This window comes from Advenella kashmirensis WT001 (assembly GCF_000219915.2).
GTDB classification, from domain to species: domain Bacteria; phylum Pseudomonadota; class Gammaproteobacteria; order Burkholderiales; family Burkholderiaceae_B; genus Advenella; species Advenella kashmirensis.
In genome coordinates this window covers 1,613,634-1,728,976 of record NC_017964.1, presented here as the reverse complement: position 1 = coordinate 1,728,976, position 115,343 = coordinate 1,613,634, and the positions used below count along the sequence as shown (strand labels likewise).

At 55.3% G+C, this 115,343-nt stretch carries 85 protein-coding genes, 4 tRNA genes and 24 pseudogenes (2 of these 113 cut by a window edge); 33 read left to right on the top strand and 80 right to left on the bottom strand.

From position 1 onward, the window contains the following. From TKWG_RS08090 to TKWG_RS08080, 3 genes and pseudogenes are all read left to right on the top strand, one after another. Window positions 1–844, top strand: partial view of a hypothetical protein gene (locus TKWG_RS08090; RefSeq protein WP_014750370.1) — the 3' portion only. It extends 182 nt beyond the left edge of the window; only the last 844 of its 1,026 coding nucleotides appear in the window; the start codon falls outside the window, past its left edge; its stop codon occupies window positions 842–844. Window positions 845–966: 122 nt separating this feature from the next. Continuing rightward, entirely contained in the window at window positions 967–1,659 is a 693-nt protein-coding gene (locus TKWG_RS08085; protein WP_014750369.1) for a Bax inhibitor-1/YccA family protein, read from the top strand. 526 nt (window positions 1,660–2,185) lie between these two features. Continuing rightward, window positions 2,186–3,171 (top strand): annotated as a pseudogene (locus TKWG_RS08080) (tripartite tricarboxylate transporter substrate binding protein BugD). 258 nt (window positions 3,172–3,429) lie between these two features. Here the strand turns inward: TKWG_RS08080 and TKWG_RS08075 are convergent. Next, window positions 3,430–5,127, bottom strand: coding sequence for a mucoidy inhibitor MuiA family protein (locus TKWG_RS08075; RefSeq protein ID WP_014750367.1), 1,698 nt, complete (start codon window positions 5,125–5,127; stop codon window positions 3,430–3,432). Between the two features lie 179 nt (window positions 5,128–5,306). Here TKWG_RS08075 and TKWG_RS08070 point away from each other — a divergent pair, with 179 nt between their 5' ends. Further along, window positions 5,307–5,654, top strand: a complete 348-nt coding sequence (locus tag TKWG_RS08070; RefSeq protein WP_014750366.1) for a hypothetical protein — start codon at window positions 5,307–5,309, stop codon at window positions 5,652–5,654. Here TKWG_RS08070 and recO read toward each other — a convergent pair. The 18 genes and pseudogenes from recO to TKWG_RS07980 form a co-directional block, all read right to left on the bottom strand. Next, window positions 5,651–6,237 (bottom strand): annotated as a pseudogene (gene recO, locus TKWG_RS08065) (DNA repair protein RecO). The gene TKWG_RS08070 and the pseudogene recO sit on opposite strands and share 4 nt — an antisense overlap. Further along, window positions 6,230–7,158: pseudogene (era, locus tag TKWG_RS08060) on the bottom strand (GTPase Era). The pseudogenes recO and era overlap by 8 nt, the downstream one beginning before the upstream one ends. After that, window positions 7,155–7,907: a ribonuclease III gene (rnc, locus tag TKWG_RS08055; RefSeq protein ID WP_014750365.1), complete on the bottom strand. Its 753-nt coding sequence runs from the start codon at window positions 7,905–7,907 to the stop codon at window positions 7,155–7,157. Before rnc ends, era begins: the two are co-directional and overlap by 4 nt. Further along, on the bottom strand, window positions 7,907–8,713 hold the full coding sequence (gene lepB / locus TKWG_RS08050) for a signal peptidase I (protein WP_014750364.1): 807 nt from the start codon (window positions 8,711–8,713) through the stop codon (window positions 7,907–7,909). The genes rnc and lepB overlap by 1 nt, the downstream gene beginning before the upstream one ends. 11 nt (window positions 8,714–8,724) lie before the next feature. Beyond that, window positions 8,725–10,518 (bottom strand): translation elongation factor 4, encoded by a 1,794-nt coding sequence (gene lepA, locus TKWG_RS08045; RefSeq protein ID WP_014750363.1) that lies wholly within the window; start codon window positions 10,516–10,518, stop codon window positions 8,725–8,727. 221 nt (window positions 10,519–10,739) lie between these two features. Beyond that, the gene (locus tag TKWG_RS08040; RefSeq protein ID WP_014750361.1) at window positions 10,740–12,245 is read right to left on the bottom strand and encodes a DegQ family serine endoprotease; all 1,506 of its coding nucleotides are present in this window, start codon (window positions 12,243–12,245) and stop codon (window positions 10,740–10,742) included. A gap of 19 nt (window positions 12,246–12,264) precedes the next feature. Then, the gene (locus TKWG_RS08035) at window positions 12,265–13,245 is read right to left on the bottom strand and encodes a MucB/RseB C-terminal domain-containing protein (protein ID WP_148274502.1); all 981 of its coding nucleotides are present in this window, start codon (window positions 13,243–13,245) and stop codon (window positions 12,265–12,267) included. A 20-nt stretch (window positions 13,246–13,265) separates the two neighbouring features. Then, window positions 13,266–13,763, bottom strand: coding sequence for a sigma-E factor negative regulatory protein (locus tag TKWG_RS08030; protein ID WP_014750359.1), 498 nt, complete (start codon window positions 13,761–13,763; stop codon window positions 13,266–13,268). 10 nt (window positions 13,764–13,773) lie between these two features. Further along, window positions 13,774–14,373 (bottom strand): RNA polymerase sigma factor RpoE, encoded by a 600-nt coding sequence (gene rpoE, locus TKWG_RS08025; protein ID WP_014750358.1) that lies wholly within the window; start codon window positions 14,371–14,373, stop codon window positions 13,774–13,776. Beyond that, on the bottom strand, window positions 14,370–14,855 hold the full coding sequence (locus TKWG_RS08020) for a hypothetical protein (RefSeq protein ID WP_148274501.1): 486 nt from the start codon (window positions 14,853–14,855) through the stop codon (window positions 14,370–14,372). Before TKWG_RS08020 ends, rpoE begins: the two co-directional genes overlap by 4 nt. Further along, window positions 14,839–16,068 carry a beta-ketoacyl-ACP synthase II gene (gene fabF / locus TKWG_RS08015; protein WP_014750356.1) on the bottom strand — a complete coding sequence of 410 codons (1,230 nt, stop codon included), beginning with the start codon at window positions 16,066–16,068 and terminating at the stop codon, window positions 14,839–14,841. The genes TKWG_RS08020 and fabF overlap by 17 nt, the downstream gene beginning before the upstream one ends. 174 nt (window positions 16,069–16,242) lie before the next feature. Further along, window positions 16,243–16,479 (bottom strand): acyl carrier protein, encoded by a 237-nt coding sequence (acpP, locus tag TKWG_RS08010; RefSeq protein WP_014750355.1) that lies wholly within the window; start codon window positions 16,477–16,479, stop codon window positions 16,243–16,245. A 308-nt stretch (window positions 16,480–16,787) separates the two neighbouring features. Continuing rightward, on the bottom strand, window positions 16,788–17,534 hold the full coding sequence (gene fabG, locus TKWG_RS08005) for a 3-oxoacyl-ACP reductase FabG (RefSeq protein ID WP_014750354.1): 747 nt from the start codon (window positions 17,532–17,534) through the stop codon (window positions 16,788–16,790). A 9-nt stretch (window positions 17,535–17,543) separates the two neighbouring features. Next, window positions 17,544–18,474 (bottom strand): annotated as a pseudogene (gene fabD, locus TKWG_RS08000) (ACP S-malonyltransferase). Between the two features lie 24 nt (window positions 18,475–18,498). Continuing rightward, window positions 18,499–19,472 (bottom strand): annotated as a pseudogene (locus tag TKWG_RS07995) (beta-ketoacyl-ACP synthase III). A gap of 60 nt (window positions 19,473–19,532) precedes the next feature. Beyond that, window positions 19,533–20,573 carry a phosphate acyltransferase PlsX gene (plsX, locus tag TKWG_RS07990; protein ID WP_014750353.1) on the bottom strand — a complete coding sequence of 347 codons (1,041 nt, stop codon included), beginning with the start codon at window positions 20,571–20,573 and terminating at the stop codon, window positions 19,533–19,535. Window positions 20,574–20,676: 103 nt separating this feature from the next. Beyond that, complete coding sequence (gene rpmF, locus TKWG_RS07985; RefSeq protein WP_014750352.1) at window positions 20,677–20,859, bottom strand: 50S ribosomal protein L32; 183 nt, start codon at window positions 20,857–20,859, stop codon at window positions 20,677–20,679. 197 nt (window positions 20,860–21,056) lie between these two features. After that, on the bottom strand, window positions 21,057–21,470 hold the full coding sequence (locus TKWG_RS07980) for a YceD family protein (protein ID WP_014750351.1): 414 nt from the start codon (window positions 21,468–21,470) through the stop codon (window positions 21,057–21,059). Window positions 21,471–21,728: 258 nt separating this feature from the next. Between TKWG_RS07980 and TKWG_RS07975 the strand changes: the two genes are divergently transcribed. Both TKWG_RS07975 and TKWG_RS07970 read left to right on the top strand, forming a co-directional pair. Further along, window positions 21,729–22,340, top strand: a complete 612-nt coding sequence (locus TKWG_RS07975) for a Maf family nucleotide pyrophosphatase (RefSeq protein ID WP_014750350.1) — start codon at window positions 21,729–21,731, stop codon at window positions 22,338–22,340. Then, window positions 22,337–23,037 (top strand): annotated as a pseudogene (locus TKWG_RS07970) (SAM-dependent methyltransferase). Before TKWG_RS07975 ends, TKWG_RS07970 begins: the two are co-directional and overlap by 4 nt. Before the next feature lie 30 nt (window positions 23,038–23,067). Here TKWG_RS07970 and TKWG_RS07965 read toward each other — a convergent pair. The 5 genes and pseudogenes from TKWG_RS07965 to TKWG_RS07945 form a co-directional block, all read right to left on the bottom strand. Further along, a complete protein-coding gene (locus TKWG_RS07965) occupies window positions 23,068–23,868 on the bottom strand; it encodes an N-acetylmuramoyl-L-alanine amidase (protein ID WP_014750349.1) in 801 nt (266 codons plus the stop codon). 98 nt (window positions 23,869–23,966) lie between these two features. Continuing rightward, on the bottom strand, window positions 23,967–24,647 hold the full coding sequence (locus tag TKWG_RS07960) for a protein-methionine-sulfoxide reductase heme-binding subunit MsrQ (protein WP_014750348.1): 681 nt from the start codon (window positions 24,645–24,647) through the stop codon (window positions 23,967–23,969). 17 nt (window positions 24,648–24,664) lie between these two features. Further along, window positions 24,665–25,649: pseudogene (gene msrP / locus TKWG_RS07955) on the bottom strand (protein-methionine-sulfoxide reductase catalytic subunit MsrP). A gap of 66 nt (window positions 25,650–25,715) precedes the next feature. Next, the gene (locus tag TKWG_RS07950) at window positions 25,716–26,381 is read right to left on the bottom strand and encodes an HAD-IA family hydrolase (RefSeq protein ID WP_014750345.1); all 666 of its coding nucleotides are present in this window, start codon (window positions 26,379–26,381) and stop codon (window positions 25,716–25,718) included. A gap of 108 nt (window positions 26,382–26,489) precedes the next feature. After that, window positions 26,490–27,441, bottom strand: a pseudogene (locus TKWG_RS07945) (RluA family pseudouridine synthase). Window positions 27,442–27,992: 551 nt separating this feature from the next. Here TKWG_RS07945 and TKWG_RS07940 point away from each other — a divergent pair. Next, window positions 27,993–31,157, top strand: a pseudogene (locus TKWG_RS07940) (Rne/Rng family ribonuclease). 251 nt (window positions 31,158–31,408) lie between these two features. Here TKWG_RS07940 and TKWG_RS07935 read toward each other — a convergent pair. From TKWG_RS07935 to TKWG_RS07900, 9 genes and pseudogenes are all read right to left on the bottom strand, one after another. Next, window positions 31,409–32,365, bottom strand: a pseudogene (locus TKWG_RS07935) (Bug family tripartite tricarboxylate transporter substrate binding protein). Window positions 32,366–32,510: 145 nt separating this feature from the next. Further along, window positions 32,511–32,690 carry a hypothetical protein gene (locus TKWG_RS07930; RefSeq protein ID WP_041709191.1) on the bottom strand — a complete coding sequence of 60 codons (180 nt, stop codon included), beginning with the start codon at window positions 32,688–32,690 and terminating at the stop codon, window positions 32,511–32,513. A gap of 1 nt (window position 32,691) precedes the next feature. Beyond that, window positions 32,692–33,216: a hypothetical protein gene (locus tag TKWG_RS24765; protein WP_238534338.1), complete on the bottom strand. Its 525-nt coding sequence runs from the start codon at window positions 33,214–33,216 to the stop codon at window positions 32,692–32,694. After that, the gene (locus tag TKWG_RS24760; RefSeq protein ID WP_238534337.1) at window positions 33,206–34,222 is read right to left on the bottom strand and encodes an FAD-dependent monooxygenase; all 1,017 of its coding nucleotides are present in this window, start codon (window positions 34,220–34,222) and stop codon (window positions 33,206–33,208) included. Before TKWG_RS24760 ends, TKWG_RS24765 begins: the two co-directional genes overlap by 11 nt. A 349-nt stretch (window positions 34,223–34,571) precedes the next feature. Beyond that, entirely contained in the window at window positions 34,572–35,012 is a 441-nt protein-coding gene (locus tag TKWG_RS07920; protein ID WP_014750343.1) for a MarR family winged helix-turn-helix transcriptional regulator, read from the bottom strand. A gap of 14 nt (window positions 35,013–35,026) precedes the next feature. After that, complete coding sequence (accD, locus tag TKWG_RS07915) at window positions 35,027–35,902, bottom strand: acetyl-CoA carboxylase, carboxyltransferase subunit beta (RefSeq protein WP_014750342.1); 876 nt, start codon at window positions 35,900–35,902, stop codon at window positions 35,027–35,029. Between the two features lie 23 nt (window positions 35,903–35,925). After that, window positions 35,926–36,755: pseudogene (trpA, locus tag TKWG_RS07910) on the bottom strand (tryptophan synthase subunit alpha). A 9-nt stretch (window positions 36,756–36,764) separates the two neighbouring features. After that, window positions 36,765–37,964 carry a tryptophan synthase subunit beta gene (trpB, locus tag TKWG_RS07905; RefSeq protein WP_014750340.1) on the bottom strand — a complete coding sequence of 400 codons (1,200 nt, stop codon included), beginning with the start codon at window positions 37,962–37,964 and terminating at the stop codon, window positions 36,765–36,767. Window positions 37,965–38,017: 53 nt separating this feature from the next. After that, complete coding sequence (locus tag TKWG_RS07900) at window positions 38,018–40,366, bottom strand: RelA/SpoT family protein (RefSeq protein WP_041709188.1); 2,349 nt, start codon at window positions 40,364–40,366, stop codon at window positions 38,018–38,020. A 242-nt stretch (window positions 40,367–40,608) separates the two neighbouring features. On the opposite strand from TKWG_RS07900, the gene TKWG_RS07895 reads away from it, so the two are divergent. Continuing rightward, window positions 40,609–41,118, top strand: coding sequence for a flavodoxin family protein (locus tag TKWG_RS07895; protein ID WP_014750338.1), 510 nt, complete (start codon window positions 40,609–40,611; stop codon window positions 41,116–41,118). Window positions 41,119–41,294: 176 nt separating this feature from the next. Here the strand turns inward: TKWG_RS07895 and TKWG_RS07890 are convergent, their stop codons facing one another. Together TKWG_RS07890 and pncB are read right to left on the bottom strand one after the other, a co-directional pair. Beyond that, entirely contained in the window at window positions 41,295–41,645 is a 351-nt protein-coding gene (locus TKWG_RS07890; protein ID WP_014750337.1) for a RidA family protein, read from the bottom strand. An 86-nt stretch (window positions 41,646–41,731) separates the two neighbouring features. Further along, window positions 41,732–42,910, bottom strand: a pseudogene (pncB, locus tag TKWG_RS07885) (nicotinate phosphoribosyltransferase); the annotation flags it as partial. A gap of 112 nt (window positions 42,911–43,022) precedes the next feature. Here pncB and fdxA point away from each other — a divergent pair. The 5 genes and pseudogenes from fdxA (at window position 43,023) to nth (ending at window position 47,184) form a co-directional block, all read left to right on the top strand. Further along, entirely contained in the window at window positions 43,023–43,346 is a 324-nt protein-coding gene (gene fdxA, locus TKWG_RS07880) for a ferredoxin FdxA (RefSeq protein WP_014750335.1), read from the top strand. 20 nt (window positions 43,347–43,366) lie between these two features. After that, window positions 43,367–44,146, top strand: a complete 780-nt coding sequence (locus TKWG_RS07875) for a ferredoxin--NADP reductase (protein ID WP_014750334.1) — start codon at window positions 43,367–43,369, stop codon at window positions 44,144–44,146. A 245-nt stretch (window positions 44,147–44,391) separates the two neighbouring features. After that, window positions 44,392–45,653 (top strand): annotated as a pseudogene (locus TKWG_RS07870) (polyhydroxyalkanoate depolymerase). 74 nt (window positions 45,654–45,727) lie between these two features. Beyond that, on the top strand, window positions 45,728–46,444 hold the full coding sequence (gene rsxB / locus TKWG_RS07865; protein ID WP_014750333.1) for an electron transport complex subunit RsxB: 717 nt from the start codon (window positions 45,728–45,730) through the stop codon (window positions 46,442–46,444). Next, window positions 46,441–47,184 carry an endonuclease III gene (gene nth / locus TKWG_RS07860; protein WP_014750332.1) on the top strand — a complete coding sequence of 248 codons (744 nt, stop codon included), beginning with the start codon at window positions 46,441–46,443 and terminating at the stop codon, window positions 47,182–47,184. The genes rsxB and nth overlap by 4 nt, the downstream gene beginning before the upstream one ends. Window positions 47,185–47,353: 169 nt before the next feature. On the opposite strand, the gene TKWG_RS07855 is transcribed toward nth, so the two are convergent. Next, a complete protein-coding gene (locus TKWG_RS07855; protein ID WP_041709992.1) occupies window positions 47,354–47,794 on the bottom strand; it encodes a helix-turn-helix domain-containing protein in 441 nt (146 codons plus the stop codon). A 67-nt stretch (window positions 47,795–47,861) separates the two neighbouring features. Here TKWG_RS07855 and TKWG_RS23965 point away from each other — a divergent pair. Together TKWG_RS23965 and TKWG_RS07850 are read left to right on the top strand one after the other, a co-directional pair. After that, window positions 47,862–48,385 (top strand): annotated as a pseudogene (locus TKWG_RS23965) (MFS transporter). After that, the gene (locus TKWG_RS07850; RefSeq protein ID WP_238534336.1) at window positions 48,370–49,266 is read left to right on the top strand and encodes an MFS transporter; all 897 of its coding nucleotides are present in this window, start codon (window positions 48,370–48,372) and stop codon (window positions 49,264–49,266) included. Before TKWG_RS23965 ends, TKWG_RS07850 begins: the two are co-directional and overlap by 16 nt. Window positions 49,267–49,350: 84 nt before the next feature. Here the strand turns inward: TKWG_RS07850 and TKWG_RS07845 are convergent, their stop codons facing one another. From TKWG_RS07845 to TKWG_RS07830, 4 genes and pseudogenes are all read right to left on the bottom strand, one after another. Further along, window positions 49,351–50,109, bottom strand: a complete 759-nt coding sequence (locus TKWG_RS07845) for an ABC transporter ATP-binding protein (protein WP_014750330.1) — start codon at window positions 50,107–50,109, stop codon at window positions 49,351–49,353. Next, window positions 50,106–51,954: pseudogene (locus TKWG_RS07840) on the bottom strand (branched-chain amino acid ABC transporter ATP-binding protein/permease). Before TKWG_RS07840 ends, TKWG_RS07845 begins: the two are co-directional and overlap by 4 nt. A gap of 3 nt (window positions 51,955–51,957) precedes the next feature. Continuing rightward, window positions 51,958–52,995: a branched-chain amino acid ABC transporter permease gene (locus TKWG_RS07835; RefSeq protein WP_014750329.1), complete on the bottom strand. Its 1,038-nt coding sequence runs from the start codon at window positions 52,993–52,995 to the stop codon at window positions 51,958–51,960. A gap of 32 nt (window positions 52,996–53,027) precedes the next feature. Next, a pseudogene (locus TKWG_RS07830) lies at window positions 53,028–54,196 on the bottom strand (ABC transporter substrate-binding protein). 320 nt (window positions 54,197–54,516) lie between these two features. Here TKWG_RS07830 and msrB point away from each other — a divergent pair. The 4 genes from msrB to TKWG_RS07810 are packed head-to-tail and all read left to right on the top strand — an operon-like array spanning window position 54,517 to window position 56,606. Then, window positions 54,517–54,909 (top strand): peptide-methionine (R)-S-oxide reductase MsrB, encoded by a 393-nt coding sequence (msrB, locus tag TKWG_RS07825; RefSeq protein ID WP_014750326.1) that lies wholly within the window; start codon window positions 54,517–54,519, stop codon window positions 54,907–54,909. Continuing rightward, window positions 54,906–55,490: a septation protein A gene (locus tag TKWG_RS07820; protein WP_014750325.1), complete on the top strand. Its 585-nt coding sequence runs from the start codon at window positions 54,906–54,908 to the stop codon at window positions 55,488–55,490. The genes msrB and TKWG_RS07820 overlap by 4 nt, the downstream gene beginning before the upstream one ends. After that, a complete protein-coding gene (locus TKWG_RS07815) occupies window positions 55,483–55,749 on the top strand; it encodes a BolA family protein (RefSeq protein ID WP_014750324.1) in 267 nt (88 codons plus the stop codon). Before TKWG_RS07820 ends, TKWG_RS07815 begins: the two co-directional genes overlap by 8 nt. Before the next feature lie 14 nt (window positions 55,750–55,763). Continuing rightward, the gene (locus tag TKWG_RS07810) at window positions 55,764–56,606 is read left to right on the top strand and encodes a peptidylprolyl isomerase (RefSeq protein WP_014750323.1); all 843 of its coding nucleotides are present in this window, start codon (window positions 55,764–55,766) and stop codon (window positions 56,604–56,606) included. 418 nt (window positions 56,607–57,024) lie between these two features. Here TKWG_RS07810 and ligA read toward each other — a convergent pair. The 3 genes and pseudogenes from ligA to smc all read right to left on the bottom strand — a co-directional run. Further along, window positions 57,025–59,039, bottom strand: a pseudogene (gene ligA, locus TKWG_RS07805) (NAD-dependent DNA ligase LigA); the annotation flags it as partial. 121 nt (window positions 59,040–59,160) lie between these two features. Continuing rightward, window positions 59,161–60,156, bottom strand: a complete 996-nt coding sequence (locus TKWG_RS07800; protein WP_014750321.1) for a cell division protein ZipA C-terminal FtsZ-binding domain-containing protein — start codon at window positions 60,154–60,156, stop codon at window positions 59,161–59,163. A gap of 20 nt (window positions 60,157–60,176) precedes the next feature. Next, window positions 60,177–63,702 (bottom strand): annotated as a pseudogene (smc, locus tag TKWG_RS07795) (chromosome segregation protein SMC). A 573-nt stretch (window positions 63,703–64,275) separates the two neighbouring features. Between smc and lplT the strand changes: the two are divergent. Continuing rightward, window positions 64,276–65,589, top strand: coding sequence for a lysophospholipid transporter LplT (lplT, locus tag TKWG_RS07785; RefSeq protein ID WP_014750319.1), 1,314 nt, complete (start codon window positions 64,276–64,278; stop codon window positions 65,587–65,589). A gap of 129 nt (window positions 65,590–65,718) precedes the next feature. Here the strand turns inward: lplT and TKWG_RS21380 are convergent, their stop codons facing one another. From TKWG_RS21380 to tsaB, 4 genes are read right to left on the bottom strand one after another with little or no spacing between them, the layout of a single operon-like run. Next, window positions 65,719–66,735 (bottom strand): uracil-DNA glycosylase, encoded by a 1,017-nt coding sequence (locus TKWG_RS21380; RefSeq protein WP_014750318.1) that lies wholly within the window; start codon window positions 66,733–66,735, stop codon window positions 65,719–65,721. 6 nt (window positions 66,736–66,741) lie between these two features. Next, entirely contained in the window at window positions 66,742–67,356 is a 615-nt protein-coding gene (gene rimI, locus TKWG_RS21375; protein ID WP_050981570.1) for a ribosomal protein S18-alanine N-acetyltransferase, read from the bottom strand. A gap of 49 nt (window positions 67,357–67,405) precedes the next feature. Beyond that, window positions 67,406–67,843: a hypothetical protein gene (locus TKWG_RS23235; protein WP_050981569.1), complete on the bottom strand. Its 438-nt coding sequence runs from the start codon at window positions 67,841–67,843 to the stop codon at window positions 67,406–67,408. A 22-nt stretch (window positions 67,844–67,865) separates the two neighbouring features. Next, window positions 67,866–68,213 (bottom strand): tRNA (adenosine(37)-N6)-threonylcarbamoyltransferase complex dimerization subunit type 1 TsaB, encoded by a 348-nt coding sequence (gene tsaB, locus TKWG_RS21365; protein ID WP_050981568.1) that lies wholly within the window; start codon window positions 68,211–68,213, stop codon window positions 67,866–67,868. 444 nt (window positions 68,214–68,657) lie between these two features. On the opposite strand from tsaB, the gene ompR reads away from it, so the two are divergent. The 5 genes and pseudogenes from ompR to TKWG_RS07750 all read left to right on the top strand — a co-directional run bounded on the left by ompR (window position 68,658) and on the right by TKWG_RS07750 (window position 72,051). Continuing rightward, a complete protein-coding gene (gene ompR, locus TKWG_RS07770; RefSeq protein ID WP_041709181.1) occupies window positions 68,658–69,359 on the top strand; it encodes an osmolarity response regulator transcription factor OmpR in 702 nt (233 codons plus the stop codon). Window positions 69,360–69,373: 14 nt separating this feature from the next. After that, window positions 69,374–70,111 carry a HAMP domain-containing protein gene (locus TKWG_RS26455; protein WP_041709178.1) on the top strand — a complete coding sequence of 246 codons (738 nt, stop codon included), beginning with the start codon at window positions 69,374–69,376 and terminating at the stop codon, window positions 70,109–70,111. Further along, window positions 70,069–70,782: an ATP-binding protein gene (locus TKWG_RS26450; protein ID WP_041709176.1), complete on the top strand. Its 714-nt coding sequence runs from the start codon at window positions 70,069–70,071 to the stop codon at window positions 70,780–70,782. Before TKWG_RS26455 ends, TKWG_RS26450 begins: the two co-directional genes overlap by 43 nt. A 147-nt stretch (window positions 70,783–70,929) precedes the next feature. Beyond that, complete coding sequence (locus tag TKWG_RS07755) at window positions 70,930–71,478, top strand: peroxiredoxin (protein WP_014750316.1); 549 nt, start codon at window positions 70,930–70,932, stop codon at window positions 71,476–71,478. A gap of 55 nt (window positions 71,479–71,533) precedes the next feature. Beyond that, window positions 71,534–72,051 (top strand): annotated as a pseudogene (locus TKWG_RS07750) (carboxymuconolactone decarboxylase family protein). A gap of 113 nt (window positions 72,052–72,164) precedes the next feature. Here the strand turns inward: TKWG_RS07750 and ispF are convergent. Together ispF and TKWG_RS07740 are read right to left on the bottom strand one after the other, a co-directional pair. Beyond that, entirely contained in the window at window positions 72,165–72,650 is a 486-nt protein-coding gene (gene ispF, locus TKWG_RS07745; protein ID WP_014750313.1) for a 2-C-methyl-D-erythritol 2,4-cyclodiphosphate synthase, read from the bottom strand. Between the two features lie 147 nt (window positions 72,651–72,797). Further along, a complete protein-coding gene (locus TKWG_RS07740; protein WP_081489384.1) occupies window positions 72,798–73,481 on the bottom strand; it encodes an IspD/TarI family cytidylyltransferase in 684 nt (227 codons plus the stop codon). A gap of 240 nt (window positions 73,482–73,721) precedes the next feature. On the opposite strand from TKWG_RS07740, the gene mfd reads away from it, so the two are divergent. After that, complete coding sequence (gene mfd / locus TKWG_RS07735; protein WP_041709171.1) at window positions 73,722–77,159, top strand: transcription-repair coupling factor; 3,438 nt, start codon at window positions 73,722–73,724, stop codon at window positions 77,157–77,159. A gap of 27 nt (window positions 77,160–77,186) precedes the next feature. Then, window positions 77,187–78,059, top strand: a complete 873-nt coding sequence (gene serB / locus TKWG_RS07730; RefSeq protein WP_014750309.1) for a phosphoserine phosphatase SerB — start codon at window positions 77,187–77,189, stop codon at window positions 78,057–78,059. Between the two features lie 42 nt (window positions 78,060–78,101). Here the strand turns inward: serB and TKWG_RS07725 are convergent, their stop codons facing one another. Then, window positions 78,102–78,761, bottom strand: a complete 660-nt coding sequence (locus tag TKWG_RS07725) for a glutathione S-transferase family protein (protein WP_014750308.1) — start codon at window positions 78,759–78,761, stop codon at window positions 78,102–78,104. A gap of 706 nt (window positions 78,762–79,467) precedes the next feature. Between TKWG_RS07725 and TKWG_RS07715 the strand changes: the two genes are divergently transcribed. The 3 genes from TKWG_RS07715 to TKWG_RS07705 all read left to right on the top strand — a co-directional run bounded on the left by TKWG_RS07715 (window position 79,468) and on the right by TKWG_RS07705 (window position 82,564). Then, the gene (locus TKWG_RS07715) at window positions 79,468–79,818 is read left to right on the top strand and encodes a VOC family protein (protein WP_014750306.1); all 351 of its coding nucleotides are present in this window, start codon (window positions 79,468–79,470) and stop codon (window positions 79,816–79,818) included. A 97-nt stretch (window positions 79,819–79,915) separates the two neighbouring features. Beyond that, on the top strand, window positions 79,916–81,802 hold the full coding sequence (locus tag TKWG_RS07710; RefSeq protein WP_014750305.1) for a DUF294 nucleotidyltransferase-like domain-containing protein: 1,887 nt from the start codon (window positions 79,916–79,918) through the stop codon (window positions 81,800–81,802). A 54-nt stretch (window positions 81,803–81,856) separates the two neighbouring features. Continuing rightward, window positions 81,857–82,564, top strand: coding sequence for a 3'-5' exonuclease (locus TKWG_RS07705; RefSeq protein ID WP_014750304.1), 708 nt, complete (start codon window positions 81,857–81,859; stop codon window positions 82,562–82,564). Window positions 82,565–82,676: 112 nt separating this feature from the next. Here TKWG_RS07705 and TKWG_RS07700 read toward each other — a convergent pair whose 3' ends face one another. The 21 genes and pseudogenes from TKWG_RS07700 to TKWG_RS07600 form a co-directional block, all read right to left on the bottom strand. Further along, the gene (locus TKWG_RS07700) at window positions 82,677–83,180 is read right to left on the bottom strand and encodes a DUF2818 family protein (RefSeq protein WP_014750303.1); all 504 of its coding nucleotides are present in this window, start codon (window positions 83,178–83,180) and stop codon (window positions 82,677–82,679) included. A gap of 13 nt (window positions 83,181–83,193) precedes the next feature. Further along, window positions 83,194–84,678 (bottom strand): NADH-quinone oxidoreductase subunit NuoN, encoded by a 1,485-nt coding sequence (gene nuoN / locus TKWG_RS07695; protein ID WP_041709167.1) that lies wholly within the window; start codon window positions 84,676–84,678, stop codon window positions 83,194–83,196. A gap of 9 nt (window positions 84,679–84,687) precedes the next feature. Beyond that, window positions 84,688–85,721, bottom strand: a pseudogene (locus TKWG_RS07690) (NADH-quinone oxidoreductase subunit M). Window positions 85,722–86,178: 457 nt separating this feature from the next. Continuing rightward, window positions 86,179–88,217, bottom strand: a pseudogene (gene nuoL, locus TKWG_RS07685) (NADH-quinone oxidoreductase subunit L). A 9-nt stretch (window positions 88,218–88,226) separates the two neighbouring features. Beyond that, complete coding sequence (gene nuoK / locus TKWG_RS07680) at window positions 88,227–88,553, bottom strand: NADH-quinone oxidoreductase subunit NuoK (RefSeq protein ID WP_014750301.1); 327 nt, start codon at window positions 88,551–88,553, stop codon at window positions 88,227–88,229. Further along, window positions 88,550–89,188 carry an NADH-quinone oxidoreductase subunit J gene (locus TKWG_RS07675; RefSeq protein WP_014750300.1) on the bottom strand — a complete coding sequence of 213 codons (639 nt, stop codon included), beginning with the start codon at window positions 89,186–89,188 and terminating at the stop codon, window positions 88,550–88,552. Before TKWG_RS07675 ends, nuoK begins: the two co-directional genes overlap by 4 nt. Before the next feature lie 20 nt (window positions 89,189–89,208). Next, window positions 89,209–89,697, bottom strand: coding sequence for an NADH-quinone oxidoreductase subunit NuoI (nuoI, locus tag TKWG_RS07670; RefSeq protein ID WP_014750299.1), 489 nt, complete (start codon window positions 89,695–89,697; stop codon window positions 89,209–89,211). Between the two features lie 12 nt (window positions 89,698–89,709). Then, window positions 89,710–90,803: pseudogene (nuoH, locus tag TKWG_RS07665) on the bottom strand (NADH-quinone oxidoreductase subunit NuoH). Beyond that, entirely contained in the window at window positions 90,803–93,130 is a 2,328-nt protein-coding gene (gene nuoG, locus TKWG_RS07660) for an NADH-quinone oxidoreductase subunit NuoG (RefSeq protein WP_014750298.1), read from the bottom strand. The pseudogene nuoH and the gene nuoG overlap by 1 nt, the downstream one beginning before the upstream one ends. Window positions 93,131–93,138: 8 nt before the next feature. Continuing rightward, a complete protein-coding gene (gene nuoF, locus TKWG_RS07655; protein WP_014750297.1) occupies window positions 93,139–94,500 on the bottom strand; it encodes an NADH-quinone oxidoreductase subunit NuoF in 1,362 nt (453 codons plus the stop codon). Further along, window positions 94,497–94,991, bottom strand: coding sequence for an NADH-quinone oxidoreductase subunit NuoE (nuoE, locus tag TKWG_RS07650; protein WP_014750296.1), 495 nt, complete (start codon window positions 94,989–94,991; stop codon window positions 94,497–94,499). Before nuoE ends, nuoF begins: the two co-directional genes overlap by 4 nt. Window positions 94,992–95,016: 25 nt before the next feature. Beyond that, window positions 95,017–96,273, bottom strand: coding sequence for an NADH-quinone oxidoreductase subunit D (locus TKWG_RS07645; protein WP_014750295.1), 1,257 nt, complete (start codon window positions 96,271–96,273; stop codon window positions 95,017–95,019). A 1-nt stretch (window position 96,274) separates the two neighbouring features. Continuing rightward, window positions 96,275–96,889, bottom strand: coding sequence for an NADH-quinone oxidoreductase subunit C (locus TKWG_RS07640; RefSeq protein ID WP_014750294.1), 615 nt, complete (start codon window positions 96,887–96,889; stop codon window positions 96,275–96,277). A gap of 42 nt (window positions 96,890–96,931) precedes the next feature. Next, entirely contained in the window at window positions 96,932–97,420 is a 489-nt protein-coding gene (locus TKWG_RS07635) for a NuoB/complex I 20 kDa subunit family protein (RefSeq protein WP_014750293.1), read from the bottom strand. Between the two features lie 24 nt (window positions 97,421–97,444). Further along, complete coding sequence (locus TKWG_RS07630) at window positions 97,445–97,804, bottom strand: NADH-quinone oxidoreductase subunit A (protein WP_014750292.1); 360 nt, start codon at window positions 97,802–97,804, stop codon at window positions 97,445–97,447. Window positions 97,805–98,515: 711 nt separating this feature from the next. Next, entirely contained in the window at window positions 98,516–99,715 is a 1,200-nt protein-coding gene (locus TKWG_RS07625) for a porin (protein ID WP_014750291.1), read from the bottom strand. Window positions 99,716–100,496: 781 nt separating this feature from the next. Continuing rightward, window positions 100,497–100,955 carry an azurin gene (azu, locus tag TKWG_RS07620; protein ID WP_014750290.1) on the bottom strand — a complete coding sequence of 153 codons (459 nt, stop codon included), beginning with the start codon at window positions 100,953–100,955 and terminating at the stop codon, window positions 100,497–100,499. A 424-nt stretch (window positions 100,956–101,379) separates the two neighbouring features. Continuing rightward, window positions 101,380–101,464, bottom strand: a tRNA-Leu gene (locus tag TKWG_RS07615). 44 nt (window positions 101,465–101,508) lie between these two features. Continuing rightward, window positions 101,509–102,114 carry a preprotein translocase subunit SecG gene (gene secG / locus TKWG_RS07610; RefSeq protein ID WP_014750289.1) on the bottom strand — a complete coding sequence of 202 codons (606 nt, stop codon included), beginning with the start codon at window positions 102,112–102,114 and terminating at the stop codon, window positions 101,509–101,511. A gap of 47 nt (window positions 102,115–102,161) precedes the next feature. Further along, window positions 102,162–102,914: a triose-phosphate isomerase gene (gene tpiA / locus TKWG_RS07605; protein ID WP_014750288.1), complete on the bottom strand. Its 753-nt coding sequence runs from the start codon at window positions 102,912–102,914 to the stop codon at window positions 102,162–102,164. A gap of 68 nt (window positions 102,915–102,982) precedes the next feature. Further along, on the bottom strand, window positions 102,983–103,960 hold the full coding sequence (locus TKWG_RS07600) for an NAD(P)H-quinone oxidoreductase (protein WP_014750287.1): 978 nt from the start codon (window positions 103,958–103,960) through the stop codon (window positions 102,983–102,985). Between the two features lie 600 nt (window positions 103,961–104,560). Here TKWG_RS07600 and TKWG_RS07595 point away from each other — a divergent pair. Continuing rightward, a complete protein-coding gene (locus TKWG_RS07595) occupies window positions 104,561–104,929 on the top strand; it encodes a winged helix-turn-helix domain-containing protein (RefSeq protein ID WP_014750286.1) in 369 nt (122 codons plus the stop codon). A gap of 301 nt (window positions 104,930–105,230) precedes the next feature. Here TKWG_RS07595 and TKWG_RS07585 read toward each other — a convergent pair whose 3' ends face one another. The 5 genes from TKWG_RS07585 to TKWG_RS07565 all read right to left on the bottom strand — a co-directional run bounded on the left by TKWG_RS07585 (window position 105,231) and on the right by TKWG_RS07565 (window position 109,733). Continuing rightward, window positions 105,231–106,034 (bottom strand): universal stress protein, encoded by an 804-nt coding sequence (locus tag TKWG_RS07585; protein WP_014750284.1) that lies wholly within the window; start codon window positions 106,032–106,034, stop codon window positions 105,231–105,233. Between the two features lie 14 nt (window positions 106,035–106,048). After that, window positions 106,049–107,533, bottom strand: coding sequence for a SulP family inorganic anion transporter (locus TKWG_RS07580; RefSeq protein ID WP_014750283.1), 1,485 nt, complete (start codon window positions 107,531–107,533; stop codon window positions 106,049–106,051). Between the two features lie 423 nt (window positions 107,534–107,956). Further along, complete coding sequence (locus TKWG_RS07575) at window positions 107,957–109,198, bottom strand: MFS transporter (RefSeq protein WP_014750282.1); 1,242 nt, start codon at window positions 109,196–109,198, stop codon at window positions 107,957–107,959. Window positions 109,199–109,534: 336 nt separating this feature from the next. Then, window positions 109,535–109,624 (bottom strand) — tRNA-Ser (locus tag TKWG_RS07570). Window positions 109,625–109,645: 21 nt separating this feature from the next. After that, a tRNA-Leu gene (locus tag TKWG_RS07565) sits at window positions 109,646–109,733 on the bottom strand. 627 nt (window positions 109,734–110,360) lie between these two features. Here TKWG_RS07565 and TKWG_RS21360 point away from each other — a divergent pair. Further along, entirely contained in the window at window positions 110,361–110,759 is a 399-nt protein-coding gene (locus TKWG_RS21360; protein WP_014750281.1) for a hypothetical protein, read from the top strand. Between the two features lie 93 nt (window positions 110,760–110,852). Further along, window positions 110,853–110,929, top strand: a tRNA-Pro gene (locus TKWG_RS07555). Between the two features lie 273 nt (window positions 110,930–111,202). Here the strand turns inward: TKWG_RS07555 and TKWG_RS07550 are convergent. The 4 genes and pseudogenes from TKWG_RS07550 to TKWG_RS21355 all read right to left on the bottom strand — a co-directional run. Then, window positions 111,203–112,408, bottom strand: a complete 1,206-nt coding sequence (locus tag TKWG_RS07550; protein WP_014750280.1) for a porin — start codon at window positions 112,406–112,408, stop codon at window positions 111,203–111,205. A 288-nt stretch (window positions 112,409–112,696) separates the two neighbouring features. Then, entirely contained in the window at window positions 112,697–113,659 is a 963-nt protein-coding gene (locus TKWG_RS07545; protein WP_050981566.1) for a Bug family tripartite tricarboxylate transporter substrate binding protein, read from the bottom strand. Between the two features lie 101 nt (window positions 113,660–113,760). Further along, window positions 113,761–114,965, bottom strand: a pseudogene (locus tag TKWG_RS07540) (CaiB/BaiF CoA transferase family protein). Next, window positions 114,962–115,343, bottom strand: a pseudogene (locus TKWG_RS21355) (CaiB/BaiF CoA transferase family protein); it runs 808 nt beyond the window's last position. Before TKWG_RS21355 ends, TKWG_RS07540 begins: the two co-directional pseudogenes overlap by 4 nt.

The following is a 115,343-nucleotide window of genomic DNA, read 5'->3' as shown; positions in this document are numbered from 1 at the left end:
CGGTACGCCGACCGCACGCCAGCAGGCAGGCCCGCCTGACCGAGCCGATAGCCCGATGCCCGTTCAACAACCAGAACACACAGGTGGTGTTCATATTCCTGCGCCGCCACTGGGACCACGACCTCAGTCGCCTGCGCAGAACACGCCAGCCTGGCAGGAGCAAGCCGATGACATGCCAGTGCTCATGCCTACGCAGCGTCCTGCGCAAGTGCCACCATTTGGGGCATCAGCGTCGCCACGGCCAGCGCCCCCCCCCTATTCTGGCAGTCCGTCTGCAGCGCAGGCCGGGGTGGGCCCAGGACGGCAGCCAGATGAATTACGCCATGGGAAGGTGGAAACAACACAGGCAACGGGCCAGTCAGGCACAGCGCCCTCTTCGCCCACTTCCGCACCCTCGTCGTCCCCCCTATCGGGCGCCGGCGGTACATCTGCGCCGTCATCCGCGTTCCCGGGACACCCCACACCGGATGACTATGCCCCATTTTTGAGTACGGCCCGTGCTACCCATGGCCATCACAGCAAACCGGAATTATATGTCTGGTCGGATGACGAAAACGACGCATTCAGCCAGGCGGCACAGGGCGACTTCAAGCTGAACAGAATCCAGCCTACTGCCGGCCGACCCACCTTTGATGCCTCGCTGTTTCGGGCACCATCCCGCCCCGACGCTCTTGCCGCAACAGCGGCGCCCACAGCATCCGGGCAGGGAGATACGGCAGCCGACATGCAGGCGGAAATTGATGCGCTGGTAACAGAACTGCTGGACGAATCCCATGAGTATCTGAAACGGCGCCTGCTCGAAGAGATTCCGGAAATTATCGCCAAGTATCGCCACGATCAGTAATGACCACTGGCAGTGGCTGTTGAATTTTTCGCATTTCAGGTAAAATTCAGGGAACTGTCAGATTAAATTGCAGTCTGATGTATACTGAAATTCATGAAAATTGACTTGTTATTGGAGAGACCATGACTGACTTGCGCCAGACTCTACCCCAGGAAGGCTACGCACCCGGCCAGGTGGTGCGCAATCGTGTATTGCGCAATACTTACTGGTTGCTTGCCGCTTCCCTTATCCCCACCGTACTGGGCGCAGCCCTCGCGTTGCAACTGAATCTGAATGCGATACTCGCTCCGGGCATATCCACTATCGTCTTTCTGGTGGGCGCCTTCGGTCTGATGTTCGCCATCGAAAAGAACAAGAACAGTTCGCTGGGCGTTGGCCTGCTGCTACTGTTCACATTCTTCATGGGCATGATGCTGTCACGCCTGATCGGTCACGTACTCGATTTCCGTAACGGCGCGCAACTGATCATGCTCGCCTTCGGCGGTACCGCGATCATATTTGGTGCGATGGCGACCATTGCCACCACCAGCAAGCGCGACTTCACCGGTATGCAGAAAACGCTGTTCATTGGCGCGATCGTCCTGCTGTTGGCAGCCGTAGCCAATATCTTCCTGCAGATCCCGGCACTGGTCCTGACCATTTCCATCCTGGCTGTGGTGATCTTCTCAGCCTTCATGCTGGTGGATGTGCAGCGTGTAGTCAATGGCGGCGAAACCAACTATATTTCAGCAGCGCTGGCCATTTACCTGGACATTTATAACGTGTTCGCCAATCTGCTGGCCCTGCTGGGTATCTTCGGCGGCAGCCGCGAATAAGTGTGACGCCTGTGGCCAACAAGGCGCAGGTATGACACATCTGAATAGGCTTGTCACGGACAACCGGCGAAGCAACAACAACCGCTACCACGCGCAGCCGTGATAGCGGTTTTTTCTTGCTTGTCAAATTTGGCTCTCGCAGTATGGTAGCGATTGTGCTGTGAAATACACCTTGTCTGACGGGTAGGGAGATATCCGCTATGCGGGCGACGTATTCATCTGAGCAATCGGAAGACGCCTGAGCATTCAGCTACACGCATCCTTATCTTAACAATTTTTAACGTTTCAGCCCAACCATCCACCTGCTATGCAATGCACGCGGATAGCTGGGCACAACACGAATCGGATCATGCGCTCTGTTGCGTGGTTAACGGTTGGCCGACAACACACGCAGGATGTCAATTTTCGCCCTGTTTTCAGGGATTTAAGGGTAATTATCTAGTGACGGCTTGCGATAACCTGACTAGACTAAAAGGTTGATTCGTCCGCAACGATTTCAAATCAATAAACAGAATACAGGAACCAAATGTTACACACACTGAAAAACGCCCGCCTGTTCGGCCATATTGCGCTGGCCTTCGCCATGACTGCAGGTACAGCCATGGCTGCCGATTATCCCGACCGTCCGGTCTCCATGATTATTCCGTTTACTGCGGGTGGTCCAACCGATAATGTCGCCCGCTCCCTGGGCGAAGCCATGCAAAAATCCCTGGGTCAAACGGTTGTGATCGAAAACAAGGCCGGTGCCGGTGGCACGATCGGCACCACGCAGGTCGCCAATGCCAAACCTGACGGTTACGACGTCCTGCTCATGCACATCGGATTTTCTACCGCGCCATCCTTGTACAAGCGGCTCGGTTACGACCCCGAAAAAAGCTTCCGGCCCGTCGGCCTGGTGGTCGACGTACCAATGACGCTGGTGGCTCGCGCCGACTTTCCGGCAAATAATATGAAAGAACTGGTTGAATATCTGAAAACCAATCAGGACAAGGTGACCCTGGCCAACGCGGGTGTAGGCGCTGCCAGCCATCTTTGCGGCACCATGCTGATGGATGCGCTTGGTGTAAAACTGCTGACCGTGCCATACAAAGGCGCTGGTCCGGCAATGAACGACCTGCTGGGCAAACAGGTTGATCTGTTGTGCGACCAGACCACCAACACAACCCAGCATATCAAGGCGAAAACGGTCAAGGCTTATGCCATTACCAGCGAAAAACGCAATGCCCAGTTGCCTGATCTGCCCACTATGCAGGAAGAAGGCTTCAAGGACTTCAACGTTGGTATCTGGCACGGTATGTGGGTACCCGCAAAAACACCGGATAACGTTGTTGCCAAATTGCAGTCTGCATTGAAAGATGGGCTGGCCAGCCCGAAATTCAAGGAACGCATGGATGCACTGGGCGCCACGATTCTGACAGAGCAGGCAACCCCGGAAGCGCTGGATGCCAAAGTCAAAGAGCAAATCCCCGTCTGGCTGAACTGTTCAAGAAAGCAGGCGTCAAGCCTCAATAAACACGCCATGCAATCCGGCCTGATACACGCGAGCCATCGCGTTGTGCACCAGGCCAGTACGATTGCATTGTGAAATGCGGAATCATCCCCGTTACCTGCAAAGCCGGAGTCTGATCTCCGGCTTTGCTATTTGTAAACGCGCTTGCACATTGATGTGCGCACGATGACCTTCGAGGTTGCGCCATGGTTTACTTAAAAAAGGTCATAGCGTCGTACGACACAACTGCCTGATCCGATCATGACGGCCGGACAAAAGCCTTATGGCAGTCCGCTCACATCCAGGCTCTTCGGATACTGAACGGAGAATTTCAAGACCACGGTGCGCTCCTCTGCCGCTTTCAGCGTCAACGTCTGCTCGAAACGACCGTCACCCTTGAGTGCGATGCCGCCACCGGTGGGTTCCAGTCGCTTGATATCAATTTTTTCGTCGCCTGAGACCGGAAAGCGGTCGTGCAATACCAACTGTACCGGTTGCTTCCGGTTATTGCGAATAATGGTTTTGTACTCGTAAGTCAGGCGGGTGCCACTACCGGTCAGACCCGTGGATTCCGTAAAACGCTGCAAAGGTTCGCGCTTGACCGAAATGGCCTGATCCACGCCCATTGCCAACTCCAGTTGCTCTTTGGGGAAAACGGTCTTCATGTCCGATGCAGCAATGAATTCATTATCAAAAAAGGCATTGACGTTACCGGCCAGCAATGGGAAATCTTTTCCGTTGTTCATTTTAACGGTGGCAAAAACGGCAGGCGCTTCGGATGGAACAAGCTCGTAAGACAGCTCGGCGGTTTCCGTCAATGTGGTCAGCGGCACACGCTGTTGCTGACCGCCGGTTTTAATTGTCTGCTTGCCGGGCACCTCGAAGGTAGTGTTGGTTGCGCTGGTCTGGGTATTTGCCGGCACGTAGCTCGCTGCGTCGGCCATCTCCATCGCCGGTGCAGCGCCGGCTGCCAATGTGGATTGGCGGGCGCTCATTCGCGGCACAGGGGCCGGTGCAGGCGGCGCTGCCACATCTACCCGCCATGGTTCCAACTGCGGCAGCGAGACGCCGGTTACCGGCTGCGCGGTAGATAAGGTAATGGCCACATTTGACCAATCTTCGGATGTATCCTGGCTGATCTGACCAAAGTAATTCAGAGAGAGTTTTCCGGTGGTCGAGTCATATCTTGCATCATAGACCGGCGACCAGGCGGCACCGGCAACCACATAACTGAGCGCACTGTCGATGATTGCAGGTTCAGCAGCACGCAGCGTCACCACCACTTTGCGCGTTTCGTTATCTGCGCTTTGGGCCAGTTGCGCTTTGCGCTGTGCCAGCACTTTAAGGCGAGCCACCAACTGCTCCTTGTCCTGCAGATGACCGCGCCGCGTTTGCATGGCCTTGATCAGTTGCTCACCGGTAAATGACATCAGGCCAATAAATGCATCCTGCGACAGCGGCGGCACGTCACGCATCTGCACACTATGCCCGTTCTGGTAATTGCGGATGAAACTGATCTGGTTGTCGTCCACCTTGATCTGATCTTCCAGCCGGGCTATCTGCTGCTCCAGTGCATCAATCTGTCCGGCCACGTCATTGATTCCGCTGGATGCATTCGTCTGGCGCACATCCGGCGTGCTGGAAACATGCAAAATCTGCACGCCCGCGCCAGCCGTATTGGCATTGAACTGCAACGAATTTTCATCTATGTCCGCCGGAAGATTGGCAAAGACCAGTTCATGCTCGCCGGCCGGAATGGCCTGGCTTGCCACGCGATAGACCAGTGCGCGATCGGGGTATACCGTCACTTTCTCGATATGGGAGTCGGCATTGAGTGTGTCGGCATACACCAGTGGCAGATGCAGCGCAAATAGCAGCGTGCCGGCAATGATCCGCTTTTGCAATCGGCAATCCGGATGGTCTGTGCGGCCGGTATATCGCTCACGTGGCAGGCTACACTGAAAAAGTTGTACGCTCATAAATGCTCTCCCGAAGTCTTATCTGAAATAATAACCGAGGTTAGCGCCATTCATGGTCAAGCCGCTGATAAATGATGTACGAAATTGCATAGCCCTCCCTCCTTGTGTCACGGACGATAAGCTGGGCTTACGATGACTGTAAGTGCGGCAGGTTTTGCTCAAAGATCGCGGCGGGCGTCATGCAAGAAAATCCATGCTGCGAAACGACGGCGGAAAAACTCAAAAAACTCAAAAAACTCAAAAAACTCAAAAACTCAAAAAACTCAAAAACTCAAAAACTCAAAAAACTCAAAAACTCAAAAACTCAAAAACTTAAGAACAAGGGAATTAGGGAGTCGGCCAGGACAGAAAAAACGACAGAGAGAACAATCGTAATAAAAGACGAATTGAAAAAAGAAGGAAGCAAGGAAAGAGAAAGGAAAAACGTCGTGATCTTGCACAAACTTACGGGCACGTTCGCCAACGGTGCAACATCATGGAATCAGCGTGATGATGTGATCCGCACTATCGATGCACACCAGGTTTAATACTGTTTCAGCGACAACAATACGTTTCGCGTCATCAGCGGTTTTTTTTCCAGATGTTCGTCGATGCGTTCACGCAGCATGCGACGCAAGCCGGGCTCGGCTGCAGGTTCGTCAAAATCAGGGCGAGCGCCCGGAACCCCATAACCTGTTTCCTGCAGCAGGGTCCATTCAAACCGGCGCAACGAACCTGAAGCACGTTCGCCAATAGCAAGTTGCTGCAAGGCCTCGCAATAGGCGTCAAATAACTGGGGATGCGCGTCTTCACCTGGCAGCATACGAATCAACAGCTCGTTCATATACCAGGCCGACATCAGGGACTTGCCGGCCAGGCCATGCAGGCCGGCCAGCTCGGCGCGAGTGAGCGTTTTGACTTCGCCCTGCCCCGACCATGACACCAGCAGGGCTCGAAGGCCGACAGGACAGGACGCAGCACCGAATACGGTCGCTTGGCTCCTTTGGCCACAACGGTCACAATGCCGTAATCGCGGGCAAACAAACGGGCAATCAGCGAGGACTCGCTCCAGGCGGTGGCCTGCAACAAGTAGGCGCCCGCATCCTGCACCCGACTACCACGTTTACTCATAGCCCAGATCGCGCAGGGCACTTTCCTTTTCCGACCAGCCTTTGCGCACTTTGATGTAGATTTCAAGAAACACCGGCTTGTCCAGCAAGGCTGAAATATCCTGGCGGGCCTCGGTGGCAATGCGTTTCATATGCGTGCCTTTGGCACCCAGCAAAATCGGCTTGTGAGTTTCGCGCTCCACCACTACGCAGGCCGCAATGCGCGCTGCATTCTCATCCTCGTCCCACTGCTCAATGACTACAGTACATGCGTAGGGCAATTCATCGCCCACCAGACGGAAGATTTTTTCACGAATCAATTCAGCCGCAATAAACCGAATTGGTCTGTCGGTCAGCGCATCTTCTTCAAACATGAATTCGCCTGGGGCAGCCGCTGTTCAATCTCGGTCAGCAGTGTATCGAGCTGCACGCCTTTGACTGAGACTGCCAAGGCACCACAGCATCGTAGGCGAACTTGCCCATAATGCGACCCACGAAATCGAACAGGTCATTCTTGTTCTTGAGCGTATCAACTTTGCTGACAGCCAGAATGCATTTTTTCGATACCGGCAGCAAAGGCACGATCTGTTCGTCACCGGCAGACCATTTGCCCGCCTCGACCACATGAACAATGACGTCCACATCGGCCAGCGCCTGCGTGACAACACGGTTCATCATGCGGTTCATTGTCCCGCCATGCCGGGTCTGAAAGCCCGGCGTGTCAACAAACACAAACTGTGTCTTGTCACGCGTGAGCACGCCATGAATACGGTGCCGGGTAGTTTGCGCCTTGCGCGATACAATTGATATCTTGCTGCCGATCAGCGCATTGGTCAGCGTAGACTTGCCCACGTTGGGCGCCCACAACCGCGATAAAACCGGTTTTGTACGGGCTGCTTTGCGCACCGTCATCTTCGGTTGGCACAATAGGTTCCTGACTCATTTTTTCTCCTGTTCGACGGCGACCGGCAAGGTCAGTTGTGCAACCTTGCGCACCCGCTTTTTGGCACTGCCTTTGGGCAACACCTTTTCCAGGGCATCCAGCATTTTGCGCGCGGCAGCCTGTTCGGCTGCGCGACGGCTGCTGCCACTGGCCTGGCTGCGCATATCCAGCTCCGCAATAAAGCATTCAACCTCGAACTGCTGGTCGTGAGCAGCACCGCTGGTAGCGACGACGTTATAGACAGGCAAGGCAAACTTGCGGCCCTGCAACACTTCCTGCAACAGGGTTTTGGCGTCTTTGCCCAGTGTATTGAAATCAACTGAGTCCAGCAACGGTGTATACAGCCCCTCGATCACTGCCTGCACGGATGGCACATCGCTGTCCAGATAGACCGCGGCAAAAATCGCCTCCAGTGCATCGGCCAGTATCGAGGGACGACGAAATCCGCCACTTTTTAGCTCACCTTCACCCAGCCGCAAAAACTGCGGCAATTCAAGTCGGTGTGCAATATCGGCCAGGGTTGCCTGCTTGACCAGACTGGCGCGGATTCGGGACAAATCTCCTTCGTCCTCGCGCTGCAATCGATGAAACAGAATAGCCGCCACAGTGAAGTTAAGGATGGAATCGCCCAGGAATTCGAACCGCTCATTGTGCGTCGCACTATGGCTACGATGCGTGAGTGCCTGAACCAGCAGACGCTGGTCCTTGAATTGATACCCGAGCAGTCGTTCCAATCTTGACAGGTTCATCACTTAAAGGAACCTATGCGACTCAGATCGCCAAAATTCATCCATATGAAAAATGCCTTACCCACAATATTGCGGTCAGGCACGAAGCCCCAGTATCGACTGTCCTCGCTGTTATCACGATTATCACCCATTACAAAGTACTGGCCTTCGGGCACCTTGCAACGAAAATCCGTGCCTTTGTATTCGCAATTTTCCCTACCCGGGAAATTTGTCATCCCCAGCAGTGCGCCCATGCCTGGCATATTCAGAATGGCATGCTCATGCTCACCCAGCTTTTCTTCAAGCGCCTCGGGCGAGCCGCTTTGCTGTGAAGGATTCACATAGGGCCCGATACGCGTGACCGGCACGGTTTGCCCGTTGATGCTCAGGCGCTTGTTCTGATAAATGACCTCGTCACCCGGTACACCGACCACTCGCTTGATGAAATCCATGTCGGGATTGACGGGATAGCGAAACACCATCACGTCGCCACGTTGCGGCGTATTGATCGGAATGATTTTCTGATCGACGATGGGCAGGCGGATGCCATAGGTAAATTTGTTCACCAGGATCATATCGCCGTTCTGCAATGTCGGCAGCATGGAACCTGAGGGAATCCGGAACGGTTCAAACAGAAAGGAGCGCAGGACAAAGACAAACAGAATGACGGGAAAAAAGCTCAGCGAGTACTCGATCCACCAGGGACGGTGCGCCTGCTCGTCCTGACCATACTGGGCCACACGCCGCTTGCGAAAAACAAGGACATCAAGCAGCTTTACCAGGCCTGTGATCACCAGCAATACAAACAGGATCAATGCAAAATTCATCTTCTACTTCCTTATTTATCTTCAACCTGGAGAATGGCCAGGAACGCTTCCTGTGGAATTTCCACACTGCCCACCTGTTTCATCCGCTTTTTACCTGCCTTTTGTTTTTCCAGCAGTTTTTTCTTACGCGAAATATCTCCGCCATAACACTTGGCGAGCACGTTCTTGCGCAGCGCCTTCACATTTTCACGCGCAATAATTTCCGCCCCAATCGCCGCCTGAATCGCAACATCGAACATCTGGCGCGGGATCAGGCCGCGCATTTTAGAGACGACTTCGCGGCCACGATAACGGGCGTTGGCACGGTGCACGATCATAGACAGGGCATCAACCCGCTCGTTATTGATGAGCAGGTCGACGCGCACCACGTCGGCGGAACGATACTCGAGGAATTCGTAATCCATGGACGCATAGCCGCGCGATACGGACTTGAGCCGATCGAAGAAATCAAGCACAATCTCGGCCAGCGGAATTTCATAAACCAGATGCACCTGACGGCCGTGATAACTCATGTTGATCTGGTTGCCGCGCTTGGCTATACACAAGGTAATGACTGCCCCGACATACTCCTGCGGCATGAACAGCGTTACCGTGACAATGGGTTCGCGGATGTCGGCAATCTGCCCGACCTCAGGCATGCGCGAAGGGCTCTCGATAGTCAGTATTTCGCCGTCGTTGCGTTCAACCTCATAGACCACCGTGGGTGCGGTGGTGATGATGTCCATGTCAAACTCACGCTCAAGCCGTTCCTGCACGATTTCCATGTGCAACAGCCCCAGGAAACCGCAGCGAAAGCCAAAGCCCAGCGCCTGCGATACCTCCGGTTCGAACATAAGCGAGGAATCGTTCAGGCGCAGTTTTTCAAGCGAGTCACGCAACTGGTCGTATTCGCTGCTTTCCACAGGATACAGGCCGGCAAACACCTGCGGCTTGACTTCCTTGAAACCTGGTAACGGAGTGCTGGCCGGCTTGCCGGCAAGCGTAATGGTGTCTCCTACCTTGGCATCGGCCAGCTCCTTGATACCGGCAATCACAAAGCCCACTTCACCTGCTGAGAGCAATGTGCGTGGCTCTGATTTGGGAGCAAACACACCCAATTGTTCACACAGGTGCGTTGCACCGGTAGCCATAAACAGAATCTTGTCCTTGGGTCGCAATACTCCGTTTTTGATTCGTACCAGCATGACCACGCCAACGTAATTGTCAAACCAGGAATCAATAATCAAACCCTGCAAAGGTTCGTCAACATTACCGACCGGCGGCGGCACCTTGGCCACGATCATTTCCAGAATTTCGTCAATGCCCACGCCGGTCTTGGCACTGGCCTTGATGGCGTCGCTGGCGTCAATACCGATCACATCTTCAATTTCCTGGCGCGCCTCTTCAGGCTCGGCCGACGGCAGGTCCATTTTATTGAGCACCGGCATCACTTCAACACCAAGCTCGATGGCGGTATAGCAGTTTGCGACCGTTTGCGCCTCTACGCCCTGGGTGGCGTCCACCACCAGCAGTGCGCCTTCACAGGCAGATAAAGAACGACTGACCTCATAGGAAAAGTCCACATGTCCCGGCGTATCGATCAGATTCAGATTGTAGATTTTGCCATCTTGCGCCTTGTAGTGCAGTGCAGCGGTCTGGGCCTTGATCGTGATACCCCGCTCGCGCTCGATGTCCATGGAGTCGAGCACCTGCTTGGACATCTCCCGGTCTGCCAAACCACCACAACGGTGAATAAGGCGGTCCGCGAGCGTAGATTTGCCATGGTCAATATGGGCAATAATCGAGAAATTACGTATATGTTGCATAAAAAGCGCAAAAGTGCAGTGCTGGCGCTGACTCAGATGAGTACGCACGCCTGTTTCACCACAGTAAGGATGCCAGGGGCATCGGGAATGGTTTGGCTGCAGAGCCTGCACCCGGACTGCGGTCTGGCTCGGAAATACCACGAGCCGGACTGTTACAGCGGTTCAGACTCAAAAAAAGGGGCGCATGAAGCGCCCCTTGGCCTGCATATCGTATTGTAGCCTTATTTTGCAGGTGTTACAGGTACCCACTGGGTTAAATTGTCACGCCGTACCAGCAGGGCCGCAGCCTTGCCTTTTTCAAGCTTGCCTACGATTTCGCGGAAATGCTGGACATCCTTCACATCCTGGTTGTTCAGTGCGAGAATCACGTCACCCGGCTGAATGCTGGCTTCCAGCGCAGCGCCCTTGACATCCTTGACCAGCACGCCACCCTTGATGTGCATACGGCTTTGCAGCGAAGATGGAACAGGTTCCACGATCAGGCCCAGTCGATCGGCACTACCGGCCTGCTCCTGGGGCTCGTTGCTATTGGCGGTATCGGACGGCGCACTTGGTATTTCCGCAATCTTGACCGTCAATGTCTCGTATTTACCACGGCGCCATACTTCCAGCGAAGAGTCTGATTCGGGCTTGGTCTGTCCAACCAGGCGTGGCAAATCGGACCATTTTTTTACCTCAGCGCCGTTGAACTTGGTAATGACATCGCCTGCCTGAACACCGGCTTTGTCAGCAGGACCACCCTGCTCGACATTGCTGACCAGTGCGCCAGCAGCCTTGGGCAGGCCTATGGCCTTGGCGACCTCTTCGCTCACTTCGCCAATCTGCACGCCAATACGACCACGGGTAACCTTGCCGGTAGCCTTGAGCTGTTCAACTACACGCATAGCTTCGTCTATCGGAATAGACAGGGAAATTCCCATGAAGCCGCCGCTTTGCGAGATGATCTGGGAATTGATGCCCACTACCTCGCCGGACAGATTGATCAGCGGGCCGCCCGAATTGCCGGGATTGACCGCAACATCGGTCTGGATAAACGGCAGGTATTCACCCGTATCGCGGTTGATGGCGCTCACGATACCGGAGGTTACCGTGGAGTCCAGGCCAAAAGGCGAACCGATAGCCAATACCCACTGTCCTTTTTTCAGCCTGTTGGAATCGCCGATTTTCAACACGGGCAGGTTGTCGGCCTGAATCTTGATCAGCGCGATATCGGTGCGCTTGTCAGTGCCGATCACTTTGGCCTGATATTCGCGACCATCGTTCATGGTGACCGTGATTTTTGAGGCGCCATCGACCACGTGGTTGTTGGTCATGATGTAACCGTCTTTGGAGATAATAAAGCCTGATCCCACGCCGCGCGGTACGCTACGCTCTTCACCTTCGCCACGGGGCGAGCGCTCAGAACGCGGATCACGATCACGCGGCGGCATGAAGTCGGGACCAAAGAAAAAGCGGAACAGGTCTTCGGGACTGTCGCCCGGGCCAAAGCCCTGCATCGGGCGCGATGATATCTTTTCCATGGTGCGAATATTGACCACGGCGTTTTCGGTTGCTGCCACAATAGAAGTAAAATCAGGCAGCGCAGTCACGGCAGTTGAGGTCGGCACCGGTGCCGCAGGCGCATTCTGCGCCATGCCGGTATTCGGTAGCAACACAGTCGCACTGCCCAGTCCGATCATTGCCGCGACGATAGCGGTCTGTAGCGGTTTTGTGACCTTGTTATTCATGAGTAGCCCTTTTCAGTATTTACTGTTTTGAAACAGGTTGAATGAATTTTGTAGAAACGGCCAAGTCTTTGAGTGTAGCCAATGGGATTGCGCCAATGGCGGTAAGCCAGTAATCGTCAACCCGCTGGCGGAATACATTCATCGAACCAACTCTGGCATCACCTTGATTATTAAAGGTTTTTTCAGAATCCTTTACTTTCTGGATAAATACCGAGATGGAAGACAGACCGTCTGTAAGTATTAGTTGCTTTACGTTCTCTTTAGTTCCTTTCGGACGAACGATGCTCATGATGGGCGCAAAGCCTGCGGGGTACCGAATTCGCCAGCCTTCCTGCGTCAGATCCACGGCCACGGGCTTGTGCTCAACGCGCTTCCATTCTGAATAATCAAACGCGGATTTCAGATTGGCGGTGTCCACATTACTGCCCACCGACAGGCCCGTGAACGTCACCTGTTCGATCACGGTGCCCTGCTCATTCACCGTCTGCGACTTAAGCAACAGCCGGGATTTTTCATCAGCGCAAAACCGATAGCCATAGCGATCCTGAACCCGGGGGTTTACTTCGATCAAATCGCAAGGACGGCCGGCAACGCGCGTGCTGCCGTTCTGCGCCCGGATTTCGTAATATTTTTCAAGATTGTCGATCGGACCGAGCAACAGCGCGGGAAAACGGTCCTTGCGCGGCTTGTCCACGATCACTATTTTGCGAGCGGGCAGCAGGCTTTCCACAACATTGTTGTTGCGCAGGTATTCCTGGGCGTCGCCATCGAGCACTTCCAGGCGCTCCTTGACGCCTTCGCCGTCAACCACATGCGTTACCCTTGAGGTAATCATGACATTGCCCTGCTGATACAGGAACGTACCGCTGTAGTCGGTGGATTCGGCCGCTTTCTGGATTTGCATGAGCAACTGCGCAGGCGAGGCGGCATATACCGGCAGACAGGGGGTGATGGCCCAGCATACGGCCAGCATGACGCTATGAGAACGTCGGCAAGTCAAACGCAGCCTCTCCTGTCCGATCACTGCACATCCCCGATTTCATACGACACCTGACGAACCGGGTAGGCACCTACCATTTGGCTGTGCGCCGCCACGTAATCGTGAAAGTCATGCTGCGGAATATCAGCCGGCGGCGCCGACTGACCGGCAGCAAGCGTTGGCGGCGCAGGTGGTGCAAGATCACTCTGGAAAGGATCATTGAACCATACCAGCGCGGCCACGGCCGCTGCCGCGGCAATGCCTGAGGCACCCCAGCGCAGATAGCCGCGGGCCGGTGCGACGTGATGGGTCGGCTCGGCCGCGATCAGTTTGCTGATGCGGGCATTGAACAGATCGGAGGGCTTGATGGCCAGATGCTCGTTGCGCATCACATCGCCGATCAGATGATAAGTATCCCAGGTCTGGCGACCATAGGGCGTATCAATTCTGGACGCATCAAAGGCATCGCATTCGCCATCCACCATTTCGGAGATGGATTCATTCCAATCGATCGCAGGAGGAGTTCTTGTGTTTTCCATTATGTATTCCTTACCAGCGGCGATCCATGGCCTGTCCCAGGACAGGTTTGAGCTTCGCCGCGATGGCTTCCCGTGCACGGAATATACGGGATCGTACCGTACCAACCGGGCAGGCCATAGCCTGTGCTATTTCTTCGTAACTCAGGCCTTCCAGTTCCCTTAGCACAATTGCCATGCGCAGATCTTCGGGCAATGTTTCGATCGCTTCGTTAACGGTCTGGACAATTTCCTGCGTTACCATGCTCGATTCAGGCGTGGCAATATCTATAAGATTGTCTGAATGGGAAAAAGTTTCACCATCTTTGTTTTCCAGCGTATCCGGATAATTCAGCTTGCGGTCCGAAGAAGACAGCCAGTTGCGGGCGGTATTGATGGCAATTCGGTACAACCAGGTATAAAACGCACTTTCCCCGCGAAACTGGGGAATGGCGCGATAGGCCTTGATAAATGTTTCCTGCGCGATGTCCTCGACTTCGCTGTGACTGCCGATCATGCGGGCCAGCAGCCCCATGATCTTGCGTTGATATTTCAGGACCAGCAGGTCAAAGGCCTTTTTATCACCCTTCTGGACCCGCTGCACCAACTCCCAGTCTACGTCGCGCTCACTCATATTGCGATCCTTGCAGCGGCACTCTGCGCATTTGTCCATTGGGCAGACTGCACCAGCGCGCAGAAGCGTCGCCAGGCATCAGGCGACTGGCCAGACGACCAGACCGTCACGATATCGGGACGTGAATGAGGAAAATAGGGATCGCGCAGTACCAGGGTAAACCACCAGGGGCCCTGCCAGTACTGTTGCAGAATGCGGATGTCGCCGGCTTGCGGCGAGCAGGCCTTGCGGAAAAGCCGATAGTACCCGTCGGGGCCCACTTGAACCATACCGATGTTGCCGGCCCTGTGGCTGGCCAGGTGATGGCGGCCAGCCAGGGCAAGCAGCGCAAACACAACCGCCGCCTGGGGACCGGCAATACAAAGCATGGCCAGGGTTGCCACAACGTAATGACAAACTGTAATGTAACCGGGCTGCCCGACATGGAGTCGAGCCTGCCAGTGCCGGTTCAGTTCGTACTGCAAATCAGACCCGTCTGACAATCATGGACCCGTTGGTGCCGCCAAATCCGAAGGAGTTGGACAGCGCCACATCAATTTTCATTTCACGAGCGACATTGGCGCAGTAGTCCAGATCACACTCGGGGTCCTGATTGATCAGGTTGATCGTGGGCGGTGACACCTGATGATGCACTGCCAGCGTGGTAAAGACGGCTTCAATGCCACCGGCCGCGCCCAGCAAATGGCCGGTCATGGATTTGGTCGAATTGACTACCGTTTTATAGGCGTGCTCGCCCAGTGCCAGCTTGAGCGCCTCTGTTTCGTTCTTGTCGCCCAGGGGGGTTGATGTGCCATGAGCATTGACGTAGTCGATCTGGTCAACATTAAACTTGCCGTTTTTCAACGCATTCAGAATGCCACGGCGAGGGCCGTCACGATCCGGCGCAGTGATGTGATGCGCATCGGAGCTCATGCCATAGCCGGCAAATTCGCCATAGATGCGGGCGCCGCGGGCTTTAGCGTGTTCGTATTCTTCCAGCACCAGCACCCCTGCCCCTTCACCCAGAACAAAGCCATCCCGGTCGATGTCCCACGGACGAGAAGCCGTCTGGGGATCGTCATTGCGGGTTGACAACGCGCGCATGGCGGCGAACCCGCCAATGCCCAGTGGTGACACCGTCGCTTCAGCGCCGCCGGCCAGCATGACGTCGGCATCGCCATACTCAATCAGTCTTGAGGCATCTCCGATTGAGTGCAAACCGGTAGTGCAGGCAGAGACGACCGCATAGGTTGGTCCCTTGAGTCCGAGCATGATGGAAACCTGACCGGAAATCAGATTGATCAGGGAGGCGGGAACGAAAAATGGGGAAATGCGGCGTGCACCTTTTGCAAGGTATTCAGTCTGGGTCTCTTCAATGCGCTGCAACCCGCCGATGCCCGAACTGACGATGGCGCCAATGCGATCGGCGTTCTCTTCAGTAACAGTGAGGCCCGCATCTTTCCAGGCATCGACACTGGCAGCAATGCCGTAATGGATAAAGGTATCCATTTGTTTGGCTTCTTTGGCCGACAGGTATTGCGTGACGTCGAAATCCTTGACTTCACCAGCGATCTGCGCATTGAACCCGGAGGCGTCAAAACGCGTGATGCGGTCAATGCCGGAACGTCCGTTGACAATATTATCCCAGGCCTGCGGTACTGTGTTTCCGACCGGGGATACAATTCCCAGTCCGGTGATGACAACGCGTCTTTTCACGGTTGGCTCCTACCCTATACTGAAGTAAATATGAATCAAAACCCTGAAATAAAAAAAGGGTCTGGAAAAGGTTTATACCATCCATATCTCAAGGGATATGGATGTGAGCCACTTTCCAAAACCGCTTTTTTTATTGCAACCGGCTGCTCGCGCGCGCCGGTTGACTCGCACAAATTAACCTTTGTGAGAGTTGATATAGTCGACTGCCTGCTGAACAGTTGTGATTTTTTCAGCTTCTTCGTCAGGAATTTCTGTTTCGAACTCGTCTTCAAGTGCCATGACCAACTCAACCATGTCCAGTGAATCTGCACCCAGGTCGTCAAGAAATGAAGACTCGTTTTTAATTTCTGCTTCATTTACACCAAGTTGTTCTGCGACGATCTTCTTGACGCGTTGTTCGATGCTATCCATGTAAATCTCCAAAGGGGGAAAATCCCGCAATTTTAGCCAACTACAAACCGATTGCAAAAGGCTTTATGTGAAAAAAATATTTTAGCGAAACTGGTTTCTGAAAACAGTAAAACTAAAACACAGTTTAAAAATAAACAACTGCTCTTTTACGTATCCTGCATTTTAGTAAAATTTCAGCTCTGTATAAGAAAAAGAACCCGACTGCCTCAAATTACCTGCCCTGCCTGCGGTATTTAACAATAACACAGGCCCAGTTGCTGCGCGGACATGCGGGCAATCAAGCCAGCCGACCCGCAGGGGCAACTGATTTACTGCATGAACATGCCGCCATTGACATGCACCGTTGTACCCGTAATATACCCTGCCCCAGGCCCCGCCAGAAAGGCAACGGCATTGGCGACATCGGCAGGCTGGCCCAGCCGACCCAGGGGAATCTGGCCCAGCAGGGCCGAGGTCTGATCATTACCCAGGGCACGTGTCATATCGGTATCGATAAAACCGGGCGCCACACAATTGACAGTAATATTACGACTACCCAGCTCGCGCGCCAGTGCGCGCGTCATTCCTGCTACACCGGCCTTGGCGGCCGCGTAGTTGGCCTGCCCGGGGTTACCGGCAGATCCTACCACCGAGGTTACATTAATGATGCGGCCGGCACGTGCTTTCATCATGACTCGCAAAACACCACGCGAGAGCCGGAATACCGAATCCAGATTGGTGCCGATCACGGCAGACCAGTCGTCGTCTTTCATGCGCATGGCCAGGCCATCGCGCGTAATACCTGCATTATTGACCAGGATATGAGGACCACCCTCCTTACCCAGCTCGGCCAGCAAGGCATCGCAGGCGGCTGCATCAGTCACATTGAGCACCACGCCCCGTCCCTGACTGTCCGCAAGCATGTCGCTGACGGCCTGTGCGCCAGCTTCGGAGGTGGCGGTGCCCACAACGGTAGCACCGCGTTTGGCCAGTTCAAGCGCAATTGCCTTGCCCAGGCCACGGCTGGCCCCGGTGACCAATGCAATCTGGCCCGTAAGTTCTTTCTGTTCTGACATGCCTGTTCCTTATGCGTTGATTTGAGCGAGCGCGGCATCCAGAGATGCCTGATCATTGACAGATACCGTCACCAGCTCGGGTTCGATACGCTTGATCAATCCGGCAAGCACCTTGCCGGGACCGCATTCCACCACATGGGTAACGCCGCGAGCTTTCATGGCCCTGATCGTTTCCACCCAACGCACCGGATGCCAGGCCTGGCGCACCAGCGCATCGGCGATATCCTGGGTGTTGGCGGCGACCGCAACATCGACGTTATTAATGATCTCTGCGCTGGGCATATTCAGCGTCAATTGGCCAAGCGCCTGTTGCAGCACCGCTGCCGCTGGCTCAAGAAGCCGCGAGTGAAATGGCGCAGATACCGGCAACAGCAGCGCCCGCTTGGCCCCTTTGGCCTTTGCCAGGTCGCAGGCGCGCTGCACGGCGTCTTTGTGCCCGGCAATCACGACCTGGGCCGGCGCGTTAAAATTGACCGCTTCGACAATGGTATCAGTGCTGGCTTCGCTGCAAACAGCGAGGACGGTTTCGTCATCCAGTCCCAGAATCGCTGCCATGCCACCCGTACCTACAGGGACGGCGTCCTGCATCGCACTGGCGCGAATACGCACCAGGCGCACGGCGTCTTCCAGCGAAAACGTGCCTGCTGCGGTCAGCGCAGAATATTCACCCAGACTGTGTCCGGCCATAATCTCGGGCTGAGGACCGCCGGCTGGCGCCAGGCATCATACATGGCCACACTACATGCCAGCATGACCGGCTGCGTATTGACGGTGAGATTGAGGTCTTCGGCAGGTCCCTGCTCGACAAGGCGCCCAGATCCTGGCCCAGCGCCGTGGATGCGCGCTGCATGGCAGCGTCGATGGCCGGGTTGCCCGCCCATCCGGCAAGCATGCCGACGGTTTGCGAACCCTGTCCTGGAAATACGAATGCGAGTTTCATGGTTTTCTGTGTTGAAGTGAAAATTCAGATACGGGCAAGGATGGAGCCCCAGGTAAAACCGCCCCCCACGCCTTGCATGAGAACCAGATCACCCTTTTTAATACGACCATCGCGACGCGCCACATCGAAGGCCAGCGGCACGCTTGCAGCAGAAGTATTGGCATGTTCACCCACCGTTGCAACCACTTTTTCACCGGGAATGCCCAATTTGCGCCCCAGGAAATCGATGATCCGGATATTGGCCTGATGCGGTACCATCCAGTCCAGATCGCTGAGCTGAACACCCGCTTTCTCGCACACTTGGCGCGCCGACTTATCCAGAACCGTCACAGCCTGCTTGAACACAGACTGACCGTCCATGCGCAGGAAGGGATCGCCAGTAACCTGACCGTTTTCGATCCGCCCGGCAGTATTCAAAATGGTGTGCAGAGAACCATCGGCATTCAGTTGCGAGGCCAGAATACCAGGCTCATCGGAAGCGGTGAGCACCATGCGCCGGCGCCATCGCCAAAAAGCACACAGGTGCCGCGATCATTCCAGTCCAGAATTCGGGAGAATACTTCGGTGCCGATCACCAGCGCGTTGCGCGCATTACCTGCCCGTATAAAGCTGTCTGCGGTGGCCAGTGCGTACACAAAACCGCTGCAGACGGCCTGGACATCAAACGCAGCACCACCCTTGTTGCCCAGTTTTGCCTGAATCAGGCAGGCAGTACTGGGAAAAATGAAATCAGGCGTGGAGGTTGCGACAATGATCAGATCAAGGTCAGCCGCAGCGATACCGGCATCGGCCAGGGCCTTTTCGGCGGCCAGAAAGCCCAGTTCGCTGGAGGTGACGCCAGGGTCGGCCAGATGCCGCTGATGTATACCGGTGCGGGTCACAATCCATTCGTCGGATGTTTCAAGACCCCGCTGGGCCATATCTTGCGCAAGCATCGTGTTGGTGACACATTTTGGGGGTAAATAACTTCCCGTACCCACGATGGTTGAATAAGTCATGTATGGCTCCGAAGACAATTTAAATAAGTAAAGCAGGCAATTTTATAGTTTTTATGACTATTATGCGCTGCTTTCCGTATTTTTTGAGCGAATGAGCTGACTGATCTGCAGCACGGAGCTGGACGTTTTTTCCAGCAGTTTGCTGGCAACCGCCGCCCGGGCGCGCTCAAGCGCGACTGTGTAGGCGTAGATATCGGCAGAGCCATGACTTTTGATGACAACGCCACGCAACCCAAGCAGGGCCGCACCATTATGGTTACGTGAATCAACCCGGTTGCGAAAGCGGTTCAGCACAGGCCGTGCAAACAGACCGGCGGCCATCGTGAACGGATTACGCATGAATTCGTCGCGGATCATGCTGCCGATCATCTTGGACAGACCCTCAACGGACTTGAGCACCACATTGCCGACAAAACCATCGCAAACGACCACATTGGTGGTGCCCTTGAAGATATCGTCGCCTTCGACATTGCCGTAGAAATTCAGGTTGCTGGCGCGCAGCAGCTCGGCTGCCTCCTTGACCACATCATTACCCTTGATGGCCTCTTGCCCGATATTGAGCAGACCGATACTGGGATTTTCAATGTGTTCAACCGATTGCGACAGCGCCGCGCCCATGATGGCAAACTCAAGCAGATGCTCTGCCGAGCAATCGACATTGGCGCCCAGATCAAGCACGGTCGTAGTGCCACCTCGCTGATTGGGAATAGCAGCAGCAATGGCCGGACGATCGATCCCATCCATGGTTTTAAGAACGTAACGGGAAATGGCCATCCACGCACCGGTATTGCCTGCAGAGACGCAGGCATCGGCACGATCTTCCTTCACGCAGGTCACCGCCACGCGCATGGAAGAGTCTTTTTTCTTGCGCAGCGCCATATCAACCGGATCGTCCATGGTAACCACTTCGGAGGCGGCGACAATTTCAAATTGCGCGGGATTTGCCGGACGCGCCTGCTTCAGGGCAGCGGCCACCTGATCAGGCAGACCTACCAACAGAAAACAGGTATCAGGAAACTTTGCGGCGACCTGAACGGCCGCCGGAACGGTGACGGGAAGGCCGTGATCGCCTCCCATACAGTCAATTGCAATTCTGATCACTATAAATAATGTTTCCGTTACGGTAATACACAAGAAGCGGCCAGGAACGCATCGAACGACAGCGCCGACAGACGGCCTCTTCCCTTACCGGTTAAACAGAGAATTATTCGTCGTTTTTGGTTTTCAGAACTTTGCGGCCACGATATACGCCGTTAGGGCTGATGTGGTGACGCAGGTGCAGTTCACCTGTGGTTGGCTCGATTGCTGTCGCTGGTGCGGTCAGGAAATCGTGCGAACGGTGCATACCGCGTTTTGAAGGTGTCTTTTTGTTTTGTTGAACGGCCATGATGACTCCGAAAATAAAACTGCACAACCCGAAAATTATGCAGAAAATAGGTTAAGTTACTGCTTCTTTAAAGCTGCCAGCGCCGCAAACGGCGATGGTTTTTTGTCTGCCCCTTCGGGCGTTTCCTGATTGTCATACTGCACGCATGCATAATCATGCCTGGGTATGCTAGGGCAGACTCAGAATTAATTCGTCTTCTACCAATTCCAGCACCGACTGACTGGCCTGGGCCAGAATCCGGTCCGGGCCTTCCATATCCGGATCGTCGCCCTGCTCGTCGTCGTCCAGGCGACCTGGCTGGTGACCACTTCCAGCGGTACGGCACTGTCTACTTCATAGACAAAAGGCCGCATACAACGCTGGCAGATAAGTATCGGCCTGGCGCTGACTTCCAGATGAAGATAACGTTTTCCGTGTTGGGTGCGCTCTCCACGCACAGACCAGCGTACCAGGCCATCTGCCTTAGCGCTATCTGCATCATCCGAAGGCAACACCTGCGCTGGCAGTAGATCGCTAATCCGTGAGAATGCCGACAGAGGCGTCTCGCCGCTTTGCTCTGCACCGCGGGAGATAAAATCCAGTACGTCGATCACAGGATGACCGGGTTTCATAAAATAGCCAGATATTGTATTACAGATATCTGCCTGCGGAACATTTTCAAGCGGATTAATCCAAATGGGTTATATAACAAGTGGTTTATAAATAACAAACGATTTATAACCCGAACCTTAATAACCCCGATTACAAGCCGGCCATGCTCTGGCAAACAAATTCGGTCTTTTCCTCAGATTTCGCTGCGGGTTTTCATTGCTCACCCACACATTCCCCGGAAAACATAAGATAATAACTTGTTCACATCCGATAAGTCAATGAAAACCATGTCATTTTCCCCTCCGCGTCTTATTCTCGCGTCATCTTCGGTCTATCGCAAGGCCATGCTGCAACGCCTGGGCCTGCCCTTTGAGGCCATTTCGCCCGGTATCGACGAGTCTGCCCTGCCCGACGAGGCGCCTGAAGCCCTGTCCCAGCGCCTGTCACTGGCCAAAGCACAGCATGTCGCCGTCCAACACCCAGGCAGCGTGGTGATCGGCTCTGATCAGGTCGCTACCCACGACGGTCAGCCGATAGGCAAACCAGGCACCTACGAGCGCGCCTTTGCACAATTGCGCGAGCTATCCGGAAAAACCGTGGCATTCCATAGCGCGTTGGCTGTCACCAATGGCGCGCGCAGCGCCGTTGCCGATGTGGTAACACGCTGCGTATTCCGCGAATTGACCGACGAGGAAATCAGGCATTACCTGAGCGTGGAAAAGCCATTTGACACCGCTGGCAGCGCCAAGGCCGAAGGCCTGGGCATCAGCCTGATGCAATCGATGCACAGCGACGACCCGACAGCCATCATCGGGCTGCCTCTGATCGAACTGTCCCGCATGCTGCGCAGTTTTGACCTAAACCCCACGCTTCTGGCCCAACCGTTATGATCAACACCCTTCACCTGCTTCCTGTGAGCCTGGGCAGTGCCCCGCTTGAACAATGGCTACCCGCCGGCGCCCGGCACCAGGCCTCCATTCTGAAGACCTATATTGCCGAAAATGCCAAAACCGCCCGTGCATATCTGAAACAAACCGGCACTGAAGGCGCAATCCAGGACATTACGATTCACACATTGGGCGCAAAAACGCCTGAAGCGGACATTCGTCGCTGGCTGACCGAGACCAGTGGCGATATCGGCCTGGTATCGGAAGCCGGCTGCCCAGCCGTGGCCGATCCCGGTGCGCGCGTGGTGCTGCTGGCCCATCAACTGGTATTCAGGTCGTACCCTGGGTAGGCCCCTCCTCCATTCTGCTGGGCCTGATGGCCAGCGGCCTGGATGGACAACGCTTTACCTTTCACGGTTATGTACCCATTGCACCAGCCGAACGCAGCAAGCAGCTCAAAGGCTGGGAGCAGTTATCCTCCCGCCACAACCAGACGCAATTGTTCATTGAAACCCCGTACCGCAATATGGCCATGTTCGCAACACTGGTCGACACCCTGAACCCGACCACCCGCCTATGCATTGCCCGCGCACTGACAACAGCCGATGAATGGATCAGGACTGATACCATTGCCGGCTGGAAACAGCACCCGGCACCGGACCTGGACAAATTTCCAACACTGTTTCTGTTTCTGGCCTAGCACTGCCACCCAACCGCCCGGCCGCAAGCGCTATTGCCGCGGCGCGGGCATCTGGCGCGCCAGGTCTTCTGCAATGGCCAGGGTCTGCCTGTCGAGGCGACCTCTATACTCTGCAGGTCGATAATGCATCTGGAAGGCACGAATGACCTGCCGGGTCTGCGGATCCCATATACCGCTTTGCACTATGGGGTAGCCGATGCGCGACAGCAGCCCCTGAATATACGCGGCATTCTTGAGCTCACGCGCGCTCAGTAGCGGCATGCGCCGAGCCACCGCCGCTTCGTCATACCAGCGTCCCAGTCCCTGCCGGGCCAGCGCTTGCCAGGGAAACGCCGGACCAGGATCGCTCTTGCGCAAGGGCGCGATATCGCTGTGAGCCACAATATTCCAGGCACTGACATGATGACGCGACTGGATATCGTGCAGCAACGCTGCCAGCATGCTGATCTGTGATGACGAATACGGCGCCCAGCGGGTGTGCGCTGCGTCCAGTGGCCCGGCATTGACAATTTCAATACCAATGGACATGGCGTTCAGGTTAGGATATTCAAACCATTGACTCTGCCCCGCATGCCAGGCGCGCCGGTTTTCATCGACCAGTGAAAAGATTCTGACCGGCTCGTCGGTAATCAGATAGTGTGCGCTGACCCGATCCTGGGTAAGCAAGCGCAACGAGTCGCTGCGATTTTCCGAAGTATAGTGCAGCACGATAAAGCGAACCCGGCTATCCTGGCCGGTCGCACGCAGCGATGTGTCTATCGGTAAACCTGTGCTGCAGGCGCCCAGCCCCAATGCCACGCCCGCCAGTAGCAGCCAGGCTCGTTTTTGCATGATTCGCCCTCTTTTTATTCGGGTTAAGTCTTTTCTGGTGCAGACCGGCGTTCCGGCGCAGACCGCAACCCATCAGCCTTCGACAACACAAAACGACATTAAGTCGCCGCCGGGCGCCGTCGATGTCGCCACGCGCGCAAGATCCGCCAGAGCAATAGCAGAGCCAGCAGCGTACCATACAGAATCGGCTCGGCAAAGTCATTCTTGCCGGCACGCATCAGCCAGAAATGCACAATACCAAGCACGCCGATGGCATAAATACTGCGGTGCAGACGCGTCCAATTCATACCCAATCGGCGCATCCAGCCCTGTGTGGACGTCAGCGCCAGAGGCAGCATCAGCAAAAATGCCGCCATCCCGACAAAAATGAAGGTGCGATCGAGCACATCCTTGATCATGGACGACAAATCCATATTCCGATCGAGGACAATCCAGGTCAGCAAATGCAGCACGACATAAAAGAAGGCAAACAGTCCCAGCATGCGCCGCACACGAACCAGCGCAGGCTGGTCCAATATCTGCCGGACCGGTGTGACCGCAAGCGTAAGCAGCAACATGGCCAGTGTCCAGAAACCCGAGGAGCGGGTAATGAACTCGACTGGGTTGGCTGTCAGACCATCGTTATATCCCAGGTAGAACCAGCGCAGAAAAGGAATCAGGCAGAGCAAAAACAGTACGGGTTTAAAGCGCGCCACCTGACTGGCCGTCCAGCGTCTGCGCGTCATTGAGGCAGCCCTGGCGCTGGCTGCAGGCGGGGCCGCGCCGGTAGATTCAGACATGAAGAACACCCTGTTGCTCAATAATTGGCACGCAAATCCATTGCACTGTATAGCGAGGCGACCTGCTCCCCATAGCCGTTGAATTTCAAGGTTGGCACTTTGGGATCAAAGAAACCGCCGCCAATCACGCGTTCATGCGACTGACTCCATCGTGGATGCGGAACATCCGGATTCACATTCGCATAAAAGCCATATTCCGAGGGGGCAATGGCCACCCAACTGGTTTCGGGCATGGTTTCGGTGAGCACGATTTTGACAATGGACTTGCCTGACTTGAAGCCATATTTCCAGGGCACAATAATCCGTAACGGCGCCGTTCTGATTAGGCAAGCGCTTGCCATAAAGCCCAAAAGTAAGCAGGGTCAGCGGATTCATGGCTTCGTCCATGCGTAATCCCTCACGATAGGGCCAGGGGATAATACGATCGCTCAGGCCAGGCATCGCCTCGGGCTGGGTATCGGTCACAAACTGGACAAATTTGGCCTTGCTGGTGGGCTGCACCTGCTTGAGCAGCGCCGATAGCGGATAGCCGACCCATGGGATCACCATAGACCAGGCCTCGACACACCGCAGTCGGTACACCCGCTCTTCCTGCGGCGCCAGCTTAACCAGCTCGTCCAGGTCGAAAGTTCGCGGCTTTTCCACCTCGCCGCTGACCTGCACCTGCCAGGGCTCAATACGCATTTTTCCCGAGTAATCTAGCGGGTCGCCCTTGCCGGTCCCGAATTCGTAAAAATTATTGTAGGACGTAATGTCCTTTTCCGTAGTGAGCTTGCGATCAATTTTTGCTGCAGCGTATTGCGGATTGGGTCGCATGCCGGCAATCGGCGGCAGCGTATTTGCCGCAGCAGCCACCTGAGGCAGCGTAGCGCCCAGGCCCGCCAAGCCGGTTCCGGCAGCGATGCCGGCCATGTGTTGCATCCACTGCCGCCTGGCTTGCCAGACCGGCTCAGGGGTAATCTGCGAAGACGGAATACGGGGATAGCGCGGGCGTAAGGACATGGTGGACTCCGGTGGCTTGCTATGCAAAAAATGACAGCAATAATGACGAATTCGCTACTTGAAAATTTAGACAGCCATTTTTCGACAATGTTCCAGCAAAAACGATTGTAATTGCGTTGGCGTCTCGGCAATCAGCGTAGGTTTGCTGGCAATCAGCTCCTCGGTGCTGTGTGCCCCATACGTAACCGCAATACTGTCCACCCCGGCGGCCTGTGCCATCTGAATGTCATGTGAGGTATCGCCCACCATGACCGCCTGTCCGGCAGGCACGGCCAGTTCCTCCAGAATTTCCTCGAGCATTCTCGGGTGTGGCTTGCTGAATGTCTGGTCCGCAGTGCGGGAGGCGTCAAAATAGTGCCCCAGGTTCATTCCGGTCAATACCCGGTCCAGTCCGACCCGGCTTTTTCCCGTCGCCACCGCCATCAGCACACCCTCGGCCTTCAGTGTGTTCAGCATATCGATAATGCCATCGAACGTGCGTAAATCAGGATCCCGGAGCAGGTAGTGGATGCGATAGCGCTCAAGAAACCGCGGCAACTGGGAAGGCGTCAGATCGGGCACGGCGCGATGCAAGGCCTCATCGAGCGACAGCCCGATAACCCAGCTGGCCTGCGCAACGCCGGGTACAGGCAGCCCCATATCACGACAGGCAGCCTGGATGGCTGCGACAATCGTATGAGTGGAGTCCATGAGAGTTCCATCCCAATCGAAGATGGCAAGTGAATAACGCATTCTATTTTCCATATAGTGAAATTCTCAGAGGAAGCGGTGCATTTGAACAACATAAACTTCAGGTTCCTGCTGTGACGCCGCTTGCGCCAACTACAACGACTCCTGCGCTCAGCGGCGGGCAGCCAAATTATCGAGCAATTGCTGGCACACGTCAGGCAGCGGCGCAGTCAGCGATAACGGCTCCTGCGTCACCGGATGAGGGATTTCCAGCGTATGGGCGTGCAGGAACATGCGGGCAAACCCCTGCCGGGCAAATGCAATGCGGGTTTCATCATTGCCATATTTCTCGTCGCCTACGATAGGGAAACCGCTGGCGGCCAGATGCACGCGAATCTGATGGGTACGTCCGGTGCGCAGTTCGGCCTTGACCAGTGTATAGCGGCCAAAACGCGCCTCCTTGCTCACTATCGTATGGGCCACTTTGCCGTCAGGGCGAACCCGCACCCGCCGCTCGCCATCGCGGGTCAGGTATTTTTCCAGAGGCAGCCGGATATGCTGTCGGTCGTTCACCCAATCTCCCTCGACCAGAGCAAGATAACATTTGCGCCCGCGGCTTTCTTTGAACATGCCATGCAATGCGACCAGCGCAGCGCGCTTCTTGGCGATAATCAGCAATCCGGAGGTTTCTTTGTCCAGGCGATGTGCCAGCTCCAGGAACCGGGCTTCGGGCCGGGCTGCCCGCATCTGCTCGATAACCCCGAAAGACACGCCGCTGCCGCCGTGAACGGCCACACCCGAGGCTTATCGATGACAATCAGCGCATCATCCTCGAACACAATCGGAAACTGGCCTGCCGGCACAACCCGGTTTTCATCGGGCGTAGCCACCCGCAAGGGGGAATCCGGATTTCATCGCCGTCTTTTACCCGATATTCTGCCTGCACCCGCCCCTTGTTGACGCGGACCTGGCCGCTGCGGATGGCCTTGTAAAGATGGCTTTTAGGCACCCCTTTGCACTCACGGATAAGAAAATTATCGATGCGCTGACCGTCGGATCCGGCATCTGCCCGTACCAGCCGGACAGAAAAAGTTGGTTTTTTATCAGAAGTTTGTTTGCACATACTCAAAAGAGCCTTATAATTCGGAGACCACAAAAAGACTGAATTAAAACCGTCCGGCGTTGAGAAACCCGTAGTCCAAGAAACTGCAAGCAGGTCTCCGCCCGTCAGCCAAATACGCATTGTACCGTCCTAACGTCAATCCGCTATCTGTATTTCAGTCTTTTGAGTGACTGGTCTATAAACACTGCGGCGCTTGTCGTATCTGTTATCAACGCGGCAGGCCATACATCATCTGCCCACAGATATCACCGCCATTGTGTTTATAGCGTACAGAATGAACGAAGCGCCCTGGTTTTTATTTTGTCCTGACGGCACCGCAAGGAAACGGCAGGATAAAACACAGAAGAATTCAACAATTGAAATTACTTTACTCTGTTAATTTTCTGACTGGCTCTGCTGCACGTCGCCATCCGACGGCAGATAGTCCCACATAAAGCGCCCCGACCTCGTGCGGGATCCGCGCGAGTCAGTCGTCTATTCGTACGTTTCACCAGTTATTCGTGGTGAGTGCAACGGCGTTCGTTGCACTCGTTTAACGGAGAAACTGCTCTATGAAACGCATGTTATTCAACGCAACGCATCAAGAAGAATTACGCGTTGCGATTGTCGATGGCCAGAAGCTGATCGACATCGATATCGAAACCGCCGGCCGTGAACAACGCAAGGGAAGCATCTACAAAGGGGTCATTACACGTATTGAACCCGGCCTGGAAGCCTGCTTTGTCAACTATGGTCACGATCGCCACGGTTTTCTTCCCTTCAAGGAAGTGGTCCGCAGCTATTTCAAGGAAGGCGTGGATGTGCGCAGTGCACGCATCCAGGACGCCCTGCACGAAGGCCAGGAACTCATCATTCAGGTAGAAAAGGAAGAGCGCGGCAATAAGGGCGCAGCCCTGACCACGTTCATTTCCCTGGCAGGTCGCTATCTGGTCCTGATGCCCAACAACCCACGTGGTGGTGGCGTATCGCGTCGCATCGAAGGCGAAGATCGCCAGGAACTGCGCGAAGCCATGGAGCAGCTTGACCTGCCTTCAGGCATGAGCATTATTGCCCGCACCGCCGGTATTGGCCGCAGTGTTCCCGAACTGCAGTGGGACTTGAAATACCTGCTGCAACTGTGGACCGCCATTGATGCTGCCGCCAAAGACTACCCCGCTCCCGTTCTCATTTATCAGGAATCGAGCCTGGTTATTCGTGCCATCCGCGATTATTTCTCGCCGGACATCAGCGAAATCCTGATCGACACCGAGGCCATTACGCAACAGGCCACGGCATTCATGCAGGACGTCATGCCTGACAATGTCAATCGCGTCAAACGCTACCAGGACGATATCCCACTGTTTTCGCGATTCCAGATCGAACACCAGATCGAAACCGCCTATTCACGTACCGTCCAGTTGCCTTCCGGCGGCTCTGTGGTTATTGACCACACAGAAGCCTGGTCGCCATCGACGTGAACTCGGCCCGCTCTACGCGCGGCGCCGATATCGAAGAAACGGCCATGCGCACCAACCTGGAAGCGGCCGAAGAAGTGGCCCGCCAGTTGCGCCTGCGCGACCTGGGTGGTCTGATCGTGATCGACTTCATCGACATGGAAGACAACAAGAACCAGCGTGCTGTCGAACAGAAACTGCGCGATGCCCTGCATGTTGATCGTGCCCGGGTCCAGATGGGTAAAATCTCCCGTTTCGGCCTGATGGAACTGTCGCGTCAGCGCCTGCGTCCCGCTCTGAACGAAGGCTCTCACATCACCTGCCCCCGCTGTAACGGCACGGGCGTCATCCGTGACGTCGAATCCAGTGCCTGAATGTGCTGCGCCTGCTGCAGGAAGAAGCCATGAAGGAAAATACCGCTGCCCTGCACGCGCAGGTGCCAGTGGAAGTAGCTACATTCCTGATGAACGAAAAACGGGCCGATATCGTCAAGCTCGAGTCTCGCCTGAAAGTCAATCTGGTGCTGATTCCAAACAAGCATTTCGAGACGCCACACCATCATATCGAACGCATCCGCTACGACGACTCCCGCCTGGATGATCCCAAGGCCAGCATTGACCTGATCGAAGCGCCGGAAACCACGGTCACATGGGAATCCACCAAGGAAAAATCCGAACACAACGAGCGCCCGAGGCACTGGTCAAAGGCATTTCTCCTGATCAGCCTGCGCCGAGTGCAATCAAACCACAAGTGGCCGCACAGCCTCAGGTAAGCGCAGCCGCTGCTCCAAGCATCGGCGGCATGTTCCAGAAAATCCTGTCATGGCTTGCTGGTCCTAAAGCGGCTGCGCCTGCAGAACCGCAAAAAGACGCCTCTGCCACTGAAAAATCGGGCGCACGCAATGCGCGCGGTGGTTCACGTACCGCCGCCAGCGGCGAACGCGGCGAGCGCGGTGGACGCAATCGCCGTGGCGACAAACGCACATCGGGCAAGTCCGAGGAAGACGGCGAAAACCGCCGCAGTCCGCGTGGACGCCAGCGCAAGCAGGACGATAGCGACGCACAGGACACCGGTGCCGAGAGCAAAGCGCCAGCCAGCGCCCATGCCCAGGCGAACGCCAGCGCGGAAGACAGCGGTGGCCGCAGTCGCAACCGTCGTGGCCGAGGCCGCAACCGCCGTAACAGCGGTGACGAAACCGAAGTTACAGCAGCAGCCGCAGTAGCTACGGAAAACACCGAGCAGGCACAGGCCTCAGAGACCGCACAGACCGACACAGCACCAGCGCCACGCCGCAGCCGTGCCGCCAGCGCAGACACTGCCGCCCGTCCGACCCCGCTTGAGCAGGACCTGATTGACGACGATTCCGAAGAGGAAAATGATCGTACGACAGAAGGCGAAGACACACAGACCGGTGATGCTGAACCGCGTCGTCGTCGTCGTCGCAGCCGTCGTGGCCGTCGTCAGAATGATTCAGTAGAGACGACAGACACTGAAAAAGCATCCTTCGTACCTAACGAAGTGCTGCTGGCCACAGGCGCGGGCGCCACTGCTGATGCTGTCACCACCGCACAAGCAGACGCCGCAGAAAGCCAGGCTGCCACTACACCGGCAGAAAACAATGTGGCATCTAACGATACCGCAACGCCTGCGCCAAGCGATCAGTCGACTTCCGTGTCGGATACCCCTGTGGCCAAAACCGCAGCAACTGCTGCGCCGGCCGCTGATCATCCAGTGGCTGCCCTGGCCGAACCGGCTGCTGCCGAGCCCGTTGTCCCCTCAACTCCCGTTGAAGCAGCGACACCAGCCGCAGTTGTGGAACCAGCACAATCAGCCACCCCTGCCAAACCAGCAGAACCGGTGGTCGCTACTGCAACTGACACTGCTCCGGAGACCGCAGCTACCAGCGTTGCAGCAGCCGAGACTCCTATTGAGGTCGCGGCAAAAGCCATAGCGCAAACAGAAGCGCCTGTCGAGCAGGCAAATCAGCTGGTTGAGCCACAAGCGGCACAAACTGCTGAAGAGCCGGTAGCACAAGCAGCAACGGCCCCGGCATCGGCGCCAGCGTCTGCGCCAGCTGTTTCTGCTCCGGCCGTTACCGCCAACAAGGAAGTGCTAAAAGAAATCGTTTCTGGCGTCGGTATGGAATGGGTCGAAACCCGCTCCGGACTCACGGAAGAGGCGATGATGGCCCCTCCTCCAAAACCTGCCGGCCGGCCTCGCAAGGCACGTAACCAGGTTCAGGCGGAACCCCTGGAAATCGTGGAAACCCGCGACGAGCAGTAAACCACAGTCGGCCTGTCTCCAGTATTGGAAGCAGGCCGTACAATGGAAAAAGCCCCTTGTCTGTAGCGCCGTGATAAACACGGTGCAATGACAAGGGGCTTTTTATTTGTCTGCGACGATCAACGCGAAGCCGTATATCTACCTTAGTGCGTGGTTTTGTTACTGCTAGCGTTATTATTGCCGCGTGATTTATGACTGCATGGCCTATTGCCGCATACTGTCAATGCCGCGCGGCATATTGCCACATAATTTTACTGCAGTGTGATGTTCCCCGCCTTGATAATTTTGGCCCAGTCTTCGCGTTCCTTGTCGGAATAAGCTTTGAATTCGGATGATGTCATGGGCATAATCTCTACGCCCAGCGCCTGTACTTTTTTGCTCACCGCTTCACTTTCCAGTGTGGCTTTCAAATCCGCATCCAGCTTTTTCACGACGTCGTCAGGCATACCCGCTGGACCGACCAGGCCCTGCCAGGCATAGGCAACAAAATCACCCACCCTTCCTGAGCCATGGTAGGCACATCCGGCAGCAATGCCAGACGCTCTGGCACGGTCACGGCCAGCACCCGGGCTTTGCCTGCCTTGATATTGGGCAGTGACGAGCCCAAATCACCAAACATGAGGTCAACCTGGCCGCCAATCAGATCCTGCAGGGCCGGTGCCGCGCCTTATAGGGCACATGCACGATATCGGTTTTAGTTAACTGCTTGAAGCGCTCAAGCGCAAGATGATGCGGGGAACCGGCGCCGGCTGAGCTGGCCGTCAGTTTGCCGGGCTCTTTTTTGGCCGCTTCAATCAATTCATTGACCGTTTTGAATGGAGAATTGGCGGGCACTGCCAAAACCAGTGGAACCGGGCCAGCCCGCCAATATAGGTGAACTTCGCGGGGTCATACGTCAGGCTTTTGTAGAGCGACGGGTTAAATGCCAGCGTGCCTGAATCGGCTGTGCCAACGGTGTAGCCATCCGGCTTGGCACGGGAGATTGCCGATGCCCCAATGGCAGTGCCGCCGCCAGGTTTGTTTTCGATCACAATGGTTTGTCCCAGCGTTTTTTCCAGGGACGCAGCTACTGTTCGGGCGATCACGTCTGTGCCGCCGCCTGCCGGATAGGGCACGACCCAGGTTACCGGACCCGCCGGCCACGCAGCATGGGCAGCCATCCCGGCCAGACTCAGGGTAGCCATGGACAGCCACTGTTTGATGTTCATTTCTTATCTCCACTAATAGGTTTTTATACTGACGCGCCGATGCGCGCGCCGGCATTGCCAGAGCCCGCGTATAACGCTAAAGCAAATGACGGATGCAGCATAAATCATGCCATTTTGTTCAATTTATGCATAGTGGCAATTTCCATTAGTCGGCCTGTGCCGCCTCGTCAATCAGCCTGCAAATGACGTCTGGTTCCCCGATTTGCTCGCTCATCAGCAACGCCAGCCGTGTCAGCATCAGTGTGCGGCCAGATTCGGGAATGGAATCCAGGGTTTCGGCCAAATGATCATAGACCTGTTCCAGCGCAAGTGTCTGAATACTCATCTCAATTCTCCTGTTTGCCAGCGCTACCCGGCAATTGTCCGAAATATTGCTCAAGACATCCCCTGGCATACTGCTGCCAGCGCGCACTCACGTGATGATCCGGCCGGATCACATACACTTCGCCGCCTTTGACCGCATAGCGCTGCTGCAATACATCGGTGGCGACATGGTAGGCGGTATGATCGGCGCGCGCTTCAACCGCAGCGTCTCCTGACCCGAGCACATGCAGGGTCACTGGCCTGCCGATGGCACGCAAGGCGCTCACCTCCTGCATTAATGGCTCGGGCGCCGCTTGCGGCCCTTGACCACCCGCCATGTAGACAACCTGAAAACCTTCGCCAAAATGATCGTACAAATGGCTGCCATCGGCCAATTTCAAGTTAGCAAACACGCTACCATTTTCATTGGCGGCAGGCATGATCGCATTATCGTCCTGCGCGCTGTTCAGGGGCGATTCCCGATAGGCGTGGGCACGCGAGGTACGCCAGTGAAAAAGCGGTCGTACAAAATCATGTTTAAGCGACAAGGCGAGCGTGGCATCGCGCAGCAGGCGGAAACCTCCGTGGCGGCGCCATGAAACGGGTGCTCTTGCCAGCCTCTGCGATGATTTCCCTGGCGGCACTTACCCGGTCTGCGCTATAGGTTCGCAGCAATGCGGTATCTGCCTGGCCGTTGACAACCGCCGCCAGTTTCCAGCCCAGGTCCATTGCATCCTGAAACCCCGTATTGGCACCCCTTACGCCAAAAATAGGAAGCAAATGCGCCGCGTCTCCCACAAACATGACCCTTTGGTGCACATAGTCGGGCAAAGTGAGCGCGCGCGCCGAATAAACCGAAGCCCAGTCCATTTCCCAGCTTTTATCCTGGTATCCCATCATCTGCAGTTGCGCATTGACCGCCGCCGCCAGATTCTCGGGTTTGAGCGCTTCTTCGCTGCTGATGCCGGCATCCAGCTGATAATCAAAACGCCAGATATTGTCCGGCTCTTTGTGCATCAGAATAGTGTTGCCTGGATTCCAGTCTGGCGAAAAGAACGCCAGCCGCTCCGTGGGCAGATCCAGATCAATGCGGATATCCACAATAACAAACCGGCCTTCGTAGCTATCGCCTTCCAGGGTCAGCCCCAGTTGCTGGCGCACCGTCGAGCGGGCGCCATCGGCGGCGACCAGCCAGTTCGTGCGGCAGGTATATTCACCTTCCGGCGTATCAACAACCAGAGCAACGCCTGAGTCGTCCTGGGTAAAAGAAGAGAGCCGATTCCCCCAGCACAAGCGGATCAGGGGTTGCGCCTGCGCGGCTTCAACCAGATAGGTTTCCAGCCAATTTTGCTGTAGATTATTCAGTGGCGCGAAGCGGTCGTTATCGTCGACCGGCGTTTCCATGCGAAATACCCGTTCCCCTTTATAGTACGAGTTGCCACTGGTCCAGGGCAGTGCCTTGGTCATGATGCGTGTTGCGACGCCGGCAAAATCCAGGATTTCCATTGAGCGTTTGGTAAAAACAATGGCCCGGCTGCCTCGGTCACCTGGCATTCCGATATTAATACGTTCGAGCCGATACCATGACGCGCCAGAATAAGCGCGGTAACCAGCCCGATGGGCCCGCCGCCCACAATGGTTACCGGGGCTGTGGCGTCCTGACCTGCGCCGGGGTGGTACGGCGCATAGACGGTATACGGGTGATACAAAGAGGCGCGCGGCTGCCGCAAGGCTGATGCATGAGAAGTCTCCTGATGCTGTTATCCTGAAACGCCGCAAGCCTTGCGGCATTATTTTTTGGCAGTTTAATTGAAAAATCAACTAAATTCAAGAAAACACGTATGCGTATTTACCCGCGATACAGCGGCGTGAACGCCGATCAAGCTTGGCGCCGGAACACCGTTTAATCAGTCAGATTCTGGTGGATTTTGCTGAACAGTCCGAACAGCGTCTGTTTTTCGCGCGGAGAGAGAGATTTGAGCGCCACTTCATTGCGCTGTACGATGAGGTCTACGATATCGGTGTAGACCAGTTGGCCGGCCGGGGTCAAAAACAGTTCAAATGCCCTTGCATCCCGGCTGTCGCTGCGTTTTTCTATAATGCCTTTTTCAACCAGCGACACCACTGCCCTGCTCGCCTGGCTCTTGTCCAGATTGGCCAGCCGGGCCAGCTGGATTACCGACAAGGTCCCGTAATAGCCCAGGACGGCGATCGTGCGCCCTTCGCCGGCATTCAGGGCGATACGTTGGATATCTGAGTAGTCGACACGCCGATCGATCAGCCTGGATAACTGATGCAACTGATAGGTCAGCGTTTTTTCGAGTCGAAAAGCGTCAGAATCCATTCGCGCCTCCGGCCTCAGGCAGACACTGCTTCGCTGGATTGACGAGTGAGCAAGGCCATCAGGCGTGCCAGTTCCGTACGCAACTCGCGTCTGTCAATAACCATGTCCACCGCGCCTTTTTCAAGCAGGAATTCGGCGCGCTGAAACCCTTCTGGCAACTGTTCGCGAACCGTCTGCTCAATCACGCGCGGGCCGGCAAAACCGATAAGCGCCTTGGGCTCGGCAATCACGACATCACCCATGAAAGCGAAGCTGGCAGACACGCCACCCATTGTCGGGTCGGTGAGCACGCTGATAAACGGCAGTCCTTCCTGAGACAAGCGGGTCAGCATGGCGTTGGTTTTTGCCATTTGCATCAGCGAGAACAGACTTTCCTGCATACGTGCGCCGCCAGAGGCAGCTACACAGATAAACGGTGTCTTGTTCTGGATGGCTGCACGAACGCCGCGCACGAAACGCTCGCCCACCACCGAGCCCATGGACCCACCCATGAAATCGAATTCAAAGCAGGCAAGCACAACGGGAACGGTACAGATGCTGCCGCTCATGACGACCAGCGCATCAGATTCACCTGATTTTTGCGTGGCCTCGGCCAGCCTTTCCGGGTACTTGCGGCTGTCCTTGAACTTGAGCGGGTCGGTAGAGCGAATGCCTTCGCCAATTTCTACACGACCATCGGTGTCCAGCAGCGCGTCAATCCGCGCACGCGCGTTCAAACGCATATGATGGCTGCATTTGGGACATACATGGACGGTTTCGACCAGGTCGTCGTTATACAGCACCGCCTCGCAGGACGGGCATTTGACCCACAGCCCCTCGGGCACACGTCGGCCCTGCTGCTCGGTCTTTTTATTAATGCGCGGTGGAAGAATCTTGTCTAGCCAACTCATTGTCAATCCTTATTTCTGAATGCTTATTTTCTGTTCTGATCCAGCGCCTGCCGGATCGCGCGCAACCAGTCGCCAGCAGCGGTTACTGCCACGTCGGACGGGTTGGCCGATGGTTGTTGGGCGATCGCCTGTGTCATGGTTTCGATCAGGCGACTACCGATAACGACTGCGTCGGCGGCTTCGGCAACCTGTACAGCACTGGCTGCATCGCGAATGCCGAAACCGACGCCAACCGGAATGGATACATATTTCTTGATGCTTGCGACCCGTTCGTGCACCTGGCTGATGTCAATGGCCGATGATCCAGTGTGCCTTTGAGGGACACGTAGTAAAGATATCCTTCGGCCCGTTTTGCCACTGCCTGGATCCGCGCCTCGGTCGAAGTTGGCGAAAGCAGGAAAATCGGCGAAATTCCCTGAGCGCGAAGATCGCCCGCAAAGTCATCATATTCTTCTGGCGGACAGTCTACAATCAATATCCCGTCCACACCCGATTTGCCGGCCTGCGCTGCAAACTGCTGCTGTCCCATGGCTTCAATCGAATTGGCATAGCCCATCAACACGACCGGGGTGCTTTGGTCCATCTTGCGAAACACAGCGACCATGTCCAGCACATCGCGCAAGCCCACGCCCTGGGCAATGGCGCGTGCTGTGGCCTGCTGAATCACGGGGCCGTCGGCCATGGGATCGGAAAACGGCACGCCCAGCTCGATAATATCGGCCCCGGCCCTGACCAACCCATGCATGAGCGGAACCGTTGCCGCCGGATTCGGGTCGCCTGCCGCGATGTAAGGAATCAGGGCGGTACGCCGCCCCAGCCTTGCAAATGTCTTATTGATCCGTTGCTGGCTCATTCCCGTTCCTTACAACGCAATGCCGGTATATTCGGCAACGGTATGCATATCCTTGTCGCCGCGACCGGACAGGCACACCAGCAAAATGGCGTCGCGTGACAGGGTGGGAGCCAGTGTGGCTGCGTAGGCCAGCGCATGTGCCGACTCCAGGGCCGGCATAATGCCTTCCAGTTGGCAACATTTGCCAAACGCGTCCAGGGCGGCATTGTCATCTACCGCCACATAGGTGGCGCGTTTACTGTCGTGCAGCCAGGCGTGTTCCGGTCCGACACCGGGGTAATCGAGTCCGGCCGATACAGAATGGGTTTCCTGAATCTGCCCATCGCTATTTTGCAGTACGTAAGTGCGATTGCCATGCAAGACGCCCACTTTGCCGCCGTTGATGGAGGCTGCGTGACGGGGGGTATCCAGGCCCTCGCCCGCTGCTTCAACACCAATTAGCTTGACCTTGGTATGCGACAGATAAGGATAGAAAATGCCCATTGCATTGGAGCCGCCACCGACACAGGCGATGACTGCATCCGGCTGGCGACCGGCACAGGCAGGCATCTGCTCTATGCATTCCTGGCCAATGATTTGCTGGAAATCGCGCACCATGGCCGGATAGGGATGAGGACCGGCAACGGTGCCGATAATGTAATAGGTGTCGTCAATGCGGGCGACCCAGTCGCGCATGGCTTCGTTCAGGGCATCTTTGAGCGTACGCGATCCGGATTCCACCGGCACCACCGTCGCCCCCAGCAACTTCATGCGATACACATTTGACGCCTGCCGCCGCACGTCTTCGGCGCCCATATAGATCACGCATTCCATGCCATAGCGCGCGGCCACCGTCGCGGTCGCAACGCCATGCTGGCCCGCGCCGGTTTCGGCAATAATGCGCTTTTTGCCCATTTTGCGCGCCAGCAGGATTTGTCCAATGCAATTGTTGATCTTGTGCGCACCGGTGTGATTCAGGTCTTCACGCTTGAACCAAATTTGCGCCCCGCCCAGTTGTTCAGACCAGCGGCGGGCATGATAGACCGGGCTGGGACGCCCGACAAAATGCGCCAGTTCGTACCGGTACTCGGCGACAAAATCCGGGTCTGCCTTGTACTTTTCATAGGCTTCATTCAGTTCCGAAACAGCGTGCATCAGCGTTTCGGCGACAAAAATGCCACCGTAACGGCCGAAATGGCCCCTGTTGTCGGGAAAGGAATAAGCAGTCAAATTGGCTCCTGGCGTCGGATTCAGACGAGCAGTAAAGGGCTATTTTACATGTTTTAACAGCGTGCAGCGCTGATAATTCCAGGGATATCCAATATGGCGTTCATGGCCTTTCGCAGTTGTTCGCCGTCCCGCACCTCAACGGTAAAATGCAGATGGGCAATCGAGGCCTTGCTTTGGGTGTTGACCCCCACCACATTCAGTTTCATGCGGGAAAACAATTCAGTCAGATCTTTGAGCAGACCGCTGCGATCCTGCGAATGGATGGCAATATTGACCGGATAGACCGTATCTCCGGTATCGCCCCAGGCGACCTCGATAACGCGCTCGGGACTTTTGCTTTTCATGACCGCAAACGACGGGCAATCGCTGCGGTGAATGGATACGCCCCGCCCCCGCGTAACAAAACCGCCGATCGGGTCCGGCGGCGCTGGATGGCAGCACCGGGCCAACTGCGTGAGCAGTGAATCGACACCAACCACCAATACGCCGCTTTTACCTGTCTTGACCGCGCTTTGGGCCCCGGACTCGCGCGCCACGATGGTATCGTACGCGGCGCCCGGGTCAGGATCAGGTTCCTGAAAGGCCGTTGCAATTTGCCGCAGACTGAATTCATCCTTGGCGACGGCGACATACAGATCATCGCTGTTGGCAAAGCCCAGGCGTTCGGCCAGTTGCTCCAGATTGATCGCCGTTTTGCCCAGTCGGGCCAATTCCTTTTCCACCAGGTCCTGGCCCGTGGTTATCCGCTTTTGCAATTCAATGGCATTGAACCATAAGCGCACTTTGGCACGGGCCCGCGGACTGGCCAGATAGCCCAGCTGGGTATTGATCCAGTCCCGGGACGGCCCACCCGACTTGGCCGCGATGATTTCCACCGTCTGGCCGTTGAGCAGCTTAGTGTTAAGGGCGACCATCTGCCCGTCTACCCGCGCGCCCCGGCAGCGATGCCCCAGGTCGGTATGAAGGTGATAGGCGAAATCGACCGGCGTGGCGCCTTCGGGTAATTCAATGACGCGCGCCTGCGGCGTAAGCACATAGATGCGCTCTGCAGTTTTTTTATTGTGACGTTCCTGCCGCAGCTGACCTGCTTTGGGCTCCGGTGCAGCAGGCACGCCTGCATCAACCGACGCCGCTGCATCAACCGCTCTTTCCGTCTCTGGCCGCGCCTGCAGTGAACTGTCCGGTGGATCGTTGACCGGCAGGCCGACTTCTTTGCGCCACGCGAGCAACTGGCGCATCCAGGACACCTGACGGTCGTACATGGACACGGCTGCGACCTGGCCGCCCTTGGGGCCCGCCTCTTTGTAACGCCAGTGCGCCGCCATCCCGTACTCGGCAAAGTCGTGCATCTTGCGGGTGCGGATCTGGGCTTCGAAAGTATGGCCATCGGCGGTTTTGAGCACCGTATGCAAAGAGCGGTACCCGTTGGGCTTGGGACGGGCAATATAGTCATCAAACTCGTTCATGACCGGAGTCCAGCGCGCTTGCAGCAGCGACAGCGTGGCATAGCAATCCCGTTCATTGGCAACAATGATACGGATAGCCAGCAGATCATACAGCTGGTCGAAAGTCAGGCGCTTGTTGCGCATCTTGTTGTAAATACTGTAGATATGCTTGGCGCGCCCCGAGACGTCGGCTTCAATACCCATATCGGCCAGCGATCCGGCTATGTCCTCGGTCAGGGACTGGATGCGCGCTTCGCGCTCGATGCGCTTGCCTTCGAGCTTACGGGCGATGTCCTTATAGATCTCGGGGGACAGGAACCGGAAAGACAGATCTTCCATTTCCCACTTGATTTGCCAGATACCCAGCCGGTTGGCCAGAGAGGCGTAGACATCGCGCGTTTCTTCGGCCAGCTCTATCGGACATGGATTCTTGGTTTCGGCGTACCAGCGCAGCGTTTGCAGGCGCGAGGCCAGGCGAATTAGCACAATGCGAAGATCGCTGGCCATCGCCAGCAGCATCTTGCGCAGCATTTCCCGCTGGCCCGACGATTCATTGTGCCCTTGCGACGAGGCATTGCGTGCGATTGCCCCAATTCGCAACAGCGCCCGCGAGCCGTTGATGAGACTGAACGTTTCCAGACCGAACAGCTTGATCAGCTCATTTTTCTGATCCTGTGCAGACTCGTCCTCCAGATCGATGGGGATAGCCAGCACCAATGCCGCAACCAGCGTGGCGGCATCCAGTTGCAACAGGGAGAGGATTTGCAACATGCCCTTGGCGTGATGGATGGACGGCTCGCCGGTTGCGATGGAGGCATCCTGCAATATCGGGTCGCACCAGGCCACGGCCTGCTCCACCATTTTGCGGCCAGCATCGTCCAGACCGGCACATACGGCATTCATCCATGCGTTGTCCTGGAAGGAATCCGGTATGAACTCGGGTTCTGTGGTTTTCATAAGCGGGAGCAGGTGGAATAATTGGCAATATCGTTAAAAGCGGCAACAGGCTGCGTTCCCTGATTGTCAATCTTTTCCGGCAGCGCCAGATGGACAAAAACAATTGGGCCAGCAACGGCGTGTTTATGCAAATTGGTATTTTAACGCCGCTGGCTCAAAAAGAGCAGGCTTGCGTGAATTGTTTATCCGGTAGACAATTTGATGAGTAAAGTAAAACAGATAAACAGCCCGCACTTTAATCTATGTCAAATGAAATTACCGGCAGCGCGCTGCTGATCGTGTGGCACTCCAGAACCGGGGCCGCTGAAGCCGCCGCAAGGCAGGCATACGATGCAGCGCTGGCCATTCGCAGGGAACTAGGCGAGCACCATAACGTCTACCTGAAGCGCGCCTGCGACGTAACCCCCCAGGATATGCTTGAAGCAAACGCATACTTGTTTTGCGCACCGGAAAATCTGGCGTCGCTCAGCGGCCAGATGAAAGAGTGCCTGGATCGGCTGTATTATCCGGTGCTGCACCGCATAGAAGGTCGCATTTTCAGCGTGATCATTACCGCCGGCAGCGACGGCGAAGGTGCGCTGCGCCAGGTGCGCCGCATCTGCAGCGGCTGGCGGCTCAATGAGCGGGTGCCCGGCATTATCCTGAACATGCGCAGTGATACTGAAGCGGCCATTCTGGCGCCCAAAACGCTTTCCGAGGCACAGCGGCAGCAGGCGGGGGAAATCGGCGCAACCCTTTTTGCGCTGCTATAAGCCTTTGTTGCACCACCTTGCGGCCTATTGATCAGGCATTGGCCTGCCGGCGTCACCTTTTTTATCTTGTGGGGTAGATAGTGTGTCTGGCGCCCACCGATATCGTCGACGGGCGTCAGGCCCCAGCGTGTGACTGGCCGGGGCCCTACTTGCACAACATCAGATAAGCTGCAGGCTTACAGCGCCGCTGTTGCGACGATTTCCACTTTATAGTCAGGGTTGGCCAGGCGAGCCTCTATAGTGGCGCGCGGCGGGGCATTTTCTTTTGATACCCACTCGTCCCAAGCCTTATTCATTTGATCGAATTCTTTCATATTGGCCACGAAGATCTGCACCATCAGCAAACGCTCCTTGCTGGTGCCCGCTTCCTTGAGCAGGGCATCAATGGTGGTCAGCACCTGTTTGGTCTGGCCTTCCATATCGAGCGTGGCATCGTCGGGCACCTGGCCGGCAAGATAGGCTACGCCGTTGAATACGGCCATATCGGAAAGGCGGCTGCCTACGTTGGTACGCTTGATCTCACTCATGACTGACTCCTGTTTGAACGTTGTCGAAAGCGTGCATTATCACACAGCCGGCGCCGTTGCGGCGCAAACAGAATGTCGTTTTTCAATCACGCCGGCGGCAAGTCAAAGACGTGCCTCAGATAAGTCAGATAGGCCGGATCGTCGCACATGGTTTTTTCCGGTTCGTCCGATACCTTGGCGACCGGCTGCCCATTGCAACGCACCATTTTCATCACGATCTGCAGTGGCTTGACACCCAGATCATTGGTCAGGTTGGTGCCAATCCCGAAGGAGACCTTGCAGCGCCCGCTAAAGCGCCGATGAATATCCATGGCTACCGGGAAACTCAGGCCGTCGGAAAACACCAAGGTCTTGGTGGACGGATCGACCCGGTTATTGCGGTAGTGGGCCAGCAGCCGCTCGCCCCATTCGAACGGATCGCCCGAATCATGCCGGGCGCCATCGAACAGCTTGCAGAAATACATATCAAAGTCACGCAGGAATGCATTGGTGCCGTACACATCGGACAGCGCAATTCCCAGGTCGCCGCGATATTCCATGGCCCATTTTTCCAGCGCAAACACCTGAGAGTCGCGCAGGCGCGGCCCCAATGCCTGGCAGGCCTGCAAGTACTCGTGGCCCATGGTTCCCAAAGGCGTCACACCGTATTGCTTGGCCATCAGCACATTGCTGCTGCCCGCAAAGTTAATGCCCATCTGTTTTTGCAGTGTCTGCACCACTTCGTGATGCCACTCACCGGAAAAACGGCGGCGGGTGCCGTATTCGGCCACCTTGAAGTTGGCCATATCGGCCGAGCTGGTGATCAGCTGAATTTTTTCTTCGAGGCGTCGTCGCCCCTCTTCGTAGTCCAGATCCGGCGCCTTGTTGCGAAAATACACCTCATTGACAATGGCCAGTACGGGTATTTCGAACAGGATGGTATGCAGCCAGGAACCTTTGACTTCAATTGAAATTTCGCCGGGTTCCTGCCCTGGGGTGACGGATATGCATTTTTCGGGCAGATGAAACAGCCCCAGAAACTCGACAAAATCCCCTTTGATAAAGCGCAGATTACGCAGATAGTCCAACTCGTCTTCGGAGAACTTCAGTTGGCACAACGCGTGGATTTCACTGCGGATTTCTTCGATATACGGCTGCAGGTCAATGCCCTTGGAGCGGCATTTGAAGCGGTATTCGACCTGGGCCCCCGGAAAGTGATGCAGTACCACCTGCATCATGCTGAACTTGTACAGGTCTGTATCGAGTAGGGATTGGATGATCATGGTAACGTCATAGGTGTTTTCATAACCATATCACAGCTATAGGGTTTTGAGCATATTCCCCTAAAGATTAGGTAAAATCCTAATTTGACAAATAAATATTTAATCTGGAGTGGTAATGACTCACGTCGTGACCGAAAACTGCATCAAATGTAAATACACCGATTGCGTCGATGTCTGCCCGGTGGATTGCTTCAAGGAAGGCCCTAATTTTCTGATTATCGATCCGGACGAATGCATCGATTGCGCCGTCTGTATACCCGAATGTCCTGCGAACGCCATTTTCGCTGAAGAAGACGTACCCCAGGATCAAATGAAGTTTATCGCCCTCAACGCCGAGCTCAGTGCTGATTTTACGACCATCAGCCGGTCTGTCAAGCCTTTGCCTGACGCCGACGAATGGAACGGAAAAGAAAATAAACTGCAATACCTCGAACGTTGACAGAAGGCACGCGCCGCCGTATGACACAGGAAAAATACACAAGCCAGATCGTTACTGCCCGTACAGAGTGGATTCCCGGGAAACTTTTCTCTATCGTTACGACCAAGGATCCCGCCTTCGCGTTTATTCCCGGGCAGTTCGCCCGGCTCGGCCTGCCGGAAAACCCGCAGCCCGATGCCAAACCCGATATCTGGCGTGCTTATTCCATGGTCACCCCGCCGCAAGCCAATGAATTGGCGTTTTATTCCATTGTGGTCCCGGATGGCCAGTTCAGCCCGCGCCTGCATGACCTGAAGGTGGGCGATGCCGTGTATATCGACAAAACCGCCTTTGGCTTCATGACCATTGAGCGATTCCCCCAGGGAGGCCAATTGTGGATGCTGGCCACGGGCACCGGCCTGTCTGCGTACCTGCCCATGCTGGACGATCCGCAAACCTGGCGGCAGTTTGAACGCATCATCCTGGTGCATGGCGTCAGGCAGGCCGATGAACTGACCTATCAGGACGATATTGCCCGCTTTGCCCGCTCCCATGCGGCCAGTGACCAACAGTTCGTGTACCTGCCGGTCCCCTCTCGCGAGCCGCTGGCAGGGATGCCGCAGGCTCGCATTACGGCATTGATCGAATCGGGCCAACTGGAACAACTGGCCGGCGCCAGCCTGGATCCGGCGGTGGCCCGTGTCATGCTCTGCGGCAACCCGGCAATGGTCAAGGACGCTCGCAAAATCCTTGCCGATCGTGGCTTTGCCCCCGGCCGCCGCGGCGTTGCCGGCACACTGGCGGTGGAAAACTACTGGTAAAGATCCCGGGCACATTTGTGCCCGTTGTACTCGGCCAGGCGGGTAAGTCCGTATATAACCGCATGGTATTTCATGAAAAATCTTGGTAATATTTGCTTCGTACCTATTGCTGCGCAGCAACATATTATCGTTTCTTGGCGATTCTTAACAAATGCGCGCACATATTTCACATTCTTGCCCGTAGCGAGTGTTAGAATTTTTTTCATTGAACGCCGACCTTCGTTGGATATGGACCGAATATGATCATGCTTTACCAGCTCCATGAGCTAACCCGCAGTTTTCTTTCGCCGATGGCATCGTTCACACAAATCGGTTCAAATCTCTTCACCAACCCCTTCAGCCCCTACACCTACCTTCCTCTGTCAAAAAACATTGCCGCCGGCTTTGAACTGTTCCATCGCCTGGGCAAAGATTACGAAAAACCCGAGTGGAATATCGACACTGTCACGGTGGGTGGCAAAAAAAGCAATATCACGATTACCACCACCCAGGCCAAGCCCTTCTGCAATCTGATTCACTTCGAACGCGAACACAGCAAGAATCCGGGCGGCGATCCAAAAGTGCTTATCGTGGCCCCCCTGTCGGGCCACCATGCCACCCTATTGCGCGACACGGTCAAAACCATGCTGACCAGTTTCGATGTCTACATTACTGACTGGGTAGACGCCCGCATGGTGCCACCCAGCAAGGGACCATTTCATCTGGATGACTACGTGGACTATGTTCGTGAATTCATCCACGTTGTCGGCCCGACATGCATATCATGTCTGTCTGCCAGCCCACCGTACCGGTGCTGGCCGCCGTCTCGCTCATGGCCTCTGCCGGCGAGCACCATGCCATGCCCAAATCCATGATCATGATGGGCGGCCCCATCGATACTCGTCTATCGCCTACACAGGTCAATAGCCTGGCAGATTCAAACCCGTTTTCCTGGTTCGAAAACAAGCTGATTCACGTTGTGCCCGGCCGCTATCCCGGCGCCGGTCGCAAGGTTTACCCCGGTTTTCTGCAACATGCCGGATTTGTTGCCATGAATCCGGACAAGCATATGGAAGCACATTATGACTTCTACATGAACCTGATGTCCGACCAGTTGTCCGAAGCAGAACACCATCGGCGGTTTTATGATGAATATAATGCGGTGCTGGACCTGCCCGCTGAATATTACCTGGACACCATCCGCGTCGTATTCCAGGATCACCTGCTGCCCAAAGGCGAATGGCAAGTGCGCAATGAACTGGTCAAACCCCAGGACATTACCCAAACCCGCCTGTTGACGATCGAAGGTGAAAACGACGACATCACTGGCTATGGCCAGACCGAAGCGGCCCAGAAACTATGTTCCGGCCTCAAAAAGGAGGACAGGAAGCACTTTCTGGCTAAAGGCTGTGGTCACTATGGCATTTTCTCGGGTTCCAAGTGGAGAAAGCAAATTTTCCCCGTGGTAGAAGCTTTTATCACCGAAACCGAAGAAAAGAGCGTAAGTCAGGCTGTTGCTGCCGCCTGAAAGCAACTGGCGCTGCCGTTTTCGGTACAATAAGAGGGACGTAGCTTTGGCTGCGTCCTTTTTTATTGCCTCCTATGAACCATGCCCTCCTGATCGACCGCATAGACGCGGTGTTACCCCAAACACAATGCACCCAATGCGGCTACGACGGGTGCCGTCCGTACGCCCAGGCCCTGGCGGCCGGCACCACGCTAATCAACCGCTGTCCGCCTGGTGGCGATGCCGGCATTGAAAAGCTGGCCGCGGTGCTCAATACGCCCGTTTTGCCGCTGGATGAATCCTGTGGCCAGCCCGGACCCTTGCTCGTGGCGGTGATCGATGAAGCCCATTGTATCGGCTGTACCCTGTGTATCCAGGCCTGTCCTGTGGATGCCATTATGGGGGCCAATAAATTCATGCACACGATCATTCCCGATTTATGTTCGGGTTGCGAGCTGTGTGTTGCCCCCTGTCCGGTAGACTGCATCGCCATGGTCGATGCCAATCGCCCATGGACGCAGGACGACGCAAATGCGGCTCGAACGCGCCATGAACAACGGGCACAGCGCCTGCAACTGAACGCTGCGGAAAAAGAAGAAAGGATGCATCGAGCAAGCGCCCAGACGACAGCCGCCAACCAGCAGACAAGCGCCCTGGACGCACATTCCGAGCAGCCTGCTACTCACCAGACAGATTCGGCCCAGGCGAGCGCGCCCACCGCCGAAGACGCCAAAAAAGCAGCCATTGCACTGGCATTGCAACGGGCACGCGCACGTCGCAAAACAACCAATCCATCGGGTAGTACTTCATGAATGCAGCAAAACGCAAACTCATTTTCGAACGACTGGCCGCCGCCAATGCCAACCCCACCACCGAGCTTGAATACGAAAACACATTCCAGTTGCTGATCGCCGTATTGCTGTCGGCGCAGGCGACCGACAAATCGGTCAACCTGGCCACCCGCCATATTTTCAACACCTGTAAAACCCCGCAAGACATTCTGGATATGGGACTGGAGACCTTCACCGAAAAGATTCGTACTATCGGGCTTTATAAAACCAAGGCTAAGAATGCACTGGCCACCTGTGCCATCCTGCAGGAGCAATACCAGGGCGTTGTGCCCGATAATCGCGAAGCGCTTGAGACGCTACCCGGTGTCGGACGAAAAACCGCCAACGTTGTCCTCAATACCGCTTTTGGCCAGCCAGCCATGGCCGTGGACACACATATTTTTCGGGTGTCAAATCGCACCGGCCTGGCGCCGGGCAAAAACGTCCGTGAAGTTGAAGACAAGCTCATGCGCTTCGTGCCCAGGGAGTACTTGCTGGATGCACATCATTGGCTGATTCTGCATGGCCGGTATATTTGCGTGGCGCGCGCACCCAAGTGCACGCAATGCGGGATTGAAGACCTGTGTGAGTTTAAGGAAAAGAATCTGGGCGGCGCTAAGCGTCAACCAGCCAGAAAAACGGGCGCAACCCCACCAGCAAAGAAAGCCGCATTAAAAAAGAGTGCAAAACCGGTAAAAAAAACCACGATGGCAGTGGCATAACAGCGTTCTGCGAACCTTCGCACCCATGCTTAAAAAGCAGCAGCCCCATTTCACTTTTGCAAAAGCGGATGCCAGACACTGCCCTGTGTATTTTTAGATCACCAGACAACCATCGGTATTTGCATTTCACTAACACTTCGATCGATGCGGGTTGATAACGGTAGACGAATCACTTGCCCTGTCTTTGCCTTTGCGAACGCTTGGGTTTTGCGTCGCCAGCCTTCGGCTGTATGACGCGCAAAAGCTGTAGAAACTTCGGACATTGCATATGACTGGGCGCGGGGCACTCTGCCACATGCCGTAGCGTATCCCGGAGCGCCTTTAATCGGCGAACCTGATCGTCAATGGCATCAGCACGGTCACGCAAAACAGGGCGAGACAGATTCGGCGCTCCGTCCTGTCCGAACATTCCCTTGATCTGCTCCAGAGAAAAACCGGCTGCCTTTCCCAGGGATATTAATGCCAGTTGGGTAAGGGTTTGCTCGTCGTACTGGCGCCTCAGACCATGCCGTGCGCAGGATTGGATCAGTCCGAGTTCTTCATAGTAGCGCAGCGTTGACGTGGGAACGCCACTGCTTTGGGACAGCGCGGCAATATCAATCAGATTCATGGCTTGACTTAAAGTTGGCTTGAAGTTGCATAATACTTGCCAGAACATCCACAGGCAAGGAAAAATCATGAATGCACTTCCCGGCAAACAAGCAACTACGCTCTTATTGACGGCGCTGGCCGGCGCAATGCTGCTGGCATCACTTGGCGTGAGCATCGCCACGGTGGCGCTACCGGCTCTAACGCGGGATTTCAATGCAACGCTGCCCGCGGTGCAATGGGTCATGCTTGCGTACCTGATCACAATCACGGTCGCAATCGTCCTGGCAGGCAAACTTGGTGACCTTATCGGTCATCGCCGTGTGCTCATTGTCGGGTTGACGCTCTTTGTGCTGGCATCAGGCTTTGCGCCGCTGCCCCGACGCTGGATATGCTGGTGCTGGGGCGAGTGCTCCAGGGCGTGGGTGGTGCGACTCTGATGGCATTGCCCATTTCCATTGCCCACGCGTTCGTAACAAGAGAGCGGGTCGGCTCAGCGATGGGACTATTCGGCACCATGTCTGCTATCGGCACTGCCTGGGTCCCTCGCTCGGTGGTGTGCTCATTGGCAGTATGGGCTGGCGTGCAGCGTTTATCATGCTGGCCCTGCTAGGCGCTGGTCTGTTGCTATTGGCAGCAAGGGTCATTCCAGCAGTTCCCAGCAACAAAAGTCTGGCCCCCACCACGCCAGACTGGAAGGGCGCAGTTCTGTTGACGGCAACGCTCATTCTGTACGGACTGGGCACGGTCGGCGGCGGCAATACGACAATGGATGCACCCCTGCTCCTGGTGTGCGCTGCCGGCACGCTTGTCCTGTTTCTTCGGGTCCAGTCGCAAGCGCCCTCACCCCTGGTGCCGCTCGTACACTTGCGTGACCCGCAAACGGGCACGGCGCTGCTGATGAATCTGCTGGTGTCCATTCCGATGATGGCCACCCTGGTCATCGGGCCTTTTTTCCTGTCCTTCGGGCTTGGCATGAATGAAGCAGGAATCGGCCTGGTGATGGCAGTCGGCCCGCTGGTGGCCGCTATCTCCGGGGTGCCGGCGGGCCGGCTGGCCGACCGCATTGGCGCGCAGCGCACACGCATGGCGGGCCTGATTCAGACCACACTCGGCCTGATCGCACTGGCCTATTTCCCGCGGTGGCTGGGCGTAGCCGGCTACATCGTGGCGCTGATGCTATTGACTCCGGGTTTTCAGCTTTTTCTGGCAGCCAACAGCACTGTCATCATGCTGGGCGCATCTCAGGCCCAACGCGGACTTCTCTCGGGTTTGCTGGGATTGTCACGCAACCTGGGGTTGATGACCGGGGCATCGCTCATGTCGGGCGTGTTCTCCATGGCACTTGGACCACAGGACATCACTGACACTGCCACAGAGGGTATCGCCCAGGCATTTACAATCACGTTTGTAATTATCGCCGGAATTTGCCTGTTGGCCCTTATTCTGTCCTGGTGCATACGCCCGACGCAATCAAAGCAGTACGGAGCATAATGCAAGCGCCCTGCCAGATGCTATCGACGCAAGCCAGTCCTGTTTCTCACTGCCCAGTTGCAACAACAGTGTCTTCGATATGGGTCAGTCCTGCGCCTGATTGCTATTGCCGTGGCCGAGCCCCAGATAACTTTGCGCCACCTTGGGATCGGTACGCAGAATCTGCGATGAGCCTTCCATCGCTACTTCGCCCATTTCCAGCACATAACCGTAATCGGAAGCCTGCAGCGCGGCTCGCGCATTCTGCTCGACCAGCAGTATCGACACGCCGGTCTCGCGCAGTCGCAAGATAATGCGAAACACTTCCTGCACCACGCGCGGCGCCAGTCCCAGACTGGGTTCATCGAGCATGAGCAAAGTGGGCTTGGCCATCATCGCGCGACCTACGGCCAGCATTTGCCGCTCGCCACCGGAGAGCGTGCCGGCGCGCTGATCGCGACGCTCCAGCAAACGCGGAAACAGCTGGTAAACCTGGTCCAGCGTATCGCGCCAGCCGGCAACGCGCTGGCGATACTGGCGAAACCCGCCAAGCAGCAGATTGTCCTGCACCGACATGCTGGTAAACAGCTCGCGCTTTTCCGGCACCAGGCACAGGCCTGCCGCCACGCGCTCTTCCACGGGCATCCGGCTGATGTCCTGGCCGCGATATAGAATGCGCCCGTGGGCACGACCAGAGGTCGGCAAGGCGCCCATCAGGGTATTGAGCAGCGTTGATTTGCCGGCGCCATTGGCGCCAATCACCGTCACGACCTGCCCCTGATCCATGGCCAGAGATACGTCATTGACCGCAAGCACCTTGCCGTATTGCGCATTAATATTATGTGCTTCCAGTAACCGGCTCATACGCGTACCTCATTATTGTCGGTCGTGTCGATCGCAATTTCATCTGTAATAACATCATCGTCAATCCCGCCCAGGTAGGCTTGCAGGACTTTGTCGTTCTGCTGAATCTGTGCCGGTGTGCCTTCTGCAATTTTTGTGCCGAAATCCATCACCACCAAATGGCTGGTCAGTTTCATTACAAAGTCCATATCGTGCTCTACCAGCAGGATGCTCATGCCCTCGTCACGTAACGCAGACAACACGGCAGCCAGTTCCTGTTTTTCCATATAACGCAGGCCCGCTGCCGGCTCATCCAGCAACAACAGTGTTGGATCAAGCGCCAGCGCCCTTGCCACTTCCACGATCCGCTGTTTGCCCAGCGGCAGATTGCCAGCCAGCTCGAACATGCAATCGCCCAGCCCAACGCGCTCCAGCTGAACGGCTGCTTCGCGCAGCAGAGCTGCCTCATCACGCCGATCCAGCCGCAAGATGCTGCGTATGGCGCCGGCCGAGCGCCGCAGATGCGCGCCCAACGCTACATTTTCCAGCACACTCATCTGCGGCAGCAATTGGGTATGCTGAAAGGTACGAGCGATACCCAATCGGGCAATATCTTCTGCCCTTGCCGCCTTCAGGGGTTTATCGCGAAAGACAATCGAACCACGCGTCAATGGCATGACACCGGTAATCAGATTGAAGGTCGTGCTTTTACCGGCGCCATTGGGCCCGATCAGACCCACAATCTGACCGGCAGCCACGCTAAAGGAGATATCGTTCACCGCGACCAGCCCGCCAAACTCCTTGCGTAATTGCGTTACCTGCAGCAACGGTCGGCCTGCCGGGGGCCTGTCGGTTTTAGGCAATAACGGCGCATCGGCCCACCATTGCGTTAAAGCGCCACTGGCCACCTTGCGTTGGCTGTTGCCGGAAAAAAAACGGGTCACGATCGGCCATAGTCCTTCCCGCGCATGATGCAACACCAACACCACCAGCACGCCAAAAACAATCAGCTCAAAGTTGGTAGATGTATCAAACAGGCGCGGCGCAATGTCCTGGATCTGGTCTTTGAGCGTCAGAATGACGGCGGCGCCAAAAATGCCGCCCCAGACAGAAGATACACTGCCCACCACCATCATGAACAGATACTCAATACCATAATTGATGCCGAACGTGCTGGGGCTGACTGCGCGCTGCTCGTGCGCATACAGCCAGCCGGCCAGGCCAGCCAGCACAGCCGCGTATACAAAGGCGATTACCTTGTAGCCGAATGTATGCACGCCGAATGAAGCGGCCATTTTTTCGCCATTTTTCAAGGCGCGAATAGCGCGACCGCTGCGTGAATCCAGCAAGTTGATTGCCGTCCAGGCCGCCAGCAGCACGACCAGCCAGATCAGATAATAAATACTTTGGGCCTGCAACAATGGATAGCCAAACAACGAAATTGGCGGGATGCCCGGAATGCCGTCATGCCGCCCCAGAAACGGCATGTTCCCGTACAGGTAATAGAAAATCAGGCAGACGGCGATCGTCGCCAGCGACAGATAATGCCCAGACAGGCGCAATGTCACCTGCGCCAATATAAAAGCCAGCAGCAATGTCAACACAATGCCCAGCACCAGTCTCCAGCCAGGGTGAGCCGTCCATAGTGGCAGACAGCCACGCGGTCGCGTAGGCACCGATACCAACAAACGTTGCCTGACCAAACGAGGTCAGCCCGCCCACGCCGGTTAATACCACCAAGCCGATAACGACCAGACTGGCAATGCCGATCGCATTGAGTTGATTGATCCAGAATTCGGGTACGCCGGGCACCACCGGCAGCAGGGCCAGCAGCACGATAAACACCAGTACAGACCATTTTTTCATGGCTTACTCCTCTTCGTCGTGACGGCTGGTCACAGACAGAATCAGCAATACCGGGATGATCAGCGCAAAAACAATCACTTCCTTGTACTCACTTGCCCAGAAGGTGGAAAACGATTCAATAATGCCTACCAGCAGCGCGCCGGCAGCGGCTATCGGATAGCTCATCAGTCCACCGATGATGGCCCCCACAAAGCCCTTCAGACCAATCATGAAACCAGTTTCGTAGGTAATCGAAATAAACGAGACAATCATGATGCCCGAGAGCACCCCCACAATGGACGACAGCAAAAAGGTAAGAAAACCGGACATATTGGTGCTGATGCCGACCAGCCGCGCGCCGCGCCGATTCACAGCGGTCGCGCGCAATGCCTTGCCGTACAGGGTATAGCCGAAAAACAGCCACAACGCAGCGATAATAATAGCTGTCATCGCGATCACGAACAGGCTTTGATACGTCCAGTTCAGACCGAACAGTTCAAGCTGGCCGTCAAAAAATGGCTGGGCAACCAAACGCCCTTCGGCCCCGAAAAAAGCCAGGCCCATGCCAACGAAAACAAAGTGCACGGCAATGGAAATCACAAAAAGCGCCAGCACCGAACTGTCGGCCATGGATTCATAGGCAAGCTTGTAAAGCATGGGACCCAGCGGGACGACCAGGAACAAGGTCATCAATGCCTTGATCCAGAGCGAAGGCGTTGTACCCAAAACAGCCGGCACCGCGAAGAATACGATAATGGGCAACACCAGGCAAAACAGCGCAGACCGGATCAGTGTCGCCGCGGGCTTGCCACGGAATACCAGCCACAGTTCGCGCACAAAGACCAGCAGACCGGCAATCACCAGCAGCCAGCGGGTGCCCGGCACCTGATCATCGGCCAGGACCGCAAAGGTAAGTGCCCCATAGGTCACGAACTCCCCCTGCACAATCAGAATAATGCGCGTGACAGCAAACACCAGCACCAGCGATACTGCCAGCAATGCATAAATGACGCCCGTCACCAGCCCGTCCTGCATGAGAATCTTTGCGATTGACCAATCCATTGTCTTTCCGTTGTTTTGCCTGCGGTTTTTCTTTAGTTCAGGTCCTGGGCAAATTCCCACTGGCCGTTCTTGACGCGCAACAGCACCCGGGCGCGTTCGTCCAGCCCTGAATGGTCTTTGGCAGACATGTTAAATACACCATGCACGCCGACCACATCCTTGGTGTTTTCCAGCGCATCGCGCAGCGCCTGGCGAAAGCCTCGGTGCCGGGTTTCGCACCCCCTGCCAGCGCCTTGGGAATGGCAGCAGCAACCAGCGCACCAGCATCGCTCATATGTCCGCCGAACCCACTGACCGAGCCCTTGCCGTATTGCGCCTCATATTTCTGTGTATAGTCCAGGCCGGTAACGCGCATGGGATTGGCCGGCGGCAACTGATCCGCAACCAGAATCGGGCCTGCCGGCAAAACCAGTCCTTCGCAGGCGCTGCCACACATTTTCAAAAACTCGCTGTTGCCGGCCCCATGGGTCTGATAGATCTGCCCTTTGAAGCCGCGCTGCTTGAGTTCGCGCTGCGGTAGTGCTGCTGCCGTACCGGAACCGGCAATCAGAATGGCATCGGGTTTGGCGGCCAGTAGCTTGAGCACCTGGCCGGTCACACTGGTATCAGGACGGGCGTAACTCTCCGTTGCTACGATCTCTATCGGCTTGCCCTGCAGTGCATTTTTGAGCTCCTTGAGCCAGTTCTGGCCATAGGCATCGGAAAAACCAATGAAACCGATTTTGCCGGTTCCGGCTTTTTCCATCGCCTGCACCACGGCGGTGGCCATCAACACATCATTTTGCGGCGTCTTGAACGACCAGGTGCGTGCGCCCTCCACGGGCTGGACAATGCTGGCGCTAGCGGCCAGGCTGATCATGGGAATTTTCTTTTCCGCTGCGACATCAATCATCGCCAGCGAACCGGGCGTGGCAGTGGTGCCGATAATCACATCTGCATTATTTTCGCTGATCAGCTTGCGCATATTGCGCACTGCCTGCGTAGCGTCGGTCGCATCGTCAAGAATGGTATAGTTGACCTTGGTTGATCCGATCTGACGCGGCAGCAGCGCCACGGTGTTGCGCTCGGCAATACCCAGCGACGCGGCCGGGCCGGTAGCCGACACCACGACGCCTACATTAACCGTTGCATCCTCGGCAAGTGCCGAATGAGCGCTGGCGGCAAGTGCAACGCCAAGCAGGCAGGGCAGGAACTTTTTCATGATTTGTCTCTCAAATATTATGATTTCGCTAAATTACAACTGTCTTAAGATAATGGGATGCACGCTATAGTCAAACCGGTGGACAATAATATGTCACACTTAAACGCGTAATCATACAGTTTTGTCCTGGTAATTCAGGAATGAGGCCCCAATTTACTTTAAAATAGAATGGTTACAGCCTGCATTTTTGAATACAAGGCGCAGGGTGCCCCAAGCAGCGTGCGACCGGCAGGCTGCAGGCATTTTATTTAAAGAAACCCGGTACGGCGGTTCAGCGTTTATCCTGACAGCCGCCACCGTTTTTGATGTAAAGGCCACCATTGAAAGTCATCAAGTCCGAACAGCAATGGCGTGAACTGCTCTCTCCGGAAAGCTACCACGTCACGCGGCAGAAAGGCACAGAGCGCGCCTTCACAGGAGAGTACTGGGATCATTTTCAGCCCGGTATTTATACCTGCGTCGCCTGCGGAACACCACTGTTTGCGTCAGATACGAAATTTGACGCCGGCTGCGGCTGGCCCAGTTATTTTGAGCCCCTTAATCCGCACAATGTGCGCGAAGAAGTCGACACCTCTCACGGCATGACGCGCACCGAAGTGCTGTGCAATGTCTGCGATGCGCATCTTGGTCATGTTTTCCCCGATGGCCCTCCTCCCACCGGCCTGCGCTATTGCATCAATTCGCTGTCCCTTCGCTTTGACCCTGCAGAATGAAAAAACTCCTGTTCGATTTTTTCCCACTGGTCCTCTTTTTTGTGGCCTTCAAGGTTGCAGACATCTACGTGGCAACCTGGGTTGCCATTGCCTGCAGCGTCCTGCAGATACTGTGGCTGAAATTGCGCGGTCGCCCGATAGAAGCCACCAACTGGATGAACGTAATCATTATCGTGGTGTTTGGCGGTGCCACCATATATTTCCATAACGACACCTTCGTCAAATGGAAGCCCACGGTGCTGTACTGGATGTTTGCCCTGATCCTGCTGGGTGCGCGTCTGCTGATGAACAAAAACGTATTGCGCAAAATGCTGGCAACGCAAATGCGCCTGCCGGATCGTATCTGGGATCGCTTGTCTGATACCTGGGCCGGCTTTTTCCTGTTTGCCGGCGCCCTCAATTTAGTGGTAGCCTTTTCCGGGTACTTTACACTGGAGCAGTGGGCGGCCTTCAAGGCCTTTGGCATGACCATTCTGCTGGTCATTTTTGCGATTGGCCAATCAGTCTGGCTGGGCCGTCATATGCAGGAAGTGCCTGCAACGCCCGGGCCCGTTGCCTTGCCGGAGAAAACCAATGACTGACACAGATCGCATCGCACTGATCCGTGAGCGCCTGGCTTCGCTGGAACCGCAGACGCTTGACATTGAAGACGAGTCCCATCTGCACAAAGGGCATGCAGGCGCCAGCAATGGCGCGGGCCATTACCGCCTGAGTATCCGCTCTGCCCGCTTTAATGGATTGTCCAGGGTAGCCAGTCAGCGTCTGGTTTATGATGCGCTGGGAGATTTGATTCCCTACCCGATTCATGCACTGTCCATACAGACCCTACCGATTTCTTAACCAAAAGGAAAACTATGAAACGTTTTATTTTACTTGCTGTAACTTGCGCCATGACAGTCCCGGCCTTGGCCCAGAACGTGGCCACTGTGAATGGTAAAGCCATTACCAAAGATCAGGTAGATACGGCAGTGAAAACGCTCATTGCCCGTGGCGCGACAGACAGCCCAGCGCTGCGCGAACAGATTACAGAACAGCTGATCAATAGTGCCGTCCTGTCCCAGGAAGCCGAAAAACAGGGCGTAGACAAAAACCCTGAAGTGCAGTTCGCCATCGAAAATGCCCGCCAGGAAATTCTGATTGGCTCCATGATGCGTGACTGGGCCAAGACTCATCCGGTCAGTGATGACGACATTAAAAAAGCCTATGACGAGTTCAAGGCCCAGTCCGCCGGTGAACAGGAATATCAGGTCAAACACATCCTGGTCAAAGACGAAACAGCCGCCAATAAGCTGCTGAAAGATATCAAGGCCAAAAAGGTCAGCTTTGCCGATGCCGCCAAGAAAAACTCCATTGACCCTGGGAGTGGCAAAAACGGTGGCGATCTGGGCTGGGCTCCTGCCGAAAACTATGTGCCTGAATTTGCCGAAGCTGTAAAAGCGGCGAAAAAAGGTCAGTTGCTGGACAAGCCTGTTAAAAGCCAATTTGGCTGGCACATCATCCAGGTGACCGACTCACGTCCGGTCAAGGTGCCAACCCTGGAAGAAGCCAAACCGCAAATCAGCCAAATGCTCAGTCAGCAGTCACTGCAGGAACAAATGAAAAAACTGCGTGACGAAGCCAAGATTGAGAAAACCGCTGCTGAAGGCGCTGCCGACAAACCTGCGGAAGCGCCCGCAGTAGAGGCACCCAAGCAGTAAGGTATTGTAAGTCGGGTTCTTTATCCGATTTATCCCGTCAATGACGACTATCCCCCATCTACCGTTATCAGGGCCGATGGGGGATTTTTTATTGTGGAGGTCAGGATGGGATCCTGATACGGGCCGCCTGACAGACAGGATAGATCACCTTTTGGATGTGCCAGAGATAGGACACGCGCTGCTGCAGCTTACCACCCAAGTACGCATCAAACCGATTTTTCCGGTAAGCAGAGCCGGCCGGGTAACTCACCTGGCGCACCCTATCGGGCAAGATTCAACAGGTACACCAATGTATCCTGCTATGGCTTGATCTGTGTGATCTGAGAGATGAAAGGACGAGCGACGCCGATAATCGGGATGTCAGGCACTGTCGGCATTGGCCGACCTGGGCCGACTTATTGTCTGAGCAAGTCCAGCAGCCTTCTTCGTCAAGTACCGGCACGGACAGATCACGGGCTTTCTCCAGCTTGCTGCCAGCCTCTTCACCGGCAACCACATAGCTGGTTTTTTTGATACGCTGCCGCTTACCTTGCCGCCGGCTTCCATGATCAGCTTGCCAGCTTCGTCGCGCGTCAGCGTCGGCAATGTACCGGTCAGGACAAATGTCTTGCCCTGCAGCACCGTGCTTTTGACAGACTCGGGCATTTTGACGGTTACGCCGGCTGCGCGCAGCGCATCGAGCACCGCAATATTATGGGGCTCAGCAAAAAATGCCCGTAGCGATTCGGCCACTACCGGCCCGACATCATTGACCTGAAGAAAAGCAGCTTCATCGGCGGCAATCAGGGCATCAAGCGAGCCAAAGTAACGCGCCAGATCCCGTGCCGTTGTTTCGCCCACATGACGGATGCCCAGCGCATACACGATGCGGGACAACTCTACGTGCTTGCTTTCTTCAATGGCCGCGATCAGGTTTTCTGCCGACTTGCGGCCCATCCGATCCAGCCCCATGACCTTTTCTACCGACAGCGAATACAGATCGGCGATTGAGCGAACCCAGTCGTGATCAACCAGCTGGTCAATCAGTTTTTCACCCAGCCCTTCAATATCCAGGGCCTTGCGCCCTGCGGCATGCAACAAGCTTTGCTTGCGCTGGGCGGCACAAAAAAGGCCACCCGTACAGCGGGTTGCTGCCTCGTCGGGCAAACGCTCCACCGCAGAGCCGCACACCGGACACTGCGTCACCATGGCAAACAGCCGGGCATCGGCCGGCCGCATTTCCAGTACCGGACGCAGCACTTCCGGGATCACATCGCCGGCCCGGCGCACGACCACGGTATCGCCAATTCTTACATCCTTGCGGCGGATTTCGTCTTCATTATGCAGGGTTGCATTGGTTACTGTCACGCCGCCGACAAAGACAGGCTGGAGCCGGGCCACCGGCGTGAGCGCCCCGGTGCGGCCCACCTGCACCTCGATATCCAGTAGCACGGTCGTCGCTTCTTCGGCAGCAAACTTGTGGGCCAACGCAAACCGGGGTGCGCGCGAAACAAAGCCCAGTTCCGTCTGTGCCTTCAGCGAATTGACCTTATACACCACCCCGTCAATATCAAAGGGCAGACTCATTCGCGTCTGGCCGATTTCTTCATAAAAGGCCAGCAGCGCATCTGCACCGGTGACGCGCTTGCGGTACTTGCCCACGGACAAACCCAGGGAAGATAACCAGTCAAGCATGCCGGAATGGGTCTCGGGCAACGGGGCGACAAGCCCATCCAGTTGTCCCCAGCCGTAGGCGAAAAATCGCAGAGGCCGTTTGGCTGTAAGCCGCGGATCCAACTGGCGCAGGCTACCTGCCGCCGCATTGCGCGGATTGACAAAGGTCTTGTCCCCGGCTGCGGCCTGTTGTTTGTTGAGTTTTTCAAAGTCGCTGCGGTGCATGAGCACTTCGCCGCGCACTTCCAGCACCGCTGGAAAACCTGGCGAGAGCGTGAGCGGGACCGAGCGCAAGGTGCGGATATTGGCAGTCACATCTTCGCCGGACAAGCCATCACCACGAGTGGCGGCGCGCACCAGGCGACCGTTCTCGTAACGGATGCTGATGGCCAGCCCGTCCATTTTGACTTCGCAGTTATATTCCACTTTTTCTGCCGGCTCGAGCATGCCGGCAGCACGCAGGGCGTCACTCACGCGTTTGTCGAAGGCAGTCACTTCTTCGCTGCTGAATGCATTGCCCAGCGACAGCATGGGTACGGCGTGACGGACACTGTCAAAAAAAGGCAATGGCGCGCTACCCACACGCTGCGACGGAGAATCGGCATTGACCCATTCAGGATGCTCGGCCTCGATGGCCAGCAACCGCTGCATCAGGCCGTCAAATTCCGTATCGCTGATTGTTGGCGCATCCATAACGTGATACGCGTGATTGTGTGTATTAATTTGTGCACGCAGGCGCTCCAGTTCGGCCTGCAACTGTTGTTCTTTGCCCTGCGTCATGACACATGCCTTTAGGAGAAGACCCGCAAGGCGCGTGGCGAGCCGGCTTGCAGACCCTGCTGCTCCAACTCTTGGTAAATACCGCGAATCTGTTCATCAATCGCGTGTTCGGACCCTTCCATCACAGGCGGCCGGAATCATCAATCAACTGGCCGTCAAGCGACAGCGCCAGATCACGGGCCACGGCCATCATGCGCGCAAAAGGCGTGTCGTCCGGCGGACTGCAGGGAACATCCAGCAGCAGGTCCACGCGGCTGACACCGGCATTTGCCGGATCATCGGCATGCTCTCCGGCCAGCAACAGGACAAAGCGCGGCAGACCGTCATGGTTCATCCACGCCAGGCCGTTGCGGTACTCAGTAAAGCCCTTGGCGCGGGCAACGTCAATCACGCTACGAACAGGATGGGGCTGCGCCAGTTGCACAGTCAGGCCTACTTGCGTATCGAGATTGGCGCAGACCTGATCCAGCTTCCCGGCGCGACGCAGCAAGGCAGGCACATCGGGGCTTTCAACGCTGGCATCAAATTCGTGAGCAATTTCATCGGCCTTGGCCCAGGCCTGCGACCATTCGATTTCGCCCAGCGCACCGGAGCGATTAGCCAACAAAACGGCCATCTGCAACGATACATAATTCTCGTCAGCGCGCAAATCAGCACGATGCAGGCCGTCGTCAGTTTCGGCAAAAAAGCGCAATGGCTTGGAACCGGCGTACAGGGCGCTTCGGGTGTAACGGTGCAGATCGGCGCCACCAACAGGAGCCGCAAAATGCAACTCGATAACGCCTTCGGTCATTTCGTCCACGGCCTCTTCGTCATGCTGTCCTTCCATATCATGGACCGGCATTGGCGCGGTTGCAGAGGTGGCGACAGGTGCTGTGGCCGCAGGCTCATCCAGGTCGCTGGCAAAGACCGGATCCTGCCGATCAACCGGCGCTTTATGCACTGGCGCAACCGGTTTACGATCCTTGAGCAGGACGTCATTCTCATGTTCGTCGCCCATACTGAACTGCTCGTGCATTTGCCTGCGCACTCGTTGGTCCTGCCACCAATTGAACAGCAGCACCAGCAGAATCAGCACGATTCCGATCGCAATTAAAGCCAGTTGCAAATTACTCATTGTGTGATTGACCCTTTTGTTTACGCTTCGCCAACAAGCTGTACGGCGGACTCGATATCCACAGCAACAATTCGGGAAACCCCTTGTTCTTGCATCGTAACACCGATTAACTGCTTAGCCATCTGCATGGCTATTTTATTATGAGAAATAAATAAAAACTGCGTCTGTTCGCTCATGCTGCCAACCAGGTTGGCGTACCTTTCGGTATTGGCATCGTCCAGCGGCGCATCCACCTCGTCCAGCAGGCAGAATGGCGCCGGATTCAGCTTGAACAACGCGAATACCAGTGCCGTGGCAGTCAATGCCTTCTCACCGCCTGACAGCAGATGAATCGTGCTGTTGCGCTTGCCCGGCGGTTGCGCCATGACCTGCACGCCGGCATCCAGAATCTCCTCGCCGGTCATGGACAGGCGCGCCTCGCCGCCGCCGAACAGCTTCGGAAAGAGCTCACCAAAATGCGTATTGACCTGATTGAACGTTTCCTGCAACAGATCGCGCGTTTCCCGATCAATGCGACGAATTGCGTCTTCCAGCGTCTCGATGGCCTCGGTCAGATCCGCGTGTTGCGCATCCAGAAACCCCTTGCGTTCGCGCGACTCGTTCAGTTCGTCCAGGGCGGCCAGATTGACCGATCCCAATGCTTCGATCTGCCGGGAAATTTTCTGCACTTCGGCATGCAGCCAAGTCACTTTGGACCAGTCTTCGGGCAAATCGTTCATCTCGATCTTGAGTGCCGCCCGATCAACCTCGTGTTCGTCCAGTTGCTCGGAAAACTGCTCTACCGCCAGCCGGGCAGCCTGTTCATCCAGCTGCAATTGCATAATATGGGCGCGGCGCGGCTCCAGCGACTGCTCGGTGCGCATGCGCGTTTCATCAGCACCGCGCAGCGTGGCAGCCAGATTGTCCAACTCAAGACGAGCAGCAGCCAGCGCTTCCTCACGGATCACCCGGGTTTCCAGCGCATCCTGCAGCCCGGCCTGGGTGGCGGACTCGTCGAAATCAAACAGCTCGGTTTCCAGGTTTTCCAGTTCATTACGGGCCTGGTTGATCTGGTTGCCGGCCAGGTCTCTGTTGCGGGTCAGATCAGCAATCCGCGAGGTCAGACCACGCTGGGTAAAACCCGCTTCCTGTACGCTACGCTCCAGCTCGCGAATTTGCTGACGCGCGGCTTCAGCCGTTTCGGCCAGCGTCTCGCCGGCCATTTCCGCTTCAGCATAGGCTTCCTGTAGCGTGGCCAGCTCATTGTCCAGTGTTTCAAAACCGGCTTCGGACTCTTCCTTCTGGGCCAGCAATTCTTCCTGCTGTATGCGGATGTCGGCCAGATCTTCGTTGATGCGTGCGTTGCGCTCTTCGCTTTGCTGCATCTGTGCGTGCAACCGGGAATGCTCCATCTGCAGATCATGCACCCGACGGGTCAGCTCAGACAGGCGCTGGCGCGCCGGTGTCATCGATTGCGACAGCGCTGTCCAGGCTGCTTCACTGCGAGCCAGCTGGGTAACAGCCTGATCGGCTATCAGCTGGCGCGCCTTGATTTCGCGCTTAAGGTTGTCAATTTCCTGCTGGCGAGCCAGCATACCTGCCTGCTCGGAATCGGCCGCATAAAAGCACAGGCCATGCGCATCGGTCACATGTCCTTCGCGCACCACCAATTGCACGCCGACCGGCAACGACTGCCGCTGCCCCAGCGCTTCGGTCAGCGATGAAGCCGTGTAGACGCCTTGCAACCAGCGTCCCAGCAGGCTTTTCAGATCAGGATCGTTGCAGCGCAGCAGCGACAGCAGCGGCGTATGGCCCGGCAACGCCGCCGGCAGCGCCTCGGCTGTCGGCTTCTGGTAGAACGCCAGGCGCGACGGTGGCGGATCGTCCGTAAAGGCGCGCGCCATATCCAGGTCGCGCAGGGCAGCGCAGTTAAGCGCTCACGCAATACGGATTCCAGCGCAGCTTCCCAGCCCGGTTCAATATGTATTTGTTGCCAAAGCCGGCCAAAACCGGCCAGATCATGCTTTTGCAGCCAGGGTTCAAGCGCCCCTTCTTCTGCACATCTTCCTGCAGGGCGCTAAGCGCGCTTAGCCGGGCTTCAAGCCTGGCCACATCCTGCGTTTCCTTTTGCGAATTCGTTTGTGCGCTGCGGCGTGCCTCGTCCAGCTGCGGCAAGCGCTCCTCCATGTCCTGCAGGCTTGCCTGTACTTCTTCCAGCTGGGCTTCGGCCGCGTTGCGGTCACCGGTCAGTTGTTCAAGCCGTCCTGCATCGGGGCTCTGGATCTCGCCCAGTTCCCGTTCCAGGCGTTCCCGGCGTTGCTCCAGCTGCTGCAACTGGCGGTCGGCATCACGCTGCGCCTGGGCCGTGAGCGCCAGCTTTTGCTCAACGCGGGCCAGCTCGGATCGCATGGTTTCGCGGCTTGCCGACGCGCTGCGCACTTTTTCTTCCACTTCAGGCATGTCGGCCTGGCGCGATTCCAGTTCATCCTGGACCATGGCTGCGCGCTCGGCTGCGGCGGCCAGCTCTTCTTCGAGCTCGGCAATCTGTTCCGTGCAGTGCGTCAGCTGATCCTGCCATTCCTGCATTTGGGTATTGAGTGTCGTCTTGCGCGCCTGCAAACGGTTGCGCGCATCCACCACATGGCGGATTTCGGTCTCAAGGCGGCTGACCGTGGTATTGGCCTCGTACATGGCAGCCTGGGCTGCGTGCACTGCGTCGCTGGCCTGGTAATGCGCCTGTCGGCGTTTTTCCACTTCGCTTTCTGAAGCGCGCAGTTCTGCGAGCGAGGCCTCCAGTTCTGTCTGGGCCTTCTCGATCTCCTGGGCTTTTTTCTCCTGATCGGCGCGGGCATTTTCTTCGCGGATCAACCAGAGTACATGCTGCTTTTTTTCACCGTCGTTCTGCAGGTCACGATACTTGCGCGCCACCTCGGCCTGCGCTTCCAGCCGGTTCAGCTGCGACTCAAGTTCGCGCATAATGTCTTCGACACGGGTCAGGTTCTCGCGGGTATCGCCCAGACGATTTTCAGTCTCACGACGCCGCTCCTTATATCTGGAAACGCCAGCGGCCTCTTCCAGATACACACGCAGCTCTTCGGGCTTGGCCTCAATCAGGCGATTGATCATGCCCTGGCCAATGATGGCGTAGCCACGCGCGCCCAGACCGGTACCCAGGAAAATATCGTGAATATCCTTGCGGCGTACCTGCTGGTTGTTGACGTAATAGCTACTAGTGCCGTCGCGTGTCAGCACTCGTCTGACGGCGATTTCTCCGTAAGTACTCCACTGCCCGACCGCACGCCCGTCGCTGTTGTCAAAGACCAGTTCAACCGACGCCCGTGCTGCGGGCTTTCGGTTTCCCGATCCATTGAAGATCACGTCCTGCATGGATTCGCCGCGCAGTTCAGAGGCGCGCGTTTCTCCCAGCACCCAGCGTACGGCATCGATAATATTGGATTTGCCGCAGCCATTGGGACCAACCACGCCCACCATCTGGCTGGGCACCGGAATGACCGTAGGATCAACAAAAGACTTGAATCCAGCTAGTTTGAGTTGGGTGAGACGCACGTAGGAAACAATACAAAGTAAAAAAAATGCCCTGAAGCGGTGCCGATACAGGTCCGGCCCGACAGTCAGGCTCCAGCCCAGTATGATAACCCAGGCGATCCGATTTGATAGTAAACAAAAGTCATAATAGCAATATTTGCGCAGGGCGCAAGTCCTCGCCCAAGCCTGCAGCGACATACCGGCTTGTGGCCGCCAACGCAAGCCTTGACGCGTTCCGGCGCGCATGGCAATCGCTCACTGCCGCATGCGCAGCCGGTGCCGGGCGGCTACCTGTCCGGCAATAAATATTTCAGCCTGCTACATGGCCGGATAGAGAAATTTGGTTGGCAGCTCACTGCGCTGGTCTATTGCTGGCGCATTTGTTTGAATCTAATTCACCTGTAGTGGGGGCCATTGGGTAACGAAACACCACTGAACCTGATATTATGTTGCGATTGAGCACGACGGAAAACCCGGCACCAGTCTGGTCTTTCTGCCGGCACCATTTCATGACCACGACATATGGTTACTTTATCGTCCGGTGTTGCCACCGGATCCGGGTAAGCGATAACAAGTTAAAACGGGATATTCAGTTTGAAAAAAGGTTTCTTTCTCGTCATGTTGGCACAGGCGCTCTCGTCCCTGGCCGACAATGCGCTTTTTATCGCTGCCATCGCCCTTATCGCTGAACTTTCCGGACCCGACTGGATGACGCCCGCCATGAAATGGTTTTTTGCGTTCGCCTATGTCATTCTGGCGGCGTTCGTTGGCGCCATCGCCGACTCGTTCCCAAAGGGTCGGGTCATGTTTGTCACCAATGCCATTAAAATTTCCGGCTGCCTGCTGATGTTCGGCTTCGCCTTGCTGGCGCCGTCCGACAAGAGCCTGCACGCCTACATCGTCTGTTTCTCCTATGCCCTGGTGGGCATCGGCGCTGCTGCCTATTCTCCGGCCAAATACGGTATCGTTACCGAACTGCTGCCTCCACGGGATCTGGTCAAGGGCAACAGCTGGATTGAAGGGCTTACAGTGCTGTCGATTATTTTCGGCGTTGTCCTGGGGGGCAAGCTGATCGAACCGCCCCTATCCGATTTCCTTTTGGCCCTGCCCTGGATGTCGGTTCTGGCTAAAACGCCGGCCGAGGCGGCTATTGTTGTCATTGGCGGTATTTATATCCTGGCCGCTATCTGCAATTTACTGATTCCCAATACGCACTTCGTGTACCCGAAACAGGAATCCAATCCAGTGAAGCTGCTCAGCGTATTTGCCAGTTATGTGCGCATCCTGTGGCAGGATAAAGTCGGACAGATCTCACTGGCGGTCACTACCCTTTTCTGGGGCGCGGGTGCCACCTTGCAGCTGATCGTGCTGCAATGGGGCCGGGATCACTTGCAACTGAGCATCGCCCAGTCGGCCAATTTGATGGGTGTTGCGGCCATCGGCACCATTGTCGGTTCAGTTCTGGCCGGTCGGGTCCCGCTGACGCGCGCATTACATGTGCTGCCTATCGGCGTTGTGATGGGTTTTTCCGTGATGCTGATGACCATTGTGAAGGAAACCTGGGCGGTATATTTCACCCTGATCCTGGTGGGCGGACTTTCCGGCTTTTTCGTAGTGCCGCTTAACGCACTGCTGCAGCACCGCGGACATGTTCTTTTGTCGGCCGGCCATTCCATTGCCGTACAGAACTTCAACGAACAATTGAACATTTTGTTCATGGTGGCCGCCTACTGGTTCATGCTGGAAATGAGCTTGCACATCAATACTATCATTATTATTTTCGGCGTCATTGTCGCCCTGCTCATGACGCTGGTGATTGCCTGGTGCTATCGCAACCAGCGACGCTATCCGGCGACCTTTGCGGAAATTGGTGAAGAAGGTCATGGCCGGGCCCAGACGGGGCATTAGCGCCTGAGCGTTCGCTTGAATATCCAGAGCTGAACATTCGCATCCGGGGCTGCTGCCCGACGGCGACACCAGATCCGGCCGCGCAGCGGCCAGCGCACTCCTGTCACGATCTATTGGATTTCCGGCATCTTATACTGCAGCCTGCCGCAGCAACTGTCGCATACGTTTAAGATCGAGCCAGGCCAGCGGCTTGGCAGCCTGATTGGCCATGAGATGATTCGGATGAAAAGTGACCACGACAGGAATGGTTCTGTCCTGCACGGTAATCTGCAGGTCATGGACCTCGCGCAACTCGCCCACCGATTGTGTGGTGCCCAGCACCGACTGTGCGGCATTGCCAAATAGCAGGATACATGAAGGCTGCACCATGGCGATCTGCTGTTGCAGATAATCGGCGCAGGCTGCAATCTCATGCGGCTCGGCTGGCCGGCTCACCATTGGCCGGCACTTGACCACGTCAGTAATAAACGTCGCCTCACGGGATAGGCCAATGGCGGCTAGCATATTGTCCAGCAGCTGGCCCGCCTGTCCACTGAGGGGTTCGCCGCTGATTTCGTCCTGCGCGCCTGGCGCCTGGTCAATAATCATCAAGCGTGCTGTCGCGCTACCAGAGCCGGGTACCGGCTGGCGGGCGTGCTCCGACAGGCCGCAACGGGTGCACTGCCGGATAGTTTCAGCCAATACCGGCCACTCGATCCGGGCATCTGCCTGCGGCTGCGAAGCCGCCGGGCGACTGTACTGACCTTCAGGTACTAAGGCCCCGGATGTGCTGTTGGAAACAACAGCAGCACCCATCTCGTTCGTGGCCCCACGGGCATGGTCTTCTTTTTCACGACGCGTATCTGCGGCGACGCGCCCCCCCGGCCGACGTTGCCGCTGCATTTGTTCGCGCAGTTTAGCCATTGCCTGACGGGCAGGCGAAGCATCATTCTGGACTGCTGTTGTTGCGCCCGGCACTGTTTCTTTTACCACTGCCGATGGGCTGTCCGGCGCTTGTGTGGGCGCCTGGACCTGCGCCGCTGGGCGCGGATCCGAATCCGCCTGGGCAGGTTCTGCTGCCGATGCGGCGCCTGCCGCTGGCGAGTGTCTGGTATGCGCCGCAGGGCGTTTGCGGCGCCCGCGGACACGGTCAGCGCGCGCCCCCATAGACGATCAATCCCGCTCTCTTGCAACCAGAGAAGTTGGAGCGGGTTGACCGTAACATTGACCGGATGCGCCACGGGCTGGGCGCCGGCAGAAACTGAAGAAGAGTCCATAGCCATCAGGATACCACGGCTTTCTGCAAGACCCAGGCATCTTCGCTATGACCGCGCCGTCCGGGTAGTAGCCCTTGCGCACGCCAATCTGCTCATAACCCCAGCGGTGGTAAAACGCGATAGCCCGTGTATTGGACGGACGCACTTCCAGCACCTGGCTATCGAGCTTTTGCGCCAGCAGGCGCTCTTCACCCCAGGCAAGCAGGCCGGCACCAATGCCCCGGCCCTGCCAGTCGGGCGCAACGCCAATAAGCAGCAGATGAGCCACATCGGGTGCCATCAGTTGCAGGGAAAACGCAACTACCTCGTTACCATGGCACACGACCCAGGCCTCGTAGCCGGCTTTTAACGCATCAAAAAAGTTGCCCTCGGTCCAGGGGTGGGACTGCACACGACGTTCAATATGTACTACCGCCTCTATATCCTGCTGCGTCATGCGCCGGATAGTATGCATCTGCTGCAGCGACATGATCATCTGGCTGCGCGTCTGACCTTCGGGCGACACGGTCACTTGCCCGCCTGGCGTGATCTGTTGAGCCGATAGCGGAATAGCTCGCGGATTACCTCCCTGCCCAGCCCCTTTCCTTGATCGTAAATGCAACCTTATCACGCACGTACAGCGGCGCCGCCTGATCGGCCGCGATAAATCGACCGGCGAGCCAGGCGCGCAGGCCGATACGGGCCATGATCGCAGCACGCGGTTCAGCATCCGCCACCAGTTTAACGCCGGGCAAATGGGCCAACCCTGAACATACATGCACTCCCGAGCCGACCAATATAATAGAAGGTTGCCCGTCCAGGCCGGGTTCGCGCGCTGCCAGCGGCACAGTCAGATCCGGCAAGATCTCGTTTGCACCGTCAGCGTTTATATCGCCGGCGCCGCTGATCCCCTTTAGCCAGAGCGGAACCTGTTCTGCGGCAATCAGGCACGGCGCTTGAACCTGAACGAGCTCGCTCTGGCCGGTTTCCCTGAAACAGGCCAGAAACACTTCCTGCATGCGGCATCCAGCAGACTGACAATCAGCGTAGAGGCGCGACCGGTCTTACTGTCTCGGCAACGGCAAGCAACGACGATACCGGGAACACCGGGATATCCAGGCCCAGGCCCAGCCCTTGTGCCATGCCCGCGGCAATACGCAGGCCGGTAAATCCACCGGGTCCCTGGCCGAAGACGATGCCACTGATATCGGCTCGGTCAAGTCCTGCCGAATTGAGCAGATGATCAAGCATTGGTAGCAATTGTTCGGCATGACCGTTGGCCTGGTTGCTGACCTGCTCGGTCGTCTGCGACTGTCCACCGTCGTAGCGCAGCAGTGCCGCCGACGAACAGGTGGCCGAGCTTTCCAGGGAGATCAGATTGACATTCATATACTACGCTTTTGAGAAAAAAGTTTATGGCCGCATGCCTGGCGGTTGGCGGTTGGCCGTCCGTGAAACGGTCTGTTATACAAATGGCCGACATTTGGGCTGGCCATGCCGCAATTATAAACAGGAAGCCGGTTTTGACCGGGACGATTTGCGCTAAAATAGATAGCACAGTTCACTTGCACGTTCCGTCCGTTTTTGGACAAGCATCACACTAGCTTCGCAGCGTCTTATTATTTGCAATTTGAAACAAAATGTATCTATTTGCTTCCCATTACCAATACACACCCAGAGAAATATTTTTAGTGTAACTGATGGTGAAAATTAAGCCATGTGCGATGGCAGAAACTGTAACATGTGCTCAAATAGCCCTGTCACTTCTCTCGGAAGCTCTTAACCTATTAGTATGAATACACACAAACTGCCTCGTCAACACCTCCACGTAAAATTCTGGTAGTCGATGATGACCCTCGCCTTCGCGACCTGCTGCGCCGTTACCTGACTGAACAGGGGTTCAATGTGTTCGTAGCCGAAGACGGGAAGGAAATGACCAAGCTCTGGCAGCGAGAACATTTCGACCTGCTGGTATTGGATCTGATGCTGCCCGGGGAAGATGGTCTGTCCATCTGTCGCCGGCTGCGCGGTGCCAACGACAATACGCCTATCATCATGCTGACCGCCAAGGCCGAAGAGATCGATCGCATCCTGGGCCTGGAGATGGGTGCTGACGATTATCTGTCCAAGCCGTTCAATCCTCGTGAACTGCTCGCGCGGGTAAATGCCATTTTGCGCCGCCGCGGCTCCGAAGAACACCCCGGCGCACCCAGCCAGGAAAATGAATCGATCGCTTTCGGGCCCTATACCCTGAATCTGTCCACACGTACGCTGTCGCGCGGCGAAGAAGTCGTCGCCATCACCACGGGTGAATTCTCTGTGCTCAAAGTATTTGCCCGCCACCCCAAGGTGCCGCTATCGCGCGACAAACTGATGGAGCTGGCCCGTGGCCGCGAATATGAAGCCTTTGATCGTAGTCTTGACGTCCAGATTTCCCGTCTGCGCAAGCTGATAGAGCCGAATCCGGCCAAACCGGTATTTATTCAGACCGTTTGGGGATTGGGTTACGTCTTCGTTCCGGACGGCGGTAACTAAAAGACGGGGCCGCCATGGCCGCTGCTCCGGTTCAGCCTCCTCAACTGCAGAATTTCTCGTCAAAGATCCGGCTGAGCTTGTTCAGCCGGTCTTTTTTCCTGCTCGCGGCATTGCTGGCCGTCAGTCTGACGTGCTGGCTGATCGTGTTTTTCAACATGCAGGAAGAGCCGCGCGCCTCGCAAATGGCCGAACGCGGCATTACGGCACTTAAAATTACCCGCAAGTCGCTCGCCTACGTTCCGCCCAATGATCGGAACGCATTGGTGATCGACCTGGCCACCACCGGGGATATCCAGGTCTTCCCCCGGCAATTGGACGACGTATTGCAGCCGTTGCCAGATACCACATTCTGGCGTATCTTCGCAGACAAGATCCAGCGCTCCGACACCCAAAACATCACCAAGATCGCATCCAGCATGAACGGCGAGCCGGGCATATGGATCAGTTTCAATGTGGGAGAGGAGCTGTACTGGCTGCTACTCAAATCATCGACCGACAATCTGCCACAAATGCGCGAATGGATAGGCTGGGGCGTGATTGCGCTGCTGCTGGCCCTGATCGGGGCTGCGATCAGCGTCCGGTTTGTCAATACGCCACTGTCACGGCTGGCCAAGGCCGCCCAGCAGGTTGCGCGGGGCGAGAACCCGGCGCCCCTGCCTGACGATCAGGGCCGCTGGAGATCCGTGAACTCAATAATGCCTTTAACCGCATGGCGCGCGATATCCGTCAGACCGAAGCCGATCGCGAATTGATGCTGGCTGGTATTTCTCATGATCTGCGCACGCCCCTGGCGCGCATGCGCCTGGAAATTGAATTAAGTAATGTCAGTGATGAAACCCGCAGCGCCATTGACGAAGATCTTGGACAGATCGATCACAGTATCGGCCAGTTAATGGAGTACGCCCGTCCGGCGGGGGTGCTTCCGGAAAGAGCCATCAACGTTTCCTCTATTTTGCGGGATATCACCGACAGGGAAAAAGCGCATACGGAATCATTGGGTGGCACATTGCGCACAATGATTCAACCGAATCTGTACGCCAGGATAGGGGAACTGAACCTGAAGCGAATTGTCAGCAATCTGATTGAAAACAGCCGCCGCTATGGTCGGTCTGTGGCTGACGGCCAGCCGCACATCCTGGTGCGGGTCCGCGAGAAAGGCAGCATGATCGAAATAGAGGTTTGCGACAATGGCGCAGGCATCAATGCCAAGGATACCGAAAGACTGCTGCGTCCCTTTTCCCGCGGTGAAGCCGCACGCACCGGCGTATCCGGCGCAGGCCTGGGCCTTTCCATCGTCGAACGGCTGCTGCAGCACGTGGGTGGCACCCTGAAGTTGCTTCCAAATCAACCCACCGGCCTCGTCGGGCACATAGAAATCCCCAAAGCACGAGATAGAAATTATCAATTAGACACCCAGTATTGATAGTGTAAAATAACATTAAAACTTATATTGGAAAGTGGACGGGGCCATTGTGGCAAATCGTCCACCCCCTTGCCATGCCTTGCGGCGCGGCCAATAAGCAGGCCCGGTATCACCGGGCGGTTGTTCAACTTCTTATGAGGAACAGTTATGAAAACAGTTGGTGAAAAGCTCGAATCGTTCAAAGTCGTCGGTGTCAAACCTGGTTTTAACAACCATGAAGAAAACGGCGTTTCTGCGTTCGAAGACATCACAGAATCTTCTTTCCCCGGAAAATGGAAAGTGATCTACTTCTATCCAAAAGATTTCACATTCGTGTGCCCTACCGAGATCGTTGGCTTTAACAACCTGGCCAAAGACTTCGAAGATCGTGACGCCGTACTGATGGGCGGCTCTGTGGACAACGAATTCTGCAAACTGGCATGGCGCCGTGAGCATCCTGACCTGAACAAACTGGGTCACTATTCATTTGCCGACTCTACCGGTTCCCTGATCGATCAATTGGGCGTGCGTGAACGCAATGAAGGTGTTGCCCTGCGCGCTACATTCATTGTTGACCCGGACAACGTCATCCAGCATGTTTCAGTCAACAACCTGAACGTGGGACGCAACCCGGAAGAAGTTCTGCGTATTCTGGACGGCCTGCAGACAGATGAATTGTGCCCATGCAACCGCGCAGCGGGTGGCGACACACTGTAATTTGCATCAAGCCCGGTTCGCCGGGTTTTTCCTCCTCTTTTTAATAGGAAAAACTATGCAATTTTTAACTACGATTAAAAATGAAATTCCCGATTGGGCCAAGGACATACGCCTGAATCTGGATGGCACCATTGCCCGCTCCTCTCTGAAACCGGCCGATGCAGTGGGTGTGGCTCTGGCTGCCGCCTATGCCGCGAAAAATCCTTTTCTGATCGAGCAGTTCAAGTCTGGTTTGTCCCCGGAAGATGTCAATGGTGTGCTGACTGCAGCAGCCTGATGGGGATGAACAATATCTGGTATCCCTATGTGGAAATGACCGACGACAGTCAACTCAAAACCCTGCCGCCGCTATTGCGCATGAATGCCTATTCCTCGCATGGCGGCATCGAGCAGGATCGTTTTGAATTGTTTGCCCTGGCTGCGTCGATTGTCGGCAAATGCCACTTTTGCGTTAAATCGCATTTTGACAATCTGAAAAAAGCAGGCTACACGATCGAGCAGTTGCGCGATGCCGGACGTATCGCCGCGGTGGTCAATGCCGCTGCGCTGGCGTTAACGGCCGAAGGTAAATAGTCAGTCTGCCGCTCAATGAATGTCATGCCGTGACACAATGTCGCGGCATTTTTTTGGCTGGTGAACCTGCACCAACCGACTTTTCGTACATTCTGCCGCCCGTTATGGCCGTCCTATTGCCGGGCCAGCAAGGCGACCGCCGTGGCTGCAATGCCCTCCTTGCGTCCAAGATAGCCCAGATGCTCGTTCGTCTTTCCCTTAACATTCACGCAGCCAGGATCCAGCGCCAGATCAGCAGCAATATTGCTTACCATGGCCGCCGCATAGGGCATGATTTTCGGCGCCTGGGCGTGGATAGTGGCGTCCACGTTCACAACCTGCCAGCCGGCTTCGCGGACACGACGGTACGCCTCGCGCAACAGCACCCGACTGTCACTGCCTTTGAATGCAGGATCGGTATCGGGAAACAAACGACCGATGTCGCCCAGCGCCGCTGCGCCCAGGATGGCATCGGTAATCGCATGCAATAGCGCATCGGCGTCCGAATGTCCCAGCAGACCGTGGGTATGGGCAATGGTGACTCCCCCCAATATCAGGGGCCGCCCCTCCTGTAACGCATGGACATCGAACCCCTGTCCAACCCGCAAGCCAATTGTCATACAGCACTCTCCCTGTCTATTGCGTAAACTTCATTCTTTAATTTCATTTCAACATGCGCAAGGCATTCGTGCCGTGCCGCAGGTCAACAACACTTTATTTTTAGGCCTGCCGCGGCACCGCTGCGGCATACGACAGCCACCGTTCCATCATGCAAAATCTGCAGGCCAGGTCACTTTCATATTTTCGGCCGAACCACGTACCAGCAAGGGACGCATGCCTGCCGCCTCCATGGCCGAAGCTTCGTCGGTAATCTCCAGTCCCTGACTCATCGCGTTGCGCAGCGCATCCAGCAGGGCGCGGGCTGGAAATAGCTGTGGTGTCTGCGCCAGCCACAAGCCGTCACGCGGGATGGTCTGCGCTACACATACCTGCTGTTGCTCATCTACCGTTGCGCGTTTAACGGTATCGGGCACAGGCAAGGCCAGCAACCCGCCTGTCTTCTGCCCCAGGCAGGCATCAATCAATGCCGTAAGCGCATCGGGCTGCAAGCCCGGCCGTGCCGCGTCGTGCACCAGTGCCCAGCCGTCATGATCGTCACGGTCCAGAACCGCTTGTAACGTAGCGCTGACGGTGAGCGCCCGCGTGGCGCCGGCAGTGCGATGGACGTAGACATTGGGCCCCAGGTCCAGCGTATCGATCCAGGTATCCTCAGCCGTGACCCCAATATGGACGGCAGCGACCCGGGTATCTGCACGCAAGGCATTGGCGGCCAGTTGCAACATGGCCACGCCGTTGATCGTGCAATACTGCTTGGGAATCTGCCGGTCGGCAGTCAGGGCCCGACTACCCACGCCGCCTGCGGGAATAATCGCAAAGATGTTCTCAGTCATAGTGGTCGCCGCGGTTGAAGCAGCAGTCGCATCATTCAAGAGATCAGATAATATCATGCCACTTCGCTGCCAGGCCGGATCGCAGCCGGCGGCGCGACGGTGCGCCCAGCGCCGGCCAACACAGCGCCGACAGCCTGCTGGCAGACCGTTGCCCTGGCCGCGGCGAACTGCGGTCCCGGCAGGCGGCGAAACGCCGGTATCTGATAAAATGGGCAGATTCGATTCCCTGCTTCTGCCTCTGTGTCAAACACTAGCCTCACTCCGCTTCTTTCTGCGCTTAAACCCGGTCAACGCTATAGCTACCCGCGTCCACCGGGTTCGGGTGACGCCTGGCTGTCGGCCGAACTTGCTCGCGCCGCCGGCAAGCCGCTGGTGCTGCTCTGCGCCGATCCGCTGCAGGCGCAACGACTGCATGACGAAGTGGTGCTGTTTGACCCGAAACTGCGAGTGCGCCAGTTTCCAGACTGGGAAACACTGCCCTACGATGGCTTTTCGCCCCACCAGGATCTGATTTCCGAAAGACTCAAGACGCTGTCCGCGCTCATGCAGGGCAAAGTCGACGTTCTGACGGTGCCGGTCACAACCGCCCTGTATCGCCTGGCGCCCACTGCGTTTCTGGCGGCCTATTCCTTTTCGTTCAAAAAAGGCGACAAACTGGACGAGGCCGCGCTGCGCGACCAGTTGATGCTGGCCAATTATGCACACGTCTCGCAAGTGGCCGCGCCCGGAGAATTCTGTATCCGGGGCGGGCTGATCGATTTATTCCCCATGGGTTCGGTGCTGCCCTACCGGATCGACCTGTTTGACGACGAAATCGAGTCTATTCGCAGTTTCGACATGGACACGCAGCGCAGCCTGTATCCGGTCAATGAAGTGGAACTGTTGCCCGGCCGCGAGTTTCCCATGGACGAAACCGCCCGCAACCATTTTCGCTCGCGCTTTCGCGACCTGTTCGAAGGTGACCCATCCCGCGCCATGCCCTACAAAGATATGGGCAACGGCATTGCCTTTGCGGGCATCGAGTATTATCTGCCACTGTTCTTTGACGATACCGCAACGCTATTTGACTATTTGCGTCCCGAAACCATCACGATCACCGTGGGCACAATCGAAGAGGCCATCCGGCAGTTTTACGACGACACGCAAAGTCGCTACCGATTCCTCAAAAGCGATCGCGAGCGGCCCGTGCTGGCGCCCGAGCACCTGTTCCTGTCTGAAGAACAGTTTTTCGTTCATCTGAAGTCCTTTGCCCGACTACATCTGGACGAAACCTCTCAGAATGCGCAATTTTCGCCGGCCCCTGATATCGCCGTACTCAGACGCAGTGATGATCCTTTTGCGCGCCTGCGCGCCTGGTTAAAGCGTGGCGAACAGCGGTTGCTGCTCTGCGCCGATTCGGCCGGTCGCCGCGAAACGCTGTTGCAATTGCTGCGCGAACAGCAACTGGAGCCCAGTGCCGCCTTTGATAACGTTCAGGACTTTGTGGCCTCCGATATCGATTTTGGCATTGCCATTGCGCCGCTGAACACCGGTTTTATCATCCGTGACAGGCAACTGTGCCTGGTCACCGAGAATGACCTGTACCCCGGTTCGGCGTCGGTCGCCCAGCGCCGTCGCAAGAAACAGGAACGCAGCAGCAACGTTGACGCCATGGTGCGAGACCTGTCCGAGCTGCGCGAGGGCGATCCGGTCGTTCATATGCAATACGGTATCGGTCGCTACCATGGCCTGGTGACCATGGACCTGGGCGAAGGCGATATCGAGTTATTGCATCTGCAATACTCAGGCAACAGCACGCTCTACGTCCCGGTCTCGCAACTGCACGTAATCTCCCGCTATAGCGGTGCTGATCCCGAGCATGCTCCGCTACATCAATTAGGATCCGGGCAATGGGACCGAGCCCGCAAGAAGGCCGCCAAGCAAATCCGCGATGCGGCAGCCGAGCTGCTGGCTTTGTATGCGCTGCGCGCCGCACGTGAAGGCTTTTCGTTCAAGCTGCCCTTTTCTGACTATCAGACCTTTGTCGAAGGTTTTGGCTTTGAAGAAACGGCCGACCAGCAGGCCGCCATTGATGCCGTGATTGGCGACATGACCTCCGGCAAACCGATGGACCGACTGGTGTGCGGCGATGTGGGTTTCGGCAAGACCGAAGTTGCCCTGCGCGCGGCCTTTCTGTGTGTCGCCAATGGCAAACAGGTTGCCCTGCTGTGCCCCACCACGCTGCTGGCCGAGCAGCATGCCCAGACCTTCGCAGACCGGTTTGCCGACTGGCCGGTGCGTGTGGCAGAACTGTCGCGCTTTCGCAGCACCAAGGAAGTCAAAGCGGCGCTGGACGGCTTGCAGGATGGCACGGTCGATATTGTCATCGGCACGCATAAGCTGCTGGGCAAGGAAGTCAAATTCAAGCGTCTGGGGCTGGTCATTATTGATGAAGAACATCGATTTGGTGTGCGCCAGAAAGAAGCGCTCAAGGCGCTGCGCGCTGAAGTGGACATTCTGACGCTGACCGCAACACCCATTCCGCGTACGCTGGGCATGTCTCTGGAAGGCATACGCGACTTTTCCGTGATTGCCACGGCACCGCAAAAGCGCCTGGCTATCAAAACTTTCGTACGGCGCGAAGACAATGGCACCATCCGCGAAGCCGCCCTGCGTGAATTGAAACGCGGCGGCCAGGTGTACTTCCTGCACAACGAAGTGGAAACCATTCAGAACCGCCGCGCGCGCCTGGAAGAACTGCTGCCCGAAGCGCGTATTGCCGTGGCCCATGGCCAGATGCCCGAACGCGAACTCGAAGAGATCATGAAGGGCTTTTATCAACAGCGTTTTAACATTCTGCTGTGCACCACCATTATCGAAACCGGTATTGATGTACCCAGCGCCAATACCATCATTATCCATCGCGCAGACCGGCTGGGCCTGGCGCAACTGCATCAGTTGCGGGGTCGCGTGGGCCGCTCGCACCATCAGGCCTATGCCTATATGCTCACACCGGGCGAAGATGCCATTACCAGCAATGCAAAGAAACGGCTGGAAGCCATTCAGTCCCTGGAAGAACTGGGCTCGGGCTTCTTTCTGTCCATGCACGATCTGGAAATCCGGGGTACGGGCGAAGTGCTGGGCGAATCGCAATCGGGCAATATCAACGAAATCGGCTTTACCATGTACAGCGATCTGCTCAACGAAGCCGTGCGGGCGCTCAAGGCTGGCGAAGAGCCTGATCTGGAGACTCCGTTCAACTCCGTTTGCGAAGTTAAGCTGCACACTTCTGCCCTGCTTCCGGCTGATTACTGTACCGATATCCATGCCCGCCTGTCCCTGTACAAACAGCTGGCCCACGCCAAGACCGAAGATGACCTGCTGGCCATTCAGGAAGAGCTTACCGACCGCTTTGGCAAAATGCCTGAGCCGGCGCGCATGTTGATCGCCACGCACCGCCTGCGCATTCTGGCCGAAGCGCTGGGCATCATCAAGGTCGACATCAGCGATGAGCAGGCGCTACTGGTTTTCGGTCCCAAGACCAGCGCCGACCCGCTTAAAATGATAGAACTGGTGCAAAAACAAAAGCACATCCGTTTTTCGGGGGCGGATAAATTACGCATTGAACTGAATAATATGCCCGACATCAGTCGCCGTATCGATACCATTCGCCTGCTGCTCAAGACACTGGCGGCCTGACTCCTTTTTATCCGGATTTTCCTTAACATGCATCTCGTACTTCAAGCCCCCGGCATTCGCCATGACCTGATCGAACAGGCCGCTGCGCTGGTCAGCGCCAACCGCATTACCCCCCTGAATGCCTGCGCCATGCGGCTTGAAGAGATAGACCAATCTGCCCTTGCCGAGCTGCAAGCGTGGGCCAGGAGCAAACATGTGGACGTCGCCGCGCTCGAAGATATCCGGCCGCTGCATGATATGAAAGTGCTGGCCATGGATATGGATTCGACCCTGATCAATATCGAATGCATCGATGAGATTGCTGATATGGTCGGTAAAAAGGCCGAAGTCTCCGCCATTACCGAGGCGGCCATGCGTGGCGAAATTACCGATTTCAGCGAGAGCCTGCGACGTCGCGTCGCCCTGCTCAAAGGCGTGGCCGAAACAGATCTGTTGCGTGTCTATAACGAGCGGCTCCAGTTGAATGTGGGTGCCGAGAAACTGATCCGCACAATGAAGGCCGCGGGCGTCCATGTTATGGTGGTGTCCGGCGGCTTTACCTTTTTCACTGAAAAACTGCGCGCACGCCTGGGACTGGACAGCGCGCATGCGAATGTTCTGGAAGTCAATAACGGTAAACTGACGGGACAGGTATATGGTGATATCGTAGACGGCAACAAAAAAGCCGCGCACCTGCGCTCGCTTGCCCTGTCGCTAAACGCCACACCCGAACAATGCATTGCGGTCGGCGACGGCTCCAACGACCTGGCCATGCTGAGCAATGCGGCTTACTCCGTCGCCTATCGCGCCAAGCCGGTATTGCAACAGGCCGCGGCATTTCAGATCAACTACGCCGGCTTGGATGCTATTTTGAACTGGTTTGACAGCAAGGACGCCACACAGGCCGCGCAAGCCCGCTGAGAGCAACGGCCATTTTGCCGCTGCCCATCGTCCCGCACCCGTTTAGTCAGACGGCATATGCGCGTTGAATGCGGCCAGTTGCGCCGCAAACGCCCGCTTGAAAGCAGGTCGCGCCTCGCCTCGCGCCACATAGTCCCTCAGGTTCGGGTAGTCGGGTAGCGGGCTCTGGTTCGATTCATTCAAAATCCGCAGCACGGTTACCATCAACAGGTCTCCGGCGCTGAACCGATCTTCAAGCCAATCAGCGTGTCCGAGCCGGCGACTCAGTTGATCCAGCCGAACGCGTATCCGCTCCTGCAGAATGTGCTGGCGTTGCTCATACCAGCTCTGCTCAGACTCCAGAATCCTGCCCATGACCCACTCCCAGATGGGCGGTTCCAGGCAATTGAGCGCCGCAAACATCCAGACAATGCCACGCGCCCGTGCACCGGGATCATCCGGCAACAGTTGCCCATGCTGCTGGGCAATGTGCAGCACGATGGCGCCTGACTCAAACAGAACCAAATCGCCTTGCTCATAGCTGGGAATTTGTCCGAAGGGATGCTGCGCATAATACGCAGGCTCCTTCAATTGCGCAAACGACAGATAACGCACAAGATAAGGTTGCCCGGCTTCTTCAAAGGCCCAGCGCACTCGCATATCCCGCGCCAGCCCCCTGCCCCCATCGGGAGACTGCGCAAAGGCAGTAATGGTGGGCGTCATTGCGCTATGCCGCCAAAGCGGCACCTGCACCCTGACCTGGGGTACTGAACGACAGCAGTGTGAGTCACGATCATTGCTCCTCCCGGTTTAAGCGTATCCTTTCGTTTGCATGTGAGTTGCACCCCGGCCGCATCTCGGTTTGCGCTTCAATTACACTCAGGTTGCCCTTCAAACGACCGCTATGCGAAACAGATTAACAACCGATCCGTAGCGCGTCAAGACTACCTACCACTTCAGCCGCCCTGCGACATGCTTGCCCAATGCCTTTCTGGCGGTTTTCGCCATTCGCCATTCGCCATTCGCCAGTGCAGCCGCTGCAGCTCGCGTCTTGCGGCGTGACTGCCCAACGCCGAACTGTTGAGCCGGCACAGCGCACTTTAAGGCGCATCGGGCAGCCTTCACAGTGCCCACTGGCAACATCCGTACAAACCGACCTGCGCCAGTGCGCCAGGCGTTGTATGCGCAAGCACCCAGATCAGTTAAAATCATGCAAATCAGCAGCTAATCTCGATCAGAACGACACATCAACTCACACCGGGGCCTGGATGGCAGGCAATCCGTGCGAACGCGGCTCAGAACCAGGGCAGTTGAATATCCAGCATCTGCCACCCGACCTGCATACCGGCATACACACCGGCTATAGTCAGCACCACAGCAACGCCGTCAGGGCGTGATCAACGTACCGGCCATCGGAGGAACCAGACTCATGAAAGTCAAACGTATTGTCGCCAATATCCAAAGCCCTAATGTCGCAGCCGCCAAAGCGTTTTATCAGGATGTACTGGGCCTGGATCTGCTGATGAACCATGGCTGGCTGGCCACTTACGGCTCGGACCAGACCATGCAGACGCAGCTGAGTATCGCCAGTGAAGGCGGATCAGGGACCCCGGTACCCGATCTGTCCATTGAAGTGGACGACCTGGATCAAGCCCTGCAGCGTTGCAAGGCGGCAGCCATTACACCCGAATATGGCCCCGTGACTGAACCCTGGGGGGTACGTCGTTTTTACGTGCGCGATCCCTTTGACCGCCTGATCAATATTCTGGTTCATCTGTGAGTGACGCAAGCAGGTATAAAATAACCCTGAAACAACTCTGTCCATGAAGGAACCATACACTACCCGACAGACGACAACCCATTGCCAGGGACATATCATGCAGTTGAATCAGGCTATCGTTGAGCATCTGAAACGCTTTCCTCCCTTTCAGAACATGCAGGAGCACGTACTGGAAGCATTGGCGGGCCGGCTGACCATCAATTACTTTGCCAAGGGCGAGACGATTATCCCGGCCAACGCGCCGCCACCGGAAACCTTTTATATCGTCAAGCAGGGTATTGTGCAGACCGAGCAGCTGGCCAGCTCGGCCCGCCAGTATCGCGATACGTTCGAACTGCACGAAGGTGAATGCTTTCCCCTGGGCGCGATACTGGCCAGCCGATCCCCAGGCAGTCAGTTCGTCGCTGCGACCGATACTTTTGTGTATGAACTGAGCCTGGCAGGTTTTCAGAAACTGCGGGAAGAATCGCCGGTATTCCGGGATTATTGCGAACAGCGCACCGCCCTGCTGCTTGAGTACTCCAAACAGATTATCCAGGCGCAATATAGCCGCAGCAGCGCTGAACATCCGGCGTTAACCATGCCCTTGCAGCAACTGATCCGAAGAGAGCCGGTGACCTGTTCGTCCGGCCTGGCGCTGCGCGACGCCTTGGAATACATGAAGGAGCAGCAGGTCGGCTCCATCATCGCGGTAGACCACAATAACCAGGCAGTCGGTATTTTCACATTGCAGGATCTGCTTACCCGGGTCGCGCTGCCGCAGGCCGATCTGGATGCCCCTTTTTCGCGCTATATGACGGCAGATCCCGTTTCACTGCCGCCGGATGCGCCAGCCTCCGAGGCAGCGCTCATTATGGCCAGGCGTGGATTCAGGCATATCGTGGTCGCTGACGCCGATACCGGCAGGCTGCGTGGGATGGTATCGGAAAAGGACCTGTTCTCGCTGCAGCGAATCAGTCTGCGACAAATCAACCTACGCCTGCAGGCAGCACAGTCGGTTCAGGATGTTTCCTCCTGCTGCGACGATATTCGCAAGCTGGGCGACAATATGATGGCCCAGGGTATCGCCGTGGAGCAGATTACACAGATTATTTCTGCCTTGAACGATCTGACGCTGTGCCAGATTTCACGCTTAATGCGTGAACGACATCCGCAAGTGCAGACACTGGACTATTGCTGGCTGGCACTGGGCTCCGAAGGTCGCATGGAGCAAACGCTCTATACCGATCAGGACAACGGCATTATCTTTAGCGCCACCAGTGCACAACACGCTGAAGCGGCACGCCCTATCCTGCTGGCATTTGCCAAAGAGGTCAATCAGGCCCTTGATACCTGCGGCTTTCCCTTGTGCAAAGGCAATATTATGGCTTCGAACCCGCAATGGTGTCTGAGCGCCGAAGAATGGCGCGCCCGCTTCAGTGCCTGGATTAGCAGCCCCGATCCGCAGGCCATCATGCATTCCACCATCTTCTTTGATTTTCGTGCGCTAGATGGCAATGAGCAACTGCCCAGGTCGCTGCGCCAATGGTTGAACCAAGCGCTGACACAGCACCCGCTGTTTCTGCGTTTTCTGACGCAGACTGCGCTGTCACGCAAACCGCCATTAGGTCTGTTCCGTGATTTCGTGACCAGCCAGGACAATACCCTGGATCTGAAGACCCAGGCGGCGGTGCTCTTTGTCGACGCCGCGCGCATACTGGCGCTGCAGACGGGCAGCAATCACACCAATACAGTATTGCGCCTAAAAGAAGCAGGGCCAAAAGCCGGGCTGCGCCAGGAACAGGCCGACGCCTATGCAGAAGCATTCCTGTACATCCAGTTATTGCGAATGCAATTGCATCATCAGGCTGCTGCAAAAAATCAGCCTTACACGAACCAGATTGATCCTGGCACGCTTAATGCCCTGGATAATCGAATCCTGCGTGAAGCCTTCCGGCTGGCCAAGTCTCTGCAAAGCATGTTGGGGGTGAAGTATGCACTGTAAGATGCAACGACAGCTATCAGAAGCGTTCCCTCAAGCCATCGGAAGCGAGTAGTCATGAGTCTGCTTGAGTTTTTCCGTGCAGGCAACACACATCCACGCCCTGCCTCGCTGCAAGCGCGCTTCGAGGCGTGGCGTACGCTGCCACAACCCAGTGGCACTCAGGCGGTTCACGAAAGCAGAATTGTTGTGCTGGATGTGGAAACCAGTGGACTCAATCTGAAAAAAGATACCCTGATCGCCATTGGTGCGGTTGCTGTCGAACATGGGCGTATCATGCTGGACGATGCCTTCGACATTGTTCTGCGGCAAGAGCAGATCAGCAGCAAAAGCAATATTCTGATCCACGGCATTGCAGGCGGCAAACAACGCAGTGGCATTGACCCGGCCGAGGCGCTCATGCAGTTTCTTGAATACATCGGCCCCGATCCCTTGCTGGCCTTTCACGTCGCCTTTGACCAGACTATGCTCGAAAAAAGCCTGAAAATGTGGCTGCAAACTGATCTGAAAAAAAGGCAATGGATAGACCTGGCCTATCTGGCTCCTGCCCTGTTGCGTGAACAAGCCATGAGCCACAGAACATTGGACGACTGGATGCAATTGTTTAATATACACAACCATCGACGCCACAACGCAGTGGCCGATGCACTGGCGACTGCCGAGCTATTTCTGTGCATCAATAAAAAATGCGAGCAACAGGGTTGGCGCACGCTCAATACCCTGGGCGTCGCAGAGCGGCAATACCGGCAAATACTCGGACAATAAACCGGCGCATCGACTCACAGGGATTCAACCGATGTCCACGCCGGTGCAGCTGCATTCGAAAAAAAACCCGGCCAGTGCGCACACTGCCGGGATCTGATCTGCCAGCCTGTCTTCAGGCTGCTTTATGGCGCTTGGGATGCTTCATCAGATGGCGCCAGACAAAACCGGGATACCCCAGCACCACGTACAGACACGCTGCAATGGCATAGAACTCCCAGTTTTTCACTGAAGGATTCGCGTAGTTAGCCTCAATCGCAAAGCCGATCGCGCCCACCACAAAAAAGCCAATCAGCACTTCCAGCAGGTGAGTACTCACATGCTTGACCGGCACGTGTGGCGTGACCACGGCGCCAGGCACATATAGCGTCAGACTCAACAGTAATACACCCGCCAGCATATAGGGCAAGTTGCCGGCCTGCGTTCCCAGCAACCAGCAACCGGCGCCAATCGCCGCATACGATAACAAGGCACGCAAGGGATAGAACCAGAACGGCTTTTGCTGCTCGCCCGCTTGCGGCCAAAGCGTAAACACAAAGGTCCTTTCGGTCAGAAACGGTGCGATGGCAAACACAAATGCCAGCACAATGAAAACCCAGATCGACTCAGCAGGATACATAACAATCAGTCCGTCAGAATTTCAGTGAAGCGTCAATCACCTGCACGCACAAGGTCATCAGGCCGCCGGGCAAGATACCCAGCACAATGATCAGCAGACCATTGACGGACATGACGCCACTACGGAATGACCAGGTCGTATCAGGTGCCGGTACACCTTGCACCGGCTCATCAAAGTACACTACCTTGACAACGCGAAGATAATAGAAAGCACCGATCAGCGAACACAACACAGCATAGATAGCCAACCATACGTGTCCGGCTGACACGACTGCCTGCAAGACGACCAGTTTAGCGTGAAAGCCGACCAGTGGCGGAATACCGGCCAGCGAGAACATCAGCAGCAGCATGCCAAAGGCCATCAACGGACTGCGTTGGTTCAGCCCCTTGAGATCGTCGATGTTTTCGCATTCAAAACCCTGGCGGCTCATTAACAACACCAGACCGAAACTGGCCAGGGTGGTGAGCACATAGGTCACGATATAAAACAGCGAAGAGGCATAGGCGCCACTCATGACCGTACCGTTGGCGGCCACGCCCGAAAGCAGTCCCAGCAACACAAAGCCGACATGCGAAATGGTGGAATAAGCCAGCATCCGCTTGAAGTTGGTCTGCATGATTGCCGTCAGATTACCGATGGCCAGCGACAGCACTGCCAGAATGATCAGCATGGGCTGCCAGCTCAGGGCAACGCCATTGAGTCCTTCGATCAGCAGGCGCAACGTAATGGCCAGCGCGGCCAGCTTCGGTGCGGCACCGATTGTCAGCGTAATGGCTGTAGGCGCCCCTTGATACACGTCGGGAATCCACATATGAAATGGCACAGCACCCAGTTTGAATGCCAGGCCTGCAACAACAAAGACCGTACCCAGCACCAGGGTCATTTCGCCAGCCTGGCCACTGCGGATAACCTGCATGACGCCGGCCAGATCCACGTGGCCGGTTGCACCGTACACCATTGAAATACCGTAAAGCATGAAGCCGGAAGCCAGTGCGCCCAGCACGAAGTATTTCATGGCCGACTCGGTAGCAACCAGTGAATCCCGGCGCAGCGCAACCATCGTGTACAGGGCCAGGGACATCAGTTCCAGGCCCAGATAAATGGTCAGCATGCTGCTGGCCGAAATCATCACCATCTGCCCCAGCAGCGCACACAGCGTCAGCGGATACAGTTCTCCTGACTTGGACATGTCGCGATCCACCACATACTGGCGGCTGTAGATCAGCGTGACCAGCACCGCCAGATATGACGCGATCTTCAGAAAGTGCGCCAGCGGATCGGCAACATACATACCATAAAAGGTCGTGCCGCCAATACCGCTATTCCACTGCATCAGTGATACCACAGTCAGAATGATCAGCGCGCACAGGGAGAAAACATAGGTGGTTTTGCGACTGGCTTCATGACTGAGTGCATCGTAAACCAGAATGCCCATGGCCATGATCGCCAGAATGATTTCAGGCGCTGCAAGTGCAAAATTAAATTGATTTTCCATGATGACTCAGTCTTACAATTTAGAAACGGCCACGTGATCCAGCAATTGCTGGACAGACACGTGCATCACATCGGTAAACAGTTTTGGATAGATACCCATTACCAGCACGAAGATCGCCAGGATCGCCAGCAGTGCATATTCGCGGCAATTGACGTCTTTCATCTGCTTTACCGCTTCGTTGGTAATATCGCCATAGGCGACGCGCTTGACCATCCACAACGAGTACGAAGCCCCCAGAATCAGCGCTGTTGCCGTAAGCAGGCCGATCCAGAAGTTATGCTCGACAGCGCCCAGAATTACGTAGAACTCGCCAACGAATCCGCTGGTTGCAGGCAGGCCACTGTTGGCCATTGAAAACAGCACGAAGAACGTGACGAACTTGGGCATCGTGTTGATCACACCGCCGTAATCGGCAATGCGACGCGTATGCAGGCGGTCATACAGCACACCGATACACAGGAACATGGCGCCCGAGACAAAACCGTGCGAAATCATCTGGATAATTGCGCCTTCCATCCCTGCCGTATTGAACAGGAAAAAACCCAGCGTGACAAAACCCATATGGGCGACCGATGAATAGGCCACCAGTTTTTTCATGTCGTCCTGAACGATTGCTACCAAGCCGATGTAAATTACGGCCACCAGTGACAACACAATCATCAGACCGGCCATGCTGTGCGATGCATCCGGCGCGATAGGCAGGGAAAAACGCAAGAAGCCGTAAGCACCCAGTTTGAGCATAATCGCGGCCAGCACAATAGAACCACCGGTAGGCGCTTCCACGTGAGCATCCGGCAGCCAGGTGTGTACCGGCACATGGGCACCTTGACGGCAAAGGCAGCAAGCAATGCAAAAAAGATCAGCATTTGCGGCGTGTAACCCAGCTTGGCCTGCTGCCAGACCTGAATATCGAACGAGCCGGTCTGCGTATACAGGTAAATGAAGGCGACCAGTGTCAGCAGTGAGCCAAGCAGCGTATACAAGAAGAACTTGAACGCGGCATAAACCCGGTTCGGGCCGCCCCAAACGCCGATGATAATATACATCGGGATCAGCGTGGCTTCGAAGAATATATAGAACAGCAGGCCGTCCAGGGCAGCAAACACCCCTACCATCAGACCTGACAGAATCAGGAACGCAGCCATGTACTGGGCAACACGCTTGGTAATCACTTCCCAGCCGGCCAGCACCACAATCACGGTGATCAAGGCCGTAAGCAGCACCAACCATATCGAAATACCGTCCACGCCCAGATGATAGGTCGCAGAGAAGGCATCGATCCAGGGTGTCTTTTCGACAAACTGCATTTGTGCCGTCGAACCGTCAAACCCGAAATACACCGGCAAGGTGACCAGAAAGCTGATCACGGAGCCGAAAAGTGCCAGCTTGCGGGTGAAATCGGCGCGTTCGTCGCTGCCCATGATCAGAACCAGAATACCGGCAACGATCGGCACAAAAATTGCCAGGGACAGCCAGGGTAAGGTAGAAGTCATTTCGCCCATCTTAAAGTACCAGCACAAATATTGAAATGAAGGCAATTACGCCAACGATCATGGCAAATGCATAATGGTAAATATAACCAGATTGCAGATGACGACTGATGGCAGCCACCAGCCCGACCAGACGCGTACTACCCGAGACCAGACCGCCATCGATCACACCCTTGTCACCGACGTTCCAGAACAGCATGCCCAGTCCGCGTGCACCACGTGCAAAGATGTTTTCGTTGACCCAGTCTATATAGTATTTGTTTTCCAGGATCCGATTGATGCCCGACAGCGAGCGATACACGCGCGCAGGCAGCGCCGGATTGACCAGATAGCAGTACCACGCAACAACCAGCCCGGCAATCATCAGCCAGAACGGCACTGTGACAAAGGCATGCAGGCCATACGCAACCCAGCCATGGAACTCATGCGCCAGCTCCTGCATGGCCGGATGCGCTTCGGAAACGGCAATCACGCCCTTGAAGAAATCTCCGAACAGCAACGGATCAATCACCCAGGCGCCAATCACAATGGATGGAATCGCCAGCAATACCAGAGGCAGTGTCACAACCCATGGAGACTCGTGCGGCGTGCCGCCGTGGTGGTGATCGTCATGGCTGTGCGTATCGTGTGCTGCGGCATGATCGTCGCCGTGATGCGCATGACCATCGGTATTGAATCGCGGCTTGCCATGAAACACCAGGAAGTACACACGGAAAGAATACAGCGAAGTGACAAACACGCCGATCAGCGTTGCCCAGTAGGCAAAGCCGCTACCCCATACCGTTGCTGCGCCGGCAGCCTCGATAATATGTTCTTTGGAATAGAAACCGGCAAAGAATGGCGTACCCACCAATGACAAAGTACCGATCAGGAAAGTGATCCAGGTAATTGGCATGTACTTGCGCAAGCCACCCATATTACGGATGTCCTGGTCATGGTGCATGCCGATAATCACGGAACCTGCGCCCAGGAACAGGAGCGCCTTGAAGAACGCGTGTGTCATCAGGTGGAAAATGGCTATCGGATAAGCCGATGCACCCAGCGCCACCGTCATATAACCCAGCTGAGACAGAGTCGAATAGGCAACCACCCGTTTGATGTCGTTCTGGATGATGCCAAGAATACCCAGGAACAGTGCACCGATACTACCGATCACAATCACGAATGAAAGGGCTGTGGGAGACAGTTCAAACAGGGGCGAGAAACGGGCGACCATGAAGATACCAGCAGTCACCATCGTTGCCGCGTGAATCAGGGCAGAGATGGGCGTCGGGCCTTCCATGGAGTCTGGCAGCCAGGCATGCAACGGCACCTGGCTGATTTACCCATGGCGCCGATAAACAGGCAGATACATGCAACAGTGATCAATTGCCAATCGGTACCCGGAAAAGCGGTCGCCGCCAGTTTTTCAGACTGGGCGAAAACGTCGCCGTAGTTCAGCGAGCCGGTGTAGGCAAACAGCAGCGCAATACCCAGCACAAAGCCGAAATCGCCCACGCGGTTGATCAGGAACGCCTTCATGTTGGCGAAGATCGCCGTCGGCCGCGTGTACCAGAAACCAATCAACAGATAAGAAACCAGGCCCACCGCTTCCCAGCCAAAGAACAGCTGCAGCATGTTGTTGGCCATGACCAGCATCAGCATGGAGAAGGTGAACAGCGAAATATACGAGAAGAAACGCTGATAGCCCGGATCATCGGACATATAGCCGATGGTGTAGATGTGAACCATCAGCGATACGGAAGTGACCACGACCATCATGAGCGCAGTCAGCGCATCAACCAGAAAGCCCACCTCTGCAACACGGGTGCCGATCAGGCTCCATGTATAGACCGTATCGTTATAGTAAGCACCGTTAAAGCCGACCTGGTACAGCACGTAGGCCGAACCAAAGAAAGACACGGCCACCAGGATGATCGTAATCATGTGGGACGCACGGCGGCTGACCGAGCGACCGACAAAGCCGGTCCCGAAGAAACCGGTAAGGACAGCGCCCAGCAAGGGAGCCAGCGCAATGACCAGAAGCAGTGAAGATGATAAGGAGTTGTTCATTCCGGGTCCTTACCCTTTCAAACGACCGATGTCGTCCACGTTGATTGAATTGATTTTACGGAACAGCATCACAAGAATCGCCAGGCCGATAGCCGCCTCGGCAGCGGCCACCGTGAGGATGAAAAATACGAATACCTGCCCGGCTGTATCGGGCATGCCATCGGCACCCGGCATCCAGCTGGAGAAAGCAACGAAATTGATATTGACGGCCAGCAACATAAGCTCGATCGACATCAACAGACTGATCAGATTGCGACGGTTCAGAAAAATACCAAAGACGCCCATGGCAAACATAATTGCGCCAAGGATCAAATAATGAGCGAGTGATATGGTCATTTGCCTTCCCCTGCTGGTTTCACATCCTGCACTTCAGTCGTCGGCACTTCAGTCTGCGACGGAATATTGACCATTTTCAGACGATCGGATGCCTTGACGCGCAATTGCTGATCAGAAGTGACATATTTGCGATTACGGCGCTCGCGCAAGGTAAGCGCAATCGCAGCGATCATCCCCACCAGCAGCGTCATCGCACCAATCTGGATCGCATAGGAATACTGGGAATACAAGGCAATGCCCAATTGACGGGTGTTGTCGTAATCAGCCGGCATGGAGATGGATGGACCCGAACCCAGATACATATTGCCCAATACAAAAGCGATTTCCAGCACCATCACGCCACCGATCACCAATCCCAGCGGCAGATAGGTTTTGAAACCGGAACGTAAACTGGCCGGTGTGATGTCAATCATCATAACGACGAAAAGGAACAGCACCATCACGGCGCCCACATAAACCAGAACCAGCAACAGTGCCAGAAACTCGGCGCCCAGCAGCATCCAGAGCATGGATGCCGTAAAGAACGTCAGAATCAGGTGCAGCACCGCCGTTACCGGGCTGGTCGCAGTAATGACCCGCGCACCTGCAATGATCAGGATAACGGCCAGAATATAAAAGAGAACAGTTGTAAACATGGTTATCTTCTCATTTGCCTTTATCGATACCGGGCATCGGCTTCGCGACGCGCAGCGATCTCGGATTCATACTTGTCCCCTACGGCGAGCAGCATATCCTTGGTGAAGTACAGGTCGCCCCGCTTCTCACCGTGGTACTCGTGAATATGTGTCTCGACGATAGAATCGACCGGGCAGCTTTCTTCGCAAAAGCCGCAGAAAATGCACTTGGTCAGATCGATGTCATAGCGCGAGGTGCGACGGGTGCCGTCATCACGCTCTACCGACTCAATGGTGATGGCCAGGGCCGGACACACCGCTTCGCACAACTTACAGGCAATGCAGCGCTCTTCCCCGTTGGGGTAGCGGCGCAGCGCATGCAGGCCACGGAAACGCGGCGAGGCCGGCGTCTTCTCGTGAGGGTACTGCAACGTAATCTTGCGTTTGAAGAAGTACTTGCCCGTCAGACTCATGCCTTTCAGCAATTCAGTCAGTAACAGGCTGCCAAAAAAATCCTTAATTGCACTCATGTCTCTGTCAGCCTATTTCCAGATATTAAAGGGCGTCTGCATCCAGATCGCGACCACCAGCAGCCAGACCCCTGTGAGCGGAATGAATACCTTCCAGCCCAGACGCATGATTTGGTCATAGCGATAGCGGGGAAAGGAGGCGCGGAACCAAATAAACAGCGACACCACGAAAAACGCTTTCAAGCCCAGCCACAACCAGCCCGGCACCCAGGTAAAGGGCGCAAAATTGAGCGGTGCAGACCAGCCGCCCAGGAACATCACCGAAGCGATGGCGGACAGCAGAATCATGTTGGCGTATTCGGCCAGGAAGAACAGCGCAAAGCCCATGCCGGAATATTCAACCATATGGCCGGCCACAATTTCAGACTCCCCTTCGACCACGTCGAACGGGTGGCGGTTGGTTTCGGCCACGGCAGAAATCACGTAGATAACGAACAGCGGCAACAGGGGCAACCAGTTCCAGGACATGAAAGTGACGCCATGCGAGGCAAACCAGCCTTGCATCTGCCTTGCACGATGCCGTTCATGTTCAGCGTACCGGATACCAGCAAAACCGTGACCAGCACGAAACCCATGGCCAGCTCATACGACACCATTTGTGCCGAGGCACGCATGGCGCCCAGGAAAGCATACTTGGAGTTAGATGCCCAGCCCGCAATAATCACGCCGTAAACACCGACAGATGTAATGGCCATGACATACAACAGGCCGGCGTTGACATTGGCCAGAACCACTTCAGGACCGAAAGGCACCACTGCCCAGGCGGCCAGCGCCGGAATCAGGGTGAGCACCGGTGCAATGAAATACAGCACCTTGTTCGCCTGCGCCGGCACAATGACCTCTTTGGTCAACAGCTTGAGCACGTCAGCAAACGGCTGCAATATACCACCAGGGCCGACGCGATTGGGACCGCGACGCACGTGCATGTATCCAATCATGCGACGTTCCCAAAGGGTGAGAAAGGCCACGCAGATAATGATGGGCAGAGCGATAACGACAATCATGACCAGCGTCCAGAGGACGAGCCATGCCACCGGGCCGAGCAGATCGGTTCCCCAGACATTCACTGCCTTGACGCCGTCGGTAAACCAGGACCAGATATCCATCAAAGTTTCTCCACGAATACGTTACCGAAAGCACTGCCAAGTGCGGCAGTTTGTGCAAAGCCCTGGGCGATGCGAACTGTGTTGTCAGCCAGGCGGTCATCCTGCTTTGCCTGGATCCGGATATCGTTTCCGTTACTGCCGCGAACCCGCACGGTGTCGCCGCTTTGTACGCCCAGACGGGCAAGCGTTGCCGCATTCAGGCTGGCTACGGGTGCTGCACTGGCTGGTGCCAGTTGCAACGCCTCGGCACGGCGCACGATGGCGTCAGTGCGATAGATCGGCAGATCAGCAACGCGCTGCAGGGCCCCGTCGGCCATCGGCGCTGCTGCCGATGCACTGGCCGTTGCGGTCACCCGGTTGGATAATTTTGCGGTAAAGCCATTCATGAGCACACTATCGCGCACCGACTCTGAAGTCTCGTCTTCGAAGTCGGTCAGCTTCAGAATATTGCCCAGTACCCGCAGTACTTTCCAGGCCGGACGACTATGTCCCAGACCGGCAACCACACCCTTGAAGCTTTGCGCGCGGCCTTCAGCGTTCACAAACGTGCCGGAGGTTTCAGTAAATGGCGCAACCGGCAGCATGATGCGTGCCCAGTTCTCGGCCGCCGATTTATATGAAGTCAGTGCAATGGAGAACGCACCGGCCAGCATTTTTTCGGCCTTATCGCCATCATCCATGTCCAAAGCAGGCTCGGCGTGCAGAACCAGATAGGCCTTAAGCGGATTGCGCATCATCTTGGCCACATTCATTCCATCTTCGGTCGCCACGGCGCCGGCAAGATAGCCGCCTACCGTATTGGCGCCCGCGGTCAGAAAGCCCAGTGTGCCATTAGCCGTCTCAGCGATGGCCTGTGCCTGAACAGCCAGTTGTGTCGCCTGTGGTGAGGCAACGGCCATATTACCCAGGAACACGCCGCACTTGCTGCCGCCAGCCAGAATGGCCGCGACATCAGTTGCGCTCAGGTCCTGACCGTTAGATGGCTGTGCGCCCTGCTCTGCCGCATTACCGGCAGCGGCCACCTGGGCCACAAAATTAAGCAGCTGATCCGGCGCAACGGTAATCCGTTTTGCTGTCGGGATCAGTGGATCCTCGCCTGTCGTGTCAATAATAACGATCTGAGTGCCATGTTTGGCAGCCTGGCGCAAGCGCTGCGCAAACAGCGGATGATCCTTGCGCAGCACCGAACCGATAACCAGTACGCGATCCAGTGTATTGAGCTCGGCAATGGGCATGCCCAGCCACGGAGCGCCCTGCAGCGCATGCTCAAACCCGGCATCGGTCTGGCGCAGACGAAAATCTATATGCTGCGAACCCAGGCCACGCGTCAGGCGTGCCAGCAAGGCCAGTTCTTCGACTGTAGAGTACTCTGTGGCCAGTGAGCCGATCTGGCCATCACCGTGCGTCTGATTGATCCGCTCCAGCACCTGGGCAGCTGCCGTCAGTGCTTCATTCCACGACGCTTCGCGCCATACACCGTCATCACCCTTGATCATGGGCGTTTGCAGACGGTCTTCAACATTAAGGCCTTCGTACGACCAGCGATCCTTATCGCTGATCCAGCATTCATTGATATCTTCGTTCTCGAACGGCACCACGCGCATCACGCGATCACCCTTGACCTGCACCACCAGATTGGCGCCGACACTATCGTGTGCGCTGATCGAGCGGCGACGCGCCAGCTCCCAGGTGCGTGCGGTATAACGGAACGGTTTGGAGGTTAGCGCACCAACCGGACACAGATCAATCATATTGCCGGACAATTCGGATTCGATGGCATTGCCAACAAAGGTCTGGATTTCCGAATGCTCACCGCGGTTGAGCATGCCCAGTTCCATAACGCCAGCCACTTCCTGACCGAAACGAACACAGCGGGTACAGTGAATACAACGGGTCATCTCTTCTGCAGACACCAGCGGACCGACGTCCTTGTGAAAGACTACCCGTTTTTCTTCACGGTAGCGCGACTCGTCACTGCCATAGCCTACGGCCAGATCCTGCAACTGACATTCGCCACCCTGGTCACAGATCGGGCAATCTAGCGGATGGTTGATCAGCAGAAATTCCATCACGCTTTTTTGCGCAGCAACGGCTTTGGCCGAGCAGGTGTGCACCACCATGCCCTGCGTGACAGGCGTAGCACATGCCGGCAGCGCCTTGGGCGCTTTTTCGACTTCTACCAGACACATACGACAGTTGGCCGCAATGGACAGCTTCTTGTGATAACAGAAATGCGGAACGTACAGACCCAGTTCGCTGGCGGCATGCATAACCATGCTGCCTTCGGGCACTGCTACGGGTTTTCCGTCTATGGTAAGTTCAACCATGCTTTGACCTACAGATATTGAGGAACCACACATTGCTTATGCTCAATGTGGTATGCGAATTCATCGCGATAATGCTTCAAAAACCCGCGGACCGGCATTGCCGCCGCGTCGCCCAGCGCACAGATGGTGCGGCCCATGATATTGCCGGCAATGGTATCGAGCAGGTCCAGGTCTTCCTGGCGACCCTGCCCGTGTTCAATGCGGTTGACCATGCGATAAAGCCAGCCTGTGCCTTCGCGGCAAGGCGTACACTGTCCGCAGCTTTCTTCAAAATAGAAATACGATAAGCGCAGCAGTGACTTGACCATGCAGCGGGTTTCGTCCATGACAATGACCGCCCCGGAACCCAGCATCGAGCCGGCTTTGGCGATAGCATCGTAGTCCATGGTAGTGTTCATCATGATATCGGCTGGCAATACGGGTGCACTGGAGCCACCCGGAATAACTGCCTTCAGCTTGCGCCCACCACGCATGCCGCCGGCCAGTTCCAATAGTTTGGAAAAAGGCGTACCCAGCGGGATCTCGTAATTGCCGGGCCGCTCAACGTCGCCGGTAATGGAAAACAGTTTGGTCCCGCCGTTATTGGGCAGGCCGATGTCCAGGTATTGCTGGCCACTATTGCGAATGATCCAGGGGACCGCCGCAAAAGTTTCGGTATTGTTAATCGTCGTGGGCTTGCCGTACAGGCCAAAGCTGGCAGGAAACGGCGGTTTGAAGCGTGGCTGCCCTTTCTTGCCCTCAAGCGACTCAAGCAAGGCCGTTTCCTCGCCGCAAATATACGCACCGTAACCATGATGGGCATGCAACTGGAAAGAAAATTCGGAACCCAGGATCTTGTCGCCCAGAAAACCGGCTGCGCGTGCTTCTTCAAGCGCTTCTTCAAAACGTTCGTACACCTCGAAGATTTCACCGTGGATGTAGTTGTAGCCTACCGTGATACCCATAGCATAGGCAGCAATGGCCATGCCTTCGATAACAATATGCGGATTGGAGCGCAGGATATCGCGATCCTTGAACGTACCCGGTTCACCTTCGTCGGAATTGCAGACCAGATATTTCTGTCCCGGGAAATTGCGGGGCATGAAGCTCCACTTCAGACCCGTGGGAAACCCGGCGCCGCCGCGACCACGCAGCCCGGAGGCCTTGACTTCGGCAATGACCTCTTCCTGCGTCATGCCGGTAGTCAGGATCTTGCGCAATGCTTCGTAGCCGCCGCGCTTGACATAATCTTCAAGACGCCAGTTCTCGCCATTGAGGTCGGCCATGATTTGCGGCTGAATATGACGTCCGTGCAATGCCATGGAACCGTTCAGATCACCGGCAGGATTGGCATTGAGCCCCTGCGAATATTTACTCAGAATCACACTCATGCAGCGTCTCCCTGTTGGGCAAGCTCAGCCAGCATGGCATCGATTTTTTCGGTCGACATACGTACACACATATGGTGGTTGTTCACAATAAGAACGGGCGAGTCACCGCAAGCGCCCATGCACTCGCCTTCCTGCAGGGTGAACAGGCCATCGCTCGTGGTTTCACCCAGTTCGATACCCAGTTTTTGCTTCAGGTAATCGGCAGTTTTCTCACCGTCGCGCAAGGCACAGGGCAGATTGGTGCAGACACTGATCTTGAACCGGCCCACGGGCTTAGTGTTGAACATGTTGTAAAAGGTGGCAACCTCCTGGACCGCGATCGGCTCGACGCCGATATAGCGTGCCACATCGGCAATAATCTCTGCCGATACCCAGCCTTTTTCCACCTGCGCAATGCGCAGGGCCGACATAATGGCAGACTGACGCTGGTCGGCCGGATATTTGGCCAGCTCTTTGTCTATCCTTGTATACGCCTGTTGAGAAAGCAACATTTTTTAATCCAGTAATCCGCTGTGATCAGCGGTCAATTTCACCAAACACGATATCCTGAGTACCGATAATCGTGACAGCATCGGCCAGCATATGGCCGCGGGACATTTCGTCCAGTGATTGCAGGTGTACAAAGCCCGGTGGACGGATCTTCAGGCGATACGGTTTGTTCGCGCCATCTGACACCAGGTAAATACCGAACTCTCCTTTCGGATGTTCGACCGCGGAATACACTTCGCCTGCAGGAACCGGAAAACCTTCGGTAAACAATTTGAAGTGGTGGATCAGCTCTTCCATATTGGATTTCATGCTGGTCCGCTTCGGCGGGGTAATCTTGTGGTTATCATTGATAACCGGACCGGGATTGTTGCGCAGCCAATGCACGCATTGCGAAATAATGCGGTTACTTTCCCGCATCTCGGCAATCCGCACCAGATAACGGTCATAGCAGTCGCCATTGGTTCCTACCGGAATGTCAAATTCCAGGCGATCGTACACTTCATAGGGCTGCATGCGACGCAGGTCCCAGCTTATGCCAGAGCCGCGCAGCATCGGACCGGTAAAGCCCAGGGCCATGGCGCGATCGGGATCAACCACGCCAATGCCCACCAGACGCTGTTTCCAGATCCGGTTATCGGTGAGCAGTGTTTCATACTCATCGACACACTTGGGGAACCTCTCGGTAAATGCTTCAATAAAATCCAGCAGCGAGCCATCGCGGTTCTCATTGAACTGCTTGATTTCGCGCTTGCTGCGATATTTTGAATCCATCTTATGCTGCGGCATGCTATCGGGCAGATCACGATATACGCCACCAGGACGATAGTAAGCTGCGTGCATGCGTGCGCCCGAGACGGCCTCGTAGCAATCCATGAGATCTTCACGCTCACGGAAGGCATACAGCATGGCGGCCATGGCGCCCACGTCAAGCCCGTGCGTGCCAACACTCATCAGGTGGTTCAGCAGGCGGGTGATCTCATCGAACATAACGCGAATGTATTGGGCGCGCAACGGCACTTCAATACCCAGCAGTTTCTCGATGGCCATGACGTAGGCATGCTCGTTGCACATCATAGACACGTAATCGAGACGGTCCATGTAAGGCAAAGCCTGCAGATAGGTTTTATGTTCGGCCAGTTTTTCAGTGGCACGATGCAGCAGACCGATATGGGGATCAGCCCGCTGGATGACCTCGCCGCTTAACTCCAGGATGAGGCGCAGCACACCGTGCGCAGCCGGATGCTGGGGACCGAAGTTAAGCGTGTAATTCTTGATTTCTGCCATATTAACGTCCTACTCCGTAGCCTTCCTCGCGGATCACGCGTGGGGTAATTTCGCGCGGCTCGATGGTTACGGGCTGATAAATCACGCGCTGGGAAGCTTCGTCGTAACGCATTTCCACATAGCCTGACAGCGGAAAATCCTTGCGGAACGGATGCCCGATAAAACCATAATCGGTCAGGATACGACGCAGATCGGGGTGACCTTCGAAGACAATACCGTAAAGGTCGAATGCTTCACGCTCAAACCAGTTGACGGCGGGCCAGACATCGATCAGCGAAGCGGCGACCGGAAAATCGTCATTCGGCACCCAGGTACGTACCCGCAGGCGCCAGTTATGTGTCAGCGACAGCAGTTGCACGGCAACCGCAAAGCGCGCCGGAAACGTACGCGTGGCGTGCACGCCGGGTTGGCCGTAGGTCAGATAGTCCACCCCGCACAAGTCAATACAGGACTCAAAGCGGAAAGCGGCATCATCACGCAGAAACCGACAGGTCTCTATCCATTTTTCGGCTGGAATTTCCAGGTTAAGCTCGCCATAGGCGCTGGTCAGCACGAACGACTCTTTGTCGCCGAACTGTGCGCGCAGGGCTTGTTCCAAGGTTTCTAAACGGGTCATAACATTGACGCTTTTACAATAAGAGGTGCGGCCGCTGGCCGGTTACGCTTCGCGTGCGATGGTATTGGTACGACGAATCTTGTTCTGCAACTGCAGCAAGCCATATACCAGAGCCTCTGCAGTGGGCGGACAGCCCGGCACGTAGATATCTACCGGAACGATACGGTCACAGCCGCGCACTACGGAATACGAATAGTGATAGTATCCACCGCCATTGGCACAGGAACCCATGGACACCACCCAGCGGGGCTCGGCCATCTGGTCATATACCTTGCGCAGCGGCGGCGCCATTTTGTTGCACAGTGTACCGGCAACAATCATCACATCGGACTGTCGGGGGCTGGGGCGGAAAATAATACCAAACTGATCCAGGTCATAGCGGGATGCACCAGCATGCATCATCTCTACAGCACAGCAGGCCAGACCGAAGGTGACCGGCCACATGGAGCCGGTTTTCACCCAGTTAAGCACGGCATCGGTTGAAGTAACCAGAAAACCCTGCTTGTTCAATACGTTTTGTTCAGAAGACATAATGACATACACTCCAGGGACAGGTTAATCCCAGTCTAGTGCACCCTTTTTCCATTCATAAATAAACCCGACAGTAAGCACTGCCAGGAACACGATGACCGTCCAGAATCCGACCAGACCGACCTGCCCGTTGGCAATGGCCCAGGGGAACAGGAAAGCGATTTCCAGGTCGAACAAAATAAACAGAATGGCCACCAGATAATAACGGACATCAAAGCGCATGCGCGCGTCTTCGAAAGCCTCGAAACCACACTCGTAAGGTGAATCTTTTTCGGCACCGGGCTGACGCGGTCCAAGGAACGATCCCATTGCCAGCAATGCGACACCAATGACGCCTGCAACCACAATAAAAAGGAGGACCGGGAAGTATTCAGCGATAGACATAATACGCCGCCACAAAGGTTGAATATGAAAATTTATAAACTTTTAGATTGTATCATTTCATAAACATCCGCGCGCGGATTCATCCGGTAAAAAACAGATAATTAGGCCTGTGCAGACACCTTGATACAACATTTCCCCGGGCAACTGAATCACAGCTTAACAGATTGATCTTTCAACCAAAATAGCAGTCTCCAAGATAAAAATTCCGGTAAGCTATGGGGCCGGAATGATCTCGGACATCCGATTACTCTGGCATTCCCCACCCACATTCCCCACCCACATTCCCCACGCAAATTGACCAGTCGCTTAGCGCCTGGTGATTTAGGGAGGCCACTGGAGCAAAGCCCTTTTCCACCCCGAGGTGAACACCCCCCCCCCGGGCCTATCTGACAATCGGGCACAACGAAACCGATATATGCGAACCATGACTTGGCGAGTCCCGATAGCCAACCAAATACCAGCCAAGCCCGAGCGCCAACATAGATAGAAGCAGAGAAAAAGAAAAATAGAAAGAGCGTACTGGACAATAGCAAAATGCGAGAAATACTCAAATTGAACACAATCCCATACAGAGCCATAGTGCAAACCAGGTTACGCAACAAACTACACCAGAGTCACTCGCAAAGCCGATGTATAGACCACCCATAAAAAAACCACCCCGAAGGGTGGTTTTCCTTGCTCTATGAAAACATCGCTATGCGATGCATTTCATTAGAAGCGGTGTTGCATACCTACACCAACCAGAGTTGATTTCAGTTTAACGTTTTCTGCGTTTTCAAACTTCAGTTTGCCAGTACCGTAAGATGCGATTGCATACAGGCTGGTACGTTTAGACAGGTTGTGTACATAACCCAGGCTGAAGATGTGCAGTTTGCCTTTCACACCGTCAAATGCTTCGCCAGTGTTTTTGGAAGTGTTGCCTTGGTAAGAGAACATCGCTTTACCATCATCACCAACTGGTGCTGTCAGGCCAGCCATCCAAGACTGTTGACGATAGCCGTTAGTCTGTGTGTAGTTCAGGTTGTCGTTAGCACGCATACCAGAAGTGAAGTCAGCCAGCGCGCCGTTCAGGCCAACGCTACCAACACCAGCTTCAGCAACAACGTCGTTAGCTACAGAACCGCGGATCTGACCGTAGCCCAGGTGCAGTTTAACAACTTCGAAGTCGTAGGCGCCAAACAGGTTCCACATATGTGTAGTACCTTTGAAGTCGCCTTGTGTGCCACGTACGTCTGTACGGAAACGATCATAAGAAGCGGCTACAGAGATTGGGCCATTGTAGTATGCCAGACCAGCTGTGATCCAGTTAGAAGTATCGCGTTCTTCTTCCTCGAAACCGAAGCCGTCATCAGATTCAGTTTTGGTGTTTTTACCAGCATAACCGATAGCAGCTTTGAAGCCTGCGAAATCAGGTGTCATGTACTTGATGGAGTTATCCATGCGAGCAGATGGTGAAGAACCGAAAGCACCATCAGTGATACCGGCTTGTTTGAAGCTTGTACCAAATGGATCGATTGGAGAGATGAAATCATCAGCAACGTTGTACTGACGACCCAGAGTCAATGTACCCCAGCTGTCACCAGTCAGACCAACAATTGCTTTACGACCGAACAGACGACCACCTTGTGATGAACGACCGTTACCCAGATCAAAGCCGCTTTCCAATTGGAAAATGGCGCTAGTACCGTTACCCAGATCTTCAGTACCTTTCAGGCCCCAACGGTTGCCGTTTTTAACGCCGTTGATCAGACCGATATCGCGTGTTTTTGTGTAAGCATCACCCTGAGTGACTTTGGTTTGTTGATAACCAATACCAGCGTCAACCAGACCATACAGCGTTACAGAAGTTTCTGCGTGAGCTACACCAGCGAAGCCGGTAACCAGAGCTGCAGCAAGCAAAGTCTTTTTCATTTGTTAAATCTCCGTAGATTTTGAGTGATCAGAGCAGCGATCAAGACGTTATGTTCTACCGCTCTATAAAACTCCGCGAAGGGAAGTTGTAGTTATTGCACCAAATTTTGGCCCATCTGGCTACCTTGATCTGCATCAAGAACCGTTTTTTTTGCTTTTTTGTAGGTTGCATGCAACAAAACCACAAATTAAACGGCAAACAACGACTGAAAAATCAAAAGAAAGTCGTGCTTAAGCTAGAAATTACTTTAACTTGGCTAATCTCAAGGAAATCAGGCACCTACAGCCTTGCTGAGTTTCTACCAGGTGACAATTAAGCAATCGCGTAGCGAAAACTCCACAGTCATACTCAGGTTAACAGATCCACTCGGTGATGTGTTGTAGATTCAACACATAATGTTGTATATGCGCAAATCAGAGCGCTAGCGCGCGCTATTGAAACCACCAGTCCACGCCAGACTCACACCTCTTTTTCTTGCATCACCGCACAACAAGCAACCCTGACCCGAGCACACCGTCAACACAAATGAACGGAAAAAATCAGCACAAAACCGCGACCTCCACACCAACACCCCCGCCTTCTCGTTCTACGCTCCTCCCTTCATTCTATCTGAGCGGCCATACGCAACCCACCCTTTGTCACCCACCCGCCCCACCACAAGAACAGATTCGCAGAAAAATATGCCGAAAAAGAAAAACCTCCCGTTTCTCGGGAGGTTTTCGTCAGCAGAATCAATAGTGCGGCGACAAAACGCCACACATACGCATTTTATTTAATGCATTAATCTACCAGCTTGACAGTGCCTTTCATCATCGCACCATGACCAGGGAATGAGCAGAAGAACACATCATCCCCAGTGAGTTTGTCGACAGGCACTTTGACCGAGTCGGATTCGCCGCCACCAATCAGCTTGGTATGCGCGATTACGCGCTCGTCGCCTTCTTTGACATAATTCTTATCAGCACCCGCCGCAATACCGTCCGTTTCCACGCCCTGCATATCGGCAGACTTGGTGATCACAATATTGTGGCCCATCGCTGCTTTCGGCAATTTACCAGTATGCTTCAGATTGATCGTGAACTCCTTGCACGATTTGCTTACCGCAATTTCCTTGGTATTAAATTGCATGGCGTCATTAGCCTCAACGTCAATTGAGCACTCAGCAGCCATAACGGGCAGTGAAGCAGCAGACAATGCCATCGCGGCCAACGCATGTTTCAGTTTTAACTTAAAAGCCATTATGTACTCCTTGGGGTTGGTGAAATAGACTAGGCTTATAACTATACCATCTTCACTCATAAGGCTGCATCGATATCAATAGCGAAATTGATCTGCTTCAATGCCAGCACACACGAGTCAATAACAGATCCACTCCATGCCATCATTCACACACCCGAATGGCGCCCGCCGCCCGCGTCGACGCACAAAGCAGCACAGCAACCCTCCCCGGAGCGCACGCAACAGGTCGGATGCGAGCAAGACCTCGAACAACTGCCCCCCCCCTCCGCCAGCCAGAGCCGACCAACCCCAAGCCATTTAACCGTTTAGCCCCAACGCTTGAGTACAAAAAAACACGACAACTCAAGACGCACAAACAAAAAGCCCCTGCTCTATAAAAAAGCAAGGGCTTGATGACTACGGAATACAGCTTAAATTTAACAGTTGGTGCTCACGGCGAGACTCGAACTCGCACAGCTCTCGCCACTACCCCCTCAAGATAGCGTGTCTACCAATTCCACCACGTGAGCATCTGCAAAGACAGAAGATTATAACACCATTTAATCAGAAACGCTTACTGTTTTGTCTCGGTATCTGTACCCGGCTGCGATTCTGGTGCAGCAGGTGTTGTATTTTCAGCAGGTGGCGCGCTCTCGGCTGCGGGTGCAGCCGGGGTCGCTGCGGACGACTCAGGCGTTACCGGCGTAGCAGGTGCGGGTGCCACGGGCGTTTCAGATGGAGCCGCAGGCGCCTCTGGAGCGGGCGGCGCTGCGGGCGTAGCAGAAGAAGACGGGGCTGCGGGCGTCTCTGCCGGCGCCGGAGCTGCAGGCAGATCCGCTTGCGGCTGAGCCGCCGGCGCTTGCGAACCAGGGGCTGGCGCAGGCGCTTCGTATCCCTGCATCACACCACCGCCTGTTGCCGGACCTGCACTACGACCGGCATTGTTACCGATATAGGCAAGACCCAGTGTGCAGGCGAAAAACAGGATGGATACCCATTTGGTCGCACGTGAAAAAAAGTTTGCCGCACCAGTAGCACCAAAAAGACTCCCGGCAGAACCGCCACCAAAAGATGAACCCATATCAGCGCCCTTGCCTTGCTGCAACAGCACCAGGACGATAACTGTCAGCGCAGACAGAACCTGCACGACAGCCAGTAAAGGGTATATAAACGATGGCATTTAAGTATTACTCCAAAAAAATTCCGTATAAGGAATAGGACACGCTGCTAGGCGTTGGCAATTCCCTGAAAATCTGTTGCGACCAGCGAGGCGCCGCCTACCAGCGCGCCATCAATATCTTCCTTGGCGAACAGGCTTGCTGCATTTGCCGCCTTGACGCTGCCGCCATACAAAACGCGCTGTTCGGGCGCACCCGCTTGAACCAGCAAGCTGCGAATATGCGCATGCACTTCCTGAGCCTGCTCTGGCGAGGCAGTAAGGCCCGTGCCAATAGCCCATACCGGCTCGTATGCGAGAACCATCTTACTGACCGCTTCCGCGCCCAACGCAAGGACTGGTTCAAGCTGGCTGCTGATTACCCGCAGTGTATTGCCCGCCTCGCGCTCGGCTTGTGTTTCGCCAATGCATACGACAGGCGCAATACCGCCGGCAATTGCAGCCGCAGCCTTGCGTGCAACAACATCGCTGGTTTCACCATGATAAGCGCGGCGCTCGGAATGACCCACAATAACCCAGGCGCAACCGAACTCCGCAAGCATGGCAACCGACACTTCACCGGTATAGGCGCCCTTGGCATGTTCACTGGCATCCTGACCACCCCAACCGATAGCACTATCCTTCAGGGTATCTGCCACTTGTTGCAGGTAAGGAAAAGGCGCGCATACGGCCAGCTCTGCTGCAGCCTCATTAGCCGCAGCGGCATTCTGCAATTTGACCAGATCCGAAAGCAGTTGCTGGTTTTCAGCCTTGCTGCCATTCATTTTCCAGTTTCCGATGACCAGACGCCGACGCACACTCATATTTTCCTCGGTAAAAAGGGATTTTAACAAAACCAGAGATTATAACCTTTTCATTTCTAAAAGGAAACTTAAACCGTCAGCACGATTTTCCCGATGTTCTCGCCTTTTTCCATCATGGCATGGGCATCGCTGGCCTGAGCCAGGGCAAATGTGGCATGAATAACGGGCCTGATTTTGCCGGCATCCAGCAAGGGCCATACCTTTTGCTGCAGCGCCTGGGCGATCTGCGTTTTGAACGCGACACTGCGCGGACGCAGGGTTGAGCCGGTAATAGTCAGCCGACGTCGCATCACTTGCGCCGTATCGATCGTTGCCTTGCTGCCACCCAATTGAGCAATAATGACGATCCGTCCGTCATCGGCCAGGCACTGGATATTGCGATTGATGTATTCGCCGGAAACCATATCCAGCACCACATCCACACCCTTGCCATCGGTCAGTTTCTTGACTTCCTCAACAAAATCCTGGGTCTTGTAATTGATTGCCTTGCTGGCGCCCAACGCCTCGACGGCCGCCGCGCGCTCATCGCTACCAACAGTTACAAAAACCTTATGTCCCAGCGCCCGGGCAATTTGAATTGCTGTGGTTCCGATACCACTGGCGCCGCCATGGACCAGCAATGTCTCGTCGCCGGATAACGCGCCACGATCAAACACATTGGTCCAGACGGTAAAAAACGTCTCCGGCAGCGCTGCCGCTTCAACATCGCTGAAACCCTCAGGAATAGGCAGGCAATTGCCCGCAGGCGCAACACAATACTCGGCGTATCCGCCCCCGGGTGTCAGCGCACATACGCGATCGCCAATCTTAAGAGAAGTACCGGTGAGGTCGCCCTCTACGATTTCACCGGCCACTTCCAGCCCGGGCAGATCGGAAGCACCGGGCGGCGGGGGGTAGGCGCCTTTGCGTTGAAATACATCGGGTCGGTTGATCCCGGCAGCCGTCACGCGAATCAGGACATCGCCCTGCTTTAATACGGGTTTTTCACGCTCTACCAGCTTTAATACTTCAGGGCCACCCGGGGTCGAAATTTCAACTGCCTTCATCTGTCTTCTCCTGCAAAAATAATGGAGGTCATGCGCACGAATGCCATGCCTGACTATCAATCAATCACGAGATTTTAACGTCGAAACCCATGCGCGCCCCCACGACAAGGTCCATTAGGGAAATAAACGAGCACTGGCGCGGCTGGTTCATGCATTGTGTCTACCTTATCTTTTCTGCTGCCCCCCCAGCGACCTCGCTTATATGCACCTTCCCATATCACTCACCACGCATACTTACACACAGCTGAATATCGTGATAATCTTCACTTTTTAACATGCCTGTACCGACACAGGGCTTGCTGACTATGTAACCTGACGGCCCATGTCAGTCGCGCTATGCGGCCACACCGCAAATTATGTGGCGCAACGATGTGACGACACAATGGCACGCCGTAACCGTTGCCGACAGGACAGCAGATTACCTGGAGTGCAGCCGAGCCGGGCGTGTGCTGTTTTTTGGGCGACATATACTAACCCGCATGCGTTTATCGCTGTCGGTGATCCCTGGCAACTGCGGGTTGCGACGCAACAGACAGCCCAAACAGGCCGATGCGGGATCGTAGCAGACGCGCATACCGGCCCGGATATCCAACAGAACTTATGAAAACAACACCGGAGAACTCTACCGCATTTGATGGGCGCAACAAACTGATTGTTGCCGATCTGGAAATCGACCTGCATAGTAGCCAGGTGAGGCGTTCCGGCGTGCCAATCACGCTATCTGTTACCCAGTTTCGCATCCTGCTGTATCTGGCCGCCAACCTGGGAACGATCATCCCCAAATCAGCATTGAATGCCGTCCTGGGCAAACAACCAACTTGCTTGAACTCCAATGCTGTTGACGTGCACATCGCGCGTTTGCGCCGCAGAATCGACCAGGATTTTTTCCCGAATCTGATCCATACCGCAAGAAAAAAAGGCTATTTTCTGTCGGAAGGGTTTCGGAAAAAAGAAATGAGCTCGCAATAAAAACACCATCCAGAGCGGACAGCTATATCTGTCGCATGCGACGTTGATGGCCGTCGCCAGCAGGCGCATGCGCCCGCTACAGGCGCGTGACGAGACGCTCTATCACCCCCCCACCGGCCTATCTATCCTTACGCATCGGCTGGCGCCGACCCGGCCCCTTCTCGCAGGCAAGCACCAGGAAGCCGGCTCGCTCGCCTGTGGCAATCTCGCAGTCGAGATAACATCGCTCAGCCACGACAAGCTCACCCCCCCTATCGCATGATCAATACGGGCACCGGACTGGTTCTCAACAGCGTCGTTGTCAAACTTCCAACAATAAGCTCGCGAATCCGCGAATGCCCATAGGCGCCATCGCCAGCAAATCAATATTATTGGACAAAATATAGTCCACGATCACCGTCTCAGGCTCGCCGGCCAGCACAGTCACTAGCGGCTCAAACTGCATCGCGGTCAGCGCAGACCTTACCCAGTCCATATGCTCTGTGGCCTGCTGCGAACCCTCACCAACATAGAGCACATGGCATTGCAGATTCTCCAGCAGCGCACTACCGGCCAGGCGCTGCACCATGTTACGCGCCGTATCACTACCATCGAAAGCAACCAGAAAACGCTCGGGCGCATGAAACGACTCCACAACAACCAGTACCGGCAGATCAACCGATCTGACGATCTTCTCTACGTTATGATCAAAATAACTACGATGGGCCCCCATGGCCTGTTCGTGCTGCCCCAGGATAATCATTCTGGCCTCGCCCTGCAGATCCAGCAGGCTTGATGTCAATGCGCCGTGTCGCTGACGCGTATCAACTGCAGTTAAGCCTGCAGCCACAGCACGTTTTCTTACTACCTCCAGAATATTTTTCCCATGCAATTGGGCCAGCTTGCTACGCTGCTCATCAAGCTCGCTCAATTGGCTCAGCAACATATCATGGGCGTCAAAACCGATGCTTCCGCTCAAATCAACGATCGATGCCCTTTCCGGATGCCTGTCCAAGACATGCAGAAAATCAACGGGGGTATTCAAATGCTGCGATGCCCAAATTGCATAATCACACACGGCAAGCGTATGTCTGGCACCATCAATGCACGCAATAATCTTTTTCATTCGTGTCTCCCTTTTTAATGGTTCGTCAGCTTGCCTGCCCCCTCCGGCTTGTTGTGAACAGCAAAGCGATCCACCAGTGTGGTGCTGGCCTGGTCCAGTCCTTCGATGTTGACTGCCGTACCCTCACGCCGGAACTTCAGGATGACCGTATCCAGCGCAGCAATCGCTGTAATATCCCAGAACCTTGCTGAACGCAAGTCAATGGTAACCTCATCCACCACTTCCCTGAAGTCAAAATTCGAAATAAACGCCTGCGCCGAGGCAAAGAAAATCTGCCCAGTCACATGATAGGTTCTGGCTGCCTCGTTACCGGCTTTTATTGAAGTCACCCTCAGCACCTGCCCCACTTTGTGAGCAAAGAATATCCCGCTTAGCAGTACGCCCACCAGCACGCCTTTGGCCAGATCATGCGTGGCCACCACCACCACGACCGTGGCGATCATGACGATGCTCGAGCTTTTGGGGTGGCGGGTCAAATCACGCAACGAAGACCATCTGAAGGTACCGATAGACACCATAATCATCACCGCCACCAACGCCGCCATTGGAATCTGCTTGACCCACGGCCCCAGAAACACAATAAGGATTAACAATACGCTACCGGCAGTCAGGGTGGACAAGCGTCCGCGCCCGCCGGACTTGACGTTGATCACCGATTGTCCAATCATTGCGCAACCGGCCATCCCCCCAAGGAAACCAGAGGCAATATTTGCCACGCCCTGTCCTACACACTCCCGGTTTTTATCACTGGGCGTATCGGTCAGGCCATCGACAATCGCTGCCGTCATCAACGACTCCAACAGCCCCACAACGGCCATCGGCGCAGAGTAAGGCAGAATAATCTTCAGCGTCTCCCAATTGAGCGGCACATCCGGCAGCAGAAAGACCGGCAGACTATCGGGCAGTTCCCCCATGTGACCCACCGTTCTGATATCCAGTCCCAACACCATTGACACAGCGGTCAATACCAGGATACATACCAGCGGCGACGGAATCGTTCTGGTGATATAAGGAAACAGATAAATAATCAGCAAACCCGCCGCAACCATGGCATAAACAACCCATGTCACGTTCATCAGTTCGGGCAACTGAGCCATGAATATCAAAATGGCCAACGCATTGACAAAACCGGTCACAACAGAGCTGGACACAAAACGCATCAACGCCCCCAGGCGCAGCATGCCCGCCAGGATCTGCAACACGCCAGTCAGCAAGGTTGCCGCCAGTAGATATTGCAGGCCATGCTCCCTGACCAGAGTCACCATTAGCAGCGCCATGGCGCCGGTTGCAGCAGAGATCATGCCAGGCCGGCCACCGGCAAAAGCGATGACCACCGCAATACAGAAGGAGGCGTAAAGACCCACTTTAGGGTCAACACCCGCAATGATTGAAAACGCAATGGCCTCTGGAATTAGTGCGAGTGCAACCACAAGGCCTGCCAGCAAATCTCCTCGAATATTGGAAAACCAGTCCTGCCTGATAGTATTTTTTGTAAACATAATTTTAAACATTTAATCGGCTGCCCTTAATGCCCATCAATCATGGACTACCCACGCGCAAGTGCCTGGGCGCGTCGGTTGTCATCGCCTCTCGGGCGATGAAGTTCCATGTGAAGCGGCGGAAAACCAGATGTTGAATACGGAAAAAGACGACAGCAGAAGGCGGCATGTTGCCATGCTGCTTCAGCTATACATTAGCGCGAGCAGAAGAGATCTGCTGATAGAGAATCCAATTACATGGGTCTGATTATTGGAAGAATAATAGAAAGCTATATTGCCAGGGTGCCAGCAATTTCTGGGTCAATCACATTTGAATTGCGGGCAAGTTTAGCATACCCGCGCAGCGAGACCGAATTGATCAACCAGCTTCCGTTAATGGACATCATCTACCAACTCTTGGTTAGCGCGGCTCTGCTTTGCGCGCTACCGACTCTCTTCCTGAACCGAGAGCACAGGCGCCCTTTTTCGCCTGGCCAGCGCCAGCGTGACAACTGCAAGCACCAGCGGAATAAAGGACACCCACAATACCGTATTCCATCCATAAACGCTAAGCAGCCCGCCGGACGAAAAAGACCCCGCAGCCATCAGACCAAAAACAATGAAATCATTGAGCGATTGTACGCGGGTTTTCTCTTCGGGCCGGTGACACTCAAGCACCAGCGCAGAAGCGCCCAGAAAGCCGAAATTCCAGCCCACCCCAAGCAGGATCAGAGACCCCCAAAAGTGGGCCACATCAATACCGCCCAGCCCCACAATCGCAGATAGCCCGGTCAGCAACAAGCCTACTGCTGCCACACGACCGGCCCCGAAGCGGGAAATAAGATTACCGGTAAAGAAACTGGGCGCGTACATCGCGATCACGTGCCACTGCAGGCCCAGATTGGCTGACTCCTGTGAGTGGCCACTGATATGCATGGCCAGCGGCGCAGAGGTCATCAAAAAATTCATCAACATATAGGCGACTGCCCCACTGATCGCCGCTGCGATGAATCGCGGTTGCGACGCAATGACAGATAGCGGCCGCCCGCCGGTCTGTTCGGTTACCGTAGGCGCAGGCAGGCGCACCCCCAATAGCAGCACCGCCGATAACGCAGCCACTACGGCCTGTACCAGGAAAGTCGCGGCAAATTTATAAGGGACCCACATGTCCATGGTCCAGGTCACCAACTGCGGACCGATGACGCCAGCCACGACCCCACCGGCCATGACAAGAGACAGGGCCCGCGCGCGCCTGGCCTTTTCCACCCCATCAGCCGCAGCAAAACGAAACGTCAATACGACCGCTGCATAGCTGCCACCAAAGAATGTAGCCAGACAAAACAACCAGAACCAGGCCTGGATCACTGCAACCATCGCCAGCAGGCCGGTCAGAACCCCAGCGCCAGTTCCCACCAGAAAAGCGGCACGCCGCCCATGACGCTGGGCAATTTTGCCCACCGGCAGGATACAGGCAGCCATGCCCACCACAAAAATGGAAATAGGCAGCGTCGCCAGCATTGGCGTTGGAGCCAGATTCTCGCCCACAATAGACCCGGTAGCATAAACCACGACCGAGTTGGCGCCGGCCAGCGCCTGCGCAGTGGACAAACGCCAGATATTTCCCCGCTGGACGTTTTCAGGGAGTATTAAAGAAGAATCATCAGTGGCGGCGTTGCTGGGTTTCATGTCAATCGTATTGGGTTATGCAATTTGATATCGGGACCAGATCCATACCTTACTGCGAAATGCCACGCATCACCAAAATGACCCGACTGACAGCGCTGGTTATTATTTCTGGTTATTAACGTATTATTCTAAGTCATTAGAGGCAGCATCGCACAATACCCAGTCAGTACCGGAAAAATCGACGTAGCGCCCAATCCGGTTGCGGCCGGCCACTTGTATTGGATAATTGATTGCACAGCAAAACCATACCCGGCCATGAACAAGGCAATAAAAAACCCCGCAATTCAATGAATTAACGGGGTATTTTTACTATGCCCTGCTTGGGCATATGAATTTTGGCGGAAGCTGTGAGATTCGAACTCACGGAAGGTTTAACCCTTCGCCGGTTTTCAAGACCGGTGCATTCAACCGCTCTGCCAAGCTTCCTGTTGATGCGAGACCCATCTCTGGTGCACTCGGCCGGAATCGAACCGGCACGGGCGCAATGCCCGAGAGATTTTAAGTCTCTTGTGTCTACCTATTTCACCACGAGTGCGTGAACTGGAGAAACGAGAATATAGCACATCTGATTTACAGGCGTCTACACACTCAGCGGAAAAATCTCACAAACCAATCATTGCATCACTTATTCGTGACATCAATGCGACACCCTGTCCCTTCGCAACGCATTTTGAGCAGAGGCAACAAGCGGCTTATTGCGCTATTTTATAACGCTACTCGTCCCATTAGGTTAGGCGATATGGTGGCGCGCGGTATCCATACCCGGCTTCCATGCTTCGCAAATATTGCCAAAAACAAGCAGCAAAAGAATCCATTCAGGGCTGTCGACCGATGCGCTAGGCCAGGCGGGACAATACCCTGATGACAAGATGAACACAAGAATCCGACCGACACCACAATGACAACGAGGACCTATTTTTTCGGATGGCAAACATTTCGATTCATTACAGATTATTATCTTATATATCAACAGCCTACATATAGATAGCGTTATTTGTAACAGACTGAGTTCCATACCTTGCATCTGTCGTATTTCAGAAACACATTGGACACACAATAAGAACGATAATTAGCGTGACAGTATCCTCGTTTACATGTGAATAAATGGGATATATGCTTTTGCATAGCAATAGAAACAAGAATTTCAAATCTGGAGGTCGATATGAGAAAAATATTGGTCATGTTTTTGGTAGCACTAGGTGCCCTGAGCGGCTGTGTCGGCTACGCTGGCGACGGTTACGGGCGTTATTCTGATCGTTATGATGGTTACGGCGGAGGCTATGGCTCCAGCTACTATGGAAGCGGCTATCGCAGCGGTTACCGGAATACAGACTATCGGCGCAGCGACCGACGCGATTGGGAACGGCGCCAGGAAGCACGTCGCGATGCGGAACGCCGCCGCGACAGAAATGATTGGCGTGACCGCCGCGATCACGATCGCAGCAACTGGAACCGACGAGATAACGACCGGCCGAGCGCCTCTTCATACCGTCGGACTCAGCGCGGCATGGAAGGCGCCAGCCGTAAACTGGAGCAATTGCGCAACAATCAGGGACGCTAATGGGTAAAAGTGTAGACTTTAAAGCACACCCCACTTGTCATTAAATCGTAGTTTATGTTAATATCCTTTTCTTCGCTGATTTAGTGAATACGTCGGGGCATAGCGCAGCCTGGTAGCGCATCTGGTTTGGGACCAGAGGGTCGTAAGTTCGAATCTTACTGTCCCGACCACAAAAAATATAGTGAAATCAAATACTTAAGTCGTTTAAAGAGCCAAATTCTTTAAGCGGCTTTTTTATTGCTGTGGGACTTTTCCTAAGGCCCTGATCTGAGCGAGTCATGGCATGTAATTTATGAGTAGTTCACTGGCTGAAGACCCAGATCCGCTTCTTCCTTTGCGTAATCGCCTATAGGTAAAAGCAAATCCCCGATTTTTTCTTCGGGAATATATATAGTTCGCGAACATGTCGCGAACTACTCTATCGCTTAGCGATATATACCCCTTTAGAACCTGTGTTGCATACCGACACCAACCAGCGTCGACTTCAGTTTTATGTTGTCTCTATTACCAAATTTAAGCCTGCCTGTGCCGTATGTTGCAATGGCATATAAGCTTGTGCGTTTGGACAGGTTATGCAAATATCCCAAGCTCAAGATATGCAGCTTTCCCTTGACACCATCAAAAGCATCACCAGTGTTCTTGGTTGCACTTCCTTGATAAGAAAATAGAACCTTGGCTTGGTCACTAACAGGCATCGATAGACCAGCCATCCAGGCTTGTTGACGATATCCGTTGGTCTGCGCGTAATTCATGCCAACAGCAGAACTATTGGGATTGGTTACTGTGGTGAAACCATTGAGGACGGCATTCAGGCCCGTATTGCCGGCTCCATTTCGCACAATAATGTCATTGGACATCGCGCCACGTACCTGACCATAACCCAGAAACAATTTCACGACATCCAGGTCATAGGATCCAAACAGGTTCCACATATGCGTGGTGCCCTTAATATCACTATCCGTATCACGGAAATCCGTAAGGAAGCGATCATAAGAAGCACCAACTGTGATCGGCCCACTGCTATACCCGGCACCGAAAGATATCCAGTGAGACGTATCGCGCTCTTCAAAATCATTGAAGTCGTCGCTGTTAGTGGTCTTGGTGTTTTTTCCGCCATAGGCAACACCCAGTTTGAATCCACTGAAATCAGGTGTTACGTATTTGATAGAGTTGTCCATACGGGCAAAAGTCGATGCACCGAAAGCACCGCCAAGAACGCCGGCTTGCAGGAATCCCGCACCAAAGGGGTCAATTGGCGCCACGATATCAGCGGCCAGATTGTACTGACGCCCCAATGTCAGAGCACCCCAGCCGTCGCCTTTCAAACCCACGTAGGCCTGACGACCGAACAAGCGGCCACCGAGTGATGAACGACCATTACCCATATCAAAGCCGCTTTCCAATTGAAATATTGCACTTGTACCGTTACCCAAATCTTCAGCACCTTTAAAGCCCCAGCGGTTACCGTTTTTAACACCGTTGATAAGCCCGACAACGCGTGTCTTAGTATAGGCATCACCTTGTGTCACTTTAGTTTGCTGGTAGCCAATACCGGCGTCCACTAAGCCATAAAGCGTTACAGTAGACTTAGCTTGTGCGATACCAGATAAACCGGTAACCAGAGCTGCCGTCAGTAAAGTTTTTTTCATTTATTGTGTCTCCTCGTTAAAAATTCTAGTTTTTTATAAATCGTTTTAGTTTGATGCCACAGGATATGGGCCAGAAAAATCAGACATCAGGGTCTTGAGGCTGTGCAGAGCAAAAGCATCGCAGGAGTGCCACATAATGATGGCTCGTCCATTGCTTAATGATCGCGTTGCAGGTACGCCGTTACTACAAAGTTCCCAGGCAACTAGTCAGTGAACTACCTTTGATAAGCACACTAATACTCTTCAGACAATCTAACCAATCTGAATGTCAGACCAGCAGAACTTTGCTCACCGTATGGGTACGTGAGCCCTTCGAACCAACTCTTGCCAGTGGGCTACTTCTGCCTTGACCTCGTTATCAAATTGCTCCCGCGTTCTCCAGGAGGGTATGTAGCCGTTCAGTTTCATGTAATTGATCACCGCAGGCGCGTGTGCAGCCTCTTTAATTGCTTCGTTCAGTTTTGAAATAACAGCGTCGGGGGTTCCCGCCGGGGCAAAAATACCGTTCCAGACTGCAGCATCAACTTTGGGACCACCACCTTCTTCGATGGTGGGTACGTCGGCATAGGCAGGCCATCGCTGCGCCGAAAGAATCGCCAACAGCTGGGCTTTATCGTTTAGCGTCGTTCTGAAAGCAGGATCATAGATCAGAAGATCGATCTCGCCAGCCATTAAAGCGGTTGCGGCCGGGGATCCTCCTTTGTACGCAACGTGAACCATCTTTATGCCCGCGCGCTCCATGACAAGCTCCATATTGAGATGGGTCACTGTTCCGACACCAGCCGAGCCAAAGTTCAACTTCCCCGGGTTCTTCTTCGCGTACTCAATGACATCCTTAATGGTGGTAAAGCCATTATTCTTTGCAGCAAAAACTGCCAGTGGAGCCTCCAGGGTTGTTGTCACTGCAATGAAATCCTTGCGTATGTCAAAGCCCGGATCAGAAAGAATTGCCTGAGTACTCGTGGCAGCGCTTGAATGCCACAGTAAAGTCAATCCGTCAGGAGCCGATGTTTTTACATGTCGAATTCCAGCGACCCCCGGTCGATTGTGAACAATGAAAGGCTGCCCCAATTTGTTGGAAAGCTCCTGAGCATACAGGCGAGCAGTAACATCGCTAAGACTTCCTGGAGCAAATGGGACTACGAGGGTGACGGGCTTAGCAGGGTATTCTTGCGCTGAAATAGCGGGACAAATAAATACTGCCGTCGTGAGTGTTAAACACTTGACAACTCGTGCTGCAAAACGAAACATGGTTCTCTCCTACCACAAAGTGGCCGCTTCGTTCGTCGCGGTCCATTGTAAATATCGGTTATTCAATCTGTGTTTTCCCGTATAGGTTTTTGTGCGTTCATTCACTTTCTCATGGAATCTGCCTTTAGACAGCCGGTACGAATGAGCTCATCGATGGCTTCGTCTGTTATGTCAAGTCTGTCCTTGAGAATTTCTCGACTATGTTCACCATGCATGGGAGGGGGAAGCCTTACACCACGCGACGTTCCCTCAAAGAGAACCGGATGGGCCATTGTTTTCATCGTCCCCCCAACTGGATGTTCATATGTCATGACAACATGCCGCGCTGCCAGTTGTGGATCCTCCAGGGCGGTATCGAGGTTGTTAATGGGGGACGACGGGACGCCTGCCACAACAAAAATGCGAGTCCACTCTTCTATTGTTTTTTCAGAAATAATGTCCTGAACAACGTCCAGCGTGTCGCGCCGATTGTCTACACGCGCGGCATTTGTGAAAATTTTGAAGATGTGCCCAGGTGTGGCATGCCAACAGCATCACAAAATTTGCGCCAAAGGCCATCGCTGCCAATAGCAAGCAATAGAAATCCATCCTTTGCCTTGAATGCCTGATAAGGGCATAGTGATTCATGTCCCGACCCCGGCGGTGTCGGGCTTTCTCCGGTCATCCAATAGGTCTGTGCATGCCAAGCCATAAATCCCATCGCAGTTTCCAATAGGGATACTTCAACGAACGTGCCATCACCAGTCCTATCGCGTAAACGCAGTCCTCCGAGAATTGCACTAACAGCATGAATACCTGTGGTCTGGTCCAAAGGCGAGAAGCCAATGCGCAATGGGCCACTGCCAGGTTCACCCGTTGTCAACATCAGACCAGAGTGCGCTTGCATCATGAGTTCGTATCCGGGCCGTTCTCCTTTCGGTCCAGTCCTGCCAAATCCGGATATGCTGCAGTACACAAGACGCGGATTGAGTTTTCGCATATCTTCCGGACCAATTCCCAGCCGATTTGCCACCCCAGTCCCGAAACTCTCTATCAACACGTCTGCCTTGCAGATTAACTGTCTAGCGACATCACGCCCCTGTGAGGACTTCAGATTGAGTGCCAAGCTTCGTTTGTTGCGATTCATCCCATAAAACATGGCTCCGTCGCCACCAATGAATGGCGGCATACCCCTTAGATCATCCCCGCGGTCACAATCTTCGATCTTGATCACGTTCGCTCCCATATCTCCCAAATATTGGGTGCATAGCGGTCCCGCGATGAACTTGGTGAAATCAATTACGGTCACGTCATCAAGCGGGCTCATGTCAAACTGCCTTTATCGGACAGGTTCGTCTGCTCTCGCAGGTCATTTGGAAACCGGGCTCGCAGCAGGCTCCCATGCTCGTCGAGACGAGGAGCGCTTCCTCTGGCACCGTGAAAAACGTTCCCCGGTAGGTTTACGGCTTTAATGGATGATTGATTCTGCCCAGGGATTTCTTCCCAGGCATCTCGGCTCTGGAAGTGCGGCTCCCGAAAGACGCCAGTTTTATCATTTACGATTGAATGCGGCACGTCATGCTGTGCAAGCACGTGCAGCCAATGTTGAATATCGTGTTCGGCTATTCGTGCGCTCACCTGTTCACGCAGGAGATTGCCCGCTATTTGACGCGACTGTTCGCATCTCGCGCGTTCAAAGGTTTCT

Excerpts from the sequence above, each read along its gene's own strand:
- TKWG_RS08085 (WP_014750369.1), top strand. The coding sequence starts at position 967 with ATGACTGACTTGCGCCAGACTCTACCCCAGGAAGGCTACGCACCCGGC.
- TKWG_RS08075 (WP_014750367.1), bottom strand. The coding sequence starts at position 5,127 with ATGAGCGTACAACTTTTTCAGTGTAGCCTGCCACGTGAGCGATATACC.
- TKWG_RS08070 (WP_014750366.1), top strand. The coding sequence starts at position 5,307 with ATGCAAGAAAATCCATGCTGCGAAACGACGGCGGAAAAACTCAAAAAA.
- rnc (WP_014750365.1), bottom strand. The coding sequence starts at position 7,907 with ATGAACCTGTCAAGATTGGAACGACTGCTCGGGTATCAATTCAAGGAC.
- lepB (WP_014750364.1), bottom strand. The coding sequence starts at position 8,713 with ATGAATTTTGCATTGATCCTGTTTGTATTGCTGGTGATCACAGGCCTG.
- lepA (WP_014750363.1), bottom strand. The coding sequence starts at position 10,518 with ATGCAACATATACGTAATTTCTCGATTATTGCCCATATTGACCATGGC.
- TKWG_RS08040 (WP_014750361.1), bottom strand. The coding sequence starts at position 12,245 with ATGAATAACAAGGTCACAAAACCGCTACAGACCGCTATCGTCGCGGCA.
- TKWG_RS08030 (WP_014750359.1), bottom strand. The coding sequence starts at position 13,763 with ATGGAAAACACAAGAACTCCTCCTGCGATCGATTGGAATGAATCCATC.
- rpoE (WP_014750358.1), bottom strand. The coding sequence starts at position 14,373 with ATGAGTGAGCGCGACGTAGACTGGGAGTTGGTGCAGCGGGTCCAGAAG.
- acpP (WP_014750355.1), bottom strand. The coding sequence starts at position 16,479 with ATGGATAGCATCGAACAACGCGTCAAGAAGATCGTCGCAGAACAACTT.
- fabG (WP_014750354.1), bottom strand. The coding sequence starts at position 17,534 with ATGTCAGAACAGAAAGAACTTACGGGCCAGATTGCATTGGTCACCGGG.
- rpmF (WP_014750352.1), bottom strand. The coding sequence starts at position 20,859 with ATGGCCGTTCAACAAAACAAAAAGACACCTTCAAAACGCGGTATGCAC.
- TKWG_RS07980 (WP_014750351.1), bottom strand. The coding sequence starts at position 21,470 with ATGAAACCCGGTCATCCTGTGATCGACGTACTGGATTTTATCTCCCGC.
- TKWG_RS07975 (WP_014750350.1), top strand. The coding sequence starts at position 21,729 with ATGAAAACCATGTCATTTTCCCCTCCGCGTCTTATTCTCGCGTCATCT.
- TKWG_RS07965 (WP_014750349.1), bottom strand. The coding sequence starts at position 23,868 with ATGCAAAAACGAGCCTGGCTGCTACTGGCGGGCGTGGCATTGGGGCTG.
- TKWG_RS07960 (WP_014750348.1), bottom strand. The coding sequence starts at position 24,647 with ATGTCTGAATCTACCGGCGCGGCCCCGCCTGCAGCCAGCGCCAGGGCT.
- TKWG_RS07950 (WP_014750345.1), bottom strand. The coding sequence starts at position 26,381 with ATGCGTTATTCACTTGCCATCTTCGATTGGGATGGAACTCTCATGGAC.
- TKWG_RS07930 (WP_041709191.1), bottom strand. The coding sequence starts at position 32,690 with ATGAGTATTCAGACACTTGCGCTGGAACAGGTCTATGATCATTTGGCC.
- TKWG_RS24760 (WP_238534337.1), bottom strand. The coding sequence starts at position 34,222 with ATGCCAGGTGACCGAGGCAGCCGGGCCATTGTTTTTACCAAACGCTCA.
- TKWG_RS07920 (WP_014750343.1), bottom strand. The coding sequence starts at position 35,012 with ATGGATTCTGACGCTTTTCGACTCGAAAAAACGCTGACCTATCAGTTG.
- accD (WP_014750342.1), bottom strand. The coding sequence starts at position 35,902 with ATGAGTTGGCTAGACAAGATTCTTCCACCGCGCATTAATAAAAAGACC.
- TKWG_RS07900 (WP_041709188.1), bottom strand. The coding sequence starts at position 40,366 with ATGAAAACCACAGAACCCGAGTTCATACCGGATTCCTTCCAGGACAAC.
- TKWG_RS07895 (WP_014750338.1), top strand. The coding sequence starts at position 40,609 with ATGTCAAATGAAATTACCGGCAGCGCGCTGCTGATCGTGTGGCACTCC.
- TKWG_RS07890 (WP_014750337.1), bottom strand. The coding sequence starts at position 41,645 with ATGAGTGAGATCAAGCGTACCAACGTAGGCAGCCGCCTTTCCGATATG.
- fdxA (WP_014750335.1), top strand. The coding sequence starts at position 43,023 with ATGACTCACGTCGTGACCGAAAACTGCATCAAATGTAAATACACCGAT.
- TKWG_RS07875 (WP_014750334.1), top strand. The coding sequence starts at position 43,367 with ATGACACAGGAAAAATACACAAGCCAGATCGTTACTGCCCGTACAGAG.
- rsxB (WP_014750333.1), top strand. The coding sequence starts at position 45,728 with ATGAACCATGCCCTCCTGATCGACCGCATAGACGCGGTGTTACCCCAA.
- nth (WP_014750332.1), top strand. The coding sequence starts at position 46,441 with ATGAATGCAGCAAAACGCAAACTCATTTTCGAACGACTGGCCGCCGCC.
- TKWG_RS07855 (WP_041709992.1), bottom strand. The coding sequence starts at position 47,794 with ATGAATCTGATTGATATTGCCGCGCTGTCCCAAAGCAGTGGCGTTCCC.
- TKWG_RS07850 (WP_238534336.1), top strand. The coding sequence starts at position 48,370 with ATGCTGGCCCTGCTAGGCGCTGGTCTGTTGCTATTGGCAGCAAGGGTC.
- TKWG_RS07845 (WP_014750330.1), bottom strand. The coding sequence starts at position 50,109 with ATGAGCCGGTTACTGGAAGCACATAATATTAATGCGCAATACGGCAAG.
- TKWG_RS07835 (WP_014750329.1), bottom strand. The coding sequence starts at position 52,995 with ATGGATTGGTCAATCGCAAAGATTCTCATGCAGGACGGGCTGGTGACG.
- TKWG_RS07820 (WP_014750325.1), top strand. The coding sequence starts at position 54,906 with ATGAAAAAACTCCTGTTCGATTTTTTCCCACTGGTCCTCTTTTTTGTG.
- TKWG_RS07815 (WP_014750324.1), top strand. The coding sequence starts at position 55,483 with ATGACTGACACAGATCGCATCGCACTGATCCGTGAGCGCCTGGCTTCG.
- TKWG_RS07810 (WP_014750323.1), top strand. The coding sequence starts at position 55,764 with ATGAAACGTTTTATTTTACTTGCTGTAACTTGCGCCATGACAGTCCCG.
- TKWG_RS07800 (WP_014750321.1), bottom strand. The coding sequence starts at position 60,156 with ATGAGTAATTTGCAACTGGCTTTAATTGCGATCGGAATCGTGCTGATT.
- TKWG_RS21380 (WP_014750318.1), bottom strand. The coding sequence starts at position 66,735 with ATGGGGGCGCGCGCTGACCGTGTCCGCGGGCGCCGCAAACGCCCTGCG.
- TKWG_RS23235 (WP_050981569.1), bottom strand. The coding sequence starts at position 67,843 with ATGCAGGAAGTGTTTCTGGCCTGTTTCAGGGAAACCGGCCAGAGCGAG.
- tsaB (WP_050981568.1), bottom strand. The coding sequence starts at position 68,213 with ATGAATGTCAATCTGATCTCCCTGGAAAGCTCGGCCACCTGTTCGTCG.
- TKWG_RS26455 (WP_041709178.1), top strand. The coding sequence starts at position 69,374 with ATGGCCGCTGCTCCGGTTCAGCCTCCTCAACTGCAGAATTTCTCGTCA.
- TKWG_RS26450 (WP_041709176.1), top strand. The coding sequence starts at position 70,069 with ATGGCGCGCGATATCCGTCAGACCGAAGCCGATCGCGAATTGATGCTG.
- TKWG_RS07755 (WP_014750316.1), top strand. The coding sequence starts at position 70,930 with ATGAAAACAGTTGGTGAAAAGCTCGAATCGTTCAAAGTCGTCGGTGTC.
- ispF (WP_014750313.1), bottom strand. The coding sequence starts at position 72,650 with ATGACAATTGGCTTGCGGGTTGGACAGGGGTTCGATGTCCATGCGTTA.
- TKWG_RS07740 (WP_081489384.1), bottom strand. The coding sequence starts at position 73,481 with ATGACTGAGAACATCTTTGCGATTATTCCCGCAGGCGGCGTGGGTAGT.
- serB (WP_014750309.1), top strand. The coding sequence starts at position 77,187 with ATGCATCTCGTACTTCAAGCCCCCGGCATTCGCCATGACCTGATCGAA.
- TKWG_RS07725 (WP_014750308.1), bottom strand. The coding sequence starts at position 78,761 with ATGACGCCCACCATTACTGCCTTTGCGCAGTCTCCCGATGGGGGCAGG.
- TKWG_RS07715 (WP_014750306.1), top strand. The coding sequence starts at position 79,468 with ATGAAAGTCAAACGTATTGTCGCCAATATCCAAAGCCCTAATGTCGCA.
- TKWG_RS07710 (WP_014750305.1), top strand. The coding sequence starts at position 79,916 with ATGCAGTTGAATCAGGCTATCGTTGAGCATCTGAAACGCTTTCCTCCC.
- TKWG_RS07705 (WP_014750304.1), top strand. The coding sequence starts at position 81,857 with ATGAGTCTGCTTGAGTTTTTCCGTGCAGGCAACACACATCCACGCCCT.
- TKWG_RS07700 (WP_014750303.1), bottom strand. The coding sequence starts at position 83,180 with ATGTATCCTGCTGAGTCGATCTGGGTTTTCATTGTGCTGGCATTTGTG.
- nuoK (WP_014750301.1), bottom strand. The coding sequence starts at position 88,553 with ATGACCATATCACTCGCTCATTATTTGATCCTTGGCGCAATTATGTTT.
- TKWG_RS07675 (WP_014750300.1), bottom strand. The coding sequence starts at position 89,188 with ATGTTTACAACTGTTCTCTTTTATATTCTGGCCGTTATCCTGATCATT.
- nuoI (WP_014750299.1), bottom strand. The coding sequence starts at position 89,697 with ATGAGTGCAATTAAGGATTTTTTTGGCAGCCTGTTACTGACTGAATTG.
- nuoG (WP_014750298.1), bottom strand. The coding sequence starts at position 93,130 with ATGGTTGAACTTACCATAGACGGAAAACCCGTAGCAGTGCCCGAAGGC.
- nuoF (WP_014750297.1), bottom strand. The coding sequence starts at position 94,500 with ATGAGTGTGATTCTGAGTAAATATTCGCAGGGGCTCAATGCCAATCCT.
- nuoE (WP_014750296.1), bottom strand. The coding sequence starts at position 94,991 with ATGTTGCTTTCTCAACAGGCGTATACAAGGATAGACAAAGAGCTGGCC.
- TKWG_RS07645 (WP_014750295.1), bottom strand. The coding sequence starts at position 96,273 with ATGGCAGAAATCAAGAATTACACGCTTAACTTCGGTCCCCAGCATCCG.
- TKWG_RS07640 (WP_014750294.1), bottom strand. The coding sequence starts at position 96,889 with ATGACCCGTTTAGAAACCTTGGAACAAGCCCTGCGCGCACAGTTCGGC.
- TKWG_RS07635 (WP_014750293.1), bottom strand. The coding sequence starts at position 97,420 with ATGTCTTCTGAACAAAACGTATTGAACAAGCAGGGTTTTCTGGTTACT.
- TKWG_RS07630 (WP_014750292.1), bottom strand. The coding sequence starts at position 97,804 with ATGTCTATCGCTGAATACTTCCCGGTCCTCCTTTTTATTGTGGTTGCA.
- TKWG_RS07625 (WP_014750291.1), bottom strand. The coding sequence starts at position 99,715 with ATGAAAAAGACTTTGCTTGCTGCAGCTCTGGTTACCGGCTTCGCTGGT.
- azu (WP_014750290.1), bottom strand. The coding sequence starts at position 100,955 with ATGGCTTTTAAGTTAAAACTGAAACATGCGTTGGCCGCGATGGCATTG.
- secG (WP_014750289.1), bottom strand. The coding sequence starts at position 102,114 with ATGCCATCGTTTATATACCCTTTACTGGCTGTCGTGCAGGTTCTGTCT.
- tpiA (WP_014750288.1), bottom strand. The coding sequence starts at position 102,914 with ATGAGTGTGCGTCGGCGTCTGGTCATCGGAAACTGGAAAATGAATGGC.
- TKWG_RS07600 (WP_014750287.1), bottom strand. The coding sequence starts at position 103,960 with ATGAAGGCAGTTGAAATTTCGACCCCGGGTGGCCCTGAAGTATTAAAG.
- TKWG_RS07595 (WP_014750286.1), top strand. The coding sequence starts at position 104,561 with ATGAAAACAACACCGGAGAACTCTACCGCATTTGATGGGCGCAACAAA.
- TKWG_RS07585 (WP_014750284.1), bottom strand. The coding sequence starts at position 106,034 with ATGAAAAAGATTATTGCGTGCATTGATGGTGCCAGACATACGCTTGCC.
- TKWG_RS07580 (WP_014750283.1), bottom strand. The coding sequence starts at position 107,533 with ATGTTTACAAAAAATACTATCAGGCAGGACTGGTTTTCCAATATTCGA.
- TKWG_RS07575 (WP_014750282.1), bottom strand. The coding sequence starts at position 109,198 with ATGAAACCCAGCAACGCCGCCACTGATGATTCTTCTTTAATACTCCCT.
- TKWG_RS21360 (WP_014750281.1), top strand. The coding sequence starts at position 110,361 with ATGAGAAAAATATTGGTCATGTTTTTGGTAGCACTAGGTGCCCTGAGC.
- TKWG_RS07550 (WP_014750280.1), bottom strand. The coding sequence starts at position 112,408 with ATGAAAAAAACTTTACTGACGGCAGCTCTGGTTACCGGTTTATCTGGT.
- TKWG_RS07545 (WP_050981566.1), bottom strand. The coding sequence starts at position 113,659 with ATGTTTCGTTTTGCAGCACGAGTTGTCAAGTGTTTAACACTCACGACG.